The sequence below is a fragment of the Gordonia sp. B8661-1 genome, assembly GCF_059427765.1.
The window spans coordinates 1-115343 of record NZ_JCAHRL010000008.1 but is presented as its reverse complement, the minus strand read 5'-3'; the positions used below and the strand labels follow the sequence as shown (position 1 = coordinate 115343).

Below are 115343 nucleotides of genomic sequence, written 5' to 3'. Positions count from 1 at the left end.
GCGGACGTGGCCGCCTCGTCGTCGGTTGCGCCCGGATCGTCGGCGTCCGCCGTCGTGTCACCCGTTCCGGTGTCATCCGCAGACACGTCACCGGCTTCGGTGTCATCCGCAGACACGTCCCCGGTTTCGGTGTCATCCGGTGTCGCGTCGGCGGATTCGAGGGTCCACGCGTCGGCGTCGGTCACGACCGGCACGGTATCCGCGGGTTCGGAGGCGGCCGGTTCGGCGTCGAAGGAATGGTGGTGGACGGTACGGGACTCCACCGCACCCGGCTCGACTACCGCAGCGGCGTCAACCGGTTCGGTGTCCCGCGCGCCGATGGGCACGTCATCCTGATCGGCATCGTCGACGTCCTCGGCGTCGTGTCGATCGTCGTCGTACGGCTCGTCGTCGTACTCGTCGTACCGGTCATCGACGTAGCCGACCGCACCCTCGTCGGCCAACTGCTCCGCGCGCCACGGCCAGTACATCGCAAGCCCGACCTCCCGTCCCCGTGGCGCCAGCACGACATAGGCTGCCGCACAGGCGAACACGATGATCGAGGTGAAGACGTTGATACGCACCCCGAAGACCTCGGTGGCGTGATCGGAGCGCATCAGTTCGACGAAGAACCGGCCGACGCAGTACGCCGCGACGTACATCGCGAACAGGCGACCATGCCCGATCCGGAAGCGTCGGTCGATCAGCACGAGCAGGATGACGACGGCGAGATTCCACAGCAGTTCGTACAGGAACGTCGGGTGCACGATGGCCACCACATGGCCGTTCGACGAGCCGGCCATCAGGTCGACCTGACCGTCGGCGTCGACCCGCTCGTAGATCTTCAGGCCCCAGGGCACCGTCGTCTCGCGACCGTACAGCTCCTGGTTGAAGTAGTTGCCGAGGCGGCCGATCGCCTGGGCGAGCAGGATCGGCGGCGCGATCGCGTCGCCGAAGGGCGGCAGTCGGATGCCCATGCGGCGGGCACCGATCCAGGCACCGAGCGCACCGAACAGCACCGCACCCCAGATTCCGAGACCACCGTCCCAGATCTTCAATGCGTCGATCGGTTCCTTGGGGCCGTCGCCGAAGTAGGTCTGCCAGTCCGTCGCCACGTGATAGAGGCGACCACCGATCAGACCGAACGGCACCGCCCAGATCGCGACGTCGAGAACCTCGCCGTCCTGACCACCGCGCGCCATCCAACGGCGGTTCCCCCACCAGACCGCGACGATGATGCCGACGATGATGCAGAGTGCGTAGGCACGGATGGGCACCGGCCCCAATTCCCAGACGCCACGCGGCGGGCTGGGCAGGTAGGCCAGGACCGTCGATCCTGCGGACACGGACAGATCGCTGAGGGTCACCCCGGTCGGGGCGGTTGGCACCGTCACGCTGTCACCCTACTTCGTGGCGGATGCGGCTTTCGGCCCACTCGCTTCGCGAACCCCTTCGGCCAACTCACCGACCAGTGTGGCAAGCGCGCGGTCGCTCTCCCGGGCAGCGCTCACCAGCGCCGACCCCACGATCACACCGTCGGCGTAGGCGGCGATCTCCGCCGCCTGCGCACGATCGCGCACCCCGAGCCCGACACCGATCGGGATGTCGGAGTGGTCGCGTACCCGGGCGCACAGGGCAGGCGCCATGTCGGAGACCGCGTCACGTGCTCCGGTGACCCCCATCGTGGAGGCCGCGTAGATGAACCCGCGGGACGCGTCGACGGTCATCGCCAGGCGTTCCGGTGTCGACGACGGTGCGACCAGGTAGATCCGGTCGAGGTCGTGCGCGTCCGACGCGGCATGCCACGCACCACCCTCCTCCGGGATGAGATTCGGGGTGATCATGCCGGCGCCGCCTGCGCTCGCCAGATCGCGAGCGAACGCGTCGACACCGTACTTGAGAACCGGATTCCAGTAGCTCATGACCACGGCTTGTCCGCCTGCCGCCGCGATCGCCTCCACCGCGGTGAACAGGTCACGCACGCGGACTCCGTTGCGCAACGCCGTGTCGGCCGCCTCCTGGATGGTCGGGCCGTCCATCACCGGGTCCGAGTAGGGCACACCGACCTCGATGATGTCGCATCCGGACTCCACCATGGTGCGGAAATGCGTGATCGAATCGTCGAGCGTCGGATATCCGACGGGCAGGTACCCGATCAGGGCCGCGCGGCCCTCGGCCTTACAGGCCGCGAAGGTCGGTCCCAGCCGGGAGGGCGCCACGTGGGTGACGGTCATGACTGGCCACTCTCATTTCCCTGGGGCTTGTCGAACAGCCCGAACCACTTGCCCGCGGTTTCCACATCCTTGTCGCCGCGCCCGGACAGGCTCACGACGATGATCGCGCCCTCCCCCAGTTCCTGACCGAGCTGGAGTGCGCCCGCGACGGCATGCGCCGACTCGATGGCCGGGATGATGCCCTCACGCCGGCTCAGCACCGACAACGCGTCCATCGCCTCGGTGTCGGTGATGGGCCGGTACTCGGCTCGTCCGACATCCTTGAGGAAGGCGTGTTCGGGGCCGACCCCCGGATAATCGAGGCCGGCGGAGATGGAGTGCGACTCGATGGTCTGGCCGTCCTCGTCCTGCAGGAGATACGAGTACGCGCCCTGGAAGGCGCCCGGCGTACCACCGGCGAAAGTTGCTGCGTGACGGCCGGTTTCGACGCCGTCGCCGGCAGCTTCATACCCGATGAGGCGAACGTCCGGGTCGTCGATGAACGGATCGAAGATGCCGATGGCGTTCGAACCGCCGCCGACGCAGGCGACCACGGCATCGGGCAGGCGGTCGGTCTTCTCGAGGATCTGCGCGCGCGCCTCGAGTCCGATGACCCGCTGGAAGTCGCGGACCATCGCCGGGAACGGATGAGGTCCGGCCGCGGTGCCGAAACAGTAATAGGTGTTGTGCGCGTTGGTGACCCAGTCGCGCATGGCCTCGTTGATGGCATCCTTGAGGGTGGCTGAGCCGGTGTCCACGGCGATCACCTCGGCACCCAGCAGACGCATACGCGCCACGTTGAGCGCCTGACGATCGGTGTCGACACGCCCCATGTAGACGATGCACTCGATACCGAACAGCGCACAGGCGGTGGCCGTCGCCACGCCGTGCTGACCCGCCCCGGTCTCCGCGATGACCCGCGTCTTGCCCATCCGGCGGGCCAGCAATACCTGGCCGAGCACATTGTTGATCTTGTGCGACCCGGTGTGGTTGAGGTCCTCTCGCTTCAGGAAAACCCTTGCGCCACCGGCCAATTCACTCAGTCGAGTGGCCTCGTAGAGGGGTGACGGGCGACCCGTGTAATCGCGCTGCAGGCGATCGAGTTCGGCGAGGAACTCGTCATCGCGCCGGAGCTTCAGATACGTGGTGGTGACCTCGTCGATCACCGCCATCAGCGCCTCCGGCACGTGCCGGCCGCCGTACTCGCCGAAATGGCCGCTCTCACTGGGCTCGACGGACGTGTGCGTGGTGAGTCCGGCGCTCGCGGTCGGATAGGCGGCGGTGGAAGCGGTGCTGTTGTCGGTCACGTTCTTCTCGTGTCGGGGTCGTCTCGTGCGGCGAAGAGGTTTCAGCGAACCGGCTTCGGGCACGACGGATGCGTACCGGCGGTGACCAACTCGGAGACCGCGGTCCGCGGATCGCCACTGGTCACCAGCCCTTCGCCGACGAGCACCGCATCGGCACCCGCACCGGCGTAGGCGAGGAGGTCGGCGGTGCCGCGGATGCCCGACTCGGCCACGCGGATCACCTGCGACGGCAAGCCGGGCGCGATACGCGCGAAGCTGTCGCGGTCCACCTCGAGGGTCTTCAGATTGCGCGCGTTCACACCGACGACGCTCGCGCCCGCCTCCAGCGCACGATCGGCCTCTTCTTCGGTGTGCACCTCGACGAGAGCCGTCATACCGAGGCTCTCCGTCCGGTCGAGCAGCGATGCGAGGACATTCTGTTCGAGGGCGGCGACGATCAGCAGGATGACGTCGGCGCCGTGCGCCCGGGCCTCGTGGATCTGGTACGGGCCGACGATGAAATCCTTGCGCAGGACCGGGATGTCGACGGCCGCACGCACGCTGTCGAGGTCGGCGAGCGAACCGTGGAACCGGCGCTCCTCGGTGAGCACACTGATGATGCGGGCGCCGCCTGCCTCGTAGGCCGACGCGAGTTCGGCCGGGTCGGCGATCGTCGCCAGCTCACCCTTCGACGGGCTGGCCCGCTTCACTTCCGCGATCACGCCGATACCCGGCTCGCGAAGCGCGGCCATTGCATCACGGGGTTCGCGCGCCCGCTCCGACGCCGCCTTGATGGCGGCGAAGTCGAGCTCGGCCTCCCGCGCCGCGACATCTGCCTTCACTCCCTCGATGATGGAATCGAGGACGGTCGGTGAACTCATGTCGTGCGCCCCCTTTCAGATGCTCGGATGCTCTCAGGGTAGACGCTCGTGAAAGGCCGACCGGACCCGGGTTGTCGGACGCTCAGGGTTTCTTCGGCCCGGCGTCGGTATCGATCTCGGTGGGGTCGATACCGGTGTCCAGCGCATCCCACATCATCCGTTCATTCGCCGGAGGTTCGGCCGTCTCCGGCTGCCCGGCCTCGGTGTGCGCATCCGTATCGGAGCCCGTCGTACGCCGCTCGTGGTCGGCGAAGATCTGCCGTTCCAGTTCCTCGCGGCGAGCCGCGGGCGTCGTGTACTTCGTGGACATTCCGGTCGCCCCGTTCGCGACCCTCAGCAACACGATCCCGGCCAGGACCGCGCACACCGTGCCGACGAGCACCACCGCGGCCGACCATGCGTTGGTCGTGATGAGCAGGACCTGATAGCGGTCCGGGATATCGCCCGCCTCGGCGGCGTAGCCGGAGTCCGATCCTCCGGTGAGCAGCGAGATCGCCGGGACGGCGGACACCACGCCCACGGCGGCGACCAGCAGGGCCAGGACCCTCAGGCCCCATCCGCGCACCGAGAAGGCCGCCAGGATGGCCGCGAGCAGGACGAGTGCGACGGGCGTCAGCCACGGACTCCAGGCGGCGCCGTTGACATCGAAATCACGGGCGGGCGACAGGTTGTCCTCGGCGACCACACGCGCCCACCGCATGCGCGACGCGGCCCACAGCGCGAGCGCCGCCACTGCGAGCAGCATTGCCGCGATCACCTGTTGCCTGCGCCGGGATGCGGGCGGCGCGGCGCCCTCCGGGGTCTGTGCGCCGTCGGCGCCCGATTCGGTCGTGCTCATGACGCATCACCCACCCGGCGCATCGTCTGGGCCGCGGCGATCGCATTGAGCACCGCGGTCGCCTTGTTACGCGCCTCGTTGTATTCGTATTCGGGTTCACTGTCGGCCACCACACCGCCACCGGCCTGCACATAGGCACGATCCCCCGCCAGGACCGCGGTGCGGATGGCGATCGCGGTGTCGGCGTCGCCCGCGAAGTCCAGATAGCCCACGATTCCACCGTAGAGACCACGGCGGGTCAGCTCGTGTTCGTCGATCAGTTCCATGGCCCGCACCTTGGGCGCCCCGGTCAGGGTCCCCGCCGGGAAACAGGCCGTCACGGCGTCGAGCGCGGATTTGTCGTTGCGCAGTCGTCCGGAGACGGTCGACACCAGATGCATGACGTGGCTGTAGCGCTCCACGTGGCGGTAGTCGGCGACCTTCACGGTGCCGGGCTCGCAGACGCGGCCCAGATCGTTGCGGCCGAGGTCGACGAGCATCAGGTGTTCGGCGTTCTCCTTCTCGTCGGCGACGAGATCCTTTTCCAGCAGCAGGTCGTCCTCCTCGGTCGTCCCGCGCCAGCGGGTGCCCGCGATCGGATGCGTGGTGGCCACCCCGTCGGAGACCGTCACGAGAGCTTCGGGACTGCTGCCGACGATCGTCACCGGATCGCTGGCCGCGCCCTGGGCTCCCGGAATCTCGGGCACCCGCACCAGATACATGTACGGACTCGGATTCGAGGCCCGCAGCACGCGGTACACATCGAGCGGATCGGCGTCGGTGACCATCTCGAAGCGTTGCGAGGGCACCACCTGGAACGCCTCCCCCGCTTCGATCTCACCGACGAGCCCGGTGACGATCTCGCTGTACTCCGCGAGGGTGCGCTGTGCGACGAATTCCGGTGCGGGACGGTCGAAGTGGGACACCGTGGACGGCGCGGGAGCGGCCAGCGCGTCGGTCATGCGGTCCAGACGCGCGACCGCGTCGGCGTAGGCCTCCTCGGCCCGGTCGGCCGACCCGTCCCAGTTCACCGCGTTGGCGATGAGGGTGATGGTGCCCTCATGATGATCGACGGCGGCCAGATCGGTGGCCAGCAGCATCATCATGTCGGGCAGACCGAGGTCGTCGACGGTGGTCTCGGGCAACCGTTCGAGACGTCGCACCATGTCGTAGGCGAAGAAGCCGACGAAGCCGCCGGTCAGCGGAGGCAGATCGGGCAACCGGTCGGTGGCCAGCAACCGCAGGGACTCCGCGAGCGCGGCGACCGGATCACCACCCTCGGGGGCACCCTGCGGCACCTCACCCCACCAGGCGGCCTCACCGTCGACGACGGTGAGCGCCGACGGGGACCGCGCACCGATGAATGACCATCGGGACCAGGATCGGCCGTTCTCCGCCGATTCGAGCAGGAAGGTGCCGGGCCGGTCACCCGCGAGTTTGCGGTATGCCGACAGCGGGGTCTCCGAGTCGGCGAGCACCTTGCGGGTCACCGGTACCACGCGATGATCGGCAGCGAGGTCGAGGAAGGTCTCTAGGCTGGTGGTCGCGCTCATCCGAGCGGCTCACCGCCGACGCCCCAGTGCTGGCGCGGCACCTCGGTGATGGTGACCCAGACCGAGTCGGGATTCTTGCCGGTCGCCTTCGCGTAGGCGTCGGTCACCGCGGCGATGGTCTCCCGCTTGACGCGGTCACTGAGCCCCGGTGTCTGCGAGATCTGGATCAATGGCATGTAAGCCGTCCGCCTTCCTCTGGCCTGTGTGCGTCTCGTCGTTCCGGCGACGTTGTGCGTTCCGGCATCATTGTCCCTCGCCGGGGTCGGCGATGGGCAGGGGCGGGGTGTCGAAGCAGCTGTGGTTGCCGGTGTGGCAGGCCGCCCCCACCTGATCGACCACCAGGAGTACGGTGTCGCCGTCGCAATCCAGCCGCACCTCGTGCACGTACTGCGTGTGGCCGCTGGTGTCGCCCTTCACCCAGTACTCCTGCCGGGAACGCGAGAAGTAGGTGGCCCGCCGGGTGGCGAGTGTCCGTTCGAGCGCGACGTCGTCCATCCACGCCACCATCAGCACGGTTCCGGTGCCCCGTTCCTGGGCGACCGCCGAGAACAGTCCGTCGGCGTTGTGCGTGAGCTGAGCCGCGATGTCCGGGTCGAGTGCCATGACCTTCTCCTAGCCGATGTTCGGTGCTGCTGTGGGAATCGAACGCCGGATCACCGGACGGTGATTCCCGCGTCCGCCATCGCCAGCTTCACGTCGCCGATGGTGAGCTCGCCGAAGTGGAAGACCGAGGCGGCGAGGACCGCGTCGGCACCGGCCTGCACGGCGGGTGCGAAATCACCCACGGCGCCCGCGCCCCCACTGGCGATGACGGGCACCGTCACCGCGGCGCGTACCTCCGCGAGCATCCGCAGATCGAATCCCTGTTTGGTCCCGTCGGCGTCCATCGAGTTGAGGAGGATCTCGCCGACGCCCAGATCCTGGCCGCGACGTGCCCATTCGACGGCGTCGATGCCGGTGCCGCGACGACCGCCGTGAGTGGTGACCTCCCAACCAGACGGGGTGGGCTGCTCGCCCTCGGGCACCGTTCGGGCGTCGACGGACAGCACGATGCACTGCGAGCCGAAGCGTCGGCTCATCTCCTCGAGCACCTCGGGGCGCGCGATCGCCGCCGTGTTGACGCTCACCTTGTCCGCTCCCGCCCGCAGCATCGCGTCCACGTCGTCGACGGTGCGGATACCGCCACCGACGGTGAGCGGGATGAAGATCTGGTCGGCGGTCCGCTGGACGACGTCGATCATCGTGGAACGGCCGGAGCTCGACGCGGTGACGTCGAGGAAGGTCAGTTCGTCGGCACCGTCGGCGTCGTAGCGTGCCGCCAGCTCGACCGGATCCCCGGCATCGCGCAGATTCTGGAAGTTCACACCCTTGACCACGCGACCGTCGTCGACGTCCAGACACGGGATCACCCGTATCGCCACCGTCATGAGTTCGTCCTCCGCACTTCGTCGTTCCGCCATTCGTCACCGACGACCTCGCCGATGACCGCCATCAGTTCCTCGTGCAGGCCGGGCGCCCCGGAGACCAGAGACGTCGACGCTGCCGTCCAGGGTTCGCCGCCGAGATCGGTGGTCACCCCGCCGGCCGCACGGACCAGCGCTGCCCCAGCGGCGTTGTCCCACGCGTGCCGTCCGAAAGCTATTGCCCCGCCGAAGGTTCCGGCCGCCGTGTAGGCCATGTCCACCCCGGTGCTCCCGGTCATGCGCAGCCGGCCCGCCCGTGCACTCAATTCCCGGATCAGGTCGGCCCGGCGGGCTCCCGGATAGCGTCCGCCACCGGCGGCGTCGAAGGGACCGAAGGCCAGCGCCGAGGCGGCCAGCGACACCGGTCGCAACTCGGTCGCGGCCCGCCCGTCGACCAGTAGGGGACCGTCGACGTGCGCCGCGAATCGCCGGTTGAGTAACGGGAGCCAGGTCAGGCCCAGGGTCGGCGCACCGTCGACGACCAGCCCGAGCAGGATGCCGGACAGCGGGAGTCCGGCGGAGTAGTTGTAGGTTCCGTCGATGGGATCGAGAACCCAGACGGTCCCGTCGGTCACCGACGGTCCGCCGTACTCCTCGCCGTGCACGGGCACGTGGGTCCGGTCCTCGAGTTCGGCCCGGATGCGCCGTTCCAGATCGAGGTCGACCTGCGTCGCGAAGTCGGTGGCGCCCTTGCTCACCGCGCTCGGTGCCCCCAGACCGTCGACGAACTCACCGGACACCGCATCGAGGATCCCGCCCGCGATGTCGAGTAGCCGGTGATAGTCGGGCGCCGCGGCGCCGGTGGGGGTCACGCTCGGGTCACGCCCCAACCTTCGCGACCGCCGCCAGCGCCTCGGGCAGAGTGAAACGTCCGGCGTAGAGCGCCTTTCCGACGATGGCACCTTCCACGCCCTGCCCGGTGAGACCCGCGATCGCGATCAGGTCGTCGACGGCCGAGACGCCACCGGAGGCCACCACGGGTGCCGACGTCGCCGCGGCCACCTCGGCGAGGAGTTCGAGGTTGGGGCCGGTGAGCGTGCCGTCCTTGGACACGTCGGTGACCACGTAGCGGGCGCAGCCGTCGCGGTCCAGGCGTGCGAGTACCTCCCACAGGTCGCCGCCGTCGGTCACCCAGCCGCGTCCGCGCAGCCGGTAGGACTCCCCTTCGCGGATCACGTCGAGACCCACCGCGATCCGGTCGCCGTGCCGCTCGATTGCCCGCGCACACCATTCGGGGTTCTCCAGTGCCGCGGTGCCCAGGTTGACCCGTGTGCAGCCGGTGCCGAGCGCGGCCTCCAGGGAGTCGTCGTCACGGATGCCCCCGGACAGTTCGACCTTGACGTCGAGTTCGCCGACCACGTCGGCGAGGAGTTCGCGGTTGTTGCCGCGACCGAATGCGGCATCGAGATCGACGAGGTGAATCCATTCGGCGCCGTCGGACTGCCAGGCGAGTGCCGCCTCGCGGGGCGAGCCGTAGGAGGTCTCGGAACCGGCCGCACCCTGCACGAGCCGTACCGCCTGACCGTCCGCGACATCGACGGCCGGGAGGAGTTCTAGCGTCTTACCCATCGGTGCTGGTGTTCCTGTCTGTCGAATCATGCTGTCCCATACGATTTTCTGTTGCCTGCCCGGCGAGGATGTCGCGTTCGGCGGCCGCGACCATCCGCCGCGACACGAGGCCGATCACCGCGATCATCGCCACCACCGCCAGCACGGCGACGATCAATCCCGCGACCGGCGACCACCGGGCGCAGAGCAGGATGATCGGGATCGAGACGACCAGCACCAGCACGCCCGCGCCGAGCGAGTTGAAGACCAGCTTGGAGAAGGAGAATCCCCCGCCACGCGCTCCCGTCATGACAGCTCCTTCACCCAGTTGCGCAGCAGGTGCGCGCCCGCGTCACCCGACTTCTCCGGATGGAACTGCGTTGCCGAGAGTGCGCCGTTCTCGACGGCGGCCAGGAACGGCCCACCGTGTTCGGCCCAGGTGAGCGCGGGCGGCTCCAAACGGGAACCGACGCTGTCCATATCCCAGTCCTGTGCGGCATAGGAATGCACGAAGTAGAACCGGGTATCCGCGTCGAGGCCGTCGAAGAGCACCGAATCCTCGGGCGCGACAACGGTATTCCACCCCATGTGTGGGAGCACCGGCGCCGGGAGCCGGCTGACCGTACCCGGCCACTCCCCGCAGCCCTCGGTCTCCACGCCGAATTCCACGCCCCGCTCGAACAGGATCTGCATACCCACGCAGATACCCAGCACCGGGCGCCCCCCGGCCAGCCGCTGGTCGATGATGCGCTGCCCCTTCACCGACAGCAGCCCCTCCATGCAGGCGGCGTAGGCGCCGACACCCGGGACCACCAATCCGTCGCAGTTCGTCGCGGCGTCACGATCCGCGGTGACGGTCACGTCCGCACCTGCCCGTTCGAGCGCGCGCTGCGCCGACCGCAGGTTGCCCGAGCCGTAGTCGAGGATGGTGACCGACGGGCTCACAGCGCTCCCTTGGTGGACGGCACGCCGCTGACCCGCGGGTCGTATTCGGTGGCCGCACGCAGCGCCCGGGCCACCGCCTTGAACTCGGCTTCGGTGATGTGGTGCTGGTCGCGGCCGTAGAGCACGCGCACATGCAGGGCGATCCGGGCGTTGAGCGCGATGGACTCGAACACGTGCCGGTTGATCACGGTCGAGTACGGCACGCCCGGATATCCGCCGATGACCGCGGTCAGCAGGTGTTCGGGTTCGCCGGTGTGCACGCAGTAGGGGCGCCCGGATACGTCGACGACGGCATGGGCGAGTGTCTCGTCCATGGGGATCCACGAGTCGCCGAATCGGCGGATGCCCTTCTTGTCGCCGAGCGCCTGCCCGAGGGCCTGGCCCAGGACGATCGCGGTGTCCTCGATGGTGTGGTGGCCCTCGACGTCCACGTCGCCCTTCGCGGCGACCGTCAGGTCGAAACTGCCGTGCTGCCCGAAAGCGGTCAGCATGTGATCGAAAAAGGCGATGCCCGTGGAGATCTCGGTCTGACCCGTACCGTCGAGGTTGATCTCGACGGTGATGGACGACTCCTTGGTGGTCCGTTCCACCCGGGCGATACGGGGCTGCGGCGTGCTCACGTGCGGTTCTCCAGATCGGTTGGGGCGAGGCGGCGGCTGACCGCCAGGAACGCGTCGTTCTCGTGGGCCAGTCCGATGGTGACACGGAGGTACCCGGTGATACCGACATCCCGGATCAACACGCCGTCGTCGAGATAGCGCTGCCAGGACGCGGGAGCATCGGCGAATCGGCCGAACAGCACGAAGTTGGCGTCCGATTCGATGACGTCGAATCCGGCCGCGGCGAGTTCGCCGACCACGCGCTTGCGTTCGTCGATAATCGCGGCGACCCCGGCCAGCGTCTCGTCACGATGACGCAACGCTGCCCGCGCGGCCGCCTGGGTGACCACCGACAGGTGATACGGCAGCCGCACCAGGAGCAGGGCCTCGACGATCGCGGGTGACGCCGCGAGGTAGCCCAGCCGGCCACCCGCGAAGGCGAAGGCCTTGCTCATGGTGCGACTCACCACGACCTTGGCCGGGAACTCCGCGATCAGTTCGACGGCACTCGGCTGTGCCGAGAACTCGCCGTAGGCCTCGTCCACGATGACGATGCCCGGCGCCGCCTCGACGATGCGGCGCAGATCCGCGAGCGGGATCGATCCGCCGGTCGGATTGTTCGGCGAGGTCACGAAGACCACATCGGGGCGGCGGGTCTCGACCTCGATAACGGCGTAGTCGATGTCCAGCCCGAACTCGCCGGTGCGCTTGGCCTCCAGCCAGGTGGTGTCGGTGCCGTCGGAGATGATCGGGTGCATCGAGTACGACGGCACGAAGCCCAGCGCGGTGCGTCCCGGTCCACCGAAGGCCTGCAGCAACTGCTGCAGGATCTCGTTGGAACCGTTTGCCGCCCAGAGATTCTCGACGCCGAGGCGCACACCGGTGGCGGCGCTCAGATAGTCGGCGAGATCGGTGCGCAGGGCCACCGCGTCCCGGTCGGGATATCGGTGCAGTTCGGCGGCCGCGGCCCGTACCGATTCCGCGACGTCGTCGATGAGTGCGGGCGTCGGCGGGTGCGGGTTCTCGTTGGTGTTGAGCACCACCGGAACCTTCAATTGTGGTGCGCCGTAGGCACTCTTGCCGCGCAGGTTGTCCCGCAGGGGCAGGTCGTCGACGGTGGTGCCGGCACCCGGCAAAGCGGGCGCGCTCATCGTGCCGGCCCGCCCGCGAATCGCTGCGTGATCGCATCGCCGTGGGCCGGCAGATCCTCGGCCCGCGCCAAGGTCACGACCTGATCGGCGACACCGGCGAGCGCGGACTCGTCGTAGTCGATGACGTGCACGCCGCGCAGGAAGGTCTGCACCGACAGGCCGGAGGCGAATCGGCTCGAACCCGAGGTCGGCAGAACGTGATTCGAGCCCGCGCAGTAGTCCCCGAGGCTCACCGGCGCGTAGTCGCCGACGAAGATCGCTCCCGCGTTGGTCACCCGGTCCGCCACCTGGACCGCGTCCCGGGTCTGGATCTCGAGGTGTTCGGCCGCGTACGCGTCGACGACGGCGAGACCCGCGTCGATGTCGTCGACGAGGACCACACCGGACTGCTTGCCGCTCAGCGCCGTCTGCACCCGCTCGCGGTGCTTGGTGGCCGCCACCTGGCGGTCGAGTTCCGCATCGACCGCGTCGGCAAGCGCCACGCTGTCGGTCACGAGCACCGATGCCGCCAGTACATCGTGTTCGGCCTGCGAGATGAGGTCGGCCGCGACCAGCTCCGGACGCGCCGAGTCGTCGGCGAGGATGGCGATCTCGGTGGGACCCGCCTCGGCATCGATGCCGACGACACCGCGGCAGAGACGTTTGGCGGCGGTCACATAGATGTTGCCCGGCCCGGTCACGAGGTCCACCGGATCGAGGGTTGCCCCCGGCTCGTCGGCGTCGGCGGTGTCCGTTCCGCCGTAGGCCAGCAGGGCGACGGCCTGTGCGCCGCCGACGGCCCAGACCTCATCGACGCCGAGCAGCGCACACGCGGCGAGGATCGTCGGATGCGGCCACCCGCCGAAATCCTTCTGCGGGGGCGATGCGACGACCAGCGAGCCGACGCCCGCCTCCTGCGCCGGGACCACGTTCATGATCACGCTGGACGGATACACCGCGTTGCCGCCGGGCACGTACAGCCCGACCCGCCGGACCGGGATCCACTTCTCACTGACGGTCCCGCCCTCGACGACCTGCGTGCGGCCGGTCTCCCGGCGCTGAGCGGCGTGCACGATGCGAGCGCGACGGATCGACTCGCGCAGCGCGTCGGCGACCGCGGGGTCCAGTGCGGCCAACGCATCGGCGATGACCTGCGCCGGAACCCGTACCGACGTCGGCGTGACGCCGTCGAAACGAGCACCCGCTTCCAGCGCGGCCCCTGCTCCCTGCTCGGCAACCGCATGAACGACCGGCGCCACCGTGTCCAGAACGGCGTTGACGTCGGTGCCACCGCGGGGCAGCGCGCGACGCAATTCGGCGAGCGTCGGGGCACTACCGCGCAGGTCGGTTCGGGCGAGCATGAGTCACTCCTGTTCAGGCCGGATGAATACCTCCAGGATATAGGGGTGACGCGAGAGGTTTTCACAGGCACCGCCGCCACCGGGTTCGTCGCCACCCGGGCCGGCGAGCGACCTCGGAGACAGTGCCCGCGTTATCGCGCCTCCGTTGTCATGCGCGGTGTGGGACTCAGGTACCGGCCGGTGCCGCGATGATCGTGCGGTTGATCGGGTTGTCGATCACCGCGACCACCGACATCCCGGCCTCCTCGATCCAGCTCGCGCATCGCGAGACCGAGTAGGTACCGCCGCCACCGGTCGCCAGCATGGACATCGCGAAGAGCGCGGCGAACCGGTCTCTGCTGTCGTCGTTCGAGCCGTCGGCATCGAACATGTCCACGTACGCGACCACACCGTCCGGCGCCAGGGCCCCGGCGGTCGCCCGCACGAGCCTGCGGGCCTGCGGCTCGGATCGCGTGTGCAGGATGTTGGCGACCAGGATCAGGTCGTTGGCCACCGGCCACTCGGTCTCCCAGAAATCACCGTCACGCGTCGAGAACCGATCCCCCGCCCCGTGTGTGCCGATGTGCTCGTGCGCGAGCGCCGACACATCCGGGACGTCGAGGCCCACCGACGTCAGCGACGACCACTCCGACAGCATGAGCTGGCTGTAAATGCCGCTGCCACAACCGATATCGAGCATGCGGCGCGGGTTTTCGTGCTGCTGCCACCGATTCTCCCGCAACCATGACGAGATCTTCGCCACCGCGGGCGGTGCCATGAAGTTGAGGGATGGGACCAGATGGACATAGTCATGCGAACCGATCTGGTTGTCCGCGGGCGATTCCCCGGACGCGGGGCCGCGGCGCACCATCTCTCCCAATCCTCGCCAGGCGGGCCAGGCGACATTCAGGTCGTGCGTCATCTTGCCCGCCATGGACCATGGTCCGCCGGGTACGAGGTACTGTGCGATGCCCGGCGGGAGTCGGTAGCCGAGCGCAGGGTCGAACTCCACCAGTCCGAGTACGTCGAGGGCCCGCAACAACGAGTCGAGCGCTGTGGCATCGGCCCCCAGTTCTGTCGCGAGACCGTCGACGTCATCGACACCGCCCGCCAGCACCGTCCAGAGTCCGAGGTCGTGTGCGGCCTCCACAATGGCGGGGGTCCAGAGAGTGATGAGCATCGAATAGACCTGGTGTGCACCGAATTCCGCACCGTGGCCGGGCGGAAAGGCCGCGGCGTCGATGATTCCGGAGGCGTCCGGCATATCGAGCACCATTCGATCGGCATCGAGGGTCCGGTTCTGTGTCATCTCACTCCACTCCTGTCGGTTGTGCCAAACGATTCGCTGACGAATCGCGCCACGTCGGGCGCGTGCTCACGGTCGAGGAGCGCTGCGTGGGTGGCGGGCACCCGAAGGACACGCATGCCCCCGTCGACGTACGGATGCCACGATTCCGCCGGATCCGGCACCGTCTCGTCGAGTTCGGCCGACACCACCAGGCCGAGCGGCCCGCCGTACGAGCCCGGCCGGTAGTCGATGATCGCCCTCAGATTGTCGGCGGTCGCCTGCTGCACACATGCCAGAATGCGGTCGGCGACGTCGGGCTCCACGTCCTTCATCGCCGGGTTGGCGGCAACGGCGCGGCACATCTGGCCGTGGGCCTCCTCGTCTCCCACCGGGATGTCCGCGTCGAATTCGCCGGGGACGTAGTCCAGCAGCGTCAGCGATTCCACGACCTCTCCCCGGGCCTCGAGACGACATGCCATCTCGAACGCGATCGCGGCGCCGAACGACCAGCCCAGCAGCCGATACGGCCCGGATGTCCGGTGACCGACCAAGATGTCGACATAGTCGGAGGCGAAATCCCCGACGGTCATCCCCCGTCGGTCCGCCGAGGTCAGCTGCCGGGACTGGATTCCGTACACCGGCACATCCGGGTCGATCCCGCTGAGCAGCGAGACGTAGCTCCATGCGAAACCGGAGCCGGGATGAATGCAGTACAGCGGTGCCTGCGACCCCTGCCGGCGCAGCGCGAGGACCGGGTCGAGGTAGCCACTCACCGACTCCTCGGTCGCACGCATCGGATCGGCGAGCAGCGCCGACAGCGCAGCAACCGTGGGCGCCTGCAACAGATCCCGCACGGTGAGTCCGACACCCAGCACCGATCGCACACGCGACACGAACCGGGCCGCCAGCAACGAATGTCCTCCCAGGTCGAAGAACGAGTCGTCGATCCCCACCTGCTCCACACCCAATACGTCACGGAATACCCTGCACAGCAACTGTTCCCGCACATCGCGAGGTTCCCGTGCGGCCCGTGGGACGAACACCGGCGTCGGTAATGCCCGGCGGTCGACCTTCCCGTTCACGGTCAACGGGAGCTCGTCCACGACGACGACCAGCGAGGGCACCATGAACGCCGGTAGTCGCCGTGCCACCCAGTCGCGCAACATCTCCGGCGCATCGGCATCCGCTCCGGATACCCTCAGGTCCAGCACCACGTACGCGACCAACCGCATCGCGTCCGAATCAGGGTCGGTCCCCACCACGACAGCCGACGACACGTCCGCGTGTGATCGGAGCACCGACTCCACCTCGCCCGGCTCCACCCGGAACCCGCGCACCTTCAACTGATCGTCGCCGCGCCCCACGAACTCCAGCACGCCCGACGACGACCAGCGCACCACGTCCCCGGTGCGGTACAGGCGCCGCCCGTCTGCGAACGGTGACGCGACGAACCGCGATGCGGATAGCCCCGTCTGCCCGGAGTATCCCCGGCCCACCTGGTCGCCACCGAGATACAACTCGCCGGGCACTCCCGGCGGCACCGGTCGAAGCGCGCTGTCGAGCACGTGGGCGGAGGTGCCCGGGACCGGTGTGCCGATCGGGACCGTACCGTTGTCGAATCCGGTTGTTCCCCTGTCGATGTCGTCATTCATCACTGTCACCACCGTGCATTCGGTCGGCCCGTAGGCGTTCACCAGCCGATGAGACCCGGCCAGCGTCGCGGCGAGATCGGTCGGGCACGACTCACCGCCCACCGTGATCGTCAGGCCCGGCGGCAGGTCGTCGGTGTGCTGCATCATGCCGGGCGATGTGAACACGTGGGTCACCGAATGGTCCCGGATGATCCGTGCCAGACCGATCCGCTCGAGTTCCGCTTGCCCGGCCACGACGAGCGTTGCTCCCGCCCACCACGCCGGCAGGAATTCGTAGAGCACACCGTCGAAACCGGTCGACGCCAGATGCAGCACGCGCGAACGCCGATCGATACCGAGACTGCGGCATTCGGCGGCGGCCAGCGCGGCCAGACCCGTGTGCGACACCGCGACTCCCTTGGGCAGACCGGTGGACCCCGACGTGTAGACCAGGTACGCAGCGTTACCGGGCCGCAGCGGTCCGCGGCGCTCGGCGTCGGTGATCGGTCCCGCCGATCTGCTGCGCCATCCGTCGTGATCGTCGTCGTCGAGGACGAGGACGTTCGTGCCCGGCCCACCGGGCACCGCATGCGCGTCGGCTGCGGTGGTGATCACCATGGGTGGTGCCGCGTCGGAAAGTATCCGCGCAATCCGGTCGGACGGATACCGAGGGTCGACCGGCACATACGCCCCACCGGATTTGGCGATCGCCACGACCGCGGTGACGAACCAGTGCGACCGGCCCATGCACACGCCCACCGGCGTCTCGGGACCGACTCCGGCCTCGATCAGATGGCGCCCGATCCGGTTCGACCACTCGTCGATATCGCGGTACGAGCACTCCCCATCGATTCCGATCACGGCGGGCCGGTCCACCGACCGGCGAACGCCGCAACCGAAGATCGCCCCCAGAGGCATCGCTGGCGCGTCGGCATCGATGTCGGCGCCGCTCCATCTCCGCAGGCGCAGGCGGTCGTCGGTGGACACGACGGGGCAATCGGACACCCGGAGGGTGGGGTCGCAGGCGAATGCCTCGAGTACTCGCACGACCGCGCCGACGATGGCCTCGGCGTCGCGTCCGTCATCGAGGCGCGAATCGACCCGGATGCCCCATTCGTCACCGGTGCCGACGACCAGCGCGAGCGCATAGTGGCTGTGGTCGTGCCCGGAGATCCCGGCGACCGACAGCTCCGTGTCCGCCCCCTGGTCCGGGCGTGGATAGTTCTCGAACGCGACGATCGAGTCGAACAGCACCCCGACTCCCCGGTCGCGGTGGATGTCCGACAAGCCCACGAAGTCGTACCGGCGCATCTGCGCCTGGCGGGCCTGGAGTCGGGTGCAGACATCCACCAGTGCGTCCCCCGGCGCGCAGGACATGACCGCCGGGACCGTGTTCGCGAGCAGGCCGACGATCTGCTCCACGCCGTCGATCTCGGGATGCCGCCCGGACTGCACGACACCGAAGACCGATTCGCAGCGTCCGGTCAGCACACCGACGATCACGCCCCAGACACCCGACACCACCGATGCCGCGGTCAGTCCGGCCGACCCGGCCGCGTCGGTCAACGCGGCGACAGCCGGTGCGGGCAGCACACCGAATGCGCTCCGGACGTCGCGGCGGACCCCGTCATCGGTGGTCGCAGCACCAGTCAAGGACGGCTCGACACCGTCGAGTTCCCTGCGCCACGCCGCCCGCGCCGCGTGCGAATCCTGCTCCGCCAGCCAGGCCAGGTAGCGCTGAAAGGGTACCGCCGGTGCGAGATCCGACCCTCGGTACAGAGCCATGAGTTCACCGAAAAGCACCGCCACCGACCAGCCGTCGAACAGGATGTGATTGTGGGAGAAGACAACCACGTGCCTGGCGGAGCCGGCCGACACCACCGAGACCGAGAACAACGGGGGCGACGACAGATCGGTTCCGACCGAGGCACGCGCCTCCCGGATCTCCGCCAGCCGGAGCTCCACGTCGACGTCGTCCACCTCCCGCATGAACTCGATGTCGACATCGACCTCGTCCAGAATCACCGCAACCGCGTCCGCCCGGTCCCTCTGCACGAATGCGCAACGCAGCACCTCGTGCCGATCCACAAGCGCGCGAAAGGCATTCGAGAACCGTTCGGTGTCGAGCCGTCCCCGAAGGTCGATCTCCATCCGGACGAGGTACTGCTGCGACGGACCGGCCGCCGCGTTCGCGTGATAGAAGATGCCGTGTTGCAGCGGCGACAGCGGCAGGATCGAACCGATCGATGCGGATCTCGTGGTCACCTGTCTGCCTCCCACCTGCTGCCACCGCGGGACAGCTCCTGCCCCGACGACCACTGCTGCCGTTATCCGACACGCACGCAACATTTTTCGGCGCGATGAGCAGTCGACGACGCGCGTCCGTTCCGACGGGCCCGGCGAATCGTCACATGGTCTGTGCGTTCACTCTTCCGACGGTCGTGACGCTAGCACCGGAATCATCACGATCGCGGAGTTGATCATCTCGTTGGCGCATAACGGCTGCAGACGCGATTCCTCGCCCTCGCGTCCGTTGACCGAAGCGTGGGCCGCGGCGCGGTAGACGACTCGCGGGGTCTCCCCCGTGGATCACCGAACATCCTTGCCGCCGTGCAGAGCTCGAACCGAGGTGATTCAGACGAACGGAGGATCAGTCGCGGGCGGTCGCGATGACGTCCAGCCCGAGATCGAGCACCGTGACCGAATGCGTCAGGGCGCCGACCGCGAGGTAGTCGACGCCGGTGCGCGCATAGTCGGCTGCGGATTCGAGGACCAATCCCCCGGAGCTCTCCAGCTTGGTTCCGGGCGCGCGGGAGTTGCGGCGCTGCACGGCCATCTGGGTCTCCCAGACCTCGAAGTTGTCCAACAGCACCAACTGCGGATTCAGCGCCAGCACCTCATCGAGCTGTGCCAGTGAATCAACCTCCACCTCGACCGGCAGATCGGGTGCCGCGGCCTGCACGGCCCGCAATGCCGCACTGACCGACCCGGCCGCGGCCACGTGGTTGTCCTTGATCAGCGCGGCGTCGCCGAGCCCCATGCGATGGTTCACACCGCCGCCGGCACGGACCGCGTACTTCTGCAGATATCGCAAGCCGGGCAACGTCTTTCGCGAGTCCCGGATACGGGTGCCGGTGCCGTCGACCTCATCCACCCAGGCGGCCGTCGTGGTGGCGATGCCGGACAGGTGGCACAGCAGGTTGAGCGCGGTCCGCTCCGCGGTGAGCAGAGCCGTCGTCGGTGCGTGGATGGCGAGTGCCACGTCGCCGGGCGCGACGCGACTGCCATCGGCCACTTCGGTCTCGACGCGATACGCATCCTCGCCGATGACCTCGTCGAAGACCGCGCGTACCACCGGCAGGCCCGCGATCACGCCGTGGGCGCGGCTGACGATCGCGGCGTCCACCGTTGCACCGGCCGGCACGGTGGCGATCGTCGTGACGTCGGGTCCGTAGCGCAGGTCTTCCTCCAGCGCGGTCCGGATCAGCGCGCGGACCTCGTCGGTGACCGAAAGGTCAACGAGCCCTTCCGGTGCCGACTGGCCGACGAAACCCGCGTTCGAGGTCCCGTCACTCACCGGAACCCGGATTCCCGATCGCGATCATCCGCTCCACACTCTGTCGGGCACGCGCCGCGACATCCTCGTCGACGACGACCTCGTCGCGACCCTCCCGCAACGAGCGGAGTAGCGCGGCGGGGGTGATCATCTTCATGTACTTGCAGGAGGCGCGATCGTTGACGGCCTGGAAGTCGATTCCGGGGGCGGCCTTGCGCAATTGGTGCAGCATCCCGACCTCGGTGGCGACCAGGACCTGCTTCGCGCCGGTCTCGCGCGCCGCGTCGATCATGCCTCCGGTCGACAGGATCTTCACCCGGTCGCCCTGCACCGCTCCTTCGCCGGCGAGATAGAGAGCCGAAGTCGCACAACCGCATTCGGGGTGGATGAACAGGTCGGCATCGGGGTGCGACGCCGCCTGCTCGGTGAGTTCGTCGCCGTTGATCCCGGCATGGACGTGGCACTCCCCGGCCCAGATGTGGATGTTGTCGCGGCCGGTCTCGCGCTTCACGTGCGCCCCGAGGAACTGATCGGGCAGGAAGAGGACATCACGGTCCGCATCGATCGACGCCACGACGTCGACCGCGTTCGACGACGTGCAGCAGATATCCGTGAGGCCTTTGACCTCCGCGGTGGTGTTCACGTACGACACGACCACGGCGTCGGGGAATTCCGCCTTCCACGCGCGCAGTTCGTCGGCCGTGATGGAGTCGGCGAGAGAACAGCCTGCCCGCTCGTCCGGGATCAGCACCCGCTTCCGCGGACTGAGGATCTTCGCCGTCTCGGCCATGAAATGCACACCGCAGAACACGATCTCGTCCGCATCCACCTCCGCGGCGATACGCGAGAGCGCCAGCGAGTCACCGACATGATCGGCGATGTCCTGAATGGCGGGCAACTGGTAATTGTGTGCGAGGACGGTGGCGTTACGTGCCCGCGCGAGCCGACGGATCTCGTCCGCCCACTCCCGTGTGGGCTCCACACCTGAGTAGCCGCCCGGGCCATCGACCCACGTCATGTCGGCCGGGGCGGAATCGGTCGCGTGGCGATCGCTGGTGATACTCATCTGCCATCTCCTCGGGCTGTCGTACTCGGGCTGTCGCACTCACGGCACCGGGCGGCACCTGCAAACCGGGTTTTCGACTGCGGGTCGAAAACATGACCATGCTAACACCCCGGCCGGTGCGGGCATTCCCCGCGCGATAACGCGTAGTCGACTACGCATTCGCGCGCGTGATCCGGCTCATAGCGTCAGCGATGTCCTCATCACACCGCGCGGTCCCGCTCCCACCGGCCGCCGCCCGATTCGATTGCGAGCATTACGTTGACCATTTCACCGTTGTCACCGGCCTCGATCTCGGGCCGCCCCGCACCCGGCTCCTACCCCGACTCGCGTCATCTCGCGGCCCAGCGCCGGCGGGAGGCGGCGCTCGCCGGACTGATGGCGCGCCAGATGCCACTGCCACAGAATGCGGCCCCGCGATTCACCCGCTCGTCGCATCAGGGCACCCCGGCCCCCACCGGTCCGCCCGCGCCTCCGCCGACCCCTCTTCACCCCCCCGTCGACGGGCACCGTGGGCAACCGCCGATGGCGCCGCCACACACACCGGTCCCGGTACGTCACCGTCGGCCCATGCTGACGGCACGCGAGATCGAGGTCCTGCTGGCGTGGCTACGTCACGACTCGAAATCGGGTGCGGCCGACGAACTCGGCATCTCGGCGGGCACCGTGAACACCCACCTGTCCCGCATTCGCGCCAAGTATTGCGCCGCGGACCGGCCCGCGCGCACGAAGGTCGCCCTCGCCGCGCGGGCCATCCAGGACGGACTGATCACACTCGACGAGCTCTGAGCGGCAGCCCGCGGCACATCGTCTCGTATTCGATGGAGGTCAGTCCGCCCAGGTCGCCGAACCGGATCGTGCGGTAGGCGCCCTCGATCCAGCGGATGAGTTCGGAATGGGCATGCGCCCGTGACTGCCATTCGCGTGCCAGCACATGATGCCGCAGGATGCGGAAGATCGGATCCGTCCCATGGACGTTCCAGCGCATGTCGATCATTCCCGATCGCGCGAGCACACGGTGATAGTCGGCGGTGCGGAAGTCCGCGTCCCCGTTGCTCAGGACCATGAGCCCGGGCAACGGCCTGCGGTCGCGCATGGCGGTACGGAGGGTCTGCAGCACGATGTCGCTTCGCCGGTGCCGCAGTGCGGATTGCACGCTGTATCCGACGATCCGGTTCGAGGCCCAGTCCTTGATCACACAGAGCAGGAGGCGCCCGTCGCGGGCCGCCACCTCGAGCATGCCGACGGCCCACGCATTGTCGAGATCGGTGGATCGGAATCCCTTGCGCGGAAACATCTTCGGCTGACCCGGTGCGGCCGCGTGTCGGCGGTCGGCGGACCGCGACACCAGCCCCTGGTCGCGACACAGCCGCATGACCCGTTGCTCGCCGACGACGTGTCCGCGCCGGGTGAGCTCGGCGGCCACGCGCCGGTATCCGTATTCGGGATGCTCACGGTGGATGTCGACCGCCTCGTTGAGCAGCCATGCATCATCCCAGTCGCGCTGCGATATCGGGTCGCCGTCCCATCGGTGGAATGCCTGTTTCGAGAAGCCCAATACCCGGCAGGTCACCGCAATCGGCACACGTCGCGCCGATGTTCCTGCGGCTAGTTCGCGGACCAGCGGGTAGATGATTTTGGGGTACGGCCGGCCTTCCGGTTCACATCCCAGAGGAACTCGATGGCACTACGGAGGATGTGGTTCTCCTCCTCGATCTGCCTCCGCTTCCGGTCGGTCACGCGTCCCGCGGCTCCGCGACGATCCGGCGGGCAATCCGGCCCGACGACGTCGTCATGACCCTCACGCACGATCGACCGAAGGATGTCGGCTTCGCGAACGCCGTACTGGATGGCGATCTCGCTCAGTGAATCCCGTACGCTCTCGGCGGCTTCCAGCAGACGGCCCCGAAGGTCGGACTGTCCGGGCGACCCGGCCGGTATACCACTCCTGCCGTGCGGCATGTTCGCGCTCCTCGCCTGCGTCGGGTGGCCATCCCGGCGCCCGACGGCCGAATCGGAGGCCGTCACCGATCGCTCTCCCCACGTGCATTCGCCATCGCCTCGATCAGGCTCGCCGGGCGCATGTCGGTCCAGTGTTCGTCCACGTATGCGACGCACTCGGCTCGTGTCCTGTCGTCGAGCACGATCGTCCAACCGGACGGCACGTCGGCGAACACCGGCCACAACGAATGCTGGTTCTCGTCGTTCACCAGAACGTGGAATCGCCCGTTGTCATCGTCGAACGGGTTGGTCATCGTCGTCTCCTCTTGCCGAAATCGAAAGATGATTGCAGAAGCAAACCGGTTCCCGACCACCATTGTGCGACTCAGGAAATCGACTTCCAAGCCGCCCGTTTCGAGACCTCACGCACCGTGCATACACCTGAACGATTCTCATCCGGTCAAGAAAGATCACGTGTACATCTATTGGCGACCACAGCGTGGGAAATACGTGGCCGAAGCCGACGTCACCCGCCTCCGGAAACCGGCGCCCCCTCGACGCCACGGTCCGGCCATGGTCAGCCGATCCGGGTTCTCGATCTGAAACTCTCACCGCAGCAGCAACATTGATATCACCTCATCCCTCCCGCCGGCACTGCACGTCTGGGTGACCATCGCGTTCGCGAACGGCGCATCCTCTCGTCCCTTCGGAGGAGGAATTGCACCTGCGGCCCCCGTCGGATGACATCCGGAATCGACAATCGTCGCAAAAGTGTCTATTCGGGCGGCGCACCGTTCAATAAACGAATTCGTTTCTCTATTCGTATTCGCCGCCCTCGGTGCGACATCACCAACCCCCTGGTTTCTGAACTCATTGGACTACTCGCCGCAACCGTTCGGGACGTTACCATCTGCCAATGGCAACGTGGATATGTCGCCACGCCGGCCTGGGGATTCGCTGTCGATACCCGGGCAACGCCCCCGGTTTCGTTGTCTCATCCGCCGACACCGCTCGCCCGGTCGGACGCCGGCACCCGCACGGTCGCCCACGGACGACCGGGTGTCCTCGTCCCGACGGACGATCGGAACTCCTACCTACAATCGATCCATGCCCGCGCCGCGCCCATGCCCAGATCCGGCCTCGGATGCCGTCCGGGTGGAAATCCTCACCGCTCTCTTCCAGGTGCGGCGAGAACGCCCCGACGCCGAGCCGCGACTGTACGTATTACTCGTCGACGACCCGGAATCCAAACGCTGGTTCCTGCCCGGCGGTCCGGTGCGTCCCGACGAGACATTGGAGGCGGGCGCTCTCCGTGTCGTCACCGATCGCGTGGACGCGGTCGACCTCGGTCACCTCGAGCAACTTGCGGTGTTCTCCGAACCGGACCGGGTTTCCGAGGCCCGCACGATCGCGTCGACCTACCTCGCGCTGCTGCCCAGCGACGCCGCGGGCGCACCGGCCTCCACCGCCGCATGGCATGCGGTGGACGAACTGCCCGACCTGGCATTCGATCACGACGAGGTGATCGCATCCGCACGGCAGCGTCTCGCCGCGAAACTGTCCTACACCAACATCGCATTCGCGCTTGCGCCGCGACGCTTCCCGATGTCCGAGCTGTCCGAGATCTATTGCGCCGCACTCGGATATCCCGTCGATACGACGAATCTGCTACGCATCCTGAGTCGTCGGGGCGTCGTGCTGGCGACCGGGACCGTCGGCCGGACCGGCCGCGCGGGCGGCCGACCGCCCGCCCTTTACGAATTCGCCGACGCGCACCTCCGGGTCACCGACGAATTCGCGACCCTGCGACCACCCCTGTGATCGGCTCTCACGCCCCCGCCGGGATCTCCGCACGAGCATCAGTGGCGCCGTCCCCGACACCGAGATCGGGGTCACGGGTGACCAGCGCGAACACCAGGTAGGTCAGGGCCAGCGCACAGGGTGCGACGAGGAACAGCACCCATTCGCCACCGGGGCCACCGTGCACCGGTCCCGACAGCCACAGTTCGGGTACCAGGTCGAATGTCGATCCGACCGGAAGGCTCCGCGGGTCGGGTATCCGCCAATCCGCGATGCGGGTGCCCACCCATGCCGCCAGCAATGCGCCGAGGAATGCCGACAAACCCGAGTACAGGAATCCGACCGGGCCACGCCACACGCGCCCCGCGACCCACCCGATGATCGCGGCCACGATCCCGTAACCGATCATGACGAGCGCGAACACCGCGACGGCACCGAACTCGTCGGGAATGCGCTCGGGCACCAGGACCGCGGATTCCTGGTCGACGATGCGGCCACCGGTGGTCGGCGTGATCACGGCCCACAGCGCACCGGCCACCACGCCGAGAAGCAGCACCAGACCGATGACGGCGATCAACGGGCCGGTCGCCCGGGCCGGCCGTCGGGCGGCCGTCATCGCCGGCCGAGCTCGGTCGAATCCACTGTTCCGTGGCGCGAGCACCGCGCACCCCAGCCGTCGGGGCGCACCTGCACCACCATCCGGCGGCCGCACTGTCCGCAGTAGCGGGGCGGTTCCAGCCCGAGACGAGCGGCGGCCGGCACGGCATCCGCGGATTCGAGTTCCGTTGCCAGCCCGGTGTACACGCCGAATCTGCACGGGGTCGCGAGGGGGCCGGGAATGTCGGCGCCGGGCACATCACCGGCCGTCGTCGGTACTGAAATGGTCACGTCTGCAGCCTAGATGCTGTCGTTGAGCGCCTTGATCGGCATCGAGATATCGGCCAGCAGGTCCAAGTCGTCCTCGGCCGGGCGACCCAGCGTGGTGAGGTAGTTTCCGACGATCACCGCGTTGATGCCGCCGAGGATCCCCTGTTTGGCGCCGAGGTCGCCGAGAGTGATCTCGCGCCCTCCGGCGAAGCGCAGAATCGTTCGCGGCAGTGCGAGACGGAAAGCCGCCACCGACTTCAGAGCCTCCGACGCCGGTAGGACATCCAGGTCACCGAACGGCGTTCCGGGGCGCGGGTTGAGGAAGTTCAGCGGCACCTCGTCGGGCTCGAGTCCGGCGAGATCCGCGGCGAATTCCGCGCGCTGTTCCAGTGTCTCGCCCATTCCCAGGATGCCGCCGCAGCAGACCTCCATACCGGCGTCGCGCACCATGCGCAGGGTGTCCCAGCGCTCCTCCCAGGTGTGCGTGGTCACCACGTTCGGGAAGTGGCTGCGAGCGGTCTCCAGATTGTGGTTGTACCGGTGGACGCCCATGTCCTTGAGCTGGTCGACCTGCTCCTGTGTGAGCATGCCGAGGCTGCAGGCGATCTGGATGTCGACCTCGTTGCGGATGGCCTCGATGCCCGCCGCCACCTGGGAGAGCAGTCGTTTGTCGGGTCCGCGGACGGCGGCGACGATGCAGAACTCGGTGGCGCCGGTCTTGGCGGTCTGCTTGGCCGCCTCCACCAGGGACGGGATGTCGATCCAGGCACTACGCACCGGAGATGCGAAAAGGCCTGACTGCGAACAGAAGTGACAGTCCTCGGGGCAGCCGCCGGTCTTGAGCGAGATGATGCCCTCGACCTCGACCTCGGGGCCGCACCAGCGCATACGGACGTCATGCGCGAGTTGCAGCAGTTCGGTGAGCCGGTCGTCCGGCAGACGCAGGACCTCGAGGACCTGGTCCCGGTCCAGCCCGGTTCCGCCCTCGAGTACCTGCACGCGGGCACGCGCCAGGATGTCGCCGGAGTCCGTGCTCGCGGGCGTCTCGGTGTCGGCCGGTCGGTGCGGTGCCTGGGTCATGACGGTGAATCCTTCCCGATGGTCCTGGGGACCGATTGTCATTGTGGTGGTAGGTAATTCGGTATCGATCAGCGAGTGACCGGCCGGCGGTCGACGGTTTCGGCCCGCGTGCGGAGGAGATCGCGCAGCCAGTCCACGTCGATCCAGGAGGGTGCGTGCCGCCCGAACTCGTCCGGGGTGAGGTCCCCCACCCCCTCGGGGATCACGCCGACGACCGGCACGCCGGTGAGACGCGGCAGATCCGAACGATTGCAGGATGCTGCCAGATCCGGTGCCTCCGGCCAGGATCCGATGATCAGACCGGCCGGGTTCAGCCCCCGGGCGCGTATCGCGTTCACGGTGAGCTCGGCATGGTTCAGGGCACCGAGTCCGGCAGGCACCACCACGACGACCTCCGCGGCACACGGCGCGGCGACATCGAGGAGCGTTCGTTCCGGTGCGAGGCGCACCAGCACACCGCCCGCGCCCTCGACGACCACCAGATCGTGCGCGGCCGCGAGCTCGTCGACCACGCCGATCACACCGTCGATGTCCAGCGGAGCCATCCCGGCGCGGCGGGCCGCGGTCTCGGGTGCGAGCGGGTCCGGATAGCGCGCACACTCGACATCGGTCATGTCTCCGGCCAACTCCCGCACCCGTGCCAGATCGCCCGGCTCACCCGGGGCGACACCCGTCTGCGCCGGTTTGCACACGGCGACCCGGGCGCCGGCCTGCCCCGCGGCGGCGACCAGTGCTGCCGTGACGATGGTCTTTCCCACATCGGTGGTGGTCCCGGTGACCGCGACGACCCGGCCGCTCATCGAGTCGCCCGATCCGGAAGGCAGTGTCGCACGACATCGGCGACGCGGTCGATCTCGGAGCCACTGAGGTCGGCGCGCACGGTGAGCCGCAGTCGCGACGTTCCCGCGGGAACCGACGGCGGCCGGAAGCATCCGACCAGCACGCCGCGCTCGCGACAGGCATGAGCCGCGTCCACGGCCGGCTGCGGCTCGCCGATCACCAGCGAGATCACCGCCGCGGCCGGTTCCTCGGCCGCACAGCTCTGCGCGAGTCGACGTGCGTTGTCGCGCAGACGATCCGGCAGACCGGGGTCCCGGCGCAGGACGCCGAGCGCAGCACGCGCGGCTCCGGCCGCCGCCGGATTGAGTCCGGTGTCGAAGATGAAGGTGCGCGCCCGGTCGATGAGGTGCCCACGAAGATCCGCGGGCCCGAGGACGACGCCCCCCTGGGCGCCGAGCGATTTGGACAGTACGGCGGTGGCCACGAGTCCCGGCGCGCCGGACAGCCCGACTTCGGCGAGCAGACCTCGCCCACCCGGCCCGCGCACACCGAGCGCATGTGCTTCGTCGACCAGCAGCGCGGCACCGTGATCGGTTGCGGCCGAATACAGTTCCTCGATGGGCGCGGGTGCCCCGTCGATGCTGTACACCGCGTCGGTGACGACAAGGGCACGCGGCTCCGTCCGATTCCGCAGCACCTCACGCACCGCGGCATGATCGCCGCGATCGACGACGACGACACGGGCGCGCGACAACCGGCACCCGTCGATCAGCGAGGCATGGGTGCCGGTGTCGCTGACGATCAGGTCGCCGCGGCCGGCGAGAGCACCGACCGCACCGACATTGGCCAGGTATCCCGACGAGAACACCAGCGCCGATGAGAAGGCCAGGAAGTCGGCGAGATCGTTCTCGAGATCGACATGCAGCTGAGTGGTGCCGGCCACCAGTCGCGACGCGGTCGCCCCTGCTCCCCAGTCATCCAGCGCGGCATGTGCTCCGGCGACGACCTCCGGATGCGACGACAGCCCTAGGTAATCATTGGATGCCAGGTTCAGCAGATCCGAATCCGATTGTCGCGCATAGGGATCACGATGCAGACCGGCCTCGGCGATCCGGCGTGCGCCCTCGGCGAGCCACGCCAGCGGATCGTCGGCGGACACCGTGGGTCCCGTCGGGTGCAACGTCGTCATGCCGGCACCTCCGCCGGTCGGTCCGAAGTGCAGGCGGCGACTGCCGCCCTTATGCCCGCGACGATTGTCGCGATGTCGTCGGCGGTACAGATGAACGGCGGCATGACGTAGATCAGGTGCCGGAACGGCCGCAGCCAGACCCCCGCACCCACGGCTGCCGACGTGGCGGCGGTCATGTCCACCGGGCGCTCGAGTTCCACGACACCGATCGCGCCGCGGATCCGCACATCGCGAACCCCCGGCTCATTGATGAGATCGTCGAGCCCGGAGTGCAATCCGGCCTCGATGGCGGCGACGCGCTCGCGCCACGGCGTGTCCAGCAGCAGGCCGACGGCTGCTGCCGCGACCGCACACGCCAGCGGGTTGGCCATGAAGGTCGGGCCGTGGGCGAGACCGCCGGCCTCGCCTCGCCCGATGACGTCGGCGACCTCGTCCGTGCAGAGTGTGGCGGCGAGGGTGAGGTAGCCGCCGGTCAATGCTTTGCCGACGCACATGATGTCCGGCGCGACGTCCGCGTGGTCGGCCGCGAAGAGCTCACCCGTCCGGCCGAAGCCGGTGGCGATCTCGTCGAAGATCAGCAGCACGCCGGCGCGGTCACAGATCTCGCGGAGTTCGGTGAGGTATCGGGGATCGTGGAACCGCATCCCCCCGGCGCCCTGTACGAGTGGCTCCACGATCACCGCGGCCAGCTCATCCGCATGCCGTGTCACCTCGTCGCGCAGCATCGCGGCGTAGTCGTTCTCGTAGTCGGTCGGCGGCGCGGGCACGAAGATCTGGTCGGCGAGGACGTCGGTCCACATGGCATGCATCCCGCCGTCGGGATCGCAGACGCTCATCGGCAGGAAGGTGTCGCCGTGGTAGCCGCCGCGCCACGTCAACAGCCGCTTCTTCGAGGGCCGTCCGCGACCGCGCCAGTACTGGATCGCCATCTTCGCGGCGACCTCGACGGACACCGACCCCGAGTCACAGAAGAAGACCTTGCGCAACGGGCCGGGCGTGATGGAGACGAGCAGCTCGGCGAGCCGGGCGGCCGGTTCATGCGTGAGGCCGCCGAACATGACGTGGGACATCTCGGCGAGTTGCGCCTTCGCCGCGGCGTCGATCACCGGATGCCCATAGCCATGGACCGCCGCCCACCAGGAACTCATCCCGTCGACCAGCCGCCTGCCGTCGGCGAGTTCGAGATGGACGCCCTGCGCGCTCCGCACGACGAGTGGTGCCGGTCCGCCACCGAAGGCGCCGTACGGATGCCAGACGTGCTCGGCATCGATCCGGCTGATCTCGTCGGCGTCCACGGGTCATGTCCTTCGCGCTGGGCTGATGGTCACCGCACCTCCTGGACAGCGTCCAGGGGTGCGCCTGAACACTGTACAGGGAATGACCTGAACACTGTCCAGGTGAGGGCGGGAGTGTCACCACGTCTACGCTCGGTCCGGTGAGCAACACCCGAGCCGACATCCTGCGGGTCGCGCGCCGAATCCTCACCGAACACAGCCTCGCGGATCTGTCCATGCGGCGGCTCGCCACCGACCTCGGTGTCCGCCCCAATGCGCTGTACTGGCATTTCCCGAACAAGCAGACGCTGCTCGCGGCCCTCGCCGACGACATCCTCGCCGAGGTCCGAACGGGCACCGACGATCTGTCCTGGGATGCACGGCTCGAGTACACCGCCGACGCGATGCGTGCCGCCCTGCTGGGCGTCCCGGACAGCGCCGAGGTCGTGTCGTCGGCATGGGCGAGCGGACTGTCGCAGAAGACGGTGGCCGACCGGCTGACCGAGGTGTCCGTCGACGGCGGCATGGACACGCGCGACGCGCGTGCGGTGGCGACCGCCATCTGCCAGCTCGTCATCGGCCTCACCATCGAGGAACAGACTCGCGCGCAGATGGAACGCCTGCACGTCACCGGCCCGTCCGGTCGTGACTTCACCGGCGAGTTCCACGACGGACTCAACGTCATCCTCGACGGCGCCCGGACCCGTGCGGCCACCGAGTCGTCCGGAGGCCGCACGAAAAGCTGAGGTCACACCTGGTGTGTCGCGGGTGGCCGAATCGAGTTTTCACAGGGTGGACATGTAGATTTGCTTCCCGATGAAGCCCAGAAGGACCGCACCGTGGCAGCCGTGACCAGCGCACCGGACTCGACGACACCGCCGAAGACCCCGGGCGCACCCGCGGCGCCCGCGTACCGCAACGACCTCGACGGACTGCGCGGCATCGCCATCACGCTGGTGGCCTGCTTCCACATCTGGTTCGGCAAGGTGTCCGGCGGCGTCGACGTCTTCCTCACGCTGTCCGGCTACTTCTTCGTCGGTTCGCTCCTCCGCCACGCGATCACCAGTCAGAGTCCGACGGTCGGATTCGGGGAGACGATCAATCCCTGGCCCCGCCTCAAACGACTGCTCCGGCGTCTGCTGCCGGCGTTGTTCACCGTGCTGATCGCCATCACGATCCTCACCGTCATCGTGCTGCCGCAGACCCGCTGGGCCAGCGTCGGCAACGAGGTCATCGCGAGCGCCCTCTACTACCAGAACTGGCATCTGGCCTTCAATTCGCAGGACTACCTCGCGGCCAGCTCAGCGAACAGCCCGCTCCAGCACATCTGGTCGATGTCGGTGCAGGGACAGTTCTTCCTCGCGACGCTGCTCGCCGCCCTGCTGCTGGCCGGACTGCTCAAACTCGGCGCCCGGTTCGCGGCGCCGCTCGCCGACCCCCGCACCATCCGGATCGTCGTCGGCGGCTCGGTTCTCGCCGTCGCCGCGGTGTCCTTCTACTGGGCGCAGATGCGCATGGGCGTCAATCAGCAGTTCAACTATTTCGACACGCTCTCCCGGGTGTGGGAGCCGCTCGCCGGCGGGCTGCTGGCCATCTGGCTGCCGAAGTGGCGAATCCCGGTGTGGCTCCGGACGATCGCCGCGGTCATCGCGCTCGGCCTGATCATCTCGTGCGGTTGGTGGATCGACGGCGTCGACGAGTATCCGGGGCCATGGGCACTCGTCCCCGTCGGTGCGACGCTGCTGATCATCTGGTCCGGGGCCACCGCTCTGGAGAAGCCGCGACCGGGACAGACCGGTCCCGCTCCCCTGCCGCCGGTGAACCGCCTGCTGGCCCGTCGTGAGCCCATCTGGCTGGGAAACATCGCGTACGCCCTGTATCTGTGGCACTGGCCGCTGCTGATCTTCTATCTCGCCTGGCGCGAGAAGGACCACGCCTCGGTCCTCGAAGGTGTCGGACTGCTCGCCGCCTCCCTGCTGCTGGCGTGGGCGACCAAGAGATACGTCGAGGATCCGCTCCGCGGCGGCTCCCGCTCGACACGGGCCGCAGGCCGTCATGCCGAGTCCCCGGTACGCCGCAACAGGTTCCTCGGCTACACGTCGGTGGTGACGTCCGTTCTGGTCGTCGGCACGATCATCTGCGGCGTCGGCATCAAGGTGTGGGACCGTCATGTGTCGACCATGGTCGTCGACACCAAGAACCTCGACCCGCGTCTCTACCCCGGCGCCCGTGCATTGCTGAACGGCGCCCCGGTCCCCGCACTCGATCCCCAGCCATCGCCGCTGCTGGTCACCCAGGATTTCCCGGAGACCTCCACCGACGGCTTCATGAGCAACTTCGAGGACCCCGAGATCCATGTCGGTGTGTACGGGGATCCGAACGCGCAGCGGACGATCGCGTTGATCGGCGGCTCGCACGCCGAGATGTGGATCAGCGCCCTGCATCAGCTCGGGCTGCGCAACCACTTCAAGGTCACGACGTATCTCAAGATGGGCTGCCCGATGTCCACCGAGCTGGTCCCGAAGCAGAACGGTGTCCCGTACCCGCAATGCCACGACTGGGTGATGCGTGTGGTGAAGAAGGTCAAGGCGGACAAGCCCGACGCGATCTTCACCAACTCCACCCGTCCCCGCGACTATCAGCCGGGCGACTGGGTGCCCGACACCTACACGCCGATCTTCGACGAGTTCATGCAGGCGGGCATCGCGGTGTTCGGCATCCGCGACACCCCCTGGCCGCACAATGCCGCGGGACTCATCGACACCCCGACGTGCCTGGCGGGTGGCGGCAATGCCGACACCTGCGGCTCGCCGCGCAGACTGGTCCTGTCGCCGACCGACCCGGCGAAGGAGTTCGCCATTGACCGGCCGAATTTTCATCCCCTCGACATGAGCGACGGGATCTGCACGCCCGATCTGTGTCCGGCCATTGTGGGCAACATCATCGTCTACAAGGACTGGCATCACCTCAGCGCGACCTATGTGCGCAGCCTCACCGACGAACTCGGTCGTCAGATGGCGGCCGCGGTGCCGTGGGCGGGCGGATCGGCGCGCTGATCTTCCCCGAGATGTCCGTCGGGCGACACGCGGCTAGGGTCTTCTCATGGGATCACCCGCCGACCCCGCCACCGCGGAATCATCATCGGCCGACGCGCCGCAAACCGCCCAGGCGGTCTGGCCCGGTTCGCCGTATCCGCTCGGTGCGACGTATGACGGTGCGGGAACGAACTTCTCGTTGTTCTCGGAGGTCGCCACAGCCGTCGAGCTGTGCCTGATCGATACGGACGGCACCGAACGACGCATTCGCCTCGACGAGGTCGACGGATACTGCTGGCACGGTTATCTCCCGGACGTCGGGCCGGGTCAACTCTACGGGTATCGCGTCCACGGCCCCTACGATCCGGCACAGGGACGTCGGTGCGATCCGAGCAAGCTGCTGCTCGACCCCTACGGCAAGGCCTTCCAGGGCGAGTTCACCGACGACCCGTCGTTGTTCTCCTATTCCCTCGCCGACGACGACCGGTCCGCAGCCGCATCGGCCGCCGAGGACACACCGGAGGACGCACCGCAAGCGGAGCCGGGAACATCACCGGACACCGAATCGATCGAACCCGGTAAACCCATCGCGCTTACTCCCGTCGACCGGCCGATTCCCGATATGCCGCAATTGGATTCGCTCGGTCATACGATGCTGTCGGTCGTCATCAACCCCTACTTCGACTGGCAGGACGATCGCGCGCCGCGCCGCCCCTATCACCAGACGGTGATCTACGAGGCGCACGTGAAGGGGATGACGGCCACACATCCCGACATCCCCGAGCACCTGCGCGGCACGTACGCCGGGCTCGCCCACCCGGCGATCATCGATCACCTGAGCGCCCTCGGCGTCACCGCGATCGAACTGATGCCGGTGCACCAGTTCCTGAACGATTTCGTCCTGCGGCAGCAGGGATTGCGCAATTACTGGGGCTACAACACCTTCGGCTTCTTCGCCCCGCACGCGGACTACGCCTCCAACCCCGATCAGCCTGCCGGGGCGGTCACCGAGTTCAAGGCCATGGTGCGGGCGTTCCACGCGGCGGGCATCGAGGTGATCCTCGACGTCGTCTACAACCACACCGCCGAGGGCAATCATCTGGGGCCCACCATCGCCTTCCGCGGGATCGACAACTCCGCCTACTACCGGCTCGTCGACGACGATCCGTCGAAGTATCTCGACTACACGGGTACCGGCAACAGTCTCAACGGCCGGCACCCGCACACCCTGCAGCTCATCATGGATTCGCTGCGCTACTGGGTACTGGAGATGCACGTCGACGGCTTCCGGTTCGACCTGGCCTCGACACTGGCCAGGGAACTGCACGACGTCGACCGGCTGTCCGCGTTCTTCGATCTGGTGCAACAGGATCCGGTGGTGAGTCAGGTCAAGCTCATCGCCGAGCCCTGGGATGTCGGCGAGGGCGGCTACCAGGTCGGCAACTTCCCTCCACTGTGGACCGAATGGAACGGGAAGTACCGGGACACCGTCCGGGACTATTGGCGCGGCGAGCCGTCCACACTCGGGGAGTTCGCCTCCCGGCTCACCGGTTCCTCCGACCTGTACGAGGCCACCGGCAGGCGACCGCTGGCGAGCATCAACTTCGTCACCGCCCACGACGGATTCACCCTCCGGGACCTGGTGTCCTACAACGAGAAACACAACGAGGCCAACGGCGAGGACAACCGGGACGGCGAGAGCCACAACAGGTCGTGGAACTGCGGGGTGGAGGGCCCCACGGACGATCCCGACATTCTGGCCCTGCGTGCACGGCAGCAGCGCAACATCCTGTCCACCCTCTTCCTGTCACAGGGCACACCGATGCTCGCCCACGGCGACGAATTCGGGCGGACACAACTCGGCAACAACAATGTGTACTGCCAGGACTCGGCCCTGTCGTGGATGGATTGGTCCATGGCACAGTCGAATTCGGATCTGCTGGAGTTCACCCGGCGCGTCATCGCACTCCGTAACCGGCATCCCGTGTTCCGCCGACGACGCTTCTTCGCCGGGCGTCCCATCCGGTGGGGCGACCAGGCTCTCGACATCGTGTGGCTGACCCCGTCCGGCGAGGAGATGACATCGGCCGACTGGGACAGCGGGTTCGGCAAGAGCCTGGCGGTATTCCTCAACGGCGACGGCATCGGCGAAACCGACGAGCGCGGCCAGACGGTGGTCGACGACAGCTTCTTCATCTGCTTCAACGCCCACGACGGCGACCTCGACTTCCACCTGCCGCCGCAGGCATACGGTTCGGACTGGGCCGGTGAGCTCGACACGACACATCCGCGCGGCGACACCGACGTCACCGCGCGGGCGGGCGACACCGTTGCGGTCGGTGCGCGGTCGGTGCTGGTGCTGCGCAAGGCGACATGACCGACTCGGCCATGCGAACCCCGGAGCCGGTGGCGACCTATCGCATACAGCTCGGCGGATCCGTGGACTTCGCCGAGGTCGCGCGTCAGGTACCGAAGATCGCCGAACTCGGTGTCAGCCATCTCTATCTGTCGCCGATCGGCACCGCGACCGCCGGTTCCACGCACGGCTACGACTGGGTTCCGCCACCGTCGGTGTCCCCGTCACTCGGCGGGGTCGACGGTCTGCACGCCCTGCGTGGCGTCGCGACCGCACACGGTCTCGGCATCATCGTCGACATCGTGCCCAATCACACGGGCGTCGCCGACATCCGACAGAACCCCTGGTTCGCCGACCTGCTGCGGCACGGCCCGGGGTCCCGATACGCCGAATGGTTCGACGCCGACTTCTCCGTCGACAACGGTGCGGACGGACGCATCGCCCTGCCGGTACTCGGCGCCGACGGCGACCTCTCCGCCCTCCGCACCGACGGGCAGTGGCTGCGGTTTCACGAGCACAGCTTTCCCATCGCACCCGGAACATCCGGTGGCACAGCACAATCGGTGCACGCTCGACAGCATTACCGTCTGGTGCCGTGGAACAGCGGCCGGATCGGTTACCGACGGTTCTTCACCGTCGACACCCTTGCCGGACTCCGGCAGGAGGAGGGCGCCGTCTACCGCGCCACCCACCGCTGGCTGTTCGATCTCCTCGAGGCCGATCTCATCGACGGCGTTCGGGTGGACCATCCCGATGGTCTCGCCGATCCGGTCGCCTACCTGCAGCGGCTGCGCGGGGACCTCGGCGCACAGCGCCTGATCTACGTCGAGAAGATCCTCGCCGCCGACGAAGATCTGGATGCCGAACTGCCCGTACAGGGTTCGACCGGATACGACCAGCTACGAATGATCGACGCCCTGTTCACCGCACCGACGGGCACGATCGAACTCGGCGAGATCCACCGGAAGGTCACCGGCATCGACGGTGACGGCCCGTGGCTCACCGCCGCCGAACGCGCCCGGAAACTCGACGTACTCGCCACCGACTTCCGCGCCGAACACCGACGACTGGTCCGTGCCATCACCCACGGCGATCCGTCCGCCGACAGCGCCGCCGTCGCCGAGGCCACCGCACAGATCATCGCCGAACTCGGCGTGTACCGGGCCGACTATCCGTCTCTGCGGCAGCGACTCGTGGCGACCGTGGATCGGATCGCGGCCCGGTCCCCGCATCTCACAGCCACCCTCGGCCGGATCCTGACGGCGACCACACTGCCGGGAGCGGCATCGGCACGGCTCGCGCAGACGTGCGGAGCCGTCACCGCGAAGAGCGTGGAGGACAGCCTCTTCTACCGGACGGCACGGCTGGTCTCGGCGCAGGAGGTCGGCGGGAACCCCGCCGACCCTACGGTCGAACTGCGGGAGTTCCACGCGCACAACGCGCGACGGGCCACCGACTGGCCCACCGCGATGACCGCGACGTCCACGCATGACACCAAACGCGGCGAGGACGTCCGTGCGCGCATCGCCCTGCTCAGCCAGATCCCGGAACGCTGGTCCGGCCTCGTCGGCACCATCCGCTCGGCTGCCCCCTTCCCCGACGACCTGACGTGCTACTTCCTCCTGCAGAACATCGTCGGGGTGTGGCCCGCCGACGGTCTCACCGCGACGGCCGGACCGGAGCTCCGACGGCGACTGCACGACTACGCACGCAAGGCGACACGCGAAGCAGGGGTGCGTACCTCGTGGACAACGGTCGACGAGGCCTTCGAGGCCGCACTCGATCACTGGATCGATCAGGTCACCGACGGTGTCTGCGCGGCCGCTCTCGACACATTCGTCGCACACATCGCGCCCGCCTGGCAGGCGGAGTCGCTGGCCCGCAAGGCGATCGCACTCCTCGGGCCCGGCGTCGGCGACATCTATCAGGGCACCCAGTGGTGGGAGGACTCGCTGGTCGATCCCGACAACCGGCGCCCCGTCGACATGACCCGGCCCGCCGATCATCCGAAACACCGGCTGATCCGTGCCGCCCTTCGCGCACGGCGTGATCACGCCGGGGCCTTCGGCATCGACGGCAGCTACGAACCCCTGACCGTCGAGGGACGAGCGGCCGATCACACCATTGCCTTCGTCCGCTCACACCGGCACGGCACCGAACGGACCGCCGAGCCACGGGTCGTCATGGTGACGGGGCGATTCACACATAGCCTCACCGCCGACGACCAACGGTCGACCCGGATCGTCCTCCCCGGCGGCGAGTGGCGAGATCGCCTGTCCGGCACCACCTATCGTGGAACAGCCGACCTGGCAACCCTGCGCGCCGACCATCCGGTCGCCATCCTGACCCGCGACTAGAGCGCCCGCTCAGCCGCCCGGAGCGGGCTGCGGCGCGGGATTCTGGGGTGCCTGATTCTGGGGTGCCTGATTCTGGGGTGCCTGATTCTGGGGCGCGTTCTGCTGCGGGCGCTGACCGCCTTGCTGATTCTGCTCCCCCTGTGCACCGCCGATTCCGGCTTGTGCCCCATCGAGTTTCGCGACCAGCCACTTACCGTCCTCGTGGCGCAGGTCGAGCCAGATCAGCATCATCTCCTTGCCGCCGTCCGGTGCAAGGCTGCTGGTCCCGGTGACCTCCATCAGAACACTGGTCTTCGCCGTCGAGGTGTCGAAGCGTTCCACGGACACCGACTTGATCGTCGACGTGGCCTTCACGTTCAGCTTCTGGACCGCCTGCTGACCTTCGGACTGCTGCTGCGCCAGATGCTCCCGGAACTCACCCGTGGACAGCGGGCCCAGGAGCTCCTTCATGTTGCCGGCGTTCTCCGTGTTCATCGTGCTGACGAGTTTGCCGGAGAACTCCCGCGAGGTGGCCTTTACGTCGTCGAAGGCATCCAGCTTGGCACCGCGCTGATAGAAGCCCCAGCCCAGCAGCACGACGCCGACGACCAGCGCCACGACCACGAGTGCCGCCAGCGTCCGGTACAGCGTGCGCGCGTTGAGCGTCAGTGAGATCTCCCGGCCGCCGTCGCGGGAATCGACCCGACCGGCCCGTGAGTCGACCCGGCCGGGCCTGCGATCGCCATCCGCCACGTCGTCCGTGTCCGCGGACTTCGTCGTGGTCGCCGGTGTGCTGCGGGACCGACGCTCGGCCTTGGACCGCGGACGGGTGGGCACGGAGGGGGTCTCCGCCACGGTGTCGACCCCATCGGTGTCGACCTCATCGGCGTCGGTCCACTGCGTCTCCGTCGTGTCCGCGTCGTTCGGGTCGGATTCGGGCGAATTGGGCTTGTCCTGCTTGGTCATTCCTGCTCTTCTGCGATCGGCCGGCGCCATTCGGCCGGGTGTTCGGTCATCCCGATCACCACGGCCGAACGGCCCGGATCACTTGTCCAGCGGTACTGTTCGCGCATTCGGGTCGAAGCCCGGAGGCGGGCCGGCGGTGTCGTCGCCCGGTGGCCGGGGAGCGTTCGCCGAACCACGGATCTGCTGCTTCGGGTTCTCGGTCACACAGTACAGATTGGTCGGGATGGTCAATTCGAGGATTCGTGTCGGCCGCACCGGCGTGACCGCGTAGTTGCAGCTGGGCCGAGGGTAGATGGATCCGTATGCCCACCATGCCCCGTCGTGGAACATCTCCAGACTCTGGATACTGGCGTCGCGAACCGAGGGCAGGAGGTTGGCGACGGCCGGTGCCCGCAGCGCGCCCTGCCGCGCGATGTCGACGAGCTGCTGCAACAGATCCGAGATCGGGTCGCGGATCTGATTCAGCGACCCGGTCAGGCTGGTCAGCTGGCCGGGTCCGCGTCCGAGCAGCGTCCGGATCTCCTTGTCCGATGCCACCGCGGAATTGATCAGCGTGCTCATCGACGCAACCGTCTGCCCGAAGTCCGGCTGGATGTTCGCCGTCGTTTTCAGAATCGTGCCGGTGTGCGAGATCAGTTTCTGCGTCTGCGGCAGAACCCGATAGAGATCGGCGAAGATCGTGCCGCCCGAGGTGAACAGCGCACGCAGATCGTTCTGCCCGTCGCGCTTGGCCAATGCGACGTCCAGATTGTCGACGGTCGACCGAAGTTTCTTCGGGTCGATCTGCTGGATCACGTTCAGGGTGGATTCGAGCAACTGCGAGAACGGAGCCGTCACGCGTGTCTGGTTCGCCTGGATGACGTCGCCGTCGGCGAAGTACGGACCATCCGCGGTCGGCGGCTGGAAGTCCACGTATTGCTCACCCGCAGCAGACAATCCGAGTGCGGCGACAACCGCGTTCCGGTTGATCTTGACGTCGTCCTTGACCGACACGCGCACGTCGACCGAGTCGGGACGGACCTGGATGTCCTCGACGTCACCGACCTTCGCGCCGCGCAGTGTGACACCCGAGGTCTTCTGCAGTCCGCCGGACACCGGGAAATTCACCGTCAGCTGATAGGTGCCGGTGAACGGCGTCCAGCGGAGCGGGCCGAAGGCCAGGTACGCCAGACCCAGGATCATCACCACGACCAGCGCGATGTTCCCCGTCAGGACGGAATGCTTGCGTATCCACCGGAACGGGCCGCCTATCCTGCTCATCCGCAGCACCCCTTCGTCCCGGTCAGCCGGGCCAGCAGACGCGTCAGTGTCTGCTGGAGTGAGGCCGACGCGTTGTCGATGTCGCCGAGCTCCGGCAGGCGGCTACCCGAATCGAAGCCTGCGCCCGGGTCGAGGTAGTAGACCTTCGCCGACAGCGACGCCGCACTGCCCGAGGTGCTCTTGATCCACTTCGGGTTCAGCGTGTGGAGATTGTCCGCCAGCTGTCCCAGCGGACCTGCCGCCCCCTCGAAGCCCTTCAGCACCGTCGCGAGATGTTTGACCATCTCGATCAGGTTGCCCTGGTTCGTGTCGAGGAAGTCATTGGTGGCCCCGGTGACCTTGTTGGTCTTCTCCAACGTGGAGAGGATGGAGCCGATCTGATCGTTCACCGTGTTGATGGCGGGTGCGAGCTTGTTGATGGACGCGACGATCTGATTGCGTCCGGCGGCCAGCTGACCGGTGAGCCTGCGCGTGTTCCGCATGGCCTCATCGACTTCCGACGCACTGGAATTGAACTTGGTGATCGCCGTCGTCAGGCCCTTGATCGAGCCCTGCAGATTGTCCGGATGCGGCGCCACCGCCTCGCTCAATTCGGTCAGGATCACCTGGAACGAACTGAGGGAGCCGCTGTCGACGACTCCCGCCATCGACACCAGGATGTCCTCGACGGTCGCGGCCGCGGAGGTCGGTCCGGTCAGGCGATCGCCGTTGCGGACGGTGCCACCCGTCGGCGTCTTCGGCGGAAGCAGAGCCACGAACACATCGCCGAGCGGGGTTGCCTGCCGCAACTCGGCCCCGGTACCCGCGGGCAGCGGACTCGACTTGCTGACCTGCATCGACACCACCGCGGTGTAGTCCTTCACGGCGATGTCGGTGACCTGTCCGACGTCGGTACCGTTCAGCTTCACCTTGGCCCTGCTCGGCAGGTTCAGTGCGTTCTCGAACGTGGCGGTCACGTCGATGGCATCGCCGATGCCACCGGGCGCGGGCAACGGGATCTGCTCCACCGTCAGTCCCGGCAACACCCCGCACGCCGACACCGAGAGAACGGTCGCCAGCGCAAGGCCGGCCACTCCCGCGCGACGACGGATTCGGCGGCTGTCACCCGGGGTCCGTTCCGCCCGATAACCCCTGTCCGGCCGGCTCATTTGCTCATCTCCAGCAGTGCGGACACGACACCGAGGTCGGGTCCGAAATCCTTCAATTGTCCGGTGCGGCAACCATTCTTCTGAAGGTTGATCACCTCGCAGAACTTCGACAGCAACTCGTTCTCCACCAGCGACTTGTCCAGCAGCACCTGCGCACGCCAGGCCCGCTGCTCTGCGGACACCGAATTGGTCAGGTTCTGGAACATCAGCGGTGCGACGTTCAGTGTCTCCACCACCTGCCGCGAGAAGTCGCTGAGGTTGGCCGCCAATGCCGACAACCGGCCGGTCGACGATCCGATGTTCCCGGCGTTCATACGGAGGAACTCCGTCGTGTTCTGTAGCGCGGTGTTCAGATCGGACAGGGTCGCCTGCAGCCCCGGGCTCTGACGGCCCAGCATCGCCGCGACGTCGTTGATCGACGTCGAGAAGGCCGTCATCTTCGGATAGTTCGCGACCAGGGTGCCGGTCAGCTTCTCCACCGTCTTGATGATGTCGACGATCGCGTCGCCATTGCCCGACACCACCGAGCCGGCCCGGCTGAGTTCGCCGATCGCGTCCCGGAGACGCTCCCCGTTGCCGCTGGTGATCCCCGAGGTGATGTCCACCATGTCGGCGACCGGCCCCTGACCGGTCTTGTCGCCGGACAGCGCGGAACCGAGACGGTCGATGGAATCGAACAGGTCTCCGATCGCGACCGGACTCTTGGTGTCCTTCACGACGGCGCCGTCGCTCAGCTTGTCGCCCCCGGAGTAGCTCGGGGTGAGCTCGATGTGGCGGGTCGTCACGATCGACGTGTTGACGATCGCCGCGGTGGCGTTCGCGGGCACCGGAATGTCGGAGTCGACGGTGAAGGTCACCTTCACCTTGTTGCCCTGCGGCTCGACCGCCGTCACGCGGCCGACCGGCATGCCGAGCACGGCCACGTCATTGCTCTTGTAGAGACCGGCGACATTGTCGAAGTACGCCGACACCTCGATCGCGGCACCGAAGAAATGCTTCACGCTGCCGGGGATGAGCGAGCAGCCCGAGAGGCCGAGGACGGCCAGCAAACTGATCGCACCGATCGTCACCGATCGACGGACACGATGTGTTCGCGTGGTCAGCATCCGTCCACCACCCGTGCCATGCAGAGCCAGTTGTCCGGGAAGATGCCCCAGGGCAGATAGCCGTTCGCGTACGGACCGTCACCCAGGATGTTGTTGGTCGCGCGCGCGGTGATGGGCAGGATCTCGAGCAGCTTCCGCAGATTGTGGCGGTTCTTCTCGAGGCCCTGGCTGATGGTGTTGAGGTTGGCCATGATCGGCGCGAACTGGTTGCCGTTCTCCCGTGCCACGGCTCTGGCCTGTTCGGTCAACTCGGCGATGCCGTCGAGCATTCGGGTCACCAACGCCTCCCGCGTCGCGATCTTGTCCGCCAGTTGCCTGCCCTGGCCCACGATCACCGACAGTTGCGCCTGCGAATCGTTGACGATGCCGGTGACCGTCTTCGTGTCGGTGATCAACTGATTGATCTGGTCCCGCCGGTTCGTGATGACCTGCGACATCGCCGTCAGCGAATCGAGGGTGGGTTTGGCGATGGCCGGGGCACCGGCGAGCTGCTTGTTGAGGGTCTTGATGCTCTCGGCAAGCGTGTCACCGTTCACCCCGGTGATCACCGGCGCACCCGCCTCGATGGTCTTCTGCAGGTCGTACGGCACCTCGGTATGCGGGATACGGCCGTCGGGCGCCTCGGAGGGCCCGTCCCCCAGCGACACGTCGACATAGCGCTGACCGAGCAGCGTGGACATCTTGATCTCGGCCGACCCGTTGGACCGCACGTCGACCTCGTTGTCCACCTTCATGGTGACCTGCACGTGGTTGCCCTCGAGCGAGGTCTTGGTGACCTCGCCGACGTCGACACCGGCGACCCGGACCTTGTCACCCGGGCGGATGCCGCCCGCCTGGGCGAAGTCGCCGGTGTAGGTCTTCTTCCCCAGATGTGCGCCCGCGAGAGCGGTGACACCGACCACGAGGGCGACGATCACGACGGCACCCAGCACGCCGTACCAGAAGCCCCGGTTGTTGTCGAAATGATTGCGCCACTTACTCATTGGCACACCTCCGAGTGCTTCGACCCGCCGATCTTGTTGATCAGGCCCGGGGGCAACAGGACGTCGCCGATGGCGATGTCCAGGTCGCAGACGTAGATGTTCAGGTAATTGCCCTGCCCGAGCACCATCGGGAAATGCCCGAGGAAGATCGGTGCGTCGTACGCCATGCGATCAAGCTTGGCGCCGTTGCGGATGAGCGTGCCGGTCGCGGCCTTCGCGTGGCCGGCGGCCGCCTCGAGATCTGCGCGCGACGACCCGAGCACATCGGCGAATCCGGCCGCGGTGCGCCCGATGTTCGACACCGACTTACCGAAGGCCGCCGAGTTCGAATTCAGGTTCTCGATGATCGTCCCCAGACTGGTGATGACCGTGCCGACCTGGGTGCCCTGCGTGGCGAGGTCCCGCATCACGATGCTCAGGTTGGTGATGATCGCGCCGAGGATCTGATCGCGGTTCGCCATGTCGTTCGCGAGTTTCGCGACCTGATCGATGGTGTTGGTCAGGGACACCGAGTCGCCCTGGAAGGCCTCGACCAGTCCCTGCGACAGCGCGTTGACCTGTTCGGGTTTGAGCGTCTCGAAGACCGGCTGGAACCCGGCCAGCAGACGCGTCACGTCGAAGGAGTCCTGAGACGGCTGCTGCAGTGTCGATCCCGCGGCCAGTTCCCGGTTGTCCGCGTTGGGTACCCGGTTCAGCGCGAGGTACCGCTGGCCGATCAGGTTCTGGTACCGGACCGCACCCTGGGTGCTCGCCAGGACGGGTTGATCGGTCTGGACGTCGAAGGTGACCCGCGCCCGGCCGTTGTGCAGCGAGATGTCGCTGACCCGGCCGACGCGGACCCCGGCCATCCGGACGTCATCGCCGAGGCGAGTCCGGAGGCGTCGTTGAACTCCGCCGAAAAACTCTGCGTCTTTCCCGGGACGGACCGTTCCAGCGTCGACCAGATGATGTAGGTCAACAACAGTGCGATCACCGCGAACGCGGTGAATCCGATGAGTGGTTTCCGGATACTCGACTGCGCCGTGCTCATCGGCCTCCTCCCCCATTGGCCGTGGCGTCCTTGCGTTTGTCGCCGCCCGCCGTTCCGTTGCGCTTCGCGCCCTTCTCCATGGCGCGGCTCGACTGCACCAGCGGTCCGAGCATCAGTGTGTCGGCCGCGCCGGGCTTGCGATTGAGTGCGGCGCCGAGAGTCTTACGGTCCGAGTTCGTCGTGACCCGTCCCGCCGCGGAGAATCCACGCACGCGCATCCCCTGCGGATGCACCATCAGCGGCCCCGAACTGGTGGGCCCGGTACCGGTGCCCGGCCCCACACATCCCGGTCCCCGTGCCTGGCCGTACCGGCCTGCGTTGTAGACGGGGCAGTTCTGGCGCGTGTACTCCAGGAACGGGCTGAAGCTGACGCCGATGTTGAGCTGTGCGTGGCCGTTGTTGCCGGTGAACACGGTGAGCACCTTGAGTGCCAGCGTGTTGAGCGCGTTGATGGCCTGCGGCAACGAATCCGGCTCCAGCACCGCCGCACCGAGCGTGCGATTGAGATCGGTGACCAGTCGCTTGCCGCGGTCACCGTTCTTGGCGAAGAGCGACTGCGTCTCGTCCAGAATCCCCTGCCCCGCCGACAGAATGGCGGTCAGGTCGCGCTGCTTCTCGGCGATCGTCATGGCCGGGATCACGCTGCGCCCCAAGGTGTCCAGGAGTTGCGGAGTGGACGCGGACAGTCCGCGCACGGCGCGGTTGAAGTTGTCGAAACCGCTCGGCGCCCCCTCCGGGAACTGGGCGTTGATCGTCTCGAAGTAATTGTCGAGCAGGCCGACGAAGTTGCCGAACACCGCTCCGCCGCCGCGCAGCGCGTCCGCGATCGTGCCGAGCACCGTCGCGAGATCCTCCGGCGGCACCGCGGCGAGCAGCGCGTGCAACTCGTTCTGTGCGTCCTGCAGCCGGATCGTCGCCTGGCTGGTGTCCGCCGGGATGGTCACACCCTCGTGCAGTGAATCCTGTTGGGGATGCTGCGGTTTGACGAGTTCGACGGAGTTCACGCCGAACAGGTTCGCCGGCACCGTACGGGCCGTCACGTTCTCCGGAACGCCCTTGGCCTGCTTCGGGGTGAGTTCGATCTTCACGTCCTTGAGCGGCAGACCTCCCGGCCCGTCCTCGTCACTGAGCGTGATCGACTTGACCTTGCCGACGATGAAGCCGTTGTACCGGACGTCGGCATCGTCGAGGAGACCGTCGCCGACATCGGCCATCCGCGCGGTGACCGGCACCGTCGAGGTGAATGTGCCCTGATAGCGCAGGAACAACAGGACGAACAGGATCGCCAGGACCAGCAGGAACGCGATGCCGCGCACCACGTACTGCAGCAGCGACGGGTTACGTCCGTCGGTATCGATCTGCATGGCGGCCCCCTATCCCGATATCTGGATGCCGGGCGCGGTGCCCCAGAACACCAGCGTCATAATCAGATTCGCGAACACGATGACGATGATCGCCAAGCGGATCGCGTGTCCCGCAGCAACTCCCACGCCCTCTGGTCCCCCCGATGCGAAATAGCCGTAGTAGCACTGGATGAAAGTCGTCAGCAGCACGAACACGATGACCTTGATGAACGAGAACAACATGTCGCTCGACACCATGAACTGACTGAAGTAATAGAGGTAGGTGCCGTCGCCCTGGCCACTCTGCACCTGGAACATCACCTGGCAGGCAAGGTAATTCGCGGCCAGGGACACGGCGTAGAGCGGAATGATGGCCAGCACCGCGGCACACATGCGGGTGGTCACCAGGTACGGCAGCGGACGGATCGCGATCGATTCGAGTGCGTCGATCTCCTCGCTGATCCGCATGGAGCCGAGCTGTGCGGTGAATCGGCATCCGGACTGGGCGGTGAACGCCGTCGCGGCGAGCAGCGGCGCGATCTCGCGGGTGGTGACGAAGGCCGACAGTCCGCCGGTGATCGGCGACATGCCGAGCAGGTTCAGCGCCGTGTAGCCCTCGATGCCGACGGTGGCCCCGCCCATCACGCCGAGGATCACCATGACACCGACGGTGCCGCCGCCCACGACGATCGCACCGTTGCCCCACGCGACGTCGGACAGCAGGCGCCACACCTCTTTGCGGTAATGCGTGAACGCGATCGGCACCGCGCCGATCGACCGCACCAGGAAGGTGATGAGGTGCCCCATCGCGGCGAGCATGTTGCGCGGGCCGCGGTACGCACCCTTGGCGACCTCGATCGGCCGCAGTACGGGCGGCACATACCGGGAAGCGGTCATCTCACACCACCTTCGCCGGGAAGAGGATCGCGAACAGCTGCGTGAGCACCACGTTCACGGTGAACAGGAGGAGCACCGAGTTGACCACCGCGGCATTCACCGAGTTGGCCACACCGGCGGGTCCGCCCTTGGTCGACAGTCCGCGGTCACAGGCGACCACGGCCACGATCGCACCGAAGATGACGGCCTTGCCCACGGCGAATGCCAGGTCCGCCGTCGACGCGAACGACGAGAAGGTCCCCGTATAACTGCCCGGCGTGCCGCCCTGGAAGTAGACGTTGAAGACGTAGCCGGTGATGAAGCCGACGAAGCAGACGAAGCCGCACAGCAGGAAACTGACGACCATCGTCGCGAGCAGACGCGGTGAGATCAGCCGCTGGACCGGGTTGACGCCCATGACCCGCATGGCGTCGATCTCGTCACGGATGGTGCGGGAGCCGAGGTCGGCGGCGATGGCCGAACCGACGGCGCCGGCCAGCAGCAGCGACGTCACCAGCGGTGCGCCCTGACGGATCACGCCGAGGCCGGTGGCCGCGCCGGAGAACGAGGTCGCGCCGACCTGGCCGGCGATGTTCGACACCTGGATCGACACGATGACGCCGATGGGAATCGCGACCAGGAGCGTCGGGAATACCGACGTGCTCGACATGAAGGCGCACTGCCGAATGAATTCGCCGAACGGAAAACGCCGTTTGACGATGTCCTCCACCAGCACCTTGAACACCTCGACGAAGAGCCCGAGCTGCCGACCGAAGGTCTCGAACGACTTGAAGATGTGCTCATGAACCCATGTACGTACCGGGCCCGGACCCGCACGCCGGCCTCTCGGCTCGGCGGCTACCGCGTCAGTACTCAACAGCTCGACCCCCGATTTGCATCACTGCACTTCTCAGGTGACCTCGATCGACCCCTCAGTCGACCCACCCTGGGCCGGTAATATACCTCGCTTACCAACCCTCGTTGTGTCCCGGCTCACAAGTTCGTGTTCAGTCACGTATTCCCCCGGCATTTACCGTGAAATGTGTGACCGACCGGTGCAAACTTCCCGCAACCATAACTGGGACAGATGACCCACGACGCACCAACCCGCCGAACTCATCTCGACAATCGACCAACCCGTCGCATACTTCCATGTCACGGCGGTACCGGCCGCCGGAGGACGTGGGCTCGATCCGCGTCTGGGCGCCGCGTGCCACCACGGTGTCACTCGTCATCTCCCCGCCGTCCGCGCACGGAGGGGGTACCCGATCGATACCGATGGTGCGGCAGACCGCCGACGACACGCCGATCGACCGTCCGCCGACGGGCTGGTGGCGTGTCGGGGCCGTACCACCGGACATCCCCGCGCGCGACGGGGCCGGCCCGCGGCCGGATATCCGGTACGGCTTCTCCGTCGACGGCGGTCCGCCGCGCGCGGACCCGCGGGCGGTGCGGTTGCCCGACGGCGTTCACGGTCTCGCCGCGCCGGGCGGACCCGACCATGAATGGACGGACGCGGACTGGGCCGGCCGGGAGGTCCGTGGCAGTGTCCTCTATGAACTCCACATCGGTACCTTCACGCCCGAGGGCACCTTCGACGCCGCGCTCGGTCACCTCGACCATCTCGTCGACCTCGGCGTCGACATGGTCGAGGTCATGCCCGTCAACGCCTTCAACGGTCCGCACGGGTGGGGCTATGACGGTGTCGGCTGGTACGCCGTCCACGAACCCTACGGCGGGCCCGACGGCCTGGCGCGCTTCGTCGACGGGTGTCATCGGCGCGGGCTCGGGGTGATCCTCGACGTCGTCTACAACCATCTCGGGCCGTCCGGCAATCACCTGCCCGAGTTCGGGCCGTATCTCGGCGACGGCAGCACCACCTGGGGTTCCGCGGTGAATCTCTCCGGTCCGGGATCCGATGAGGTGCGCGACTTCATCATCGGCAACGCGCTCTGGTGGCTGCGCGATCTACACCTCGACGGACTGCGGCTCGATGCGGTACACGCCCTGTCCGATCACAGCGCGGTCCACATACTCGAGGAACTGGCGACGGAAACCGGCCTGCTGGCAACCGAGTTGGGGCGGCCACTGTCCCTGATCGCCGAAAGCGATCTCAACGACCCGCGACTCATCCTCCCCCGCGAAGTGGGCGGATACGGCCTGACCGCACAGTGGGACGACGACGTCCACCACGCCCTGCACAGCGTCATCTCCGGGGAGAACCAGGGTTACTACGCCGACTTCGCCGATCCGTCCGCCCTCGCAAAAGTGTTGCGCGGCGGCTATTTTCACGATGGCACCTATTCGTCGTTCCGCGGCCGCAGACATGGCAGGCCGATCCCGACCACGCAGGTGCCGTCGACCGCACTGGTGGCCTTCACCTGCAACCACGACCAGATCGGCAATCGTGCGGCCGGCGACCGGCCCGGCCATTATCTGCCACCGGGACTGCTCGCCGCGAAGGCCGCGATCATCATCCTCTCACCCTTCACCCCGATGCTGTTCATGGGTGAGGAATGGTCGGCGACAACGCCTTTCGCCTTCTTCAGTTCCCATCCCGAGCCGGAACTCGCACAGGCGACCCGGGACGGCAGGCGGGCAGAGTTCGCCGATCACGGATGGACCGGTCACGTGCCCGACCCGCAGGCACCGGACACGTTCGCCGGGTCGCGCCTGGACTGGTCGGAGATCGCGGCGCCGGAGCATCGCCGGATGATCGACTTCTACCGGTCCCTCATCGCACTGCGGAAGCGGGAAACCGACTTCCGCCGCGACGACTTCGACTCCGTCGCAACCGATCACGGCGACCATTGGTTCGCCATGCATCGGGGGGCGTGGACCGTCGTCGTGACCACCTCGGAGGATCCGGTGCAACTCCCCTTCGCGCTGCGACCCGAACTGTGGTGGCACCCGCCGACGACCGGGACCCCCGACGGAACGGATGACACGACGGTCACCGAACCAGTGGTGGGGCGCAACGTGATCGTCGGCAGGCGGACCGATCAGGTCAGGTACTCGTAGGCGGGGGTGCCGGGTTCCAGCCGCTCGCAGTGCAGCCGCGACCGGTCCATCCGCTCGAGGAGATCCGGCAACCCCTCGGGCGTACCCAATTCCACGCCGACGAGCGCCGCGCCGGTCTCCCGGTTGTTGCGCTTGACGTACTCGAAGAGGGTGATGTCGTCGTCGGGCCCCAGCACCTCGTTGAGGAAGCCCCGGAGCGCGCCCGGTTCCTGCGGGAAGTCGACCAGGAAGTAGTGCTTCAGTCCGCGATGGACGAGTGATCTCTCGATGATCTCGCCGTACCGCGACACATCGTTGTTGCCGCCGGAGACCAGGCACACGACGGTGGCGTCGGCCGGTAGGTCCAACTCGCTCAACGCGGTCACCGCCAGCGCCCCCGCGGGCTCGGCGATGATGCCCTCGTTCTGGTACAGCTCCAGCATCGTCGAGCAGATCGCCCCCTCGTCGACGTGGGTGATGTGGGCCGACCCCGGCCGGGGCGCATGACGTCCCGCCGCCACAACCGGTACCGCCGGGTCATCGGCGATGTCGGCGAAGACCTCGTGGTCGGTCACCGTGGCCCGCATACCTGCGAGCACCCGGTGCCCGAGATTGCCGATGCGCTTCACGGCGGCACCGTCGACGAAGGGATCAATCGTGTCGAGAGTGACCGGATGGCCGGCAACCAGAGCCGCCGCCAGCGACGCCGCCCCCGACGGTTCGACACCGACGATCGCAACCTCCTCGCTGTTCTCGCGCAGGTAGGTGGCGATTCCCGCGAGGCATCCGCCGCCACCGACCGGGGTGACGACAACGTCGGGCACACGACCGAGTTGCTCGACGATCTCGTACGCGATGGTGCCCTGCCCGGCTGCCGTTCGCGGATCGTCGAAGGCGTGGATCCAGGATGCGCCGGTACGCATCACGTCCGCCTGCGCGGCGGCCGCGGCGGCGTCGTAGGTCTCCCCCACGGCGATCAACTCGACGAAATCGCCACCGTGCCAACGAATCCGGTCACGCTTCTGCTTGGGGGTGGTGGTCGGGACGTAAATGCGGCCCGGCACCTTCATGGTGCGGCACGCGAATGCCACACCCTGAGCGTGGTTTCCGGCGCTGGCCGCGACAACACCTCGAGCGAGTTCGTCGGCATCGAGTTGCGCCATCACGTTGTAGGCGCCCCGGATCTTGTAGGACCGCACCGATTGCAGGTCCTCCCGTTTGAGGTAGACCCGTGCACCGACGGCCTTCGACAACCGGGGCGCCTCCTCGAGGGGCGTACGGGAGACCGCGCCGGAAATTCGCGACACGGCCTCGACGATGGTGTCCGAGGACAGCGCGTGGCCGTGGGTGGTATCCGATGCGGTGTGCGTACTCACGCCGTCCATCGTCTCACCCGGTCGCCGGGTGCACTGCGCGCAGGTTGACTTCACCCGGCACGACGGTCGGCCGGCGATGCGCCATCGACTACCGGTGTGATGCGGCTTACACTTCAACGCAGGCCCTCGCGGCCCGTCACGCGACATCGGCGGTTCCGCCACACCAACCAGGGAGGCGACCATGCGATCGAATCCGTACCCCCTCACCACACCCCGGCGCGGCGTAGGACGCGTACGAAGTCTGCTGGTGTCCGCCGTACTCGCCGCGGGCCTGGCCACCGTTCCGTTCGCCGGACACGCCACGGCGGCGGGATGCGGTGGAGCACCACCTCGCCTTGTCGGCACGGTTCCGGGTGCGGCTCTCGAAGGGCTGACCGTCGATGCCCGCGGTCGGCTGTACACCACCGACATCCTCAGCGGCCGGGTCTTTCGTTTCGATCGTCCCGGCGCCGCGCCCCGACCTCTCGGGCGCGTGCCGGAGAGTGGAGCAGGAGCACTGGCATGGGCTCGGGACGGCGCATTGCTCGTCGGCTATGGCGCCGATCCGCGGGTCGTCGCCGGTGATGTGCTGCGGCAGGCCGGGATCGCGCGGATGAATCCCGAGACGGGCGCCACGAGGCCGTGGGTGCGCGGACTGTCGGCGGCCAACGGCATGGATGTGTCCGCCCGCGGGAATGTGTACGCCACCAACGACTTCGGCGCACTGATCGGCCGCGTGTCGCCCGATGGACGGACCCGCGCCGACTGGGCCCGACTCCCCAGCGCCAATGGCGCGGTGCTCAGCCGCGACGACCGATGGCTGTATGTGTCGCAGACCTTCGCTCAGACCGGCGTCACGCGCGTGTCCACCTCGAATCCTGCTGTGACACAACGCTTGCTGAACCTGGACGGCCTCGCGGGGCCCGACGGTCTGACGCTCGACGCCCGGCAGCGCCCGGTCGTTCCGCTGAATGGGCGCGGCCAGATCATCAGGATCGACGCACCCGGACGGTACTGCGTACTGGCATCGGGACTGGTCACGTCGAGCGTGGTCTCCTATGGGCGGGGAACCGGCGGATTCTCGTCGGGGAGGTTGTACCGTGCCGGCTTCGACGGCCGGATCTTCGAGATTCCCGCGGGGTTCGACCGGGGAGCGACCGCAGCCACCCCCTAGGAGCGGTCGCGCTTCGCGGCGACGAGCCGCTCGCCCCACCACACGGCGAGCAGGGTGATCGCCGACGCCCACATCGTGATCTGGCCGGAACCGGTCACCAGGAACACCACCAGCGCGACCAGCACCGCCGAGATCAGGGCCCGCACCTTGTAGACCGGCCATGCCACACCCGCGACGTCCACCGACCGCGGTGACACGGTCTCGACGGTATTCACCTCGATGAGGGGTGCCGGGGTTGCGGTGGTCATGCCGTCAGTGTACGCGATCCCACATCGAATTGTTCGGCCACCCGAAAACTTTGCGCCGGGTGGCCTGTCAACCCGCCAGACAACTGGGCCCGAGCAGCGCTTTCAGGTCTCCCATGAGCGCGGAACTCGGCGCAACGCGCAGCGTCTCGGTCAGCTTCAAACGCGTGGAGCGCTGCTCGCTCACCAGCGTGACGTGCACATCGGCGGTGCCCGGGTGCCGCGACAGCACCTGCTTGAGCGCCTGCACCCGGGCCGGCGTGCAGGCGCGGGCGCTGAGCGTCAGCGACACCGGCTTGCTGGTTCCCGCCGCCGCGAGATCCGGCACCGCCAGATCGTTGGCGCTGATCATCATGCTGTCGTCGCGCAGATTCACGCGGGCACGGACGAGCACGATGTTGTCGGCGACGATGTCCATGCCGTATGCGACGAAGGCGCGGGGGAAGAAGTAGACCTCGACACCACCGACCATGTCCTCAAGGGTGACCACCGCGTACGGCTCACCCTTTTTGTTCACGCGCCGGGTGACCGACGAGATGATCCCGCCGATGGTGATCTGTGCGCCGTCGGCGATGTTGCCCTCGAGCAGCGACGTGATGCTGGTGTCCGTCTGCGCCGACAGCGAATGCTCGACACCACTCAGCGGATGTCCGGACACGTACAGCCCCAGCATCTCCCGTTCGATGGCGAGTTTGTGCTTGCTGTCCCACTCCTCGTCGGGCACCTTCACGGCGAAGACCTCGGCGAGGGAATCGTCGGCGCCGCCCGCATCACCGAAGAGATCGAACTGCCCGACCGCCTCGGCCTTCTTCGTGCCGATCACCGACTCCACCGCGTCGGCATGCACCAGGAACAGTCCTTTGCGCGGGTGATTCAGCGAGTCGAAAGCCCCTGCCTTGATGAGGGATTCGGTCACCTTCTTGCTGCAGGCGGTGACATCGATCTTGCCCAGGTAGTCGGAGAAGTTGGTGAACTTGCCCTTCTCCTGGCGTGCCTCGAGGATCGACGACACCACACCCGTGCCCACGTTGCGGATCGCGGCGAGACCGAATCGGATGTCGGTGCCGACGGCCGCGAAGTTGCGCTGCGACTCGTTGACGTCGGGCGGCAGCACGGTGATGCCCAGCTTGCGGCAGTCGGCCAGGTAGATGGCCGACTTGTCCTTGTCGTCGCCGACCGAGGTGAGCAGACCCGCCATGTACTCGGCGGGATAATTCGCCTTCAGGTAGGCGGTCCAGTACGAGACGAGTCCGTAGGCGGCGGCGTGCGATTTGTTGAACGCGTAGCCGGCGAACGGGAGCACCGTGTCCCACAGTGCCTTGATCGCGGCCTGCGAGAACCCGTTGGCCTTCATGCCGTCGGCGAAGCCGTCGTAGGCCTCGTCGAGGACTTCCTTCTTCTTCTTGCCCATCGCGCGACGGAGATTGTCGGCCTGTCCCATCGAGTAACCGGCGACCTTCTGGGCGATCTGCATGATCTGCTCTTGATAGACGATCAGACCGAAGGTCTCGGACAGGATCTCGCGCAGCGGTTCCTCGAGCTCGGGGTGAATCGGCTTGATCTGCTGGCGGTTGTTCTTACGGTCGGCGTAGTCGTTGTGCGCGTTCATGCCCATCGGGCCGGGGCGGTAGAGCGCGCCGACCGCGATGATGTCCTCGAACGCGGTGGGCTGCATACGTTTCAGGAGTTCACGCATCGGTCCACCGTCGAGCTGGAACACGCCGAGCGTCTGCCCCCGCTGCAGGAGTTCGAAGGTCTTCGGGTCATCGAGCACCACGGTGTCCATGTCGAGCTCGATGCCGCGGTTGTTCTTGATGTTCTCCAGCGCATCGCCGATGACCGTCAGGTTGCGCAGCCCCAGGAAGTCCATCTTCAGCAGGCCGATGGCCTCACACGACGGGTAATCCCAGCCGGTGATGATGGCGCCGTCCTGCGCTCGCTTCCACACCGGGATGGCGTCGGTCAGCGGCTCCGACGACATGATCACCGCGCAGGCGTGCACGCCCGCGTTGCGGATCAGCCCCTCGAGGCCGAGCGCGGTGTCGTAGATCTTCTTGACGTCCGGATCGGTCTCGATGAGGGTGCGGACCTCGGCGGCCTCGTTGTACCGCTCGTGCTCGGGATCGGTGATACCCCAGACCGGAATGTCCTTGGCCATGATGGGCGGCGGCAGGGCCTTGGTGATCTTGTCCGCGATCGCGAAGCCCGGCTGGCCGAACTGGACTCGAGCCGAATCCTTCAGTGCCGCCTTGGTTTTAATGGTTCCGAAGGTGATGACCTGGGCGACCTTGTCGCTGCCCCACCGATCGCTGGCGTAGCGGACCATCTCACCGCGGCGACGATCGTCGAAGTCGATGTCGATATCGGGCATCGACACACGCTCGGGGTTGAGGAACCGCTCGAACAGCAGTCCGTACGGGATCGGGTCGAGGTTGGTGATGCCCAGCGCCCAGGCGACGATCGAGCCCGCGGCCGAACCACGGCCCGGCCCCACGCGGATGCCCACCTCATGGGCATGCGCGATGAGGTCGCCGACGACCAGGAAGTAGGCAGGGAACCCCATCTGGATGATCACGTCGAGTTCGTGATTCGCACGGGCGAGGTATTCGGCGGGCACCTCCACTCCCGGGAAACGGCGCTCCCTGAGGCCGGTCATGACCTCCTTGCGCAGCCAGGTCTCCTGCGACTCGCCCTCGGGCACCGGGAAGACCGGCATCCGGTCGCGGTGCTCGAAGACCTCGGCGTAGGACTGGACGCGCTCGCCGATCAGCAGGGTGGAATCGCACGCACCCGGTACCTCGGCGTCCCACAGCTCGCGCATCTCCTGCGCGGACTTCAGGAAGTAGCCGTCGCCGTCGAACTTGAAGCGCGTGGGATCGGACAGCGTCTTGCCGGTCTGCACACACAGCAGGGCCTCGTGCGACTGCGACTGCTCGCGGGTGACGTAGTGGCAGTCGTTGGTGGCCAGCGGCGGGATGCCGAGCTTGCGCCCGATCTCGAGCAGTCCCGCGCGCACACGGGATTCGATCTCGATGCCGTGTTCCATCAGCTCGAGGAAGAAGTTCTCCTTGCCGAAGATCTCCTGCCACTTGGCCGCGGCCTCCAGCGCCTCACGATCGTGTCCGAGCCGCAGACGGGTCTGCACCTCGCCCGACGGGCACCCGGTGGTGGCGATGATGCCCTCGGCATGCTGCGCGATGATCTCGGCGTCCATGCGCGACCACTTGCCCAGCTGCCCCTCGATGGAGGCCAGCGACGACAGCTTGAACAGGTTGCGCAGTCCGGTGCTGTTCTCCGCGACCATCGTCATGTGGGTGTAGGCGCCCGAGCCGGAGACGTCGTCCGACTTCTGGTCACGCGTACCCCACGTCACACGCTTGGTGGTGAACCGCGATTCCGGCGCGATATAGGCCTCGATGCCGATGATCGGCTTGATGTCATGCTTCGTGGCCGTGTTGTAGAACTCGCTGGCACCGAACATGTTGCCGTGGTCGGTCATGCCGATCGCGGTCATGCCGAGCCGTTTCGCCTCCGCGAACAGCGGCGACACCTTCGCCGCACCGTCGAGCATCGAATACTCGGTGTGGTTGTGCAGGTGGACGAACGAGTCGGTCACAACGCCTCTTCAAATGCTCGGGAACCGGTGATGTCAGGAGAACCGTGTCCACTGTAGGTCCGTCCACCGACAGGAGTCAGGAGGCACGGCGGGCAGTGACGGATGAGGCGGACGAGGTCGCGGTTCAGGCCTCGCGCAGGGTGTCGAGCGCCTTCTGCAGATCCTCGGGGTACGGGCTCGTGAACTCGACACGCCTGCCGTCGGCGGGGTGCGCGAAGGCCAGGGAACGCGCGTGCAGCCACTGCCGCTCCAGGCCGAGGCGTTTGGCCAGCACCGGATCGGCGCCGTAGGTCAGGTCGCCCGCGCACGGATGATGCAGCGCGGAGAAATGCACGCGGATCTGATGGGTGCGTCCGGTTTCCAGGTGGATGTCGAGCAGCGACGCCGACGCGAACATCTCGAGCGTCTCGTAATGGGTGATGCTCGGTTTCCCGTTGGCCGTGACGGCGAACTTCCAGTCGCTGCCGCGATGGCGACCGATGGGCGCGTCGATGGTGCCCTCGGCGGGATCGAGATGTCCCTGCACGAGTGCGTGATATCCCTTGTCCACCTCGCGATCCCGGAACGCACGTTTCAGCACGCTGTAGGCGTGCTCGGAGACCGCCATCACCATGACCCCCGAGGTGCCCACATCGAGCCGGGACACGATGCCCTGCCGTTCGGCGGCACCCGAGGTGGAGATCCGGAAGCCGGCCGCCTCCAGTGCGCCGACGACCGTCGGCCCGGTCCACCCCTGGGAGGGATGCGCGGCGACACCGACCGGTTTGTCGACGACGATGATGTCGGAGTCGTGGTAGATGATCCCGAGATCCTCGACCGGCGTCGGCTCCACCCGCAGGGGCTCGGCCGGTTCGGGGAGGACGACGTGCAACCATGCGCCCGCGGTCAGCCGGTGCGATTTGCCCACCGGCTGTCCGTCGACGAGGACGTCACCCGCCTCGGCCAGCGAGGCGGCCACCGTGCGCGACAAGCCGAGGATCCGCGCCACACCGGCATCCAGACGCATGCCGTCGACCCCGTCGGGCACCGGCATCGACCGTGACTCACGCATCGCGATCATCCGCCCGATCGTCGGTGGTGCGGTCCGATCGGGCTGCCCAACCGGTCCGCGTCCCGTCGTATTCGAATCCCAGCAGTGACAATCCGACGAGCAGGATCGCGCCGCACACGACCGCGGAGTCGGCGATGTTGAACACCGGCCACCAGTCGCCGACCGAGATGAAGTCGACGACGTGCCCACGCAGCGGGCCGGGCGCCCGGAACAGACGGTCGCCCAGATTGCCCATGGCACCGCCCAGTACGAGTCCGAGCCCGACGATCCACCAGGGCGAGCGCAGGCGGCTGCTGTACCGGATGATGCCGACCACCACGACGAGGGCGACGACCGTCAGCACCCAGGTGTATCCCGACGCCATCGAGAACGCGGCGCCGCTGTTGCGGACCAGCCTCAGTGTCAGGACGTCACCGACGACATGCACCGGATTCATCGGGTCCAGGTGGTGCACGGCCAGCACTTTCGTGAGCTGATCGAGTCCGACGATGCACAGCGCGATCACCGGCAGCACCCACACCAGCGCGCTCCGGCCGGTCGGTGTACCCACCGGATCCCCGTCGTCCTGATCCCCGACGTCGCGAGGGGGCCGGCCGGCATCCACGGCTTCCGGGTCGTCCGGGGTCAGCTCGGTCTTGTGTGCGTCATCCACCCGTCCATCATCCATGAGGGCTGACATACCCTGGCTGTCGTGTACCCCGATCGCGCCCGTCGTGCCCGTGTGACCCTGCCCGCCGTCGTCGCCGTCGCACTGCTCGCGGTTGCCGGGTGCGGCTCGGATGGCGACGGAAACGACGCCTCCGCCTCCAGCGCGGCGGCGCGGCCGGGATGCTCGGACACCACGACGTCCGGCGCGAAGGACGCGAAACTGATGCCCGTGCCGCCCGCCAAGGTGACGGTCACCGAACCCGGCGCCGAGCCACGCCGCATCCCGGGCGCCGAGCCGAACCGGTCGGCTCCCCAGGCCGTCACCGTGGTCACCACCTCGACCGTCTCGTCCCCCGGCGACACCGACTCCCGCACCGTCGAGATGCCCCTCACGGCGAAGTTCCACTGCTCCGATTCCACCGACCTCGAGATGACACTGGGGACGGTGACGGCGCCGGATCCCGCACTCGGCGAACAACTGCGTGCGGTCGCGGGATCTCGTGCGGGCCTCGCCATCGGGCCCGGCAATGCACTGATCTCGCTGCGCCTGGTACCGAACCCGGACTCCGGTTCGGACGCACGCATGGCAGTGGAACAGTCACTGCTGCAAGCACTTCAGATGTCGGTGCCGATGCCCACCGAGGCCATCGGCGTCGGCGCCCGATGGCAGGTGGAGCGGGTATTGAACACCGCCGCGACGGTGACACAGCACCTCGACGTGACGGTGAAGTCCTGGGACGGCGACCGGATGGTCCTGGACGTCACCGCTGACGAGACCCCGGTCAATTCCACCTTCGCGATCCCGGGAACCGATCAGACCCTGAACATCGCGCGGTTCAGTAACAGCGGCAAGGGACAACTCACCATGGACCTCGGCCGCGCCCTGCCGGTCGAGGGTTCGATCTCACTGTCGGGCGCCCGCGAACTCGTCGGCGCCGACGCGTCGCGGACTCTCATCCAGCAGACGGGACTGACCGTCTCCTGGCGCGGTCGCTGACGAAACGCGCGAGGCCGGCGGGGTGAACCCCACCGGCCTCGGTCACTCGGTCGATCGTTCCGATCAGTTCGGCTTCTTCGTCGGCGACGACTTCTCGGTGTCGGGGCACATCGGCGTCTTCACATCGCTGCCGGTGATCAGCGGGCAGACGGTGTTGCGCGACAGCTTCCAGCGTCCGTCGACGTAGACGATGCCCGCGTCGAGCTTGGTCGGCGGGTTGTCGGGCAGCTGCACCTGGACCTTCACCGTGGCCTTGTTCGGGCCCGCGGGGATGACCGGCGGATAGATCTTGTAGGTGACGTCCGGGTTTTCCTTCTTCGCCTTCACCAGCTGGTCGAAGATCTTCGGATCGGCCGACGAGCCCTCGACGAGCTGGGTCTTCTCGGAGTTGGGCACGGAGGCGTCGAGTGCCTTGTTCAGCATCTCGTTCAGCTGGGCGACGCTGGGCCGGGTGTTCGGATCGGTCAGTTCGCCGCCGCTACCGCCCGCAGCCGTCTCCTGCGTCGATGCCACGGTCGGCACGTCGGGGACGTCGCTGTCGTCGGAACCGCATGCGGACACCGATGCGACCGATGCCGCGATGAGCGCGGCGGTCACGATCTTCGGAAACTTCACAGATCTCCCTTACTGTTTGCGTCCGGCCTGCACATGGCCGGTCGTCCACTTCTCGGGCCTGGCCGAACCGTATCCGGGTCGCCAGAGCTGCCATCACTATGCCAAACCACACGCGCTCACCCAACCGTCGCCGGGCCGCCGGAGACCGTCGATGAGCGACGCGTCCCACCGCCAACGGTTGACGTGCGCGCCGGGTTCCCGAACTCTGTGTCCATGACATCCGCACAGATCGTCGTGATCACCACCGGGGGCACCGTGGCGGCCCGCACCACCGCCGACGGTGCCGTGCCCACCCTGTCCGCCGACGATCTGCTGCCGCAGTCATCGGACGGTGTCGCGATCGTGCCGGTGGAGCTCATGTCCATCGACAGCGCCGCGATGACGGTGGCCGACCAGCTGCGGATCGTCGGCGCGATCGCCGATGCCTTGACCGATCCGGACACGGTCGGCGTCGTCGTCACGCACGGCACCGACACCATGGAGGAGACCGCCTACCTCGCCGACCTGTTCATCGCCGACGATCGACCGGTCGTCTTCACCGGCGCCCAGTATCCGGCCGACTCCCCCGAATCCGACGGTCCGGAGAACATCGCCGCCGCCATCGCAGCGGCGGCCGACCCCGGCCAGCGAGGTCGGGGCACCCTGCTCGCACTCGGCGGGGACCTGCGCGTGGCACGGGGCGCCTTCAAGGTGTCCACCACCGACCGCATCGCCTTCGATTCGGTCACCGACGATCTGCCGCGTGTCACCCTCGACGGTCCGATACCGCAGCGGCCGACGGTCCGGGTCGATTCCTTCGGCCTCTACCCCGGAGTATCGGCCGGCATCATCGCGGCCGCGGTCTCCCAGCGCGCATCGGGAATCGTGTTGGCGGCCACCGGTTCCGGCAATACCCATCCGGACATCACCGCGGAGGTTGCGGCCGCGACGCGCGCGGGTGTCGTCGTGGTGGTGACGACACGGGTTCCCTACGGCGAGGTGCTCCCGACGTACGGCGGTGGCGGCGGGGCGGTCGATCTCGAACGCGCCGGTGCGATCGTCTCGCGCTGGCTGCGCGCACCGCAGGCCCGGATCGCGGTGCTCGCGTTGCTGTCGGGCGGTGCGACCGCCGACGACGTCCGCGAATTCTTCGCGTCGGCCGCTCCAGCGGCCTGACGCGGGCACAGCGGGATCACGGATCTGCGGGCGTGTCCCAGTCCAGGCTGTCCATCGGATCGGCCTTGCGGAGCGCCGGATCGGCTTCGGGGAAGGTCAGCGCGCGACCGGGCCCGCTGGTCCGCGTCTCGAAACGGACGGTGACCACGCCGTGCCCACTGCCCTGGACCCAGCCGTGTCCGTGCTCGGTGTGCGTCACGTCGGTCCCCGTGGGCCATGCGGCGTCACCGCCGGATTGGGCCCCCGAGGCACGGCCGGCATCAGCGGGCGGTGCGACGTCCGGCACGTCGGTGTGACCCGCCGCCACGAAGGCCGCCTCGATATCCTCGACGTCCGGCTCACCGGCCGCGGCCACGCCGGGGCCGATGTCGGCGAACAACGAGAACTGTTGCACCGCCGACAAACCCGAGTATCCGACGCCGACGAGCCGGATCGCGCCCACCGTACGTGGGTCGAGGGCCAGCCGTTGCGCAGCCGCGCTCAGCGTGGACAGTTCGGTGGTGGCGGCGGCGAGGGTCATCGACCGCGTCAACACGGACATGTCCGAGCGCTTCAGCTTCAGGACGATCGTGCGCGCGCCACGACCGTCGGTCACCAGGCGACGGTGCGCGTCGCGGGCCGCACGATCGATCGCGGTGCGCAATTCCGAGAGGTCGACGAGGTCGGCCGGAAAGGTGGATTCGGCGCTGATCTGTTTGGCCGATGCGCGTTCGGTGACCGGGCGGTCATCGAGCCCGCGTGCGAGTCGGTGGAGCGCGGGACCGAGACTCGCCCCGAGCACCGAGACGACCTCGACATCGGAGAGTGCGGCGAGATCTCCGATGGTGTCGACCCCGAGCCGCTGCAATCGATCCCCGGACACCGGCCCGATCCCCCACAGCTTCCGTACCGGCAGCGCATGGAGGAACGCACGCTCCCGACTCGGCGGGATCGCCATCACCCCATCGGGTTTGGCGAGTCCCGACGCGATCTTCGCGATCTGTTTGCCGCTGCCGAAACCGACCGATGCGGCCAGGCCCACCTCCTCGCGGATGCGCGCCCGCAGATCCTCGGCGAACGACGTCACCGCCGACACCGATGCGCCTGCCAGTTCGGCCGGCTCACCGAACGCCTCGTCGAAGGACAGCATCTCGATGACCGGAATCGCCTCGCGGACGAGACCGAAGATCCGTCCGCTCACGCGCCGGTACACACCCCCGCGCGGGGGAAGCACCACGGCGCCGTTACCGACCAGTCGACGGGCCTGATGCATCGGCATCGCCGATCGTGCACCGAACACCCGCGCCTCGTAGCTGGCTCCGGCCACCACGCCCCGCCCGCCGAGGCCGCCCACCAGAACCGGCCTGCCGCGCAGTGTCGGACGCGTCAGTTGCTCGACCGAGGCGAAGAACGCATCCATGTCGAGGTGGAGGACCCAGCGGGCGCTGCGCTCCTCCGGATCCACCCCGGATACGGCGGATGGATCGTCGGACGGCACATACGCATGGTAGTTCCGTGCATCAGGGCCGAACTTCGAACACCGGCAGTTGTGCGGCGTAGGCGGCAAGCGTGGCGTCGTCCGGGGTGGTGCCCAGACCCTCCGGCAGGAACCTGCCGACCTCCCAGCCCCACCGGCGCAGATACGCACGCAGGATGGCAGGCCGTTGCGCGGGATCGATCTCGACGAGGCTCACCTGCCGTGATCTCCGACCGCGACTCAACTCGGCGCGTCCGGCGGCACGCGCGTTGCGGACCCACTGTGTCTCACCTCGTGGCGCCACGAGGTATTCACGGTGATCGACGGTCAGCGGGTTGACCGGAATGCGCTGCGGCGCACCGGTCGTCCGGCCGGCGACGGTGAGTACCTCCGCCCCGGCCAGATTGATGCCCCGATCGGCCAGCCAGCGGACGGCGCGATTCATCGCGACCTCCGCCCTCGCAGGGGCGCTGTGATGGCGTGTCATCCCGCTGCTCGGGTGTGTGCTCCGGTTCATGGTCGACCCTTCGTCGTGATCCGAGGTGTTGTTATTTTAGAGAGCGGTGCTCTCGTTTTAAGAATGTATGCCGGTGGCCGACAATGCAAGAGCACCGCTCTCGGATGTGGCAGGATCGATGACATGGCGTCCACGACACCGACCACCGGCCGCGCGGCGAATCGGGCGGCCATGGAGGCCGAGATCCTCCGGCTCGGCCGCGAACACCTGAGCACCCACGGTGCCGCCGGGCTGTCGCTGCGGGCCATCGCGCGGGAGATGGGTGTCGTGTCGTCGGCGGTGTACCGGTACGTCCCGTCCCGCGACGACCTGCTGACGCTGCTTCTGGTCGAGGGGTATGACGAACTCGCGGAGGCGACCCGCGCGGCGGTCCACGGCATCGACGAGTCTTGTTCCCGCGAAAGGGTTCTCGCGATCGCGACCGCCATGCGCGATTGGGCCGTCACCGATCCCCCGCGCTGGGCGCTGCTGTACGGATCGCCGGTGCCGGGCTACCGGGCGCCGGCGGAACGGACCACCGAGCCGGGCACCCGGGTGATCGCATCCCTGATCGGCGAATACGCCCGGGCCGAGCGCGCAGATCTCTTGCGCATCGAGGATGTCGTTGTCCCGGAACGTCTTCCGGAACAATTCGCCGCCATCCGCACCGAGTTCGGGACGGAACTGTCCGACGCGGGCCTGATCCTGGCCGTCACGACCTGGTCCACCGTCATCGGCGCGATCAGTCTCGAGGTGTTCGGTCAATACGGCGCGGACACCTTCAGCGATCACCCGCTCGTGTTCACCACACAGGTCGACCGGGCCCTCACGACGATCACCGAACGGTGATGCGGTCGCGGGCCCGGTCGCCTGAGGTCAGCGGGTGATGCTGCGGGGCGCCTCGGCGCCGACGAGCTTGTCGGGATTGCGCCACCCGTAGATCTCGGCGATCCGGCCGTCGATCACCGAGAAGCCGAAGACGCCCTGGAGCCTGCCGTCGAAATGCACGACCAGGCCGGGCAATCCGTTGTACATCCGCGACTCGAAGCGCAGATCCTGCTGCTGGTCGCTGAGCCGGACGAAGCCGAGCAGCAGTCGAGCCACCTTGTCGGCCCCGTCGATCGGATGCCGGACCGCACTCGCCTTTCCACCACCGTCGGACACCAGCCGGACGTCCGGGGCGAGGAGCGCGAGTAGATCGTCGACGTTTCCGGTCGTCGTGGCGCGCAGGAACTGGGACACGACGGCCTCGGCCTGGTCGGTTGTCACCGGCTCGAATCGTGGCCGGCGCGCTTGGACATGGGCACGCGACCGGTGGGCGATCTGGCGGACCGCGGCCGCCGACTTGTCGAGGATGACCGCGATCTCGTCGTGCGCGAAGCCGAAGACCTCCCGGAGGACGAAGACCACCCGCTCCTCCGGCGACAGCGATTCGAGGACCACCAGCATCGCGGTCGACACCGACTCGGCGAGCACGACGTCATGCGACGCGTCCTCCCCGTCGAGCAGGATCGGCTCCGGGAGCCACGTCCCCACGTAGTCCTCCCGGAGCCGCCCCCGACTGCGCACGGCGTTGAGCGACTGCCGTGTGACGATCTTCGCCAGATACGCCTTGGTGTCCTGCACCGTGTCCAGATCGACTGCGGCCCAGCGGATGAACGACTCCTGAACCGCGTCCTCGGCTTCGGCGGCCGTGCCGAGGATCTCGTAGGCGATGGTGAACAGCAGTGGCCGCAGGGCGGTGAACCGCCGCGCGTGTTCGTCGACGTCGCCGCTCATCGCACGACGTCGAGGGTCGACACGCGGTGGCCCACACCGGCGCCCGCGAGTTCACGCGGCTCACCGGGCATGGCCGGGATGAGACCGGGCCTGCTCCGCTCGGCGCGCAGACCCCAGATGACGCTGCGGCACACCAGTTCCTTGAACCGGGCCGCCCGGCGGCCGCGGACCGTTCGGCCGGTCGGATTGTCGTCGCGATCGGTCAGTTGCACCACAGCCGCCGACCGTCCCAGCGAGACACACTGGCCGAGGAATTTCACGATCACCGGCGAGGGCGCGGTTCCCGCCATCCGGTCGAGTACGGTCTCCGCGGCATGCGGCCCCAGTTGGTTCGCCGCCTGGCAACTCATCCGGAACGGCACCCCGGACGGCGCGACGGCGTCACCTGTTCCGATGATGTGCGGATCGTCGACGCTGGTCAGACTCTCGTCGGTGATCAGGCGCCCCAGATCGTCGGTGGCCAGGCCACTCACGTCGGCGAGATCGGGCACACCGAAACCGGCGGCGGCGATCGTCACCGCGCTCGGCAGTGTTCGTACGCCCCCGGGACCGTCCACGGTGATCTCCCCGTCGCCGACGGACTTCACCCGCGAATCCTCGAGAACCTCCACGCCGAGATCGTCGAGCCTGCGACGCGCGACCTCACGCGCGTCTGCCCCGAAGGACGGCGCGATCTCGCCGGTGACCAGGCGAACCGACCGGCCGGCCTCGGCGAGTTCGGTCGACATCTCCAGACCGGTCAGTCCACCACCGATGACCGTCACCGGGTCGGATTCGGCGTCGACGTCCGCGAGGTGATCCCGAAGACGTTGCGCCGCTTCCCATTCGCCGAGCACGAAACCGTGTTCCCGAAGCCCCGGAATACTCTCCGCCGGCGTTCCCGTGGAGCCGACCGCATAGACCAGGTAGTCGTAGGTGAGCGACTCGCCCGAGAACAATCGAACCCTGCGATTCACGGCATCGATACGTGTCGCGGTATCCACCAGCAGGCGCACGCGCTTGTTCAGCACTCGCCCGAAGTCCGCCTCGGCCTCACCGGTGCCCGCGATCCACTGATGGAGCCGAATGCGATGCACGAACTGCGGACGCGGATTCACCACCGTCACCTCGGCGGACTTCGACAAACGGTTGGCCGCCATGATGCCCGCGTAGCCGCCGCCGAGAACGACGACCCGGCGTTGCCCTGTGCTGTTCATGCGTGTCCCCTCTCGCCTGCGCCGCCTCCGCGGCGCCTCGATCGGCTCGCCTTTCGAGCCTGTCACACCCAGGACACCGAGGGGAACGGCAATGTGACAGGAAAGCGGCATCGCGATACACGCTCGCCGCGCGGGGCGCTACCGATTCGGCGTGCGGATCAGGCCTTCGACAGGTCGGCCGTCACGCCGTCGCCGAGGCCGATCGCCCCCGGCTCGCCGTCGGCCGTGACGTCGAAGGTCGTGGCGAGCACCTCACCGGCGATCATGTCGGCGTGCGTGCGAGCCCACTCGGCACGCTCGGTCGGCACGACGAGCCGGACCACGATCCGGTCGGACACCTCCAGTCCGGCATTGCGGCGTGCTTCCTGCAGCTCACGCACCCGGTCCTTGGCCCATCCCTCTGCCTCGAGGTCGTCGGTGACCGCGGTGTCGAGGACGACCAGACCACGCCCGCCCGGCAGCTCCGATGTCGAATCCGGTTCCACCGCAACGAGTTTCTTCGAGTACTCGCCCTCCTGTAGTTCGATGCCGCCGGCGACCACGACCTCGGTCCCGTCGGGTCCGGTCTGCACCGACCAGTCCCCCGACTTCGCGCCCTTGATGGCCTGCTGGACGGATTTGCCCAGGCGCGGTCCCGCGGCGCGCGCGTTCACCGCGATCTCGAACCGGCCGTAGGCATCCGCGTCGGTCGCCAGGGTCACCGACTTGACGTTCATCTCGTCGGCGATCAGGTCCCGGTACGGCGCGAGTTGCTCGGCCGTCGGCGATGCCACGGTCAGCCCCGGCAGCGGCAGACGCACGCGGAGCTTGTTGGCCTTGCGCACGCTCGAGGCCACCGAACAGACCGCCTGAACCTCGTCCATCGCCGACACCAATGCGGCATCGGCGGGCAGTTCGTCGGCGGTCGGCCAGTCCGTCAGGTGCACCGAGCGTTCGCCGGTCAGACCGCGCCACACCGCCTCGGTGGCCAGCGGCAGCAGCGGCGCCGCGAGCCGGCACGCCACCTCGAGCACCGTGTACAGCGTGTCGAAGGCGTCGGTGTCCTCGTCCTGCCCGGCCCAGAACCGTGCGCGGGAACGGCGGACGTACCAGTTGGTGAGCGCCTCGACGAACTCCCGGAATGACTCGGCCGCACCCGCGATGTCGTAGACATCGAGCGCATTCGTCATCTCCTCGCGGGTCGCGGCGAGTTTGGCCAGGATGTAGCGGTCGAGGACGTTCTCCGAGTCCGTCCGCCACGTCGCCGGCCGCTCCGCGTACAACTGCAGGAAGCTGTAGGCATTCCACAGCGGGAGCAGCGCCTGCCGCACCCCCTCGCGGATGCCGCGCTCGGTGACCACCAGGTTTCCGCCGCGCAGCACCGGTGAGGCCATCAGGAACCACCGCATGGCATCCGAACCGTCGCGATCGAAGACCTCGTTCACGTCCGGATAGTTGCGCTTCGACTTCGACATCTTCTGGCCGTCGTCGCCGAGCACGATGCCGTGCGCGATGACGCTCTTGAAGGCGGGACGGTCGAACAGCGCCGTCGCCAGCACGTGCAGGTTGTAGAACCAGCCTCGCGTCTGGCCGTTGTACTCGACGATGAAGTCGCCGGGATTGTGTGCGACGTCGCCGTTCCCGCCGTCGAACCAGTCCGAGTTCTCGAACGGGTAGTGCACCTGCGCGTAGGGCATCGACCCGGATTCGAACCAGCAGTCCAGCACCTCGGGCACCCGGCGCATCGTCGAGCGACCGGTCGGATCGTCGGGATTCGGCCGGGTCAGTTCATCGATGTACGGGCGGTGCAGGTTGTCCGGGCGCACACCGAAGTCCCGTTCGAGGTCGTCGAGGGAGCCGTAGACGTCGACCCGCGGATACTCCGGATCGTCGGACACCCACACCGGGATGGGCGCGCCCCAGTAGCGGTTGCGGCTGATGTTCCAGTCGCGCGCACCCTCGAGCCACTTGCCGAACTGGCCGTCCCGGATGTGTTCGGGCGACCAGGTGATCTGCTGGTTGAGTTCCAGCATGCGGTCCTTGATCGGCGATACGGCGACGAACCACGACGGCACGGCCATGTAGATCAGTGGCTGTCCGGACCGCCACGAGTGCGGATAGGAGTGCTCGATCGTCTCGTGCCGCAGGATCCGGCCGGTGAGTTTCGACCCGCTCGCTCCACTCCCGCCGTCGGCCGCCTTGAGGTCCTTGATGATCGCCGGGTTGGCGTCGAAGACCATCTGGCCCTCGTACGGCGGCACCTGCGACGTGAACCGTCCACCGGGATCGAGCGGCTGCACCACCTCGATGCCGTTCGCGGTCGCGAGGTCCATGTCCTCCTCACCGAAGGCGGGTGCGAGATGCACGATGCCCGTACCGCTGTCGGTGGTGACGTAGTCGCCCAACAGGATTCGGTGAGAGTTCGGGTGGCCCTCGAAGAAGTCGAACGGTGGCGTGTACGTCAGGTCCGCCAGATCCTTGCCCAGGTACGTGCCGATCACCTCGGGTGCATCGTCCCCGCTGCCCAGTTCCTTCGCGTAGGCACCGACCAGGGCCTTCGCGAGCAGGAAGTCCTGCCCCTGCGTGGTCCGCACGTGGACGTATTCGACCTCGGGGTGCACCGCGATCGCGAGGTTCGACGGCAGCGTCCACGGCGTGGTCGTCCAGATGAGTGCGTTCACGCCGTCGAGTTCCGGATGCCGGTCGCCGCCGTGCAGCGGCATCGTCACGGTGACCGCCGGGTCCTGACGCATGCGGTAGGCGTCGTCGAGCTTCGATTCCTGATTGGACAGCGGTGTCTGCTCGTACCAGCTGTACGGCAGCACCCGGAAGCCCTGATAGATCAGCCCCTTGTCGTACAGGCGCTTGAACGCCCACATGACCGACTCCATGAAGTCGATGTCCAGAGTCTTGTAGTCGTTGTCGAAGTCGACCCAGCGCGCCTGGCGGGTCACGTAGTCGCGCCACTCGCCGGTGTAGCGCAGCACCGAGTCGCGGCAGTAGTCGTTGAACTTCTCCACGCCCATCGTCTCGATCTCCGACTTGTCGGTGATCCCGAGCTGACGTTCGGCCTCGAGTTCGGCGGGCAGACCGTGGGTGTCCCAACCGAATCGGCGTTCCACCTTCTTGCCGCGCATGGTCTGGTACCGCGGTACCAGATCCTTCACGTACCCGGTCAGCAGATGTCCGTAGTGCGGCAGGCCGTTGGCGAAGGGCGGCCCGTCGTAGAAGACGAATTCCTCGGCATCGGCGCGATTCTCGATGGAGGCGGCGAAGGTCTTGTCGGCGTCCCAGTAGTCCAGGACGCGCTGCTCGACGTCCGGGAAGGACGGAGCACTGCGACCGGTCCCACCGGTCATGTCGACGATCGGATAGACACGACCGTTCGCGTGGGTATCCGGTGCGGTGGGATCGATGGTGTGATCCGTGTCGGACATCAGCGGCGCTCCTCGTGCCTCGCAGGTCATTCATGCCGGCACGGGGACGCGATCCGATCGCGCGGTACCACCCCGCTTGCGTGGCGACCATCCGGCCCGGACGGCGCTGACGCCTCTCGATGACGCGAACTCACCGGTCATCCGGTGGCGATCGCATCCACGGCTGTGACGGGCCGAACCCGCCCGGTTCTACTGAGAAGGCGACGGCAGGGCCGCCGCGGTTCCGTTCTTCCGGGTGCTCCCCGGTGATGGCCGGATCAACGCGCCACCAGTGTATCCGGCCGCGCTCCGGTCGCCCAATCGATTACTCGGCCGGGGGACGCCAATGAGGGTCGAGCGGATCGAAATCCGCGGCGGGCCTTCGCTGCTCGCCGGACCCGTGGCGGGGTCCCGGCGGCTGGTGCGCTTCGTGCCGATGAGCGTCATGCCGATGGGCTTCGTGGCGCCCCTCGTGATGCGGGGCCCCCATGCGATTCGACCCATATCCGGCCGGCGAATCGGAGCCGGCGGCGGGTTCGACGTTGGCGGACTGCCCGCCCTGAGGTGCGCCCACGGCGCGGAGATAGTCGTCGAAGCCACGGTCCGATGCCGGTGACGCCGCCCAGGTGGAGGCGGTCGGCATCTCCTGACGTGCCTCGGGCGTCGGGCCGGGGCCCGACGCCGCGAATCGTGCGGTGTCGGCGGACTGCGTGTCGCCATACGGCTCGGTGGACTGCCCGCCGGTCAGCGGTCGTCCGGTCCGCCCATCACGGAAGTCGTCCGGTTGACGGGCATCCGCGAACGGCCCCCGATCATCGGCGTCGGACCGGTCGGTCTCGAATGCTTCCCCATCATCCGAAGTGCCGACCAGATCCGACAGCGAGCGATCGGAGCCGCGACGACCGGACATCACGATGTCGGCGATCAGGAATGCGACGCCGATCAGACAGATCACGATGCATGCGACCGCAAGGGCGACATGCCCGGTCACGAGTCCGAGTACCAGGAGCACGAACCCGACGAGGGTGGCCGCCAGTGCCAGTGTCAGCACGGGTCTGTCCAGTTCCTACGAAGGACGGTCAGCTCGGGCTGTAGCTGGAGAAACCGCTGTTGCCGCCCGGATCGGACGAGAACGAGTCGGCACGACCGCCTTCGACCGGTGCCGCGCTGCCGCGCTGCTGCAGTTCTTCGAGCTGCGATTCCAGGTAGGTCTTCAGGCGTGTCCGGTACTCGCGCTCGAACGTCTTCAGCTGCTCGATCCGGCCTTCCAGCACGGTGCGCTGCTGATTGATGGTGCCCATGATCTCGCTGTGCTTGCGCTCGGCGTCGGTCTGCAGCGCGTCGGCACGCTCCTGTGCCTGCCGCACCTGCGCCTCCGACCGGGTCTGCGCGTCGGCGAGGATGGACTCCGAACGCTGACGCGCGTCGGTGAGCATCGCATCGGACTTGGTCTGCGCCTCGGAGACCATCGCGTCGGCCCGCGACTTCGCGTCGGCCAGCAGCGACTCGGCCTCCTGCCGCGAGGTCGAGGTGAGACGGTCGGCGGTGTCCTGGGCCAGAGCCAGCACCCGGGCGGCACGCACATTGGCGTCGTCGTCGACGACCGGAGCCGGGGACGATGTCTCCTGTGCAGGTGCCGGAGTCGAGGTCGCGGCGAAGACCTGGGTGCGCTCCTCCACGACCGGCGCTGCCGGCGCAGACGACGTCGAGGCGTTCGAGCGCGCGTCGGCGAGATCGCCCTCGAGCTCTTCCACGCGCTGTTTCAGGTCGCCGTTCTCTTCGATCAGGCGCGCGAGCTCCGCCTCGACGAAGTCGAGGAACTGGTCGACTTCGTCCTCGTTGTAGCCGCGCTTACCGATAGGCGGTTTGCTGAACGCGACGTTGTGCACATCAGCTGGTGTCAGCCGCATGTCGGTCCCCTCATTCGTCAGTCGAGATGTGGTGTGCTCGGTTGGCGGATCTCAAGCCTGCACAGTCTTTGCTACACGCTGTCACTATTTATTCATACCAGTCCAATTGGTAACTGGCGTCAAATCCTGTCACACGCGAACCGCTCGTTGCAGTCAATCGATGCCCTCCTGCAATCAAACAGTCACACGATGATGACTTCCAACCTAGACGACCGTCGGCCGTCTTTCATCCGCCGGATCACATCGGACGGAAACATCCGCGATGCCGCGGTCGGGCCGGTCGTCCCTATCCGACGGCCAGGCGGCTGCACACCTGCATGCCGATCAGCACCACGATCATCACGATCATCAGGGACAGATCGAGGCGCACCGGCCCCAGCGGAATCGGCGGCAGGATGCGACGCAGCGCACGGATCGGTGGATCGGTGGCGGTGAACACGATCTCGATGATGGTGACCGCGATACCGGTGGGCCGCCAGTCACGGGCGAAGGAACGCACGAGTTCGACGACCAGCCGCGCGAGGAGCAGCAACCAGTAGACGAACAGCACGTAGTAGAGGACCTGGAACAGAATCGTCACTCCTCCAGGTTGCCTGATCCCGCGGGCCGATGCGCGCGTGACCCGCCGGAACGACATCGGACCCCGACGTCTCCGGGTGATCCGGAGGCATCGGGGTCCGATGGTGACGGCCGGGTGGCCGCGGTGGTTCAGCCGTGGTTGTAGAAGCCGGTCTCGGCGATCTTGCGCCGATCGTCGGCCGAGACGTCGATGTCGGCGGGCGACAGCAGGAAGACCTTCGTGGCGACCTTGTCGAAGGAACCGCGCAACGCGAACGCGAGTCCCGCCGCGAAGTCGACGAGGCGCTTGGCATCGTCGTTGCTCATGTCGACGAGGTCCATGATGACCGGGTTGCCGTCCCGGAAGCGCTCACCGATGGTGCGTGCCTCGCTGTAATCGGACGGACGCAGAGTGGTGATCTTGTGCAACGGGCCATCGGCGAACACGCGCTCCAACTCTCCTCGTTCCTCGGTCACCAGACCGGCGCGTCCCACACCCGCGGCGCGCAGCGTATTCGACCTCTGCAGCGGCTCGAGCCGGGTGGCCGGACGAATCCGCTCGACACCTGAGTCGGCGTGACGACCCGCGTAGGCGTACTCGGGCGCCGGCTCGTACCCTGCGTCGAATCCGCTGCCGGACAATCCATTACCGGCGAATGCGGCCGCTTCGTACTCGGTGGCGAAGCGACGGTCGTCGAATCCGTACTCGGCCTCACGGGGCGGTGCCTCACGGAACGGGGCGTCGCGATACACGGCGTCGCGTGCGCCGTCGCGCATCGACATGTCGCCGTAGTACTCGTCGCGGTAGGTGCGACCCCGAACGGGCGCACCCGGCTCCTCCAGGTAGTCGTCCTCATAGTCGCTCGGAGGCACCATGCCGAAGTATGCCTTGAACTTCTGCATCGTGGTCATATCTGGCCTCTCTGTCGTCCAACGCTGCCGGGGAGCAGTGGGGTGGTGCATTTGTTGATTTGTGTGCTCGTTGGTTCTGGTGTGACCAATGTGATTACTGAGAGAGTAGCGGCCGCGCACCCATGATTGCGGTACCGACACGCACGCATGTCGAGCCGTGTCGCACGGCCTCCTCCAGGTCCCCGGACATCCCCGCCGACAGCTCCCCGGCCTCGGGGTATCGCGCACGGAAGCCGGCGGCGATCTCCGCCGCACGCGCCATCCAGCGGTCCGCATCCCCGTCGACCGGCGCGATCACCATCAGCCCCCGCAGGTCCAGCCCGTCGGCGGCCATCGCCCGGTCGGCCAGTTCGGGCAGGTCGGACTCCACGACTCCCCCGCGCTGCGGATCGCCGTCGAGACTGACCTGCAACAGCACACCGAGGGCCGACGACCGCTCCCCGGTATCCAGTGCGGACACACTCGCCCGGGACAATGCGTCCAGCACCTTCACACGGTCTACCGAATCGACCGAATCCGCCCATCCGGCAATCGTTTTCGCCTTCTTTGACTGGACTGTCCCGATCATGTCGAAGGTGGCGGGCTCCGACAGCTCCGAGAGTTCGGGTGCGAGATCGGCGACCTTGCGCCCCGCCTCGGGTTCGCGGGACTCGCCGAAGGTCCGGACGCCGAGTCCCAGCAGACGACGGACGTCGTCGGCCGGGAAGTACTTGGTGACGACCATCAGACGCACCGATCCCGGAGCGCGACCGGCAGCAGCGACCGCATCGTCGAGACGCATCCTGGCCGCCGAATATCGTTCTGCCAGTTCGCGAGTGCGATCATCCCCGTCGAGCCGCACCCCGCCGCGTTCCTCAGCCATGGACGATCGCCTCCGTCATCCCGCCGGGTCCAGCCAGATCACCGACGCCAACCGCCCCGTGGGCGCCGTCCGTCGATGACTGAACAGTTCCGGATCCTCGACGGTGCACCGCGGATCGACGTCGACGGACTCGATCCCCGCCTCGACGAGCTGCCGCAGCAGTCCGGCCCGCACGTCGATACCGGTGGTTCCGCGCGTGGTCGTGCACGCACTGCCCGGCAGGTGCGCCTCGACGTCGCGCTGCATCTCCGGCGGCACCTCGTAATTGCGTCCGGCGACCGCGGGGCCCAGCAACACCTTCATCCGTTCCGGACGGGCACCGAGTTCGACCATGGCGCGCACGGTTTCCGGCACGATCCCGATGCGGGCGCCCACGCGGCCGGCATGCGCGGCACCGATCACGCCCGCCTCGTCGTCACTGAGCAGGACCGGCGTGCAGTCGGCGCTCAGCACGGCCAGAGCGAGACCGGGTTCCGCGGTGACCACGGCGTCGGTCGCGGGCAGCGGACCGTCCACCGGCCCGGTGACGACCTCGACGTTCCGGCCGTGGATCTGTTCCATCCAGATCACGCGATCAGCGGGCAGACCGAGGTGTTCGGCGAGTCGAATCCGGTTGGCGGCCACCGCCTTCGGATCGTCCCCGACGTGATCGCCCAGGTTGAACGTGTCGTAGGGCGGCTTCGACACGCCACCCCGTCGACCCGTGACCACGCGGCGTACCCGCATGGCCGGGCTCAGCGCTTCATGAACGACGGCACGTCCACGTCGTCGTCATCGAGCGTGACGCTGTTGCGGCGCGGCGGCTCCGGTGCTGCCTCCTGCTGCTGGTCGGCGAACGGATCACCCGCCTGCGCATTGGCCGGCATGGTGCCGAACAGCGGATCGTTGGAGGTGGTGTTCGCCGACACCGAGCCCGCCTGCGCCTTGCCGATCGTCGAAGCTCCGGAACCCGCTGCCGCACCGGGCGCGTCGGACCGCTTCCGGGGTGCACCGCCGTCGAACCCGGCGGCGATCACCGTGACGCGCACCTCGTCGCCGAGGTTGTCGTCGATGACGGTGCCGAAGATGATGTTCGCGTCCTCGTGGGCGGCTTCCTGGACCTGCGTGGCCGCGTTGTGGATCTCGAACAGGCCGAGGTCACTGCCACCCGCGATGGAGATCAGCACACCGCGGGCGCCCTCCATCGACGCCTCGAGCAGCGGCGAGTTGATCGCCGATTCCGCGGCCTTCTTGGCGCGGTCGTCTCCACGTGCCGAGCCGATGCCCATGAGGGCGCTGCCCGCATCGCTCATCACACCCTTGACGTCTGCGAAGTCGACGTTGATCAGGCCGGGCGTGGTGATCAGGTCGGTGATGCCCTGGACACCGTTGAGGAGCACCTCGTCGGCACTGCGGAAGGCGTCCATCAAGCTCACCTGGGCGTCGCCGAGCTGCAGCAGCCGGTCGTTCGGGATCACGATCAGGGTGTCGCAGGACTCGCGCAGCGCGGTGATGCCCGCGTCGGCCTGACCGCCGCGGCGCTTGCCCTCGAAGGAGAACGGCCGGGTCACCACACCGACGGTCAGGGCGCCGAGTTTGCGCGCGATGGATGCCACGACCGGCGCACCGCCGGTTCCGGTGCCACCACCCTCGCCCGCGGTGACGAAGACCATGTCGGCTCCCTTGAGGAGCTCCTCGATCTCGTCGCGGGCGTCCTCGGCGGCGCGACGACCGACCTCCGGGTCGGCACCCGCGCCGAGACCGCGGGTCGAGTCGCGACCGACGTCGAGTTTGACGTCGGCGTCGGACATCAGCAGGGCCTGGGCATCGGTGTTGATCGCGATGAACTCCACGCCCTTGAGGCCCTGTTCGATCATTCGGTTGACGGCGTTCACGCCGCCGCCGCCGATGCCGACAACCTTGATGACGGCCAGGTAGTTGTGCGGTGGCGTCATGTCCGCCCTCCTCGTGTCGGTCAAACCCTAAACCTGAACCATAGATTTAGAGTTATGTCAAGTAGATCCGTGTTGGGCTTGACGCTAGGCATCGACCCGCGCGGTCGCCAGCAACCGGGCGGCGTGTCGCGAAGATGACTGCAAGTTTTTCGGCGCGAGGGCCAATTTTCTTCCCCGGCGGCCCATTTCCCGTGAGCGCGCTCACCGGAAACCCGAAACCTCAGCTATAGGCCGGGAATTCCGGGCTCGACACGTTGAACTTCGTCGCCTGCCGTGTCAACAAGGCCTTGAGGGTGCGGGCCTTCTCCGGTCCGCGTTCGTCGTCGCCCCACACGACTGTCCTGTTGCCCCGCAACGTGAACTGGATGTCGACCGGCGATGACGCCTCGACTCGCGTGATGAGCCGGGCGATCTCCGGCGGCAGGTCCGCGACCACACCGAGCGCGGCTCGGGTCGTCGGATCCGACGGCCCGGCATGCGGGGTGTCGAGCGTCGGCAGGCGGTTGACCTCCGGCGGTATCCCGGTGCTCTTCTCGAAGGTCTGGAATCCGACGCCGGTGCGATCGAGGACATGGGTCTTCTCACCGTCGGTGACGGTCGCCACGGGCTGCCGCTCCACGATCGTGATCGTCAGCGTCGACGGATACGACCGCTGTACGCGTGCGGAGGCGACGGTCGGGATCGCGGCGATCCGCTGCGCGACCTGCCTGGTGTCGACCTGCAGCAGCGGCGTGCCCTGATCGACCCGTGCGGCATCCAGGATCTGATCCGACGGGACCGCACGGTTGTCCCGGACCTCTGTACTGCGCACGGACATCAGCGGACTGAAATAGGCGACCAGCCCCAGCGCGACGACCAGCACGATCACCGCGACGGTCCCGAGCAGCAGCCGCGACCGGCGCCGTCCCCGGCCGCCGCGCGTCATCGGGATCGTCCCGCCGGTGCCGTCCCCTGCTCGCCCCGGCCCTCGCCGTCCCCGGCCCGTGCCTCGATCGCGGCGAGGATTTCCGGGCCCTGCATCGTGATGTCGCCCGCACCGAGCGTCAGCACCAAGTCGCCGGGACGGGCGAGGTCGGCGACGGTGTCGGCCAAAGCGGACAGGTCAGGCTGGAAGACGACGGGCCGATGCACGTGGTCGGCGATCGTCGCGCCGCTGACACCGGGCACCGGTTCCTCGCGTGCCCCGAAGACGTCGGCGACGATGACCTGATCCGCGAGGTCGAGTGCCGCCGCGAATTCCTCGGCGAAATCGGCCGTGCGCGAATAGAGATGGGGCTGGAAGATCGCGATGACCCGTCGGGCGGTCTCGTCGTCGTCGGCGGGGTCGCCGATGGCCAGACGCGCCGCGGTGAGCACCGCGCGCACCTCCGTCGGATGATGTGCGTAGTCGTCGTACACGTCGACTCCGCCCGCGCGCCCGCGAAGCTCGAATCGCCTGCGGACTCCGCCGAAACCCTCGACGCCGGCCAGTACCCGGGTGGGGTCGCCGCCGATCCGCATACACGCCGCCGCCGCACCGATGGCGTTGCACGCCATATGGATACCCGGAACGGTCAACCGCAGCGTGGCCTCAACCGGTGCCCCGGCAAGCGATTCGGCGAATCGCACCTGCGCGAGGCCGCCCGCGCCCTGTGCCGACCACGAATCCAGGACGACGGCGTGGTCGACCCCGGGTGCCAGGTCGGCGAATCGTCCCTCGCCGTACCCGAATACGTCGATACCGCGCTCGGCCAGACGCTCGGCACAACGCCCGCCCAGCGCCGCCGACCCCTCGTCGTCGAGGCAGACGATCAGCGCACCCCCCGGGCGGATCCGGTCGGCGAAGTCGTCGAAGACCCGGACGTAGGCCTCGCGGGTGCCGAAATGATCGAGGTGATCGGCCTCGATGTTGGTGACCACCACGACATCCGGGCTGTATTCCAGCAACGAGCCGTCGCTCTCGTCGGCCTCGGCCACGAAGACGTCGCCGCTCCCGTGGTGTGCGTTGGTGCCCGACTCGTTCAGTTCGCCGCCCACCGAGAACGACGGGTCCATACCGCAGTTCTGCAGAGCCACAACAGAAATCGAGGTGGTCGAGGTCTTGCCGTGCGTCCCCGCCACGAGCAGTGTGCGGTAGCCCCCCATCAGGTCCGCGAGGACGACGGGACGCAGCAGGATCGGGATGTCGCGCGACCGGGCGGCCACCAGTTCCGGATTGGTCTTCGGGATGGCGGCATGCGTGGTGACGACGACCGACGGTCCGCCGGGTATCTGATCCAGCGCGGACGGATCGTGCCCGACCTGGACCCGTGCACCACGCGTCCGCAATTCGAGGATGGCGCGGCTGTTCTTCGCGTCCGAACCCGACACCTGCCCGCCCCGGGCCAGGAGGATGCGTGCGAGTCCACTCATGCCGGCACCACCGATGCCGACCATGTGCACGCGGCGCAGATGCTGGGGCAGGGCACCGGCCTCGGGCTGCCGTTCGGAGGAGATGTCCACGCCTCAGGCCCCCGATCCCGGTGCGTGCAGCGCCGCGCGGAGCGGACGGTGATGACGGCCCGCCCGGAATTCGGCGGCCAGCTCCAGCGCGGCGCGGGCCACCGACGCCGCGGCGTCACGATGACCGGTGCCGGTCGCGGCGGCCGACATCGCGGCGAGCCGATCGGTGTCGGCGAGCAGCGCGGGGACCTCGCGGGCCACCCAGTCGGCGGTCAGCTCGGCGTCGTCGAGCAGGAGCCCTCCCCCGGCCTCGACGATGGGCAGCGCGTTGAGCCGTTGCTCCCCATTGCCATGTGGCAGAGGCACATACACCGCGGGCAGACCGGTCGCCGAGATCTCGGCGACGGTCATCGCGCCGGACCGGCAGATCACCAGATCCGCCGCGGCGTACGCCAGATCCATACGCTTGAGGTATCCGACACCGACATACGGTGGCGCACCCACCGGCGTGGTCGGGTTGATCGAGTTCTTCGGGCCGAAGGCGTGCAGGACGCCGATACCGGCCGCACCGAGCGCCTCCGACGCACCCGCAACCGCCTCGTTGAGGCGCAACGCCCCCTGTGATCCGCCGAAGACCAGCAGCGTCGGCGCGTCCTCGGCGAGACCGAAGTAGTGGCGGGCCTGCGCCCGCAGCGCGGGACGGTCGAGTTCGGCGATCACGCCCCGAACCGGGATGCCCACCACGTCGGCATCCAATCCGGATCCGGGCACGGCGGCCATTACCCGGTCGGCGAATCGAGCCCCCACCTTGTTCGCGATACCCGCGCTCGCGTTCGCCTCGTGGATCACGATCGGCGGCCGGCGGCTCGCCCGCAGATGCATCTGCGCCGCGAGGTAGGCCGGGATCGAGACATAACCGCCGAAGCCGACGATGACGTCGGCACCGACGTCGGCGAGGACCGAACGTGCCCCGGCCACCGCCGAGATCAACCGTCCCGGGGTCTTCGCCAGTTCGAGTCCCGGCTTGCGCGGCAACGGCACGGGCGGAATCAGCTGCAGGTCGTAGCCGCGCTCCGGGACCAGCGTCGTCTCCAGGCCGCGTGTGGTGCCCAGTGCCGTGACCCGTGCGGTCGGATCCAGATGCGTGACGGCGTCGGCGACGGCCAGCGCCGGTTCGATATGGCCGGCCGTCCCGCCGCCGGCGACGACCACCGACAGCGGCCGTTCCGATCCCGAGCGGCCCAGCACAGCACTCACCGGTGTCCTACTTCCCATTCACTCTCGACCGATTACCGAAGGACAGATCACCGCCGGTGATCCCGGCTCCCCGACGACCGGTGTCCGGTCCGGTACCGATCAGCGGTCCACCGATCACCCGATGAGCCCGCGTACCGACGGTAGTGACCCGGCTGACGTGCCGATGAACCCGAGGGTTCGTCGAACCGGCCGCCGGTCCCCGAATACCCCGTACGGTAGTCGACCCGTACGGCCGACGCGCGAGGTGCCCGCTGTGGTGTCCCCCGCTTTCCGGGCGCGGGCTCGGCCGGCCGGCCACCACGGAGTCGACGGCCCAGGGATGCCCAGCGGGATGCCTCGGGCGAGACCGGCGCGCCACCGCCGCGAACGCCACGGCCCGGTTCGGCGGACGGCTGACCGCTGCGCCGCCGCGACGATCCCGCGCGCGCGGGCCGATAGGCCTCCGGCCGCGGGAGACGAAGCAACCTGCCGAACCTGCTGGTGTCCCCGCCGGACAGGGCCACCACGGCTTCGGGTTCGTGCCGTGCCGCGTTGGCCAGCAGGCCAAGCATCGCGAGCACCGTGAGTGTCGACGTACCGCCCGCCGACAGCAGTGGCAGCTGGATACCGGTCACCGGCAGCAACCCGATCACATAGCCGATGTTGATGAACGCCTGCGCGGTGATGAGCACCGTGATGGTCGCCGACATCAGGCGAAGGAACGGATCGACCGACCGCGTGGCGATGCGGAATCCGATGAACGCCAGCAGTGCGAAGAGGATGACCACCAGGAGGCCACCCACGAGCCCGAGTTCCTCGCCGATGATGGCGAAGATGAAGTCGTTGTGCGCGTTCGGCAGATAGTTCCATTTCGCGCGGCTCTGGCCCAGGCCGACACCGAAGATGCCGCCGTTGGCCAGCGCGTAGGTCGCCTGCCGGGCCTGGTAGCCCGCGCCCTGCGGATCGTCGATGTTGCCGAGGAAGCTCATCACGCGCTGTGATCGGTAGCCCTCGACGAGCGCCAGTCCGACGGCGATGGCCGCACCGGCGGCGGCGAATCCGAGGAACACCTTGACGGGCAGACCCGCGAACCAGAGCAGTGCGCCGACGATGATGGCGATGGTGATCGTGGTGGACAGGTTGGGTTCCAGGATGATCAGCAGACAGACCAGCAACGCCACCGGCAGAAGCGGGATCAGCAGTTCCTTGAGGGACGCGTTCTCCCGCTTACGGGAGGCGAGGAGGTGTGCGCCCCAGACGCACAACGCGACCTTCACGAGCTCGGACGGCTGTACCGACAGGCCACCGATCACGAACCAGCGGCGGGCGCCCTGGCTGAGCGTGCCGATACCCGGGACCAGCACCAGTGCGAGCAGGATCGTCGTGACGATCATCATCGGCGCGGCCAGGCGGCGCAGCATACGCACCGGCATCCGGAGCATCACGTAGAAGACCACGAGCCCGAGGAAGGCGAATGTCACCTGGGTCGCGAACAGCCCGTACGCCGATCCCTCCTTCGAGTACCCCTCGACCGACGACGCCGACAACACCATGACCAGGCCGAACACGGTCAGCAGGAACGCCATGGTCAGGATCAGGTGATAGGACGCCAGCGGGCGTGCCAGCAGATTGCGCGCGGCCTCGCCGATGGCGGCAGGCCACGACGACGCACCCTCGGCGACAACCTTTTTCGCGGCCGCCTTCTTCTCCGCGGCCTTGGTCGTCGCACCGGTGGCGCGTTTGCCGTTCTCCGCCTTCGTGCCGGTCGTCGCGGCGCCGTCCGTGCTCTCGCCCCGCCGAGTCCGTCGGCGTTCGGCGGTCTCGAGGCGGCTGGTCATCGTGCCGGTTCCGGCTCGACGGCGCCGGGGAGTGCCCGTGCCGCGGATGCGAAGGCGTCACCGCGGGCTCCGTAGCCCGGGAACATGTCGAGGGACGCCGCCGCCGGCGCCAGCAGCACGGCGTCGACCGGATCCCCCGGCGCGGCCTGCGCGAATCGGGCGGCCACCGAGACCGCGCCGTTCATCACGGCGACGGCTCGGCTCACGTCGCCGGTAGCCGCCGGGGCCGGTTCGGCCGGGATTCCGCCGAGCAGATCGTCGACGGCCGGGGTCGCACACTGAACAGTCACGCCCCCATCGTCCCCTGTGAATACTGTGACTGTTGGGACTTCTGGGGCGTGTCGCGTAATCGCCTCGACGATCAGGTCACGATCGGCGCCGATGGCGACCACCGCCGCCAGCCGTGCGCGCATCCGCCGGACGAGCCCGTCGACCTCGGCACCCTTGAGTAGTCCCCCCGCGATGAGGACCACCCGGGGATGCGCGGCGATCGCGGCCTCGGCGGCGTGCGGATTGGTCGCCTTCGAGTCGTCGACGAAGATCACGCCGTCGCGCACGGCGACAACCTCTCCCCGGTGTGCGGCGGGCCGGAACGCACGCAACGCCGCCGCGACGGGTTCGGGTGCGGCTCCCGTCGACAGCGCGAGCGCCGTCGCGGCCAGTGCGTCGGCCAGCCCCGACGGCCCCGCCGGATGGATCGCATCCACCTCGACCACGTCGCGGGCATCGGCACCGAAGGCCCGGTCCACGATCATGCCGTCGACCACGCCGACCTCGCCCGCCGCCGGTGAACCCAGGGTGAATCCCACGCGCCTGCCGGACACCCGCAATGCGGCGGCCACCGGATCGTCGAGGCCGACGACGCCGATCGCGCCCTGCAGGGCGATACCCTTCGCCTGCGCATACGCGTCGAAGGAGCCGTGCCAGTCCAGATGATCGTCGGCGATGTTGAGCACCACACCGGCATCCGGCGCGATCGATGACGCCCAGTGCAACTGGAACGACGACAGTTCGACGCACAGGACGTCGACACGTGGCGTCCGGCGCATCGCGTCGAGGACCGGCAGCCCGATGTTGCCGCAGGCTTCGGTCGCCGCCCCGGCCGAGCCCATGATCTCGGTGAGCATGGACGTGGTGGTGGTCTTGCCGTTCGTCCCGGTGACGACCAGCCACGTCCGAGGCGGTCCCAGCAGTCCGGCCCGGTCGACGCGCCAGGCCAGTTCCACCTCGCCCCAGACGTCGATGCCCGCATCCGCCGCGCGGGACGGCACCGGATGTGTGGGCGCGAATCCCGGGGAGACGATCACCAGGTCGGTCTCCCCGATCCAGTCGGCGTGCTCGGTGACCGCATCCATCGGCACGAGTCGCGCGCCGGCATCGGCCAACTCACCGGAACGCGATTCCTCGTCGTCGCCGAATCGCTTGTCCGCCACGGTGACCCGCGCACCGACGGTGAGCAGATAGCGTGCCGCGGACGTACCCGCGGTCCCCGCACCCGCCACCAGGACCCGGCGTCCGGCGAACATCGTCTCCGCGAGATCCCGGTCAGCCACGGACGGCGAGGTATTCGCTGTAGAACAACGACAGGCCGAGCGCGCAGGCGATCGCCGTGAGCAACCAGAATCTGATGATCACCGTGGTTTCCGCCCAGCCACCGAGTTCGAAGTGATGGTGGAACGGCGCCATCCGGAAGACGCGCCGCCCGGTGGTACGGAAGAAGGCGATCTGGATGACCACCGAGACGATCTCCGCGACGAACAGCGCGCCGATGACGACGGCGAGCAGCTCCGTGCGGGTGCAGATGGAGATGCCGGCCAACATGCCGCCCAGGGCGAGCGAGCCGGTGTCACCCATGAAGATTTTCGCCGGCGCGGCGTTCCACCACAGGAATCCGAGGCATGCTCCGCCGCCGGCGACCGCGATCAGGGCGAGGTCGAGCGGATCACGCACCACGTAGCAGCCGGGCGTGATCTCCTCGGGGGCCTTCGCGCCGCCCGCACACGCGTTCCGGTACTGCCAGAAGGTGATCAGCACATAGGAGCCGAGCACCATCGCCATCGACCCCGCGGCCAGGCCGTCGAGTCCGTCGGTGAAGTTGACCGCGTTGGACCACGCCGCGACGACCAGCCAGCAGAAGATCACGAAGGCCACCGACCACATCGAGATCACGTCGATGTCGCGTACATACGAGAGATAGGGGCTGGCCGGTGTGTATCCGGCGTCGTTGCGGAACTGCAGCACCAGGATGCCGAACAGGATGGCCGCGACGAACTGGCCGATCGACTTCGCGGTCTTGTTGAGACCGAGGTTGCGATGCTTGCGGATCTTGATGATGTCGTCGAGGAACCCGACGGCGCCGAGCGCGGTCGCGAGACCCAGCACGAGGAGTCCGGAGGCGGTGATGCCGGAACCGCCGGTGAAGTAGCCGACCAGGTGGGAACCGAGATAACCGGCCCAGAGCGCGACGAGGATCGCGACGCCGCCCATCGACGGGGTGCCACGCTTGGTCTGGTGACTCTGGGGTCCCTCGACGCGGATCTCCTGGCCGAATCCCTGCCGGGAGAACACACGGATCAATATCGGGGTGAGCAGGATGGACACCGCGATCGCGATGCCACCGGAGATCAGGATCTGGGTCACCGGGCCTGCCTCCGCGTGCACACAGCCGTCATTCGCGCTCGCGTCACTCGTGTAACTCTCTCTCGTCTCGTCATTCGCCGGACCGCCAGAGGTCACGCAGCGAGGTCAGTTCCGGCGACGAAGCCGCGATCAGAACCACATCCCCCTGGCCCGGAACCCAGTCGTCCCCGGAGGTCAGCACGTCACGTGCGTCGTCCACCGAACCCACCATCCGGACTTCGTCACCCCAGGAGCCTTCCATAACGGCTCCCTGATGCAGCGCGCGCACGGCTCGCGAGTCGCCCACACACAGCGTCTTGTCGACCGCGAGGCGTACCGCCTGCCGTCCGACCAGGTCATGGTCGACGACCGCCTCGTTCTCCGTGCGACCGGGGTCGACGGTCAGTTCGCCCAGTACCGCCCAGGTCCGCACCGGCCCGTCTGCCCCCCGTGCCGTGGCGGCCGTGTCGGCGAGATCACGCAACCGCGCGCGTACGTCCGCGACCGACGCCGGAGCATCGACGACCAGCACGGTCGGTCCGACGCTCACGCCTGCGCCTCGTCATCGCCCAGCGCCACACCCGCGACGATCCGATCGTCGAAGGGATGCTTCACCCCGTCGATCTCCTGCCCCGTCTCATGGCCCTTGCCCGCGATCAGAACCGCATCGCCGGGCTGCGCCCACGCGATCGCCGCACGAATGGCCTCGGCCCGGTCGCCGACCTCGCGGATCTCGCCGCGCGGCCCGGCGACGGCCTGCGCACCGGCGAGGACCTCGGCACGAATGGCCGCCGGGTCCTCGGTGCGGGGATTGTCGTCGGTGATGATCGCGAGCTCGGCGCCGCGTGCCGCGATCTCGCCCATCATCGGGCGCTTTCCGGTGTCGCGATCGCCACCGGCGCCGACGACCACCGCGAGCCGCCCACGGATCTGCTCACGCAGCGTGGCGATCACCGCGTCGAGCGCGGCGGGCTTGTGCGCATAGTCGACGACGACCAGGAACTCCTGACCCCGATCGACCCGCTCGAGTCGTCCGGGCACCGCGATCCCGGCGATGGCCTCGGTCGCGGTGGACACCGGCACGCCTGCGGCCACCGCGATGCTCAGGGCCAGCGCCGCGTTGGCGATGTTGAATCGTCCCGGCAGGGGCACCGTCAGGTCCACCTGCACGTCTCCCGGACCGCTGCACACGGCGTGCTGGACACCGTCCGGGTCGACGCTCGACGGGCCCGCGTGCCACTGCGCCGGGATCTCGCCGGTGGACACGGTGACCGGCGTGGTCTGGCGATCCGAACGCGCCACGTCCGCCATGCGCCGCCCCCACTCGTCGTCGACGCAGATGATCGAACGCAGCGCCCGTGTGGACGATCCGGGCGCGAACAGCCGCGCCTTCGCCTCGAAGTAGGCACGCATGGTGTGGTGGAAGTCCAGATGATCCTGGGACAGATTGGTGAAGGCCCCGATCGCGAACTGTGCGCCATCCACCCGTCCGAGTTCGAGTGCGTGGCTGGACACCTCCATGACGACGGCGTCCACCCCGCGTTCCAGCATCGTCGCCAGCAGCGCCTGCAGAGTGGGCGCCTCCGGCGTGGTCAGTGCGCTGGGCTGGGCGACACCGTCGATGCGGGTCTGCACGGTGCCGATCAGACCGACCGAATGGCCTGCCGCCATCAGCGCGGACTCCACCATGTAGGAGGTGGTGGTCTTGCCGGAGGTGCCGGTGATGCCTATCAGCTTGAGTCGCTGCGAGGGATAGCCGTAGATCCGTGCACTGAGTTGCCCCAGCACCGCCCGTGGTTCCGGGTGGACCAGTACCGCACACGCGGCGTCGGGTCCCAGGACGCCGGTCAACTCGGCGCGCCCCGCACTGTCGGTGAGGATGGCCGTCGCCCCCGCGGCGACCGCGGCGTCGGCGAATCGTGCACCGTGGGTGCTGGTCCCCGGGAGGGCCGCGAACAGATCTCCGGGCCGGGCCTCCTGCGCCCGCAGGGTCACACCGGTCACCTCGAAATCGGCGGTTGCCCCGCCGATCAGGTCGATACGCGCTCCGGTGGCCGCGGACAGCACGGTCACCGGGGTCGGCACGACCGACGACGGACGGAACGGATCGGGTGACTGCCGGTTACGGCGAGTGGACGCCATCGCTATCTCTCGCCTCCTCGCGGGTCGGACGGATCGGTGGATCCGGATCGGGCGGGCCGGGTGGGCCCACGGAGAACGCACTCACGATACCCGTCATCGATCCGGTTCTTGCGCTGCCGGGTCGGGGCGCTATCGGGTCGGGGCGCTATCGGGTCGGCGGGGTCCCGGTCACCGTGCTTCGAGTGTCAGGCGCGGAGCCGGGCGGGACACCGGCACCCGGTCGCGCTGCATCAGCCACGAGGTGATGGTCCCGAACAGTGGTGCCGCCGACTGCCCACCGGTGCCGTCCGAGCTGCGCTTCGGATTGTCGAGCATCAGACCGATCACGTAGCGCGGGCTGTCCGCCGGTGCGATCCCGGCGAAGGTGATGTTGTAGCTCGAGTTCGAGTAGCAGCCACAGTCCGGGTCCACCTGCTGTGCCGTACCGGTCTTGCCGGACAGCTGATAGCCGCTGACCTCACCCTTGGAGCCGGTGCCCTGCTGGACCCCCATCGGATCGGATTGCAGCACCGCGCGGAACATGTCGCGGACCGAACGTGCGGTCTCCGGGCTCACCACCCGGATGCCGTCCGGCCGCGGAGCGGGGTCCGCGTCCTGTCCGTCGCGCTGTTCGGCGGCGATCACCCGCGGCGGGATACGCAGACCGTCATTCGCGATGGCCTGATACATGGCGGTCATCTGCAGCAGCGTCATCGAAAGGCCTTGGCCGATGGGCAGGTTGGCGAAGGTACCGCCGGACCACTGGCTCAGTGCCGGCACCTCCCCGGCACTCTCCGCGGGCAGACCGACACCGGTGCGCTGTCCGAGCCCGAATTTGCTCAGCATGTCGGCGAAACGCTTCTCGCCCACCTTCTGCGCGATCATCAGCGTGCCGACGTTGGACGACTTACCGAAGATGCCGGTGGTCGTATACGGCTCGGTGCCGTGCGCCCAGGCGTCGTTGACCGTGACCCCGGACATGCGGATGCTGCCCGGCACGCGGTGGACCTGGTCGGGCCGGGTCACGCCGTATTCGATGGCGGCTGCCGCCGCGACCAGCTTGTTCACCGAGCCGGGTTCGAACGGTGAGGTGACGGCGCGGTTGCCGAGTTCGGCATTCTTCTGTTCCGCCAAGGGTTCCGAGGCGTTGAAGGTGTTGTCGTTCGCCATCGCGAGCACTTCGCCGGAATGGGCGTCGAGCACGACGGCCGAAGCGTTCTGCGCGCCGGAGGCGGCCTTCGCCGCAGCGATCTGACTCTGCACGAACCACTGGATGTCGGAGTCGATGGTCAACCGGACCGTCGAGCCGTTCAGCGCGGGATGCACGTTGCGGGTGCTGCCGGGGATCACCGCGCCGTCCGAGCCACGGTCGTAGGTCTTGGAGCCGTTGGTGCCCGCGAGTGTGGAGTCCAGCGACGCCTCGAGTCCGATCAGTCCGTTGCCGTCGTAGTTGACGTCGCCGATGATGTTGGCGCCCAGGGAACCTCCGGGATACAGGCGGATGCTCTGGGGGTCGGCACCCACCTCCGGGTACTCGTCGAGGATCCGGGCGGCGACCTCCGGACTGACCGAACGGGCGAGATAGGTGAACGTGTCGTTGCTCTTGAGCTTGGTCAGCAGGTCGGCCTCGCTGATCGAGCCGCCCAGCGCCGACGACACACCCTTGGCGATCTCCCCGAGACGTTCGTCGACGCCGGGCAGTGCCGGATCCTTCTTCCGCGCCTCGTCGATGGACGTGCGAACGGCCTTGGGCTGGAACGTCAGTGACTTCGCCTCGTCGGTGTAGGCCAGTGGTCGCCCGTTCCGGTCCAGGATCGCTCCCCGCGTCGCGGTGAGCACCTGCGTGTACTCACGCTGCTGCGCGGCCTCGGCGGCGATCGACGGCGCCTCGATGGTGTGCACCACGATCATGCGGATGGCAACCGCGATGACCGCGATCAGCACCACCGCACCGGCCACCCGGCTACGGCCGAGGAACCGGTTGACGCCACCGGGGCCACCCGAACCGGGGCCACCGGCAGCGCCGGACGACCCTCCGGAACCACCACGGCCGGGACGTCCCCGCCCACTGGGCCCGGCGTCGAAACGCTGGAAGACGGCACGTGTCATGGTTGTCAATTGTCCACCGGCTTAGCGGGATCGCGCCGAATTTGCGCCCGGCGCGTTACGATCCGCCGCCGGCGCCGAGGGCAACACGTTGGGTGCCGGAGTGGCACCGGGCACAGCCTGCGACCCTCCGGCGGGCGGTGTGGCCCCCTCGGGCGACGGCGTCGCGGGCCGGGGCGCCGCATCCGGACGCGAATCGGACTGTGTATCAGGAGCATTCGATGGCGTCGCAGGATCCGGCGACGTCGTGGCGCCGCCGCCGGGCAGCCCCTGCGAGTCGTCCACCTTCTTCGGATCGATCGAATCCACCGGATCCGGCCGGTTGGGCGGATTGATGGAGGTCATCGACTTTCCGCGCGCCGGCTCGGGAGTGCCGATCATCCGCACCTTCCCGTCGGCTCCGACGACCATGCGTGCCGGGTTCTTCGCGGGAATCAGACCGAGCCGAGATGCCTTGTCGGACAATTCCGGTGCCGAATCACCCGATTCGTAGTCACGCTTGAGCGAGTCACGACGGTCGGCGAGCGACTGATTCTCCTGGCGTACGACCCCCAGCCGGTAGGAATCCTGCGCGGCCTTGGTCGACAGCCACAGGCTGAGTCCGAGTCCGACCACCAACAGCGCCAGGACCGGCACCACGAAGGGCATGCCGGTGATCCGCTGCCGCAATCCGCGCCGAATCGGAGCAGAGACCGCCGCACGCGACGGACGGGCGGCGCGACCGGCCTGACGGTCGTCGCGGTCCAGTCGGCGCCTGCGCCGGTCGATGGCGCGCTGCGCGGCGCGAGAGCGATTCTCCCGCACGGTATCCAGGCCACCTCGCCCGGCGCCCCGGGTGCGGGTCTTCCCCGCACGCTCGGTGCTCTCGATATCGATGTCTTCCAGGACCGTCATGCCCGCTCCTTGTCCTCGACACGTTCGATGACCCGCACCCGGACAGGTGCGGATCGTGGGTTCTCGGCGAGTTCCTCATCGGTCGGCCGTTCGGCACCGCGGGTGACGAGACGGAAATCCGGTGCGGAGCCCGGTAATTCGACCGGCAGGCCGCGAGGTGATGTCGACGTCGTCCGGGTTGCGAACTCGCGCTTGACTATCCGGTCTTCCAGGGACTGGTAGCTCATCACCGCGACACGGCCACCGACACGGAGCGCGTCGAGTGCCGCCGGGATGGCCCGGTGCAACGCGTCGAGTTCGTGATTGACCTCGATGCGCAGGGCCTGGAAGGTTCGTTTCGCCGGGTGGCCACCGGTACGTCGCGTCGCCGCCGGGATGGTGGCGTAGAGGAGTTCGACCAGTCGCGCGCTGGTGGTGAACGGTTCCCGCTCACGTTCCCGGAGAACCGCCGACGCGATCTTGCCCGCGAATCGTTCTTCACCGTATTCGCTGAGGACGCGTGCCAGCTCCCCGTGTGAATAGGTGTTGAGAACCTCTGCGGCGGTGAGGGATTCCGAATCGTCCATGCGCATGTCCAGCGGAGCGTCCACCGAGTAGGCGAATCCCCGGTCGGGACGGTCGAGTTGCATCGACGAGACGCCGAGATCGAAGAGCGCGGCATCGATGCGGTCGATACCCGCGTCGGACAGGACTTCGCCGATCTGGTCGAACCGCGCGTGGTGGAAGCTGATGCGATCACCGAAGGGGGCGAGACGGGTGCGCGCGATGTCAAGTGCCGAGGTATCACGATCGATGCCGAGGATGCGCACCTCGGGATGTGCCCGGGCAAGGAGTTCGGTGTGGCCGCCCGCACCGAGTGTCGCGTCCACCGCGATCCGGGGGCGATCATCGGCCAGCGACGGCGCGAGAAGTGCGATCATCCGTTCAGCCATCACCGGCACGTGACCGAATTCGCCTGAGCGACGCGAGGATGTGGACTGCTGACCGGACTCGGGTTCTGACCCGTCGTGATCGTGGCCTGTGTCCACCGAACATCTCCTCGGACTGTGCTCTGGTACTCCCTGTCGCGTGATCGTGTGTCGCGGGGACTGTAGGAGGTCGGGACCGGCGAACCGGGGTCCCGGCCCGGACACGAACCTGGCGTTGGGGAAGTACGCCAGGGTCGCTCCGGGCCGAGGCCTCGTCTCGCCCGATCCCCTGCGCTCGCGGGACATCGGCCGTGATCCGTTGCTAGAGCAGCGAATCCAGCGCGGGTGAACCCGCGGCGGAGAAGTTCTCCTCGTGCTGAGACTGGTAGTCACGCCAGGCCTGCGCGTCCCAGATCTCCAGGTGATCGAAACTGCCGATCACCACACACTCCTTGGACAGGTTTGCGTACTCGCGGTGGCCGGCGGAAAGGGTGATACGCCCCTGCCCGTCCGGTCGCTGCTCGTCCGCACTCGCGAAGTAGTACCGCTGGAAGGCTCGCGCCTCGGCATCGTTACGGGATGCCTCCATCGTCTTCTCCGCGATGACGTCGAACTCCTCGTTCCGATACACCGACAGGCTGCGGTCCTGGCCTCGTGTGACCATCACCCCTCCTGCCAACGCGTCGCGGAACTTCGCGGGCAACGTCAGTCGCCCTTTGTCGTCCAACTTCGGCGTGTAGGTGCCGACAAGCCTCACGGACATGTCGACACCTCCTGCCCATCGGCTCCGACATCCGGTCTGTCGGTTCCGATGACGCCACAGTACCCCACTTTCCACCACTTTCCACCCCCAATCCCCCACCCTCGCTCCACACCGCAGCAAAACTGCAGTTCACAGCACCAAAATCCGGTGGTGGAAGAATCTCGACACCGCGCGTCGCGCGCGTGTCCGGCTGGGACGGACGATACGAAAGTCGACTAAAGGTACTGGTGATAGCTGTTCACGCAGATGGGTGGGGCAAAGTGGGGGAACCCGGTGGGGCGACGTGGGGGAACCGGTGGAGCATCGTGGGGAACGCCCGGATCATGCTCCGGACAGACAAGAAGGCCGTGCACCCTCAGAGGGTGCACGGCCTTTGTTGTGAGATTCAGGGAATCACCGAGCGTGGAACACGGCGGAGATCACCGGGACGCGCGTCAGCGGCACGCGGAGCGTTTCGACTTCACTCCTGTTCGAAGCGCCGATTGAAGCGGTCCTCCATGCGCTCGGAGAACTTCCGCTTCGGAGCGGCCGCCCGGCTGGTGCGTTCGGCGCCTCGACCCGACCGGGGTGCGCCGGCCGGACCTTTCGCCCCGCCGCCCCACAGTGCCATCAGCCCGGCACCGAACATCACCAGGAATCCGACCAGGCTGATGATCGGAAAGCCGCCGATCGTCACGTCGACGATCAATCCACCGACAAGCAACAGAAGGCCGACGACGAAGACGGCGACGGCCTGCAACCGACGGCGCCCGCTGGACTGTCCGAATCGACGACGTTTGACGTTGGACGCAAACTTCGGGTCTTCGGCGTACAGCGCGCTTTCGATCTGTTCGAGCATGCGCTGCTCGTGCTCAGAAAGAGGCACCGACCCTCCTCACTCGACTCCATCGACCCGACCCACTGCTCGGCGCGAAGGTGTCGAGCTGTCGATGTCGCATGGCCGCGGTCACGGCCCTGATCTCATGATACGAGCAGAACGTTTCGGCGACCACCATTACCCGTCGTTGGGTCGCCGGAGGCAGCCTCCGAACGGACGAGCGCAACCGATATCTGCTGGGCCCCGGTTCAGGCCGTGCGGTCGACATGGGGCGCCTGATGCGGAAGTTTGCCTTGCTCATAGGCGATCAGCAGGCCGTCGACATCGTCGAGGAGATCCATCACCCTCGTGCGCATCGCGCCGACCGTCGCCGCATCCACCGTGCGTACCAGCCCGGATTCGATGTCCTGCCGCATCCGTGACCGCCCGGCGAAATAGTCGGCGTAGGCGGCGAATTCCGGGATCACCACGGGCAACCGCGACCACGCGCTCCGTGCGCCGCGCCGACGGGTCGGCCGGATGGACGGTTCGAAGATCTCCAGCGCGGCGCCTGCCGCCCGCAGCGCGGCGAGATAGAACTGGCGGAACCGCTCGGCCTGATCGGGCACGCCGTCGGCGTTGTCGAAGAGATTCTCGGCCCGCTCGAAGAGGTCGCGACCACGACCGACCACGATCGGGTCGATATCGACGGATGCGGGCCGTGCCGCATTCCGTGCGCGGGTGCGCATCGTGTGCTCCATGTTCCACCTCCAGCGGGTCGTCGATCTGACGTACACCTGCTTTGTACAACGCAGGTCCGACAGCAAACGCTTCCCTCGTTCGCCGCCGGACCGGCGTCGGTGTGTCGGGGGTGAGACGGATCAGCTTGCGGAGGCTGGTTCATCGAACACCCGTTCGACAGATTCAATAGTAGCCAGCGCACCGCGATCCTTCAAGACCGCGGCGCGCCCGGAGAGTAAACAGTGTCGAACAATGCAGTGTCCCCGGGCGAGCAGTGTGACCACACCTCGGACAAGGGACGGACGTGGAGAGGACCGACGTTCGGTGACGATCCGTCTCGTTGACCTGACCGGTCAGGATTCCCGCATCTGGCTGGATCCTGCCCTCGACATCTACGTCACCGCGATGAACTACCCGCGAGGCACCGAATTCCAGCGCGCCGGGTTGTGGCGTGAACACATCGCACGCCCGGGCTGGCGCGCGGTGGGTGCGGTGGCCACTGTTTCGCCCACCGAGATCCATGCCCCGCAGCACGCCCGCCGCCGATTGTCCCGCCCGGTCGCCACCGAGGACGGCGCCGAGGTGCTGGTCGGCATCGCCTACGGCTATCGGGGCAATCGCGACCAGTGGTGGAATCAGCAACTACGACTGGGGCTCCGGCACGCGGGCCTTCCGGAGTCCGCGGTGGACGAGATCACCGACGACTACTTCGAACTCACCGAACTGCACGTGCACCCGACCGCGCAGGGACGCGGTGTCGGTCAGTGGATGCTCGCCCGGTTGCTCACCGACCGTCCCGAACGCACCGTCCTGCTGTCGACTCCCGAAGTGGGGGCCGAGGACAACCGGGCGTGGCGTCTGTACCGGCGGCTCGGATTCGTCGACGTGTTGCGGCACTTCACCTTTTCCGGTGACCCCCGCCCGTTCGCCTTCCTCGGCCGCCACCTCCCACTCCCCGAGCAGCGGCCATGAGACACCCCGGCCTCGACGTCGTGGTGGTGGGCGGCGGACACAACGGACTCGTCGCCGCCTGCTACCTCGCGCAGGCCGGACGTTCGGTGCGCGTCCTCGAACGCGACGGGGTCCCCGGCGGCGCGGTCTCGACCGTCGCGCGCTGGCCGGGATACCGCGTCGATCGCGGCTCGTCGGCACATCTGATGATCCGGCACTCCCCGATCCTCGACGATCTCCGCCTCGCCGACCACGGCCTGCGCTACATCGATTGCGATCCCTGGGCGTTCAGCCCCGGAACCGACACCACCGGCCCGATCGTGTTCCGCACCGACCTCGACGCCACCTGCCGGAACATCGAACGCGCGGTGGGCGCATCCGACGCCGACGCGTATCGCCGCTTCGTCGACGTGTGGCGGCCCCGCGCGCGGTCGGTCATGCGGGCCTTCTACGCCCCCGCCGATCCCGGTCGATTCGCCCGCGCGTTCACCGGACTGACGTCCACGGCGACGACGGCCCGCACCGGCCCGATCGGCCGTCGGGCGGGCGGGATGCTGTCTCTCACCCAGGAACTGATGGCCTCGGGCGACGCCCTCCTCGATCGGTGGTTCACCTCCGAACCGCTCAAGGCCGCACTCGCCTGGTTCGGCGCCCAGTCCGGTCCCCCGATGAACGCACCCGGCACCGCACCGATGATCGGCTTCGCGGCATTACAGCACGACATCCCGCCGGGACGGGCGGTCGGCGGCAGCGGCGCACTGACAGAGGCCCTGCTGAGCAGGCTCGCCACCGACGGCGGCGAACTGCGCCCGGGGATCTCGGCCACCTCCATCGAACGATGCGGCGATCACTGGCGGGTCACCGGCGACGACGGCGACAGTCAGTGTGCGCGGCGCGTGGTGGCCGCCTGCCACATCCTCACCACACTCGATCTGCTCGCCGCCGGTGGCCACGACGCGGACGCGCTGCGCCGATGGCGGAACCAGATCGTCGTCGGCGACGGCATCGGGATGGCACTCCGGCTGGGCACCGACGCCCTGCCCGACTATCCCGACCTGCCCTCGGACCTTCCCGCCCACGGCGTGCATTCGGGACTCGGCCTCCTCGTCACCGACCGGGCGCAACTCCGCCGGGCACAGGCCTCCGCATCGGTCGGTGAATTGCCCGACCGGCCGGCCTGCGTCGCGATGGGCTATTCGGCCATCGACCCGACCCTGGCCCCGCCGGACCGTCACGTCGTCAACGTGTGGGCGCAGTGGCACCCGCGGCACCTCGCCGGCGGGCACGGCTGGGCCGGCGCCGCACCCGCCGCGGCGGCCGCGATCGAGGCCGAACTCGACCGGTACGCACCGGGATTCGGCGAGCACATCATCCACCGGCATGTTCAGACGCCGGAGGACCTCGAGAACGAGCTCGGATTGATCGGCGGAAACATCATGCACGTCGAGATGAGCATCGACCAGATGTTCTTCTGGCGTCCGCACCCCGACCTGTCCGGACACCGGGTGCCGGGCGCGCCCGGGATCGTCCTGGCCGGTGCGTCCACGCACCCCGGCGGTGGTGTGACCGGGGCGAGCGGCCGAATTGCCGCCCGGCTCGCGATGCGCCGCTGAGCATGCTTTCCACCATGGAGTGACCTACGTCATCGGCGCACACCGATAACGATTTCGTATATGGGTTCTCCTCCGTTCGGCCGTTGTCGACGATCGACAATAATTCGCGGGGTCACGGTCATGTCATCACCCGGAATATGTGAACTCTCACCACATTGTTGCCGCGGCATGGACACACATGTTCATTCGTCGAATCAGTTCGCGGATAACAACATGATCGACACATTCATACGCGGGACCAGCACACTTGATCCCACATTCCGATATCTGACCACTCACACAACCATCTCGTTGATGCACAAGGACTTTCGGCACAGTTGCACTCCCGTCCCAGATCGGTGATCCTGACACTCGCCGGTCAGTCCGGAGCGTGTTATCAGCGGGTCGGGACAACTGATGTGGAGTGCAATATGACGGTCGACCGGCGAACATTTCTGACGGGCGCGGCAGCCACGGCCTCGGTCGTGGCACTCGGACGCGGTACCACAGCGCATGCCGCGCGTCATTCGCCTCTGTTCGTCGCCGCACCTGTGGTCAGTGGCGGCCCTTCCATCGCGCGATTCCGAATATCCGGAAAATGGCGGGAGATCACGCTGCACCCCTCCCCACACGGGCGTGACGGGCGCGGCTCACCGCTTTCCGAACTGGTTGCGGTGCCGGTGGGCACCAGCCGCATCGAGGTCACCACGCCGCGGGGCAGAGTCGCCCAGCCACCCACCTACGGAATCCGGAAGGCGCCGCCGTTCACCGACGCCGTCGCCTCGTTCTACGGCTGGGGTTTTCCGGTCGTCACACGCAAGGGCTGGGGTGCCGACGAGAAGCTGCAGACCTGGGGCGAACCCGAATATCACCCGGCGCAATCGATCACCGTGCATCACAGTGCGTCGCCGACGGGAAACGAGTTCAACGACTACCGCGAGGCCGTCCGTTCCATCTACCGCTACCACGCGGAACCGGCACCCAAGGGGCAGGGCTGGGGCGACATCGGCTATCACCTCGTCATCGATCCGAACGGCGTGATCTACGCGGGCCGCGACACCGGCGCGGCAGGCCCCATTTTCCGCCCGGGCACGGCACCACGCCGCGGCGCGCAGATCGTCAGCGGTGGACACGTCGTCAAGGCGAACGCCGGAAACATCGGCATCGTGCTGATCGGCGACTTCACGCACACGCTGCCCACACCCGAGGCACAGCAGTCACTGCGGCTGGTGCTCGCCAACCTCTGCCGGAAACTGGGCATCGATCCGCTCTCGCGTATCCGCTATCGGAACCCGGTCAACGGCGTGACCTCCGAACAGTTCGCGATCTCGGGCCACCGTGACTGGGCCGCGGTCGCCGGCGCCACCGAATGTCCCGGTGATCAACTCGTCCCCTGGCTTCCGGTGCTCCGGGCCACCACCGCACTGAAGATCGCCAATCCCGGTCGCGTGCCGTTCGGGTCCAGCTAGCGGCACCGCGCTGCCTGTTGTTCGGGCGTCCCACGGCGACGACGATTCGTCTGGCACGATGTCCACGTGCGTCCGTCTTCCCGTTGGCCCGCGTTCGTGATGCTGCTCGTCCTCGTCGGCGCGCTCCCGCTGCTGTCGGGCTGCCTGCAGCGTTCCACCACCGTCGGTGACCGCTTCTCCGGCAGCATCGTCGTGGCCTCCACGCCGGACGATCCGCGCGGCGTACCGAAACTCGACATCCCGGAGTCGATGGCGTCGCAGATCTCCCTCAGCGACTACAGCTCCGGACCGGCGGCCGAATCCACGCGCCGTGCACCGACGACCACTCCGACGGCCGGGGCCACCCCCTCTCCTTCCGCGGACGAATCCGCGCAGGTTCCCACCCCCGGGGAAACCACCAGCGCCGACGACGGAAACAGCGACGAGGATCAGATTCCCCGTCTCGGGACGCGCGCGACCTTCAGCAACCTGACGACCGGCCAGTTCGGTCAGCTCGGCGAGATCGCGGCGAATGCCTTCGGCGAGGATGCACTGAGTATCAAGCTGTCGGCCAAGCGCACCGGAGACGTTGTCCGCCTGACCGGCACCGCCGACCTCACCGAACTCGATCCGGCCCGCAATGCCGTGCAGCTGACCATCACCTTCGGCGGCGAGGTCAAGGGCACCACCGGCAGCCAGGTCGGCGAGAACACGGTCACCTGGAATCTGAAACCACGCGAGACGACGACACTCACGGCCGAGGCCGAATACCCGGACCCCGCGACGGCCGCCGTTCCCGGCTGGTCGTGGTTCGTCGCGCTGGTGTGCCTGATCGTCGTACTGATCGTGGCGCGACTCGCGTACGCCGGACGCCACCGTGGCCCGCGTCCCGGGCGCCCGCGCCCGAGCAGTCCGCTCAACCGCACGTCCTGACGGAGGCGGATGGCGGCGCCGGGGTCAGACGTCGTGGCCGAGGCGTTCGAGCACCTCGGTACTGGCCTTCGCGAAATTGAGGCTGCAGAAGTGCAGACACGGGACACCTTCGGAGACAAGACGTTCGGCCATTTCGGTGGCGAAGTCGATGCCCACCGCCCGCACCGCGGCACGGTCCTCCTCGGGTCCGTCACCCGCTGCGGCGGCGAAGCGCTCGGACACCTTGTCCGGGATCACCGAACCCGACAGGTCGGCCATCCGACGGGCGGAGGCCAGCGAGGTGATCGGCATCAGTCCGGGGATCAGCGGCTTGGCTCCCTGCTCCGCGTCGGCGCGCACCAGCCGGTCCCGCAGACGCAGGAAGTGCTCGACGTCGAAGAACATCTGCGTGATCGAGTAGTCGGCACCGGCGCGCAGTTTGTCGACCAGTGCACGGGTGTCGTCCTCGAGGCTCGGCGCGCGATGATGTCCCTCCGGGAACGACGCCACACCGACGTGGAAGTCGCCGAGGTCACCGATCAGCCGCACGAGTTCCTCGGCGTAGGTGACGCCGTCGGGATGTTTGACCCACTCCCCGAGCGGATCACCCGGCGGATCGCCACGCAGCGCGAGGATATTGGTGATGCCCTGGTCGGCATACGCGCCGACCAGCGCGCGCAGTTCGTCGATGCTGTGATTGACGGCGGTCAGGTGCGCCACCGGCAGCAACGTGGTCTGGGCGGCCAGCTCACCGGTGATCCGCACCGTGCGGTCACGGGTGGAGCCGCCCGCACCGTAGGTCATCGAGACGAATGCGGGACCGAGCCGCTCGAAGCTGCGGACCGCGCGCCACAGACGGGCTTCGGATTCGGTGTCCTTCGGCGGGAAGAACTCGACCGAGAACGGGACCGGACCACGATGCGGCATCGACAGACGTTCCACGATCGACGGCGCGGCCGTCGACGATGACCCGGAGCCGGCGGAAGCGCCGGTCACCGGAGAGGTCACTGCGGAAGAGGTGGTCACCCGGCCAGTGTACGGATCAGGCCCACTAGCCTGGCAGGGTGACCTCACCCGCACCCATCCCCACCTCCCTGGACGAGGTGCCCGCATCCGTGGAGGCCGTGCTCCGCGATTTCTTCGGACACGCGGTGCCCGCCGCGGACGCCATCTCCCCGCGCGTGGGGGTGGCGGCCCGTGCGTTGACCGACTTCGTACTGCAGGGCGGCAAGCGGGTCCGTCCCACGTTCGTCTTCGCCGGCTGGCTGGCCGGTTCGTCGGCATCCGACTCCGCGCCACACGGCCCGAATCCGCCCGACGCCGCGGACGCTCTCCGGGTCGGCGCGGCGCTCGAACTCGTACAGGCGTGCGCACTCATCCACGACGACATCATCGACCGTTCCGACACCCGGCGCGGACATCCGACGCTGCACCGGACCTTCGAGACCGCACATCGGGCCGACGACTGGTCCGGGGACGCGGCGGCGCACGGCGTGTCGGCGGCGATTCTCGTCGGCGACCTCGCCCTGGCCTGGGCCGACGATCTCGTCCACGGGCACGCCCCGACCGACGGTGCCACCGACGATCCCCGGCCCCTGCCCGCGGCGGCCGGGCGCGTGTGGGCATCGATGCGCACGGAGGTGCTGGGCGGTCAGTATCTCGACATCGTGAACGAGGTCAGCGGTGACGAGAGCGTCGAATCGGCCTACCGGGTGATGGAGTACAAAACGGCCGCCTACACCGTCGCCCGTCCGCTCGAACTCGGAGCCGTCCTCGCCGGAGCCGGCCCGCGACTGATCGAGGACCTCCGGGCCATCGGCCACGACCTGGGCGTGGCGTTCCAGTTGCGCGACGATCAACTCGGGGTCTTCGGTGACCCGGATCAGACGGGCAAACCGTCCGGCGACGACCTCGTGGCGGGCAAGCGGACGGCCCTGCTCGCGGTCGGCCTCGCACGGGCCGCCGAGCGCGACCCCGGCCTGCCCGCACAACTGCGCGGTTACCTCGGGCGTCCCCTGTCCGACGACGAGGTCCGTTCCGCCCGGGCACTTCTCGTCGATGTCGGCGCGGTCGACGACATCGAGAGGCAGATCTCCGCATTGCTCGACAATGCGATCGGCATCATCGACAGCGGCGAACTCACCCCGGCGATCCGTACCGAACTCACCGCGTTCGCCCACCGGATCGCGCACCGGACCGCATGAGTACGTCGCTCCCCGGCACCGACCGGGTCGTGGTGATCGGGGCGGGACTCGCCGGATTGTCGGCGGCGGCCCGCCTGCGCGGACAGGGCCACGACGTCACGGTGCTCGATGCCGCGGCGGCTCCCGGTGGCCTGGTACGCACCGACGAAGTAGCAGACGATGACGGCAACGTCATTCGATTCGACACCGGCGCAACGGTTCTCACGATGCCCGAACTCATCGACGAGGCTCTGGCCGACCTCGGTGTACCCGCCGCCGAGACGCGCAGGCGGCTCGGGTTGGTCGACGTGGACCCGGCGTACGCCATGCGCTTCGCCGATGGTTCGGCACTCGACGTGCCCCGCGGAGCGGACCGGTTGGTCGCCGCGGTGGATGCCGGATTCGGTGCGTCGAACGCCGCGGGCGTGCGTGACCTGATGGCGTGGCTCGCCCGGTTGTACGACGCCGAATTCGACACCTTCGTCGACCGGAACTTCACCGGACTCGCCGACCTGACGGACGCGGCCACACTGCGGTCCGTCGGCCTGCTCGCCCGCATGGGTGCGGTCCGCCGCCTCACGGGTGCGGTCAACCGATTCGTGAAAGACGAACGGCTGCAGCGCATCTTCACCTTCCAGGCGCTGTACGCCGGATTGCCGCCCGCCCACGCCGCCGCGGTTTACGGCGTCATCGCCCATATGGACATCGGCCTGGGCGTCTATTACCCGACCGGCGGTATGGGACGCGTCGGAGAGGTCATGGCCGGGGCACTCGCCGACGCCGGCGCCGGGATACGTCTGAGTACCAGGGCCACCACGATCATCCGCGACGGCGCCCGCGTCACCGGAGTCCGCCTGGACACCGGCGAGACGCTCCCCGCCGATGCGGTGATCAGCACGCTGCCGGTACCGGCGACGACCACGTTGCTGGGCTCACCGCCCCGGGGAGTTCGCTGGGGCCGAATCCGGTACTCCCCCAGTGCCGTCGTCATCCACGGCACGCTGCCGCGCACGATGACCGGACGCTGGCCGGGGCGGCACCACACGCTGGACTTCGGTGCGGCGTGGCAGGACACCTTCACCGACCTCACACGCGCACCGGGTCGTCCGATGCGGGACCCGTCGTTCCTCATGACCAGACCTGCTCTGTCCGATCCGCAGTCGTACCCGGATGGGCCGGAACCGGTCTCGGTACTCGCACCGTGCCCGAATACCGATGTCGCGGATCTGGATTGGGCCGCACTGGCGGGCCCATACGTGGCGGAATGCCTGCAGACGCTCGCGCACCGCGGATATCCGGGCATCGAGTCGATGCGGGTGCTGCGTGTCGATCATCCGGGCACCTGGGCGGCCGCCGGATTGCCCGCGGGTACCCCCTTCAGCGCGGCGCACACGGTGCGTCAGACCGGCCCGTTCCGTACGCCGAACCGGTGGCCGGGCTGCGACAACCTGTTCCTGGCGGGCGCCGTCACCGTCCCCGGCGTCGGGATCCCCCCGGTGCTGGTGTCCGGACGGCTCGCCGCGCAGCGCGTCCACGATCACCTGACCGGCCGCGAGCGCCGCCGTAGGATCACGCCGTGAGTATCTCTCGGTCACGCCTGCCGGGAGACCTGGTGCTCGGCACCGCGGGCTCGATCCTCGTCTGCATCGGCAGCTTCGGCGTCGGTGACATCGCGCGCAACCATCACCTCGCCCAGGACCTCGGCATCGCGGCCATCACCTACGGGCACGGCAAGACCCTGTTCGGCACCCTGTTCTGGCTCGGCGTCGCCACCCTGGTGATCGCCTGGGTGCGGGTGGGGCGCACGGTCGCCTCCGGTGCGCCGATGCCGGTCCGGACACTTCGCCTCGGCATCCTCGCGTGGGCCGCACCGATGGCACTCGCCGTACCGGTCTACAGCCGTGACGTATACGCATATCTCGGACAGGGCGCGGTGTTCCGCGAGGGATTCAATCCCTACGCCGACGGACCCGCCCACTACCCCGGCCCCATTCTGGACAGCATGGCCCAGGTGTGGGCGACGACGACCGCTCCCTACGGCCCGCTGTTCGTCGGCCTCACCCGCGCGGTCACCGAGATCACCGGCGACCACGTGATTCTCGGTGTCTATGTGATGCGGCTGGTGCTCCTCCCCGGCCTGGCGCTCATGCTGTGGGCCGTTCCCCGACTCGCCCACCACTTCTCGGCGTCCCCGCAGACCGGACTCTGGCTGGCGGTGGCCAATCCGATGGTGCTCCTCCACCTGATCGCGGGCAGTCACGTCGAACTCCTCATGGTCGGTCTGCTGGTCGCCGGTGTGACGCTCGCCGTCACCGGGCGCCACGTCGCCGGTCTCGCGGTCCTCGGTCTCGCGGTGTCGGTCAAGGTGACGGCGGGTATCGCGATCCCGTTCGTCCTCTGGATCTGGTTGTCGCACCTGCGGGAGCGACGGGGCCAGACGTCACTCGGCGCCCGGACGGTGGTCGCGGTGTTCGCGACGGTCGTCGCCGTGCCGGTGGCGGTCTTCGCGATCTGCACACTCGCCGTCGGGCTGGGCGTCGGCTGGTTGACCGGACTGGGCTTCGCCGATCAGATCATCAACTGGTTCACCCTCCCGACTCTCGCCGGGCATCTGGTCACTCTGCTGGCCGCACCGTTCACCGCGCTGAATCTGCAACCGGTACTGGTGATCACGCGAGCGATCGGCGCCGCGGTCCTCGCGATACTCCTGGTGGCCATCTGGTGGCGGCACCGCCGGGACGAACGTGCCGCGATGACCGGCATGGTGTGGGCCATGCTGGCGGTCCTCCTGCTCGAACCCTCGACACTGCCCTGGTACTACACGTGGGTGCTGACGGTGGCGGTCGCGCTGACGCTGCCGGATCGGGTCCGCGCGCTGGTGGTCGGTGTATCGACATTCATGCTGATCGTCTTCCAGCCCGACGATTCGATCGTCTTCTACAAACTCCCCGAAGTGATTCTGGCACTGGCACTCTCGATACTCGCCGCGGTATCGCTGATGCGGCCCGATCCACTGCGGATCGGTCGCGCGTTCCGCCGGATGTGGGATGCTCCGCAGGTGGCGCGCACCGATGGCTGAGACATCCGCCGAGCGTGGTTATCGCCGCGGCCGGCTGCTCACCGCGACGCACGGCCGCACCTACCATGCGGCGACGCGTCTGCTGCCGAGGGCCGAACGTCGGGCGGTGTTCGCGCTGTACGGCTTCGCACGGATCGTCGATGATCTGGTGGACGGGCCGGGCGTGTCCGGCACCGTCCTGGAGGAGTTGAGCACGCTGGAATCGGCTCTGCACGCCGCATTGGCCGGTCGCTCCGACGACGACTCCCTGGCGAACATCGATCCGGCGACGTCCGATGTCCTTGCTGCTCTGAGCGATTCGGTACACCGGTTCGACATTCCGGCCGCGACGTTCGACGCCTTCCTGCACTCGATGCGGATGGATGTCCCCGACGATCCGGCGTTCCGCAACCGCTATCGCACCTGGGCGGAACTCGCCGAATACACCTACGGATCGGCGGCCGTGATCGGCTTGCAGATGCTGCCGCTGCTCGGGGTATCCCGACCCGATGCCGAGATCGCCGCCGGAGCCTCGCGCCTGGGGACCGCGTTCCAGTTGACGAATTTCATCCGCGACGTCGCCGAGGACCTGGACCGCGACCGCATCTATCTGCCCTCCGACGAACTCGGCGCCTTCGGCGTCGACGAGGAGCATCTGCGGTGGTGCCGGAGCAGCGGCGTCACCTCCGCACCCTTACGGCGCGCGCTGGCCCACCTCATCGCGGTCAACCGCGACGAGTACCGCCTGGCGTGGCCTGCGATAGCGATGCTGCCCAACCGATTCCGGCCGGCCATCGCGGCCGCCGCCACCGTCTACGCCGAGATCCTCGCCGAGGTCGAGCGCAACGGATACCGGGTGATGGATCGTCGCGCGACCGTCGGCCGGGGGCGCCGCGCCGCGCTGGCCGCGCGGGCGGTCCTGCTGCGTCGGGAGTCCTGACCTCAGAACGCCTGCGCCTGGGCGCGGCGGATGACCTCCCGCGCCGAGTGCGTGTGCAGTGCTTCGGCCGGATGCATGCCGAGGTCGTCCTGGACGGTGAAGAGCCAGGCCATCACCTCGTCACGGCTGTAGCCGCCGTCGAGGAGCACCTCGACCAGACCGTTGTAGTGCTTGACGAGTCCGAGGTCGTCGAAGAACAGCGCGGGGACCACCGGACGACCGTCGCGGGAGACGGCCAGGAGATGATGATCGCGGATGAGTGTGCGAACGCGATTCGTCGACACACGTAGGCGTTCGGACACCTGGTCGACGCTCAGCAGCTCGGTGTCGGGAGGAAGGGTGTCAGGCGACAGCGGAAGAGAACCCACGCCGCCGAGCCTACCGGGGATCCGCCGCCCGATCCGATCCGACCGGTAGATTCAGGCCCGTGAACTCACCGACCGACGACGTGCTGGGGGCGACTCTCGAGTGTCGCTACCGCATCGACGCCCCGATCGCCCGGGGCGGCATGTCGGCGGTGTACGTGGGGACGGATCTGCGACTCGGACGCACCGTCGCGGTGAAGGTCATGGACTCCCGCTACAGCGGTGATCCGATGTTCCTCCGACGCTTCGAGTTCGAGGCGCGGGCGGTCGCCGGCCTCAAACACCAGGGACTCGTGAACGTCTACGACCAGGGCATCGACAACGGGGTCGCCTTCCTGGTGATGGAACTGGTGGACGGCGGCAGTCTGCGCGAGCTGCTCCGCGAACGGGGACCGATGCCCCCGCATGCGGTGGCCGCGGTCGCCGAACCCGTACTCGGCGGCCTCGGAACCGCGCATGCCGCGGGACTGGTGCACCGTGACGTGAAGCCGGAGAACGTCCTCATCTCGGACACCGGTGAGGTCAAGGTCGCCGACTTCGGTCTGGTCCGCGCGGTGGCCGAAGCCGGCGTCACCTCGGCGAGCGTCATCCTCGGGACGGCGGCCTACCTCTCCCCCGAACAGGTGGAGGCCGGGGACGCCGATGCGCGCAGCGACGTGTACTCGATGGGCGTGATGATGTTCGAGTTGCTCACCGGCCGAACACCTTTCCGTGGTGACACCCCGCTCGCCCTCGCGTATCAGCGCCTCAGCTTCGACGTTCCGGCCCCCGGCGATGTCGTCGACGGTGTCCCGGAGGAGTTCGACGAGATCGTCCTGCGCGCCACCGAGCGCGAGCCGCGTCACCGCTTCGCGGACGGCTTCGACATGCGCCGCGCCATCGTCGCCGCCGCCGACGACCTGGATCTGCCGCCGTTCACGGTGCCCGCACCCCGTCGGTCCGCGGAACGTGCGACGATGGCCCGTTTCCGTGCGGCATCCCACCAGCCCGGCCCCGATCCCTCCGTGACCCCGGTGGCGGCACCGCCCGCACACACCCGGGTGGACTCCCGTCCCGATGTGGCGCCGTCGGACGTACCACGCACCGAGCGCACGTCACCGCCACCGGTCGCTCCCTCGGTCACGCGTCCCCGAACCGCTCCCCACGATCTCGTGGACCGCGCGGACATCGGTCCGGCCGAATCCGGTAACGCCGCGCGCGTGGTGATCTGGCTGACCCTGGTGATGCTGCTGGCCGTCGCGGTCGGAGCGCTCGGCTGGTGGGCGGGCAGCAGCCTGATCGGGTGATCGTCGATGCCCGTCCCGTGACTTCCGCATGCGCGAGGCGGATGATTGGTCCATGCCCACAGCCGAGTTGATGCGCATCGGTGCGCCACGCCCCATCGTCCGCTGGGGCGACCCGATCCTGCATCGCCCGGCTCGCCCCGTCACGGATTACGGCGCCGATCTGCAGGACCTGCTCGCCGACATGTTCGCGACGAACACCGCCGCCTGCGGAGCCGGTCTGGCCGCCGCACAGGTAGGGGTCGACCTCGCCGTGTTCGTGTACGACTGCACCGACGAGACCGACGTCAGGCGCACCGGCGTGATCTGCAACCCCGCCCTCGAGCTTCCCGAGGGACGCGATCGCACCCTGGTCTCCTACGACGAGGGCTGTTTGTCCCTGCCCGGCGCGTACGCAGATGTGTCGCGGCCACGCCGCGCGAGCTGTCATGGCACCGATCAGTTTGGCGACCGGGTCACCGTGACCGCGGGCGGCGTACTCGGCCGATGCCTCCAGCACGAGACGGATCACATCACCGGCATCGTCTATGGCGATCGCCTGCCGTCGCGCACGCGCAAGCAGTTGCTTGCCCGGGCGGCGACCGTGGAGTCCGGCTACCCGGATGACTGGCCGGTGTCGGCCGCCCGCTGATTCGATGCCGGGCGGACGCCACCGCATCGGGTGATCGGTCAGAGACGGATGGTTCCGCCACAGGCACGGGCCGGCACCGACCACAGCGCGTTCTTGTTGACCGCACTGAGCGTCACCTTCACCGCCCCGGAACCGATCTGCTTGCGCGGCACCTGAAACTGCAATGAGCCGACGTACGGCGGAGACACCCGGTGGTTCGCGAACGCCGTGCCCCGCTTACCGGTGGCCAGATTGTGCCAGTCCAGACGTCCGGCGGACTCGTAGCCCCAGAGGCTGCCGCTGAACTGGACGGAGATGGACGCGGTATCCCGCGATGTCACGACCATCGCCTCGCGGGGGTTGAACGGAACGTCGATGACATTCGGGCTCAGATTGACGCAGTTGCTCAATGGGTAGAGCTTGCCCTCAGCTGCGGCCTGACCCGCTCCCGCGGTGGCAGTCACCCCGATCACACCTGCGGCCGCCATGGCCAGAACTGCGGCCTTCGCGGTCTTCCGGGTACGCATCATCGAGCGGGTCATCAAGGCTCCTCGTGAGTCGGTCGAGATCGGACAATCTGCCCACTACATCGAAGCAGACAACCGGACCGTTAGCAGTACGAACGATCGACTCCGTACCGTGATTCACGACACCCTGTGCACCGAACACCTGCGAGCACCGAGAGCCGTTGTCGAGCAACGGCTCTCACCGAAACGTCGGTGACGGATCAGCCGCGCAGCATCTCCGCGACGAGGAAGGCGAGCTCAAGGGACTGCTGGGTGTTGAGTCGCGGATCGCAGGCCGTCTCGTAGCGTCCGGCCAGGTCGAGATCCGAGATGTCCTGTGCGCCACCGAGGCACTCGGTGACGTCCTCGCCGGTGAGTTCGATGTGCACGCCGCCGGGATGGGTGCCGAGCGCCCGGTGCACCTCGAAGAAGCCCTGCACCTCGTCGACGATCCGGTCGAAGTGCCGCGTCTTGTACCCGGTGGAGGCCTCGTGGGTGTTGCCGTGCATCGGATCCGACTGCCAGATGACCTTGTGCCCGGTGGCCTCGACCGCGGAGACGATGGCGGGCAACACCTCTCGAACCTTGTTGTTGCCCATGCGGGCGACCATGGTGAGGCGGCCCGGCTTGTTGTGCGGGTCGAGCCGCTCGACGTACTCCACGGCCTGCTCGGGTGTGGTCGTCGGTCCGATCTTCACACCGATCGGATTGTTGATGAGCTCCGCGAGTGCGATGTGCGCGCCGTCGAGCTGCCGGGTCCGTTCACCGATCCACAGGAAATGCGCGGATAGGTCGTAGAGCACCTTCTCCGACGATTCGTCGGGCCCGTTGGCCATACGCAGCATCGCGCGCTCGTAGTCGATGACGAGGGCCTCGTGGGATGCGAAGATCGCCGCCGACTCCAGATTCCGGTCCTCGACGCCGCAGGCCTCCATGAACCGCAGACCACGGTCGATCTCGGAGGCCAGCGCCTCGTAGCGGGCGCCCGCGGGCGACGTCCGGACGAACTCGCGGTTCCACAGGTGCACGCGGCGAAGATCGGCCTCCGACCCGGTCAGCGCCCGCACCAGGTTCATCGCGGCCGCGGCGTTCGCGTAGGCGCGCACCAGTCGCGACGGGTCGTGCCTGCGGACGTTCTCGTCGGCCGGGAATCCGTTGACCATGTCGCCGCGGTAGGACGGCAGGCCGAGCGCGTCGGTGTCCGACGACCGGGGCTTGGCGTACTGTCCGGCGATCCGTGCGACCTTGACCACTGGCATGCTCGCGCCGTAGGTCAGCACCACGGCCATCTGCAACAGGGTGCGGATATTGCCCTTGATGTGTGGCTCGGTGTTGTCGGCGAACGTCTCGGCACAGTCACCGCCCTGCAGCAGGAACGCGCGCCCCTCGGCCACCTCGGCCAACTGCCGCGACAGGTCCTCGACCTCGGCGGGCATGCAGATCGGCGGCACGCTCTCGAGGATGGTGCGCATCTTGCGCGCCTCCTCGGCCGGCCAGCTCGGTTGCTGGAGCGCCGGGCGCGACAGTGCGTCGTCGAAACGCGCCTGCAGGCCCCCGGGCAGCGGCGGCAGCTCCGGCAGTTCGTCGATGGGCACGTCCACGGTCCAGTTCACCACGTGTCCAGATTAATCGAGTCTCGCTCCGCACCCACCCGGCGGGTCGTGGTGCACACGAACGGCGTGGACCGCGTCGAGCGGTCAGCCGCGGGACGCCTCGATGGCCTGCCAGCGGCGCCAATTGTGGCGGGCGTCGGCGAGAGCGTCGTGCGCGTCCTTCGGTGTCGGCGGAAGTTCCGGGGAACCGGCGGCCTCCCAGTGCTGCCGGAGCTCCCGGGTGAAGCGCGGCATGGCCCGCGGCAGCTCCGTCATCGGGCCCCACAACTGACACAGGACGACGTGGTCGTAGGCCCCCACCCACGCCCACAACTCCACGTCACCGCCCTTTTCGGTAAGAAATTCGAACAGGTCGTCGCGGATGCGGCGACGGCTGCGCCAGGCCTTCGACGACGGGGACGGCAATTTGGGCAGGACGTTGGCTCGCACCCAGTCACCGGCACGGGCCGGATCGAAGTCGGTGGACACCGCGTAGAATTCACGTCCGTCCTCGGCGACAACCCCGATCGAGACCAATTCGATGGTGTTGCCGTCCTCAATGAACTCCGAGTCGTAGAAGAACCGCATAGCCACCAGTATTCACACCCGTGAGTGGAGATCCCCCGACGCCATGTCACTGCTGCCCTCTGCCGATGCCCGGCTGCAACGCTGGGTCCCCAGTGGCCGGTCGCGCATTCTGATCACCCTGGCGTTCGTCGTCTCCGCCGCGATGCAGATCGTCGGGGTACCGTTCACCTCCAGCTTCGGCACCCGGACCCGCATCGATCTGGACGTGTACCGGTTGGGCGCCCAGATCTGGCAGGACGGCCAGAGCCTCTATGCCGACGGCTCGATGCCGTTCACCAGCGACGGCATCTGGCTGCCGTTCACCTATCCGCCGTTCGCCGCACTCGGTTTCGTACCGCTCGGGGCCATCGGCCTCGAACTCGCGGGAATTCTGATGTCCCTCGCGACCGTCGTGCTCATCGTGGCAATCGTGCAGGTCTTCCTGCGCCTGCTCACCATCGGCAACGCGCGGAACCGGTGGTGGCTCTCGCTCCTGATCACTGCCGCGGTGGTGTGGACCAACCCGTTCTGGATGACGCTGGGTTTCGGTCAGATCAATGTGATCCTGATGGCGATGATCGTCGCCGACATCTTCCTCCTCGGACGGGGACGGGCACGCTCAGCGGGAGGTGTCCGCGGTGTCCTGACCGGACTGGCGGCCGCGATCAAGCTGACACCCATGGTGTTCGTCGCGGTGTTCGGGGCGGCACGGCGGTGGCGCGCCGCGATCGTCGCGGTCGGTACCTTCCTGGTGGCCGGCGGCGTCGCGTGGGCGTGGATGCCCGGGGATTCGGCCACCTACTGGACCCATACCCTGTTCCATACCGCCCGCATCGGTGATCCCGCCGGACGCATCAATCAGAACCTCAATGCGCTGTGGATCCGCCTCGTCCCCGGGTCCGAATCGGCACAGCAACTCCTGTGGGTGCTCAGTTCACTCGTGGTCACCGCACTGGCCGTGCTCGCCCTGCGGTCCTGCCGGCCGGTTGCGGCCTTCGATGCGCTGGCCGCCCGGGGCTCCGGCGATCCGGCCCGTCTCGTGCAGGCCGTCCTCGTGGTGTGCGTGGTGGCGATCTGGGGTCTGCTCGTGTCACCGACGTCCTGGGCACACCACTGGGTCTGGTCGGTCCCGACGGTCCTGGCGGCTGCGGTGGTGGCGGCACGCAGTACGTCCCAGGCCCCACGCATCGCCTACGGCCTCATCGCCGCTTCCGGGACGCTGATCTTCGCGCTGGGGCCGTTCCAATTCCTGTCACCGGCCGTGCGGCACTGGTCGGTCATCGACCACATCGTCGGCAACGCGTACTCGCTCTGGGGTCTCGCGGTGCTCGCCGTCGTCTGGCTCCTGCCGCCCCGGCCGGCCGCTCCGCGTCAGGCAGCCAGCCCGGACGCTTCCGAGGAGGGCTTGGCGCCCTCCTTGAGCGACGCCGCGTAGATGTCCACATACTGCTGACCGGTGAGCTGCATCAGCTCGTACATGATCTCGTCGGTCACCGCGCGCTCGATGAAGCGATTGCCCTGCATCCCCTCGTAGCGCGAGAAGTCCAGCGGCTTACCGATTTTCACGACGATCCGGGACGGCCGCGGAATGATGGTGCCGGGCGGGTTGAACTTGTCGGTATTGATCATCGCGACCGGGATCACCGGCACACCCGTGTCCAGGGCGATCCGGGCCAGACCCGTCTTCCCCTTGTAGAGCCGACCGTCCGGGGAACGGGTGCCCTCGGGGTACATCCCCATCAGATGTCCGCCCTCGAGCTGTCTGCGGGCCGCCGTGAGCGCGCCGGCCGCGGCCTCCGCACCCGACCGGTCGATCGGGATCTGACCGACGGCGGTGAAGAACCAGCGCTGGAATGCGCCCTTGAGTCCGGTACCGGTGAAGTACTCGGACTTGGCGAGGAAATAGATGCGGCGCGGGACCATCAGGGGAAGGAAGAAACTGTCCATGACCGCGAGATGATTGCTCGCGAGGATCGCCGGCCCGCGCGCCGGGATGTTCTCGAGCCCCTCGACACGGGGACGTCCGATCACCCGGAGGATGGGGCCCAGCAGGATGAACTTGAAAATCCCGTACCACATGGATGTCTCCGACCTACGCTGTTTGTCCCTGGACCGACTCAGATTACCCGTAGGTGACGATACCCACGTGGCGAGCCCCGAGTGATCGAATCCGCAGCTACGCCTGCCCAAAAACCTTGTCGCCGATTCCTTGTCGTGCGACCTCCGCCGCGCCGATGACACCTGCGCTCTCCCCCAGCTGCGTGCCCCGGATCCGGGCCAGCTGGCGGTGTCCCGCACCCGTCACCAGACCGGCGTAGTGCTCCCTCGCCTCGTCGAGGAAGAACCCCGAGGCCGCGCCCACGCCGCCGGCCAGCACGATCAGATCCGGATCGAAGATGTCGGCGATCATTGCCAGCCCCTGTCCCAGCGACGCCGCGAATTGACGGAAGGCAGCGAGGGCGACGGGATCACCGTCCGCTGCGGCACCTGCAACGCGGCGCCCGGTGAGCGAACCGGGATCCGCGGCGACGTCGGCGGCGAGCTGACTGCGCCCCCAGTCGCCGTCGGCCAGCAGTTCGATCACGGTGTCAACCAAAGCGGTTCCACTGCAATATCTTTCCCAGCAGCCGAGTTTTCCGCAGGAACATGCGCGCCCGTTGGGCACGACGGTCAGGTGACCGAGTTCCGGCGCGACTCCGAAGCTTCCCCGGTAGATCTCGCCGTCCAGGATCAGCCCGGCCCCGATGCCCGTACCGATGGCGAGCACCAGTGAGTTCTTGCCGCGGGAGGCCGCACCGAACCGCAGTTCGGCGATCGCCGCCGAGTTCGCGTCGTGTTCGGCGAACACCGGCAGTCCGATGCGTTCGGTCATCTCGGCCGCGACCCGCGCCTCGCGCCACGGCAGATGTGGTGCGAACCGCACGACCTCGCGATCCGGGGTGAGAAATCCCGCGATGGCGAGACCGACCGCCTTGGCCGCCCAGCGCGAGGTGAGCTCGGCCACCAGCCGATCGAGACAGTGTTCGAGGGCGGTCGCCGTCGGAGGGGTGGCGGCGCGCAGGGTGTCGAGCATCGCACCGTGATCGTCGACCACCGACGCGCGGACGCTGGTTCCGCCGATGTCGATGCCGATCGTCAAGTCCCCCATCAACTCTCGCTTCCGCGGTGACGGCCGCTCGCGGGCGGTGGGTCGGTGACGTCGATCCGTACCGCGATCGGCTGATAGCCGGGTGCCGCGCCCGGGCCGGCGGACGGCGTGGAACGCAACGCCTTCGCGATCGCCTCGAGAACCGCGATGAGCGCTGCGATGAGGCGCGCGATCAGGTCGCCGATCTCACTCAGCAGTGTGGTGATCTCACCCGGGACATCGGCGAGCAGAGCGCCGAGCGCATTGCCGTCCTTCGCGGTCCGCAGCCCGCCGTCGGCGAACAGCGCCGCGAGCTGATCGATCTGGGTGGCGACACCGAGCAGGAACTCCCGCACCGGATCGCCGGCGCCATGCGTACCGCGCGCTCCCCCGGCGTGGTCTCGCCCCTGGTCGGCGCCGGGACCGGCGGTGTCATCCGAGGTCATCTGCACAGTCTCCTGTCCGGCTCGGCGAGTAGTCTACGCAACGCGGCCCGTCTCCGCGCACCCCGCCATGTGACCGCCCGCGTCAGCGGCCGCGGGCTCCCTGAGGCCAGACCGCGGGATCGGGTACGAAACGAACGGTGATGTCGGTGCCGTCCCATGCGGCATCGACGACCACGCAGCGACGCAGCACCGACGGCAGCCGGACCGGATGCCGGAAGCCACCGACGGTGACCAGCAGATCGTCCCCGGAACGTCCGAGCTCGAGCGTCGCGGGATCAGGAAGTCTTTGCCGCCACCGTAATTCGTACATCGGGTCACCGTCGGCGGTCACGCCCGCCTCGGCGACGCCCGCGGCCCCCGACCCCGCGGTCCGCCCATCGGCCTCCACCAGATGCACGGCCAGCTTGCGCAGCCGCGCCGCCCGATCGATGGGAACGCCGACGTGACGCAGCGCGGTCACCACCGGTCCCGGTCCGACCACCCGGCCGATCGCGGCGACGGCGTCACTGTCGGCGCCATCGGCCGTCGACTCCTCCGAGCCGTGGGGGTTGACGAGTACCGAACGCAGGGGCAGCCCCATGACGTCGACGGTGGCCAGCATGTGCGGCAACAGGCGGGCCGAACGATCGTCGGTACCGGTCACCAGGTGCACTGCGACACTGTGCGGGTCGACGATCAACTCCACGATGTCCAGGCAGTCCCGGTCGATGGCGTCGACGGCAGCCGTCAGTTGCGCCACGACCGGCCGCTCGGCGGCGGTGGCCAGCCGACGATGCCTGGGCCACAACCGATTCAACGCCTGCGACAGGACCGAGGAGGCGCGGAGGAATTCGAACGGATCCCCCTGCCCCGACGTGTCGACGACGATCCGGCGCCAGCGTCCGCTGATCGCCTCGTCCCGGATTCGCCGGAGCACGAGGAAGTCCTCCAGCCCCGGCAGCGCCGCGAGTTCACCCGGTGCGATCTCCGCGAGCGCCCCGACTCCCGGGAGTGACAGTTTCGTATGTGCGAGGGTTTCGCCGAGCACCGCGGTGAACTCGGCCCACATCGTCTCCAGCAGGGTGAGCCGATCCAGGGACAGCAGGTGCACTCCGGTCGACACCTCGACCGGCTCGGCACTGCGGAACACCCCGAACATGTCGGCGGTCGGCGACCAGCGGTCGGCGGTCACGAGCAACGTCCCGGCGTCGGCCTGCGCGGACGCACCGGCTGACACGCCCTGCGTCGCAGGGGTGCCGGAGCGGCGAATCCGGTTGCGGCCCAATGCACCGGATGCCGAGGTCACCGAGACCCCGGAACCCCCCGGACCGATGACGACATGGATGGGCGTGAGATCGATCAGCCTTCGACCCGCTTCTTGAGATCGTGCAGAGCGGCCTCGGTGATGGCCTTCTCGGCACGGCGTTTGAGCTGTCCGATCATCGGGACGAGCAGGTCGACCATCAACTCGTAGGTCACCTTGGTCGACCCCGGCACCTGCTGTGCCAGGACGTACCGGCCACGCTGATCACGCTGGAGGTCGCTGCGCACCAGGCGCCACGACACCGACATCCCGTCCTGCGCCCACTGGTAGTCCAGCACGTAGTTGTCCTGCAGGACACCGGCATCCAGGAGAAACTCGACGCGTCGGGCGCGCCCGTCGGCGCCGGCCTCGGCGACGGTGACCTCACGGGCCGCGGTCACCCAGTCGGGATAGTGGTCGAAGTCCGCGATCACCGCCATGATGTCCGCGGCGTCGGCGTTGATGACGATGGAGCGTTCGGTGTGGTCGGCCATCAGACCTCCATTCCGACCGGCATGCCGTCGGCGCCGATCGCCGGACCGCCTACCCAGCGTCCGCTCTCCAACCGGTCCTTGACCTCGAAGGACATGGCCTTACCGGCCGCCCGCCGGTTCCGGTTGGCCTCGGCGAGCCGGTCCATCAGCGCACGTCCCTCGCCGGGAAGTCCGTCGGTGGGCTCGGCGTGCAGGAAATAGTGCAGCACGAAGCCGTCCAGCACGGCCTCGCACCAGATCTCCATCGTGCCGGTCAGGGGCCCCTCGACCCGCCAGCGCATCCCCTGCGGTCCCCGGTCCTCCACGACCGTGAGACGCAGATCCGGCCACCACCGTCGCCAGTTCGAAGGGTCGCCGACCGTGCCGGCCGCCAACGAGGGATCGGCCGCGACGAACGTCTCGTCGGCCACCTGAATACTCGTCACGACCTCTAGCTTCACATATCTGGTCGTTGCGTGGACACCGGACCTCACGGACGCGCCCGCAACGTCTCAACGGCGAGCGATACGATCGATGACACGGTCCTACGTTCGGCGAAAGGCATCAGATGAGCGAGTTCAGCGTTCCGGCACAGTTCACCCTTCCGGAGAACGCTAACTGCACCGACATCATCTTCGGGATCGCCGAACGAGAACCCGGCAAGGTGGTCGTGCGCCGCAAGGTCGGCGACACCTGGGAACCGGTGACGGCCGCCGACCTGGCCGCCCAGATCACCGCGCTCGCCAAGGGACTGATCGCCGACGGCATCGCGCCCGGCGACCGGGTGGCGATCCTGTCCGGCACGCGCCCGGAGTGGATGCTCATCGACTTCGCCATCTGGGCTGCGGGCGCGGTGCCCGTACCGATCTACGACTCGTCGTCGAGCGGGCAGATCGAGTGGATCATGCAGGATTCCGGCGCCATCGCCATCGTCGTCGAGGGGCCCTCGCACCGGGCGACCTACGACGAGGTGACCGGCCTCGACGGCGTGAAGGTCTACCAGTTCGACGTCGCCGACGGGGAGACCGGCGCCATCGAGGCGCTCGAGGCGAGTGGCGCCGATGTCGCCGACGAGGAGGTGGCCAAGCGTCGCGCCACCCTCGGCATCGCGGATCCGGCGACCCTGATCTACACGTCCGGCACCACCGGGCGTCCCAAGGGCTGCATGCTGAGCCACGGCAACATGCTGTCCGAGGTGTACGCGGTACTGGAGAGCACCCTCCATGAGCTCCTGGGCCCCGGCAAGCGCATGCTCATGTTCCTCCCCATGGCCCACGTGCTGGCACGAGCGATCAATCTGGTCGCGCTCGAGGCCGGCGTCGAGGTCGGCTACACGAACGACATCCCCAACCTTGTACCGGAATTCGCGATCTTCAAGCCGTCGTTGATCCTGTCGGTGCCGCGTGTGTTCGAGAAGGTCTACAACGGAGCTCGCCAGAAAGCCCACGACGAGGGCAAGGGCCGCATCTTCGATCTCGCCGCCGACACCGCCATCGCCTACTCCCAGGCCCAGCAGGACGGGCACGTCGGCCTCGTCCTCAAGGCCAAGCACGCGGTCTTCGACAAACTGGTCTTCGGCAAGCTGCGCGCCGCCCTCGGCGGCTCCTGCGAGCTCGCCATCTCCGGTGGCGCACCCCTGGGTCCGCGGCTCGGTCACTTCTTCTCCGGAGTCGGCATCCCGGTGTACGAGGGTTACGGACTAACCGAGACCACTGCCGCCTTCAGCGTCAACACCCCTCATCACGTCAAAGTGGGGACGGTCGGAATGCCGTTGCCCGGCAATGCCGTTCGCATCGGTGACGACGGCGAGGTGCTGTTGCGCGGCGGCGTGGTCTTCGGCGGCTACTGGCAGAACCCGGAGGCAACCGCGCAGGCTCTCGAGGACGGCTGGTTCCATACCGGCGACCTCGGTAATGTCGACGGCGACGGGTTCCTCACCATCACCGGCCGGAAGAAGGAACTGATCGTCACCGCCGGCGGCAAGAACGTGTCGCCCGCGGGACTCGAGGACGTCATCCGATCGAGCCCGATCGTCTCCCAGGCGTTGGTCGTCGGTGACGCCCAGCCCTTCATCGCCGCCCTCGTCACCATCGATCCGGAGGCGTTCGGCCCCTGGAAGGAACGGCACGGGAAGCCGGCCGATGCCTCGGTCGCCGATCTCGTCGACGACGCGGACCTGCGCGCCGACGTGCAGGCCGCGGTCGATCAGGCGAACCGGACGGTGTCGCATGCCGAGGGAATCAAGAAGTTCCGCATCCTCCCCACCGACTTCACCGAGGAGACCGGCGAGATGACGCCGACCCTCAAGGTCAAGCGCAATGTCGTGGTGGAGAAGTTCGCCGACGACATCTCGGCGATCTACACCAAGTAGCGCGGGCGGGTCTCGATACGCGCCGGGCTCGCTGCGCTCGCACGCCGCCACTCGACCAACGAAAACCGGCCCCACCCGCTGATCGAGTAGCGTCCGAGCCGCCGGCCCCAGCCGCTGATCGAGTAGCGTCCGAGCCGCCAGCCCCCACCCGTTGATCGAGTAGCGTCCGAGCCGCCAG

The 115343-nt window shown here is 67.9% G+C and carries 104 protein-coding genes and 1 pseudogene (1 of these 105 running past the window's edge); 23 read left to right on the top strand and 82 right to left on the bottom strand.

All coding sequences use genetic code 11. The features are described 5' to 3' along the window. The 20 genes from lgt to nadA form a co-directional block, all read right to left on the bottom strand. A protein-coding gene (gene lgt, locus AC4JJG_RS16735; protein ID WP_495400381.1) for a prolipoprotein diacylglyceryl transferase crosses the window boundary here: on the bottom strand, positions 1 to 1373 show its 5' portion. 49 nt of this gene lie to the left of the window's left edge; the window shows 1373 of its 1422 coding nt (coding positions 1-1373); the start codon lies at positions 1371 to 1373; its stop codon lies beyond the left edge, outside the window. A 9-nt stretch (positions 1374 to 1382) separates the two neighbouring features. Then, positions 1383 to 2213 (bottom strand): tryptophan synthase subunit alpha, encoded by an 831-nt coding sequence (gene trpA / locus AC4JJG_RS16730; protein ID WP_495400380.1) that lies wholly within the window; start codon positions 2211 to 2213, stop codon positions 1383 to 1385. After that, positions 2210 to 3499, bottom strand: a complete 1290-nt coding sequence (gene trpB, locus AC4JJG_RS16725; protein ID WP_495400379.1) for a tryptophan synthase subunit beta — start codon at positions 3497 to 3499, stop codon at positions 2210 to 2212. The genes trpA and trpB overlap by 4 nt, the downstream gene beginning before the upstream one ends. A gap of 41 nt (positions 3500 to 3540) precedes the next feature. After that, positions 3541 to 4359 carry an indole-3-glycerol phosphate synthase TrpC gene (gene trpC / locus AC4JJG_RS16720; protein WP_495400378.1) on the bottom strand — a complete coding sequence of 273 codons (819 nt, stop codon included), beginning with the start codon at positions 4357 to 4359 and terminating at the stop codon, positions 3541 to 3543. Positions 4360 to 4441: 82 nt separating this feature from the next. Beyond that, positions 4442 to 5197, bottom strand: a complete 756-nt coding sequence (locus tag AC4JJG_RS16715; RefSeq protein WP_495400377.1) for a TIGR02234 family membrane protein — start codon at positions 5195 to 5197, stop codon at positions 4442 to 4444. Then, positions 5194 to 6729, bottom strand: a complete 1536-nt coding sequence (locus AC4JJG_RS16710; RefSeq protein WP_495400376.1) for an anthranilate synthase component I — start codon at positions 6727 to 6729, stop codon at positions 5194 to 5196. The genes AC4JJG_RS16715 and AC4JJG_RS16710 overlap by 4 nt, the downstream gene beginning before the upstream one ends. Further along, a complete protein-coding gene (locus AC4JJG_RS16705; RefSeq protein WP_495400516.1) occupies positions 6726 to 7061 on the bottom strand; it encodes a tautomerase family protein in 336 nt (111 codons plus the stop codon). Before AC4JJG_RS16705 ends, AC4JJG_RS16710 begins: the two co-directional genes overlap by 4 nt. Further along, a complete protein-coding gene (gene hisI / locus AC4JJG_RS16700; protein WP_495400375.1) occupies positions 6973 to 7332 on the bottom strand; it encodes a phosphoribosyl-AMP cyclohydrolase in 360 nt (119 codons plus the stop codon). The genes AC4JJG_RS16705 and hisI overlap by 89 nt, the downstream gene beginning before the upstream one ends. A gap of 50 nt (positions 7333 to 7382) precedes the next feature. Beyond that, positions 7383 to 8156 carry an imidazole glycerol phosphate synthase subunit HisF gene (hisF, locus tag AC4JJG_RS16695; protein WP_495400374.1) on the bottom strand — a complete coding sequence of 258 codons (774 nt, stop codon included), beginning with the start codon at positions 8154 to 8156 and terminating at the stop codon, positions 7383 to 7385. Further along, on the bottom strand, positions 8153 to 9004 hold the full coding sequence (locus tag AC4JJG_RS16690) for an inositol monophosphatase family protein (protein ID WP_495400373.1): 852 nt from the start codon (positions 9002 to 9004) through the stop codon (positions 8153 to 8155). The genes hisF and AC4JJG_RS16690 overlap by 4 nt, the downstream gene beginning before the upstream one ends. Positions 9005 to 9011: 7 nt before the next feature. Beyond that, on the bottom strand, positions 9012 to 9761 hold the full coding sequence (priA, locus tag AC4JJG_RS16685; protein ID WP_495400372.1) for a bifunctional 1-(5-phosphoribosyl)-5-((5-phosphoribosylamino)methylideneamino)imidazole-4-carboxamide isomerase/phosphoribosylanthranilate isomerase PriA: 750 nt from the start codon (positions 9759 to 9761) through the stop codon (positions 9012 to 9014). Next, complete coding sequence (locus tag AC4JJG_RS16680) at positions 9754 to 10050, bottom strand: hypothetical protein (RefSeq protein WP_495400371.1); 297 nt, start codon at positions 10048 to 10050, stop codon at positions 9754 to 9756. The genes priA and AC4JJG_RS16680 overlap by 8 nt, the downstream gene beginning before the upstream one ends. Further along, entirely contained in the window at positions 10047 to 10685 is a 639-nt protein-coding gene (gene hisH / locus AC4JJG_RS16675) for an imidazole glycerol phosphate synthase subunit HisH (RefSeq protein ID WP_495400370.1), read from the bottom strand. Before hisH ends, AC4JJG_RS16680 begins: the two co-directional genes overlap by 4 nt. After that, positions 10682 to 11305 carry an imidazoleglycerol-phosphate dehydratase HisB gene (gene hisB / locus AC4JJG_RS16670; protein WP_495400369.1) on the bottom strand — a complete coding sequence of 208 codons (624 nt, stop codon included), beginning with the start codon at positions 11303 to 11305 and terminating at the stop codon, positions 10682 to 10684. The genes hisH and hisB overlap by 4 nt, the downstream gene beginning before the upstream one ends. Continuing rightward, complete coding sequence (locus AC4JJG_RS16665; RefSeq protein ID WP_495400368.1) at positions 11302 to 12435, bottom strand: histidinol-phosphate transaminase; 1134 nt, start codon at positions 12433 to 12435, stop codon at positions 11302 to 11304. Before AC4JJG_RS16665 ends, hisB begins: the two co-directional genes overlap by 4 nt. Then, on the bottom strand, positions 12432 to 13775 hold the full coding sequence (hisD, locus tag AC4JJG_RS16660; RefSeq protein ID WP_495400367.1) for a histidinol dehydrogenase: 1344 nt from the start codon (positions 13773 to 13775) through the stop codon (positions 12432 to 12434). Before hisD ends, AC4JJG_RS16665 begins: the two co-directional genes overlap by 4 nt. 166 nt (positions 13776 to 13941) lie before the next feature. Further along, positions 13942 to 15063 (bottom strand): class I SAM-dependent methyltransferase, encoded by a 1122-nt coding sequence (locus AC4JJG_RS16655; RefSeq protein ID WP_495400366.1) that lies wholly within the window; start codon positions 15061 to 15063, stop codon positions 13942 to 13944. Further along, the gene (locus AC4JJG_RS16650) at positions 15060 to 18938 is read right to left on the bottom strand and encodes an amino acid adenylation domain-containing protein (RefSeq protein ID WP_495400365.1); all 3879 of its coding nucleotides are present in this window, start codon (positions 18936 to 18938) and stop codon (positions 15060 to 15062) included. Before AC4JJG_RS16650 ends, AC4JJG_RS16655 begins: the two co-directional genes overlap by 4 nt. Before the next feature lie 385 nt (positions 18939 to 19323). Further along, positions 19324 to 20250 carry a carboxylating nicotinate-nucleotide diphosphorylase gene (gene nadC, locus AC4JJG_RS16645; RefSeq protein ID WP_495400364.1) on the bottom strand — a complete coding sequence of 309 codons (927 nt, stop codon included), beginning with the start codon at positions 20248 to 20250 and terminating at the stop codon, positions 19324 to 19326. Further along, complete coding sequence (gene nadA / locus AC4JJG_RS16640; protein ID WP_495400363.1) at positions 20243 to 21295, bottom strand: quinolinate synthase NadA; 1053 nt, start codon at positions 21293 to 21295, stop codon at positions 20243 to 20245. The genes nadC and nadA overlap by 8 nt, the downstream gene beginning before the upstream one ends. A gap of 567 nt (positions 21296 to 21862) precedes the next feature. Between nadA and AC4JJG_RS16635 the strand changes: the two genes are divergently transcribed. Next, entirely contained in the window at positions 21863 to 22081 is a 219-nt protein-coding gene (locus tag AC4JJG_RS16635; protein ID WP_495400362.1) for a response regulator transcription factor, read from the top strand. Here AC4JJG_RS16635 and AC4JJG_RS16630 read toward each other — a convergent pair. From AC4JJG_RS16630 to AC4JJG_RS16620, 3 genes are all read right to left on the bottom strand, one after another. After that, positions 22062 to 22877: an IS3 family transposase gene (locus AC4JJG_RS16630; protein ID WP_495400361.1), complete on the bottom strand. Its 816-nt coding sequence runs from the start codon at positions 22875 to 22877 to the stop codon at positions 22062 to 22064. The genes AC4JJG_RS16635 and AC4JJG_RS16630 overlap by 20 nt on opposite strands. Positions 22878 to 22900: 23 nt before the next feature. After that, positions 22901 to 23254, bottom strand: coding sequence for a hypothetical protein (locus AC4JJG_RS16625; protein WP_495400360.1), 354 nt, complete (start codon positions 23252 to 23254; stop codon positions 22901 to 22903). Positions 23255 to 23316: 62 nt separating this feature from the next. Continuing rightward, positions 23317 to 23547 (bottom strand): MbtH family protein, encoded by a 231-nt coding sequence (locus AC4JJG_RS16620; protein WP_495400359.1) that lies wholly within the window; start codon positions 23545 to 23547, stop codon positions 23317 to 23319. A 793-nt stretch (positions 23548 to 24340) separates the two neighbouring features. On the opposite strand from AC4JJG_RS16620, the gene AC4JJG_RS16615 reads away from it, so the two are divergent. After that, positions 24341 to 25054, top strand: a complete 714-nt coding sequence (locus AC4JJG_RS16615; RefSeq protein ID WP_495400358.1) for an NUDIX hydrolase — start codon at positions 24341 to 24343, stop codon at positions 25052 to 25054. A 7-nt stretch (positions 25055 to 25061) separates the two neighbouring features. On the opposite strand, the gene AC4JJG_RS16610 is transcribed toward AC4JJG_RS16615, so the two are convergent. From AC4JJG_RS16610 to AC4JJG_RS16585, 6 genes are all read right to left on the bottom strand, one after another. Then, positions 25062 to 25649: a DUF2567 domain-containing protein gene (locus tag AC4JJG_RS16610; RefSeq protein WP_495400357.1), complete on the bottom strand. Its 588-nt coding sequence runs from the start codon at positions 25647 to 25649 to the stop codon at positions 25062 to 25064. Then, positions 25646 to 25921: a biotin synthase auxiliary protein BsaP gene (gene bsaP / locus AC4JJG_RS16605; protein ID WP_495400356.1), complete on the bottom strand. Its 276-nt coding sequence runs from the start codon at positions 25919 to 25921 to the stop codon at positions 25646 to 25648. Before bsaP ends, AC4JJG_RS16610 begins: the two co-directional genes overlap by 4 nt. 9 nt (positions 25922 to 25930) lie before the next feature. Beyond that, on the bottom strand, positions 25931 to 26980 hold the full coding sequence (gene bioB / locus AC4JJG_RS16600; RefSeq protein ID WP_495400355.1) for a biotin synthase BioB: 1050 nt from the start codon (positions 26978 to 26980) through the stop codon (positions 25931 to 25933). Positions 26981 to 27048: 68 nt separating this feature from the next. Continuing rightward, positions 27049 to 27780: a dethiobiotin synthase gene (gene bioD / locus AC4JJG_RS16595; RefSeq protein ID WP_495400354.1), complete on the bottom strand. Its 732-nt coding sequence runs from the start codon at positions 27778 to 27780 to the stop codon at positions 27049 to 27051. Next, entirely contained in the window at positions 27777 to 28949 is a 1173-nt protein-coding gene (locus AC4JJG_RS16590) for an 8-amino-7-oxononanoate synthase (protein ID WP_495400353.1), read from the bottom strand. The genes bioD and AC4JJG_RS16590 overlap by 4 nt, the downstream gene beginning before the upstream one ends. Beyond that, positions 28946 to 30244 (bottom strand): adenosylmethionine--8-amino-7-oxononanoate transaminase, encoded by a 1299-nt coding sequence (locus tag AC4JJG_RS16585; protein WP_495400352.1) that lies wholly within the window; start codon positions 30242 to 30244, stop codon positions 28946 to 28948. The genes AC4JJG_RS16590 and AC4JJG_RS16585 overlap by 4 nt, the downstream gene beginning before the upstream one ends. A gap of 140 nt (positions 30245 to 30384) precedes the next feature. Between AC4JJG_RS16585 and AC4JJG_RS16580 the strand changes: the two genes are divergently transcribed. The 4 genes from AC4JJG_RS16580 to treY all read left to right on the top strand — a co-directional run bounded on the left by AC4JJG_RS16580 (position 30385) and on the right by treY (position 37971). Continuing rightward, positions 30385 to 30969, top strand: coding sequence for a TetR/AcrR family transcriptional regulator (locus tag AC4JJG_RS16580; protein WP_495400351.1), 585 nt, complete (start codon positions 30385 to 30387; stop codon positions 30967 to 30969). Between the two features lie 102 nt (positions 30970 to 31071). Beyond that, on the top strand, positions 31072 to 33279 hold the full coding sequence (locus AC4JJG_RS16575; protein WP_495400515.1) for an acyltransferase family protein: 2208 nt from the start codon (positions 31072 to 31074) through the stop codon (positions 33277 to 33279). 46 nt (positions 33280 to 33325) lie between these two features. After that, complete coding sequence (gene glgX / locus AC4JJG_RS16570; RefSeq protein ID WP_495400350.1) at positions 33326 to 35635, top strand: glycogen debranching protein GlgX; 2310 nt, start codon at positions 33326 to 33328, stop codon at positions 35633 to 35635. Then, positions 35632 to 37971: a malto-oligosyltrehalose synthase gene (treY, locus tag AC4JJG_RS16565; RefSeq protein ID WP_495400349.1), complete on the top strand. Its 2340-nt coding sequence runs from the start codon at positions 35632 to 35634 to the stop codon at positions 37969 to 37971. Before glgX ends, treY begins: the two co-directional genes overlap by 4 nt. A 9-nt stretch (positions 37972 to 37980) precedes the next feature. Here the strand turns inward: treY and AC4JJG_RS16560 are convergent, their stop codons facing one another. The 9 genes and pseudogenes from AC4JJG_RS16560 to AC4JJG_RS16520 form a co-directional block, all read right to left on the bottom strand. Next, positions 37981 to 38916: a hypothetical protein gene (locus AC4JJG_RS16560; RefSeq protein WP_495400348.1), complete on the bottom strand. Its 936-nt coding sequence runs from the start codon at positions 38914 to 38916 to the stop codon at positions 37981 to 37983. Positions 38917 to 38994: 78 nt separating this feature from the next. After that, positions 38995 to 40176 carry an MlaD family protein gene (locus AC4JJG_RS16555; protein WP_495400347.1) on the bottom strand — a complete coding sequence of 394 codons (1182 nt, stop codon included), beginning with the start codon at positions 40174 to 40176 and terminating at the stop codon, positions 38995 to 38997. Then, positions 40173 to 41324 carry an MlaD family protein gene (locus AC4JJG_RS16550; RefSeq protein ID WP_495400346.1) on the bottom strand — a complete coding sequence of 384 codons (1152 nt, stop codon included), beginning with the start codon at positions 41322 to 41324 and terminating at the stop codon, positions 40173 to 40175. The genes AC4JJG_RS16555 and AC4JJG_RS16550 overlap by 4 nt, the downstream gene beginning before the upstream one ends. After that, a complete protein-coding gene (locus tag AC4JJG_RS16545) occupies positions 41321 to 42430 on the bottom strand; it encodes an MCE family protein (protein WP_495400345.1) in 1110 nt (369 codons plus the stop codon). Before AC4JJG_RS16545 ends, AC4JJG_RS16550 begins: the two co-directional genes overlap by 4 nt. Beyond that, positions 42424 to 43413, bottom strand: a complete 990-nt coding sequence (locus tag AC4JJG_RS16540) for an MCE family protein (RefSeq protein ID WP_495400344.1) — start codon at positions 43411 to 43413, stop codon at positions 42424 to 42426. The genes AC4JJG_RS16545 and AC4JJG_RS16540 overlap by 7 nt, the downstream gene beginning before the upstream one ends. Continuing rightward, positions 43410 to 44443: pseudogene (locus tag AC4JJG_RS16535) on the bottom strand (MCE family protein). The gene AC4JJG_RS16540 and the pseudogene AC4JJG_RS16535 overlap by 4 nt, the downstream one beginning before the upstream one ends. Next, entirely contained in the window at positions 44440 to 45807 is a 1368-nt protein-coding gene (locus AC4JJG_RS16530) for an MlaD family protein (protein WP_495400343.1), read from the bottom strand. Before AC4JJG_RS16530 ends, AC4JJG_RS16535 begins: the two are co-directional and overlap by 4 nt. Before the next feature lie 9 nt (positions 45808 to 45816). After that, entirely contained in the window at positions 45817 to 46683 is an 867-nt protein-coding gene (locus tag AC4JJG_RS16525) for an MlaE family ABC transporter permease (protein WP_495400342.1), read from the bottom strand. 1 nt (position 46684) lies between these two features. Next, positions 46685 to 47539: an MlaE family ABC transporter permease gene (locus AC4JJG_RS16520; protein ID WP_495400341.1), complete on the bottom strand. Its 855-nt coding sequence runs from the start codon at positions 47537 to 47539 to the stop codon at positions 46685 to 46687. A gap of 275 nt (positions 47540 to 47814) precedes the next feature. On the opposite strand from AC4JJG_RS16520, the gene treZ reads away from it, so the two are divergent. Then, on the top strand, positions 47815 to 49683 hold the full coding sequence (treZ, locus tag AC4JJG_RS16515) for a malto-oligosyltrehalose trehalohydrolase (protein WP_495400340.1): 1869 nt from the start codon (positions 47815 to 47817) through the stop codon (positions 49681 to 49683). On the opposite strand, the gene ilvA is transcribed toward treZ, so the two are convergent. Then, complete coding sequence (ilvA, locus tag AC4JJG_RS16510; protein WP_495400339.1) at positions 49665 to 51047, bottom strand: threonine ammonia-lyase IlvA; 1383 nt, start codon at positions 51045 to 51047, stop codon at positions 49665 to 49667. The two genes, treZ and ilvA, sit on opposite strands and share 19 nt — an antisense overlap. A gap of 172 nt (positions 51048 to 51219) precedes the next feature. Between ilvA and AC4JJG_RS16505 the strand changes: the two genes are divergently transcribed. Next, positions 51220 to 52191: an SMP-30/gluconolactonase/LRE family protein gene (locus tag AC4JJG_RS16505; protein ID WP_495400338.1), complete on the top strand. Its 972-nt coding sequence runs from the start codon at positions 51220 to 51222 to the stop codon at positions 52189 to 52191. Here AC4JJG_RS16505 and AC4JJG_RS16500 read toward each other — a convergent pair. The 4 genes from AC4JJG_RS16500 to lspA form a co-directional block, all read right to left on the bottom strand. Then, complete coding sequence (locus AC4JJG_RS16500) at positions 52188 to 52439, bottom strand: hypothetical protein (RefSeq protein WP_495400337.1); 252 nt, start codon at positions 52437 to 52439, stop codon at positions 52188 to 52190. The two genes, AC4JJG_RS16505 and AC4JJG_RS16500, sit on opposite strands and share 4 nt — an antisense overlap. A 67-nt stretch (positions 52440 to 52506) precedes the next feature. Further along, positions 52507 to 56052, bottom strand: a complete 3546-nt coding sequence (gene dnaE, locus AC4JJG_RS16495) for a DNA polymerase III subunit alpha (protein WP_495400336.1) — start codon at positions 56050 to 56052, stop codon at positions 52507 to 52509. A 124-nt stretch (positions 56053 to 56176) separates the two neighbouring features. Then, on the bottom strand, positions 56177 to 57103 hold the full coding sequence (locus AC4JJG_RS16490) for an RluA family pseudouridine synthase (RefSeq protein WP_495400335.1): 927 nt from the start codon (positions 57101 to 57103) through the stop codon (positions 56177 to 56179). After that, positions 57096 to 57770, bottom strand: a complete 675-nt coding sequence (gene lspA, locus AC4JJG_RS16485) for a signal peptidase II (protein WP_495400334.1) — start codon at positions 57768 to 57770, stop codon at positions 57096 to 57098. The genes AC4JJG_RS16490 and lspA overlap by 8 nt, the downstream gene beginning before the upstream one ends. A gap of 24 nt (positions 57771 to 57794) precedes the next feature. On the opposite strand from lspA, the gene AC4JJG_RS16480 reads away from it, so the two are divergent. After that, positions 57795 to 58748: a hypothetical protein gene (locus AC4JJG_RS16480; protein WP_495400333.1), complete on the top strand. Its 954-nt coding sequence runs from the start codon at positions 57795 to 57797 to the stop codon at positions 58746 to 58748. A gap of 63 nt (positions 58749 to 58811) precedes the next feature. Here the strand turns inward: AC4JJG_RS16480 and AC4JJG_RS16475 are convergent, their stop codons facing one another. Next, entirely contained in the window at positions 58812 to 59363 is a 552-nt protein-coding gene (locus AC4JJG_RS16475; protein ID WP_495400332.1) for a WKL family lipoprotein, read from the bottom strand. 213 nt (positions 59364 to 59576) lie between these two features. Between AC4JJG_RS16475 and AC4JJG_RS16470 the strand changes: the two genes are divergently transcribed. Next, a complete protein-coding gene (locus tag AC4JJG_RS16470) occupies positions 59577 to 60518 on the top strand; it encodes an asparaginase domain-containing protein (protein ID WP_495400331.1) in 942 nt (313 codons plus the stop codon). 16 nt (positions 60519 to 60534) lie between these two features. Here the strand turns inward: AC4JJG_RS16470 and AC4JJG_RS16465 are convergent, their stop codons facing one another. Together AC4JJG_RS16465 and AC4JJG_RS16460 are read right to left on the bottom strand one after the other, a co-directional pair. Next, positions 60535 to 61917, bottom strand: coding sequence for a DNA polymerase IV (locus AC4JJG_RS16465; RefSeq protein WP_495400514.1), 1383 nt, complete (start codon positions 61915 to 61917; stop codon positions 60535 to 60537). A gap of 100 nt (positions 61918 to 62017) precedes the next feature. Then, on the bottom strand, positions 62018 to 62419 hold the full coding sequence (locus AC4JJG_RS16460; RefSeq protein ID WP_495400330.1) for a nitroreductase/quinone reductase family protein: 402 nt from the start codon (positions 62417 to 62419) through the stop codon (positions 62018 to 62020). Between the two features lie 195 nt (positions 62420 to 62614). Here AC4JJG_RS16460 and AC4JJG_RS16455 point away from each other — a divergent pair, with 195 nt between their 5' ends. Next, positions 62615 to 63319, top strand: a complete 705-nt coding sequence (locus AC4JJG_RS16455; RefSeq protein ID WP_495400329.1) for a TetR/AcrR family transcriptional regulator — start codon at positions 62615 to 62617, stop codon at positions 63317 to 63319. Between the two features lie 27 nt (positions 63320 to 63346). Here AC4JJG_RS16455 and AC4JJG_RS16450 read toward each other — a convergent pair whose 3' ends face one another. The 24 genes from AC4JJG_RS16450 to AC4JJG_RS16335 form a co-directional block, all read right to left on the bottom strand. Then, a complete protein-coding gene (locus AC4JJG_RS16450; RefSeq protein ID WP_495400328.1) occupies positions 63347 to 64249 on the bottom strand; it encodes an RNA polymerase sigma-70 factor in 903 nt (300 codons plus the stop codon). Next, entirely contained in the window at positions 64246 to 65445 is a 1200-nt protein-coding gene (locus AC4JJG_RS16445) for an NAD(P)/FAD-dependent oxidoreductase (RefSeq protein WP_495400327.1), read from the bottom strand. The genes AC4JJG_RS16450 and AC4JJG_RS16445 overlap by 4 nt, the downstream gene beginning before the upstream one ends. Positions 65446 to 65603: 158 nt before the next feature. Beyond that, on the bottom strand, positions 65604 to 68861 hold the full coding sequence (gene ileS / locus AC4JJG_RS16440) for an isoleucine--tRNA ligase (protein ID WP_495400326.1): 3258 nt from the start codon (positions 68859 to 68861) through the stop codon (positions 65604 to 65606). Positions 68862 to 69165: 304 nt separating this feature from the next. Further along, entirely contained in the window at positions 69166 to 69891 is a 726-nt protein-coding gene (locus AC4JJG_RS16435) for a hypothetical protein (RefSeq protein WP_495400325.1), read from the bottom strand. Between the two features lie 28 nt (positions 69892 to 69919). Beyond that, positions 69920 to 70750 (bottom strand): DivIVA-like cell division protein Wag31, encoded by an 831-nt coding sequence (wag31, locus tag AC4JJG_RS16430; protein WP_495400324.1) that lies wholly within the window; start codon positions 70748 to 70750, stop codon positions 69920 to 69922. A 286-nt stretch (positions 70751 to 71036) separates the two neighbouring features. Then, complete coding sequence (locus AC4JJG_RS16425; RefSeq protein WP_495400323.1) at positions 71037 to 71330, bottom strand: YggT family protein; 294 nt, start codon at positions 71328 to 71330, stop codon at positions 71037 to 71039. Positions 71331 to 71458: 128 nt separating this feature from the next. Continuing rightward, on the bottom strand, positions 71459 to 72220 hold the full coding sequence (locus tag AC4JJG_RS16420; RefSeq protein WP_495400322.1) for a cell division protein SepF: 762 nt from the start codon (positions 72218 to 72220) through the stop codon (positions 71459 to 71461). A gap of 94 nt (positions 72221 to 72314) precedes the next feature. Then, a complete protein-coding gene (locus tag AC4JJG_RS16415; protein WP_495400321.1) occupies positions 72315 to 73082 on the bottom strand; it encodes a YggS family pyridoxal phosphate-dependent enzyme in 768 nt (255 codons plus the stop codon). A 15-nt stretch (positions 73083 to 73097) separates the two neighbouring features. Next, positions 73098 to 73808, bottom strand: coding sequence for a peptidoglycan editing factor PgeF (gene pgeF / locus AC4JJG_RS16410; RefSeq protein ID WP_495400320.1), 711 nt, complete (start codon positions 73806 to 73808; stop codon positions 73098 to 73100). 8 nt (positions 73809 to 73816) lie between these two features. Next, complete coding sequence (gene ftsZ, locus AC4JJG_RS16405) at positions 73817 to 75016, bottom strand: cell division protein FtsZ (protein ID WP_495400319.1); 1200 nt, start codon at positions 75014 to 75016, stop codon at positions 73817 to 73819. A 220-nt stretch (positions 75017 to 75236) separates the two neighbouring features. Continuing rightward, a complete protein-coding gene (locus AC4JJG_RS16400) occupies positions 75237 to 75941 on the bottom strand; it encodes a cell division protein FtsQ/DivIB (RefSeq protein ID WP_495400318.1) in 705 nt (234 codons plus the stop codon). Further along, the gene (gene murC, locus AC4JJG_RS16395; RefSeq protein WP_495400513.1) at positions 75938 to 77431 is read right to left on the bottom strand and encodes a UDP-N-acetylmuramate--L-alanine ligase; all 1494 of its coding nucleotides are present in this window, start codon (positions 77429 to 77431) and stop codon (positions 75938 to 75940) included. Before murC ends, AC4JJG_RS16400 begins: the two co-directional genes overlap by 4 nt. Before the next feature lie 69 nt (positions 77432 to 77500). Continuing rightward, positions 77501 to 78694, bottom strand: coding sequence for an undecaprenyldiphospho-muramoylpentapeptide beta-N-acetylglucosaminyltransferase (gene murG, locus AC4JJG_RS16390; protein WP_495400317.1), 1194 nt, complete (start codon positions 78692 to 78694; stop codon positions 77501 to 77503). A gap of 47 nt (positions 78695 to 78741) precedes the next feature. Next, positions 78742 to 80511: a putative lipid II flippase FtsW gene (ftsW, locus tag AC4JJG_RS16385; RefSeq protein WP_495400316.1), complete on the bottom strand. Its 1770-nt coding sequence runs from the start codon at positions 80509 to 80511 to the stop codon at positions 78742 to 78744. Then, positions 80508 to 82037, bottom strand: coding sequence for a UDP-N-acetylmuramoyl-L-alanine--D-glutamate ligase (murD, locus tag AC4JJG_RS16380; RefSeq protein WP_495400512.1), 1530 nt, complete (start codon positions 82035 to 82037; stop codon positions 80508 to 80510). The genes ftsW and murD overlap by 4 nt, the downstream gene beginning before the upstream one ends. A 19-nt stretch (positions 82038 to 82056) precedes the next feature. After that, positions 82057 to 83151 carry a phospho-N-acetylmuramoyl-pentapeptide-transferase gene (gene mraY, locus AC4JJG_RS16375; protein ID WP_495400315.1) on the bottom strand — a complete coding sequence of 365 codons (1095 nt, stop codon included), beginning with the start codon at positions 83149 to 83151 and terminating at the stop codon, positions 82057 to 82059. A gap of 70 nt (positions 83152 to 83221) precedes the next feature. Then, the gene (locus AC4JJG_RS16370) at positions 83222 to 83680 is read right to left on the bottom strand and encodes a UDP-N-acetylmuramoyl-tripeptide--D-alanyl-D-alanine ligase (RefSeq protein WP_495400314.1); all 459 of its coding nucleotides are present in this window, start codon (positions 83678 to 83680) and stop codon (positions 83222 to 83224) included. Further along, a complete protein-coding gene (locus AC4JJG_RS16365) occupies positions 83677 to 85272 on the bottom strand; it encodes a UDP-N-acetylmuramoyl-L-alanyl-D-glutamate--2,6-diaminopimelate ligase (protein ID WP_495400313.1) in 1596 nt (531 codons plus the stop codon). The genes AC4JJG_RS16370 and AC4JJG_RS16365 overlap by 4 nt, the downstream gene beginning before the upstream one ends. Before the next feature lie 168 nt (positions 85273 to 85440). Next, positions 85441 to 87360 (bottom strand): peptidoglycan D,D-transpeptidase FtsI family protein, encoded by a 1920-nt coding sequence (locus tag AC4JJG_RS16360; RefSeq protein ID WP_495400312.1) that lies wholly within the window; start codon positions 87358 to 87360, stop codon positions 85441 to 85443. Between the two features lie 21 nt (positions 87361 to 87381). Further along, complete coding sequence (gene ftsL / locus AC4JJG_RS16355) at positions 87382 to 88251, bottom strand: cell division protein FtsL (RefSeq protein WP_495400311.1); 870 nt, start codon at positions 88249 to 88251, stop codon at positions 87382 to 87384. Continuing rightward, positions 88248 to 89183, bottom strand: a complete 936-nt coding sequence (rsmH, locus tag AC4JJG_RS16350) for a 16S rRNA (cytosine(1402)-N(4))-methyltransferase RsmH (RefSeq protein ID WP_495400310.1) — start codon at positions 89181 to 89183, stop codon at positions 88248 to 88250. The genes ftsL and rsmH overlap by 4 nt, the downstream gene beginning before the upstream one ends. Before the next feature lie 298 nt (positions 89184 to 89481). Next, positions 89482 to 89922: a division/cell wall cluster transcriptional repressor MraZ gene (gene mraZ / locus AC4JJG_RS16345; RefSeq protein ID WP_495400309.1), complete on the bottom strand. Its 441-nt coding sequence runs from the start codon at positions 89920 to 89922 to the stop codon at positions 89482 to 89484. Between the two features lie 460 nt (positions 89923 to 90382). Further along, complete coding sequence (locus AC4JJG_RS16340) at positions 90383 to 90787, bottom strand: SCO2097 family morphological protein (protein ID WP_495400308.1); 405 nt, start codon at positions 90785 to 90787, stop codon at positions 90383 to 90385. A 200-nt stretch (positions 90788 to 90987) separates the two neighbouring features. Beyond that, positions 90988 to 91479 (bottom strand): SAV_6107 family HEPN domain-containing protein, encoded by a 492-nt coding sequence (locus AC4JJG_RS16335; protein ID WP_495400307.1) that lies wholly within the window; start codon positions 91477 to 91479, stop codon positions 90988 to 90990. A gap of 304 nt (positions 91480 to 91783) precedes the next feature. Between AC4JJG_RS16335 and AC4JJG_RS16330 the strand changes: the two genes are divergently transcribed. The 4 genes from AC4JJG_RS16330 (at position 91784) to AC4JJG_RS16315 (ending at position 96383) form a co-directional block, all read left to right on the top strand. Then, the gene (locus tag AC4JJG_RS16330; protein ID WP_495400306.1) at positions 91784 to 92431 is read left to right on the top strand and encodes a GNAT family N-acetyltransferase; all 648 of its coding nucleotides are present in this window, start codon (positions 91784 to 91786) and stop codon (positions 92429 to 92431) included. After that, positions 92428 to 94023: a phytoene desaturase family protein gene (locus AC4JJG_RS16325; RefSeq protein WP_495400305.1), complete on the top strand. Its 1596-nt coding sequence runs from the start codon at positions 92428 to 92430 to the stop codon at positions 94021 to 94023. The genes AC4JJG_RS16330 and AC4JJG_RS16325 overlap by 4 nt, the downstream gene beginning before the upstream one ends. A gap of 410 nt (positions 94024 to 94433) precedes the next feature. Beyond that, complete coding sequence (locus tag AC4JJG_RS16320) at positions 94434 to 95471, top strand: peptidoglycan recognition protein family protein (RefSeq protein ID WP_495400304.1); 1038 nt, start codon at positions 94434 to 94436, stop codon at positions 95469 to 95471. Positions 95472 to 95537: 66 nt separating this feature from the next. Continuing rightward, positions 95538 to 96383 (top strand): LppM family (lipo)protein, encoded by an 846-nt coding sequence (locus AC4JJG_RS16315; protein ID WP_495400303.1) that lies wholly within the window; start codon positions 95538 to 95540, stop codon positions 96381 to 96383. A gap of 24 nt (positions 96384 to 96407) precedes the next feature. On the opposite strand, the gene AC4JJG_RS16310 is transcribed toward AC4JJG_RS16315, so the two are convergent. Then, positions 96408 to 97289, bottom strand: coding sequence for a methylenetetrahydrofolate reductase (locus tag AC4JJG_RS16310; protein ID WP_495400511.1), 882 nt, complete (start codon positions 97287 to 97289; stop codon positions 96408 to 96410). A gap of 137 nt (positions 97290 to 97426) precedes the next feature. Between AC4JJG_RS16310 and AC4JJG_RS16305 the strand changes: the two genes are divergently transcribed. Genes AC4JJG_RS16305 through AC4JJG_RS16290 form a run of 4 tightly spaced genes read left to right on the top strand, consistent with a single transcriptional unit; the run spans position 97427 to position 102543 of the window. Further along, a complete protein-coding gene (locus AC4JJG_RS16305; protein ID WP_495400302.1) occupies positions 97427 to 98566 on the top strand; it encodes a polyprenyl synthetase family protein in 1140 nt (379 codons plus the stop codon). Then, positions 98563 to 100125, top strand: a complete 1563-nt coding sequence (crtI, locus tag AC4JJG_RS16300) for a phytoene desaturase family protein (RefSeq protein WP_495400301.1) — start codon at positions 98563 to 98565, stop codon at positions 100123 to 100125. The genes AC4JJG_RS16305 and crtI overlap by 4 nt, the downstream gene beginning before the upstream one ends. Next, on the top strand, positions 100122 to 101624 hold the full coding sequence (locus tag AC4JJG_RS16295) for an alpha-(1->6)-mannopyranosyltransferase A (RefSeq protein ID WP_495400300.1): 1503 nt from the start codon (positions 100122 to 100124) through the stop codon (positions 101622 to 101624). The genes crtI and AC4JJG_RS16295 overlap by 4 nt, the downstream gene beginning before the upstream one ends. Further along, a complete protein-coding gene (locus tag AC4JJG_RS16290; protein WP_495400299.1) occupies positions 101617 to 102543 on the top strand; it encodes a phytoene/squalene synthase family protein in 927 nt (308 codons plus the stop codon). Before AC4JJG_RS16295 ends, AC4JJG_RS16290 begins: the two co-directional genes overlap by 8 nt. Positions 102544 to 102545: 2 nt before the next feature. Here the strand turns inward: AC4JJG_RS16290 and AC4JJG_RS16285 are convergent, their stop codons facing one another. Next, positions 102546 to 102911, bottom strand: coding sequence for an Rv2175c family DNA-binding protein (locus tag AC4JJG_RS16285; RefSeq protein ID WP_495400298.1), 366 nt, complete (start codon positions 102909 to 102911; stop codon positions 102546 to 102548). A gap of 59 nt (positions 102912 to 102970) precedes the next feature. On the opposite strand from AC4JJG_RS16285, the gene AC4JJG_RS16280 reads away from it, so the two are divergent. Beyond that, positions 102971 to 104194 carry a protein kinase domain-containing protein gene (locus AC4JJG_RS16280; protein WP_495400297.1) on the top strand — a complete coding sequence of 408 codons (1224 nt, stop codon included), beginning with the start codon at positions 102971 to 102973 and terminating at the stop codon, positions 104192 to 104194. 52 nt (positions 104195 to 104246) lie between these two features. Further along, positions 104247 to 104822 (top strand): peptide deformylase, encoded by a 576-nt coding sequence (gene def / locus AC4JJG_RS16275; RefSeq protein WP_495400296.1) that lies wholly within the window; start codon positions 104247 to 104249, stop codon positions 104820 to 104822. A 38-nt stretch (positions 104823 to 104860) separates the two neighbouring features. On the opposite strand, the gene AC4JJG_RS16270 is transcribed toward def, so the two are convergent. The 3 genes from AC4JJG_RS16270 to AC4JJG_RS16260 form a co-directional block, all read right to left on the bottom strand. After that, entirely contained in the window at positions 104861 to 105343 is a 483-nt protein-coding gene (locus AC4JJG_RS16270; protein WP_495400295.1) for a hypothetical protein, read from the bottom strand. A gap of 185 nt (positions 105344 to 105528) precedes the next feature. Further along, positions 105529 to 106923 carry a class II 3-deoxy-7-phosphoheptulonate synthase gene (locus tag AC4JJG_RS16265; RefSeq protein ID WP_495400294.1) on the bottom strand — a complete coding sequence of 465 codons (1395 nt, stop codon included), beginning with the start codon at positions 106921 to 106923 and terminating at the stop codon, positions 105529 to 105531. An 81-nt stretch (positions 106924 to 107004) separates the two neighbouring features. Then, on the bottom strand, positions 107005 to 107487 hold the full coding sequence (locus tag AC4JJG_RS16260; RefSeq protein WP_495400293.1) for a polyadenylate-specific 3'-exoribonuclease AS: 483 nt from the start codon (positions 107485 to 107487) through the stop codon (positions 107005 to 107007). A gap of 43 nt (positions 107488 to 107530) precedes the next feature. Here AC4JJG_RS16260 and AC4JJG_RS16255 point away from each other — a divergent pair, with 43 nt between their 5' ends. Next, complete coding sequence (locus tag AC4JJG_RS16255) at positions 107531 to 108901, top strand: glycosyltransferase 87 family protein (RefSeq protein ID WP_495400292.1); 1371 nt, start codon at positions 107531 to 107533, stop codon at positions 108899 to 108901. Here AC4JJG_RS16255 and AC4JJG_RS16250 read toward each other — a convergent pair. The 6 genes from AC4JJG_RS16250 to AC4JJG_RS16225 form a co-directional block, all read right to left on the bottom strand. Next, complete coding sequence (locus tag AC4JJG_RS16250; RefSeq protein WP_495400291.1) at positions 108838 to 109545, bottom strand: lysophospholipid acyltransferase family protein; 708 nt, start codon at positions 109543 to 109545, stop codon at positions 108838 to 108840. The two genes, AC4JJG_RS16255 and AC4JJG_RS16250, sit on opposite strands and share 64 nt — an antisense overlap. Positions 109546 to 109642: 97 nt before the next feature. Further along, positions 109643 to 110614, bottom strand: a complete 972-nt coding sequence (locus tag AC4JJG_RS16245) for an ROK family protein (RefSeq protein WP_495400290.1) — start codon at positions 110612 to 110614, stop codon at positions 109643 to 109645. Next, positions 110614 to 111039 carry a hypothetical protein gene (locus AC4JJG_RS16240; RefSeq protein ID WP_495400289.1) on the bottom strand — a complete coding sequence of 142 codons (426 nt, stop codon included), beginning with the start codon at positions 111037 to 111039 and terminating at the stop codon, positions 110614 to 110616. Before AC4JJG_RS16240 ends, AC4JJG_RS16245 begins: the two co-directional genes overlap by 1 nt. Before the next feature lie 82 nt (positions 111040 to 111121). After that, complete coding sequence (locus AC4JJG_RS16235; RefSeq protein ID WP_495400288.1) at positions 111122 to 112324, bottom strand: ArsA family ATPase; 1203 nt, start codon at positions 112322 to 112324, stop codon at positions 111122 to 111124. 53 nt (positions 112325 to 112377) lie between these two features. Beyond that, positions 112378 to 112815 (bottom strand): SRPBCC family protein, encoded by a 438-nt coding sequence (locus tag AC4JJG_RS16230; protein WP_495400287.1) that lies wholly within the window; start codon positions 112813 to 112815, stop codon positions 112378 to 112380. Then, entirely contained in the window at positions 112815 to 113255 is a 441-nt protein-coding gene (locus tag AC4JJG_RS16225; protein WP_495400286.1) for a hypothetical protein, read from the bottom strand. The genes AC4JJG_RS16230 and AC4JJG_RS16225 overlap by 1 nt, the downstream gene beginning before the upstream one ends. A gap of 107 nt (positions 113256 to 113362) precedes the next feature. Between AC4JJG_RS16225 and AC4JJG_RS16220 the strand changes: the two genes are divergently transcribed. Then, positions 113363 to 115165, top strand: coding sequence for an AMP-dependent synthetase/ligase (locus AC4JJG_RS16220; RefSeq protein ID WP_495400285.1), 1803 nt, complete (start codon positions 113363 to 113365; stop codon positions 115163 to 115165). Here AC4JJG_RS16220 and AC4JJG_RS16215 read toward each other — a convergent pair. Beyond that, on the bottom strand, positions 115153 to 115343 hold a 191-nt coding region (locus AC4JJG_RS16215), incomplete at its 5' end, for a hypothetical protein (RefSeq protein ID WP_495405794.1). The genes AC4JJG_RS16220 and AC4JJG_RS16215 overlap by 13 nt on opposite strands.

Coding starts and splice junctions, on each gene's coding strand:
- trpA (WP_495400380.1), bottom strand. CDS start 2,213: ATGACCGTCACCCACGTGGCGCCCTCCCGGCTGGGACCGACCTTCGCG.
- trpC (WP_495400378.1), bottom strand. CDS start 4,359: ATGAGTTCACCGACCGTCCTCGATTCCATCATCGAGGGAGTGAAGGCA.
- AC4JJG_RS16715 (WP_495400377.1), bottom strand. CDS start 5,197: ATGAGCACGACCGAATCGGGCGCCGACGGCGCACAGACCCCGGAGGGC.
- AC4JJG_RS16710 (WP_495400376.1), bottom strand. CDS start 6,729: ATGAGCGCGACCACCAGCCTAGAGACCTTCCTCGACCTCGCTGCCGAT.
- hisI (WP_495400375.1), bottom strand. CDS start 7,332: ATGGCACTCGACCCGGACATCGCGGCTCAGCTCACGCACAACGCCGAC.
- hisF (WP_495400374.1), bottom strand. CDS start 8,156: ATGACGGTGGCGATACGGGTGATCCCGTGTCTGGACGTCGACGACGGT.
- priA (WP_495400372.1), bottom strand. CDS start 9,761: ATGGGTAAGACGCTAGAACTCCTCCCGGCCGTCGATGTCGCGGACGGT.
- AC4JJG_RS16680 (WP_495400371.1), bottom strand. CDS start 10,050: ATGACGGGAGCGCGTGGCGGGGGATTCTCCTTCTCCAAGCTGGTCTTC.
- AC4JJG_RS16665 (WP_495400368.1), bottom strand. CDS start 12,435: ATGAGCGCGCCCGCTTTGCCGGGTGCCGGCACCACCGTCGACGACCTG.
- hisD (WP_495400367.1), bottom strand. CDS start 13,775: ATGCTCGCCCGAACCGACCTGCGCGGTAGTGCCCCGACGCTCGCCGAA.
- AC4JJG_RS16655 (WP_495400366.1), bottom strand. CDS start 15,063: ATGACACAGAACCGGACCCTCGATGCCGATCGAATGGTGCTCGATATG.
- nadA (WP_495400363.1), bottom strand. CDS start 21,295: ATGAGTATCACCAGCGATCGCCACGCGACCGATTCCGCCCCGGCCGAC.
- AC4JJG_RS16635 (WP_495400362.1), top strand. CDS start 21,863: ATGCTGACGGCACGCGAGATCGAGGTCCTGCTGGCGTGGCTACGTCAC.
- AC4JJG_RS16625 (WP_495400360.1), bottom strand. CDS start 23,254: ATGCCGCACGGCAGGAGTGGTATACCGGCCGGGTCGCCCGGACAGTCC.
- AC4JJG_RS16620 (WP_495400359.1), bottom strand. CDS start 23,547: ATGACCAACCCGTTCGACGATGACAACGGGCGATTCCACGTTCTGGTG.
- AC4JJG_RS16615 (WP_495400358.1), top strand. CDS start 24,341: ATGCCCGCGCCGCGCCCATGCCCAGATCCGGCCTCGGATGCCGTCCGG.
- AC4JJG_RS16610 (WP_495400357.1), bottom strand. CDS start 25,649: ATGACGGCCGCCCGACGGCCGGCCCGGGCGACCGGCCCGTTGATCGCC.
- bioB (WP_495400355.1), bottom strand. CDS start 26,980: ATGACCCAGGCACCGCACCGACCGGCCGACACCGAGACGCCCGCGAGC.
- bioD (WP_495400354.1), bottom strand. CDS start 27,780: ATGAGCGGCCGGGTCGTCGCGGTCACCGGGACCACCACCGATGTGGGA.
- AC4JJG_RS16590 (WP_495400353.1), bottom strand. CDS start 28,949: ATGACGACGTTGCACCCGACGGGACCCACGGTGTCCGCCGACGATCCG.
- glgX (WP_495400350.1), top strand. CDS start 33,326: ATGGGATCACCCGCCGACCCCGCCACCGCGGAATCATCATCGGCCGAC.
- treY (WP_495400349.1), top strand. CDS start 35,632: ATGACCGACTCGGCCATGCGAACCCCGGAGCCGGTGGCGACCTATCGC.
- AC4JJG_RS16560 (WP_495400348.1), bottom strand. CDS start 38,916: ATGACCAAGCAGGACAAGCCCAATTCGCCCGAATCCGACCCGAACGAC.
- AC4JJG_RS16555 (WP_495400347.1), bottom strand. CDS start 40,176: ATGAGCAGGATAGGCGGCCCGTTCCGGTGGATACGCAAGCATTCCGTC.
- AC4JJG_RS16550 (WP_495400346.1), bottom strand. CDS start 41,324: ATGAGCCGGCCGGACAGGGGTTATCGGGCGGAACGGACCCCGGGTGAC.
- AC4JJG_RS16545 (WP_495400345.1), bottom strand. CDS start 42,430: ATGCTGACCACGCGAACACATCGTGTCCGTCGATCGGTGACGATCGGT.
- AC4JJG_RS16540 (WP_495400344.1), bottom strand. CDS start 43,413: ATGAGTAAGTGGCGCAATCATTTCGACAACAACCGGGGCTTCTGGTAC.
- AC4JJG_RS16530 (WP_495400343.1), bottom strand. CDS start 45,807: ATGCAGATCGATACCGACGGACGTAACCCGTCGCTGCTGCAGTACGTG.
- AC4JJG_RS16525 (WP_495400342.1), bottom strand. CDS start 46,683: ATGACCGCTTCCCGGTATGTGCCGCCCGTACTGCGGCCGATCGAGGTC.
- treZ (WP_495400340.1), top strand. CDS start 47,815: ATGTCACGGCGGTACCGGCCGCCGGAGGACGTGGGCTCGATCCGCGTC.
- ilvA (WP_495400339.1), bottom strand. CDS start 51,047: ATGGACGGCGTGAGTACGCACACCGCATCGGATACCACCCACGGCCAC.
- AC4JJG_RS16505 (WP_495400338.1), top strand. CDS start 51,220: ATGCGATCGAATCCGTACCCCCTCACCACACCCCGGCGCGGCGTAGGA.
- AC4JJG_RS16500 (WP_495400337.1), bottom strand. CDS start 52,439: ATGACCACCGCAACCCCGGCACCCCTCATCGAGGTGAATACCGTCGAG.
- AC4JJG_RS16490 (WP_495400335.1), bottom strand. CDS start 57,103: ATGCGTGAGTCACGGTCGATGCCGGTGCCCGACGGGGTCGACGGCATG.
- lspA (WP_495400334.1), bottom strand. CDS start 57,770: ATGGATGATGGACGGGTGGATGACGCACACAAGACCGAGCTGACCCCG.
- AC4JJG_RS16470 (WP_495400331.1), top strand. CDS start 59,577: ATGACATCCGCACAGATCGTCGTGATCACCACCGGGGGCACCGTGGCG.
- AC4JJG_RS16465 (WP_495400514.1), bottom strand. CDS start 61,917: ATGGATGCGTTCTTCGCCTCGGTCGAGCAACTGACGCGTCCGACACTG.
- AC4JJG_RS16460 (WP_495400330.1), bottom strand. CDS start 62,419: ATGAATCGCGCCGTCCGCTGGCTGGCCGATCGGGGCATCAATCTGGCC.
- AC4JJG_RS16455 (WP_495400329.1), top strand. CDS start 62,615: ATGGCGTCCACGACACCGACCACCGGCCGCGCGGCGAATCGGGCGGCC.
- AC4JJG_RS16450 (WP_495400328.1), bottom strand. CDS start 64,249: ATGAGCGGCGACGTCGACGAACACGCGCGGCGGTTCACCGCCCTGCGG.
- AC4JJG_RS16445 (WP_495400327.1), bottom strand. CDS start 65,445: ATGAACAGCACAGGGCAACGCCGGGTCGTCGTTCTCGGCGGCGGCTAC.
- ileS (WP_495400326.1), bottom strand. CDS start 68,861: ATGTCCGACACGGATCACACCATCGATCCCACCGCACCGGATACCCAC.
- wag31 (WP_495400324.1), bottom strand. CDS start 70,750: ATGCGGCTGACACCAGCTGATGTGCACAACGTCGCGTTCAGCAAACCG.
- AC4JJG_RS16420 (WP_495400322.1), bottom strand. CDS start 72,220: ATGACCACGATGCAGAAGTTCAAGGCATACTTCGGCATGGTGCCTCCG.
- AC4JJG_RS16415 (WP_495400321.1), bottom strand. CDS start 73,082: ATGGCTGAGGAACGCGGCGGGGTGCGGCTCGACGGGGATGATCGCACT.
- pgeF (WP_495400320.1), bottom strand. CDS start 73,808: ATGCGGGTACGCCGCGTGGTCACGGGTCGACGGGGTGGCGTGTCGAAG.
- ftsZ (WP_495400319.1), bottom strand. CDS start 75,016: ATGACGCCACCGCACAACTACCTGGCCGTCATCAAGGTTGTCGGCATC.
- AC4JJG_RS16400 (WP_495400318.1), bottom strand. CDS start 75,941: ATGACGCGCGGCGGCCGGGGACGGCGCCGGTCGCGGCTGCTGCTCGGG.
- murC (WP_495400513.1), bottom strand. CDS start 77,431: ATGGTCGGCATCGGTGGTGCCGGCATGAGTGGACTCGCACGCATCCTC.
- ftsW (WP_495400316.1), bottom strand. CDS start 80,511: ATGACCAGCCGCCTCGAGACCGCCGAACGCCGACGGACTCGGCGGGGC.
- murD (WP_495400512.1), bottom strand. CDS start 82,037: ATGTTCGCCGGACGCCGGGTCCTGGTGGCGGGTGCGGGGACCGCGGGT.
- AC4JJG_RS16365 (WP_495400313.1), bottom strand. CDS start 85,272: ATGGCGTCCACTCGCCGTAACCGGCAGTCACCCGATCCGTTCCGTCCG.
- AC4JJG_RS16360 (WP_495400312.1), bottom strand. CDS start 87,360: ATGACACGTGCCGTCTTCCAGCGTTTCGACGCCGGGCCCAGTGGGCGG.
- ftsL (WP_495400311.1), bottom strand. CDS start 88,251: ATGACGGTCCTGGAAGACATCGATATCGAGAGCACCGAGCGTGCGGGG.
- rsmH (WP_495400310.1), bottom strand. CDS start 89,183: ATGGCTGAACGGATGATCGCACTTCTCGCGCCGTCGCTGGCCGATGAT.
- mraZ (WP_495400309.1), bottom strand. CDS start 89,922: ATGTCCGTGAGGCTTGTCGGCACCTACACGCCGAAGTTGGACGACAAA.
- AC4JJG_RS16335 (WP_495400307.1), bottom strand. CDS start 91,479: ATGGAGCACACGATGCGCACCCGCGCACGGAATGCGGCACGGCCCGCA.
- AC4JJG_RS16325 (WP_495400305.1), top strand. CDS start 92,428: ATGAGACACCCCGGCCTCGACGTCGTGGTGGTGGGCGGCGGACACAAC.
- AC4JJG_RS16320 (WP_495400304.1), top strand. CDS start 94,434: ATGACGGTCGACCGGCGAACATTTCTGACGGGCGCGGCAGCCACGGCC.
- AC4JJG_RS16310 (WP_495400511.1), bottom strand. CDS start 97,289: ATGCCGCATCGTGGTCCGGTCCCGTTCTCGGTCGAGTTCTTCCCGCCG.
- crtI (WP_495400301.1), top strand. CDS start 98,563: ATGAGTACGTCGCTCCCCGGCACCGACCGGGTCGTGGTGATCGGGGCG.
- AC4JJG_RS16290 (WP_495400299.1), top strand. CDS start 101,617: ATGGCTGAGACATCCGCCGAGCGTGGTTATCGCCGCGGCCGGCTGCTC.
- def (WP_495400296.1), top strand. CDS start 104,247: ATGCCCACAGCCGAGTTGATGCGCATCGGTGCGCCACGCCCCATCGTC.
- AC4JJG_RS16270 (WP_495400295.1), bottom strand. CDS start 105,343: ATGACCCGCTCGATGATGCGTACCCGGAAGACCGCGAAGGCCGCAGTT.
- AC4JJG_RS16260 (WP_495400293.1), bottom strand. CDS start 107,487: ATGCGGTTCTTCTACGACTCGGAGTTCATTGAGGACGGCAACACCATC.
- AC4JJG_RS16255 (WP_495400292.1), top strand. CDS start 107,531: ATGTCACTGCTGCCCTCTGCCGATGCCCGGCTGCAACGCTGGGTCCCC.
- AC4JJG_RS16250 (WP_495400291.1), bottom strand. CDS start 109,545: ATGTGGTACGGGATTTTCAAGTTCATCCTGCTGGGCCCCATCCTCCGG.
- AC4JJG_RS16245 (WP_495400290.1), bottom strand. CDS start 110,614: ATGGGGGACTTGACGATCGGCATCGACATCGGCGGAACCAGCGTCCGC.
- AC4JJG_RS16240 (WP_495400289.1), bottom strand. CDS start 111,039: ATGACCTCGGATGACACCGCCGGTCCCGGCGCCGACCAGGGGCGAGAC.
- AC4JJG_RS16230 (WP_495400287.1), bottom strand. CDS start 112,815: ATGGCCGACCACACCGAACGCTCCATCGTCATCAACGCCGACGCCGCG.
- AC4JJG_RS16220 (WP_495400285.1), top strand. CDS start 113,363: ATGAGCGAGTTCAGCGTTCCGGCACAGTTCACCCTTCCGGAGAACGCT.